Annotated in this window: 115 protein-coding genes and 1 pseudogene (2 of these 116 running past the window's edge); 63 read left to right on the forward strand and 53 right to left on the reverse strand. The window is 72.4% G+C overall.

The features are described 5' to 3' along the window. The 4 genes and pseudogenes from ABZ444_RS03970 to glyA all read left to right on the forward strand — a co-directional run. A protein-coding gene (locus ABZ444_RS03970) for a TIGR03084 family metal-binding protein (RefSeq protein ID WP_357992800.1) crosses the window boundary here: on the forward strand, positions 1-422 show its 3' portion. The gene continues 343 nt to the left of window position 1, outside the view; only the last 422 of its 765 coding nucleotides appear in the window; its start codon lies off the left edge, out of view; its stop codon occupies positions 420-422. 54 nt (positions 423-476) lie between these two features. Next, positions 477-851: pseudogene (locus ABZ444_RS03975) on the forward strand (YccF domain-containing protein). 58 nt (positions 852-909) lie between these two features. Then, positions 910-1,842: a YihY/virulence factor BrkB family protein gene (locus ABZ444_RS03980; RefSeq protein ID WP_357964876.1), complete on the forward strand. Its 933-nt coding sequence runs from the start codon at positions 910-912 to the stop codon at positions 1,840-1,842. A 148-nt stretch (positions 1,843-1,990) separates the two neighbouring features. Then, positions 1,991-3,244 (forward strand): serine hydroxymethyltransferase, encoded by a 1,254-nt coding sequence (gene glyA, locus ABZ444_RS03985; RefSeq protein WP_357992280.1) that lies wholly within the window; start codon positions 1,991-1,993, stop codon positions 3,242-3,244. Positions 3,245-3,299: 55 nt separating this feature from the next. Here glyA and ABZ444_RS03990 read toward each other — a convergent pair whose 3' ends face one another. Continuing rightward, positions 3,300-4,298: a zinc-dependent alcohol dehydrogenase family protein gene (locus tag ABZ444_RS03990; protein ID WP_357992283.1), complete on the reverse strand. Its 999-nt coding sequence runs from the start codon at positions 4,296-4,298 to the stop codon at positions 3,300-3,302. 87 nt (positions 4,299-4,385) lie between these two features. On the opposite strand from ABZ444_RS03990, the gene ABZ444_RS03995 reads away from it, so the two are divergent. Continuing rightward, entirely contained in the window at positions 4,386-4,709 is a 324-nt protein-coding gene (locus ABZ444_RS03995; protein ID WP_357992286.1) for a helix-turn-helix transcriptional regulator, read from the forward strand. Between the two features lie 55 nt (positions 4,710-4,764). Here the strand turns inward: ABZ444_RS03995 and ABZ444_RS04000 are convergent, their stop codons facing one another. Together ABZ444_RS04000 and ABZ444_RS04005 are read right to left on the reverse strand one after the other, a co-directional pair. Beyond that, complete coding sequence (locus ABZ444_RS04000; protein ID WP_357992289.1) at positions 4,765-5,487, reverse strand: zf-HC2 domain-containing protein; 723 nt, start codon at positions 5,485-5,487, stop codon at positions 4,765-4,767. Beyond that, positions 5,484-5,972 (reverse strand): sigma-70 family RNA polymerase sigma factor, encoded by a 489-nt coding sequence (locus ABZ444_RS04005; RefSeq protein ID WP_357965856.1) that lies wholly within the window; start codon positions 5,970-5,972, stop codon positions 5,484-5,486. Before ABZ444_RS04005 ends, ABZ444_RS04000 begins: the two co-directional genes overlap by 4 nt. A gap of 343 nt (positions 5,973-6,315) precedes the next feature. Between ABZ444_RS04005 and rsgA the strand changes: the two genes are divergently transcribed. After that, a complete protein-coding gene (rsgA, locus tag ABZ444_RS04010; protein ID WP_357992292.1) occupies positions 6,316-7,413 on the forward strand; it encodes a ribosome small subunit-dependent GTPase A in 1,098 nt (365 codons plus the stop codon). Positions 7,414-7,578: 165 nt separating this feature from the next. Continuing rightward, complete coding sequence (locus ABZ444_RS04015) at positions 7,579-8,205, forward strand: phosphoribosyltransferase family protein (protein WP_357992295.1); 627 nt, start codon at positions 7,579-7,581, stop codon at positions 8,203-8,205. A gap of 32 nt (positions 8,206-8,237) precedes the next feature. On the opposite strand, the gene ABZ444_RS04020 is transcribed toward ABZ444_RS04015, so the two are convergent. Next, on the reverse strand, positions 8,238-8,609 hold the full coding sequence (locus ABZ444_RS04020) for an ATP-binding protein (RefSeq protein ID WP_357992298.1): 372 nt from the start codon (positions 8,607-8,609) through the stop codon (positions 8,238-8,240). Between the two features lie 231 nt (positions 8,610-8,840). Between ABZ444_RS04020 and ABZ444_RS04025 the strand changes: the two genes are divergently transcribed. Both ABZ444_RS04025 and ABZ444_RS04030 read left to right on the forward strand, forming a co-directional pair. After that, complete coding sequence (locus ABZ444_RS04025; RefSeq protein ID WP_357992301.1) at positions 8,841-9,722, forward strand: helix-turn-helix transcriptional regulator; 882 nt, start codon at positions 8,841-8,843, stop codon at positions 9,720-9,722. Positions 9,723-9,855: 133 nt separating this feature from the next. Continuing rightward, positions 9,856-10,089, forward strand: a complete 234-nt coding sequence (locus ABZ444_RS04030; protein WP_352327185.1) for a DUF397 domain-containing protein — start codon at positions 9,856-9,858, stop codon at positions 10,087-10,089. Positions 10,090-10,102: 13 nt separating this feature from the next. On the opposite strand, the gene ABZ444_RS04035 is transcribed toward ABZ444_RS04030, so the two are convergent. Continuing rightward, positions 10,103-10,735: a maleylpyruvate isomerase N-terminal domain-containing protein gene (locus ABZ444_RS04035; RefSeq protein ID WP_357992304.1), complete on the reverse strand. Its 633-nt coding sequence runs from the start codon at positions 10,733-10,735 to the stop codon at positions 10,103-10,105. 83 nt (positions 10,736-10,818) lie between these two features. Between ABZ444_RS04035 and ABZ444_RS04040 the strand changes: the two genes are divergently transcribed. Then, the gene (locus ABZ444_RS04040; RefSeq protein ID WP_357992306.1) at positions 10,819-11,448 is read left to right on the forward strand and encodes a TetR/AcrR family transcriptional regulator; all 630 of its coding nucleotides are present in this window, start codon (positions 10,819-10,821) and stop codon (positions 11,446-11,448) included. Between the two features lie 64 nt (positions 11,449-11,512). On the opposite strand, the gene ABZ444_RS04045 is transcribed toward ABZ444_RS04040, so the two are convergent. The 6 genes from ABZ444_RS04045 to ABZ444_RS04070 form a co-directional block, all read right to left on the reverse strand. Then, positions 11,513-12,310, reverse strand: coding sequence for an alpha/beta hydrolase (locus ABZ444_RS04045; RefSeq protein ID WP_357992308.1), 798 nt, complete (start codon positions 12,308-12,310; stop codon positions 11,513-11,515). A gap of 67 nt (positions 12,311-12,377) precedes the next feature. Next, complete coding sequence (locus ABZ444_RS04050) at positions 12,378-13,598, reverse strand: esterase-like activity of phytase family protein (RefSeq protein WP_357992311.1); 1,221 nt, start codon at positions 13,596-13,598, stop codon at positions 12,378-12,380. 328 nt (positions 13,599-13,926) lie between these two features. Continuing rightward, positions 13,927-14,238: a WhiB family transcriptional regulator gene (locus ABZ444_RS04055; protein ID WP_125634885.1), complete on the reverse strand. Its 312-nt coding sequence runs from the start codon at positions 14,236-14,238 to the stop codon at positions 13,927-13,929. Between the two features lie 100 nt (positions 14,239-14,338). Beyond that, positions 14,339-15,208 (reverse strand): sucrase ferredoxin, encoded by an 870-nt coding sequence (locus ABZ444_RS04060; RefSeq protein WP_357992314.1) that lies wholly within the window; start codon positions 15,206-15,208, stop codon positions 14,339-14,341. A 110-nt stretch (positions 15,209-15,318) separates the two neighbouring features. After that, positions 15,319-16,806, reverse strand: coding sequence for a glycerol-3-phosphate dehydrogenase/oxidase (locus tag ABZ444_RS04065; protein ID WP_357992317.1), 1,488 nt, complete (start codon positions 16,804-16,806; stop codon positions 15,319-15,321). Further along, positions 16,799-17,308 carry a helix-turn-helix domain-containing protein gene (locus tag ABZ444_RS04070; protein WP_357964840.1) on the reverse strand — a complete coding sequence of 170 codons (510 nt, stop codon included), beginning with the start codon at positions 17,306-17,308 and terminating at the stop codon, positions 16,799-16,801. Before ABZ444_RS04070 ends, ABZ444_RS04065 begins: the two co-directional genes overlap by 8 nt. Positions 17,309-17,339: 31 nt before the next feature. Here ABZ444_RS04070 and ABZ444_RS04075 point away from each other — a divergent pair, with 31 nt between their 5' ends. Continuing rightward, on the forward strand, positions 17,340-18,914 hold the full coding sequence (locus ABZ444_RS04075; protein ID WP_357992803.1) for an FAD-binding oxidoreductase: 1,575 nt from the start codon (positions 17,340-17,342) through the stop codon (positions 18,912-18,914). Here ABZ444_RS04075 and ABZ444_RS04080 read toward each other — a convergent pair. Further along, positions 18,893-19,303, reverse strand: a complete 411-nt coding sequence (locus ABZ444_RS04080; protein WP_357992320.1) for a hypothetical protein — start codon at positions 19,301-19,303, stop codon at positions 18,893-18,895. The two genes, ABZ444_RS04075 and ABZ444_RS04080, sit on opposite strands and share 22 nt — an antisense overlap. Positions 19,304-19,432: 129 nt before the next feature. Here ABZ444_RS04080 and ABZ444_RS04085 point away from each other — a divergent pair, with 129 nt between their 5' ends. Together ABZ444_RS04085 and ABZ444_RS04090 are read left to right on the forward strand one after the other, a co-directional pair. Further along, on the forward strand, positions 19,433-20,920 hold the full coding sequence (locus ABZ444_RS04085; RefSeq protein WP_357992323.1) for a metallophosphoesterase: 1,488 nt from the start codon (positions 19,433-19,435) through the stop codon (positions 20,918-20,920). A 15-nt stretch (positions 20,921-20,935) separates the two neighbouring features. Then, entirely contained in the window at positions 20,936-22,510 is a 1,575-nt protein-coding gene (locus ABZ444_RS04090; protein ID WP_357992326.1) for a bifunctional 3'-5' exonuclease/DNA polymerase, read from the forward strand. 4 nt (positions 22,511-22,514) lie between these two features. Here ABZ444_RS04090 and ABZ444_RS04095 read toward each other — a convergent pair whose 3' ends face one another. The 8 genes from ABZ444_RS04095 to ABZ444_RS04130 all read right to left on the reverse strand — a co-directional run bounded on the left by ABZ444_RS04095 (position 22,515) and on the right by ABZ444_RS04130 (position 32,500). Continuing rightward, on the reverse strand, positions 22,515-23,789 hold the full coding sequence (locus ABZ444_RS04095; protein ID WP_357992329.1) for an MFS transporter: 1,275 nt from the start codon (positions 23,787-23,789) through the stop codon (positions 22,515-22,517). 76 nt (positions 23,790-23,865) lie between these two features. Next, positions 23,866-24,681, reverse strand: a complete 816-nt coding sequence (locus ABZ444_RS04100) for an MOSC N-terminal beta barrel domain-containing protein (protein WP_357992332.1) — start codon at positions 24,679-24,681, stop codon at positions 23,866-23,868. 15 nt (positions 24,682-24,696) lie between these two features. After that, a complete protein-coding gene (locus ABZ444_RS04105; protein ID WP_357992334.1) occupies positions 24,697-25,887 on the reverse strand; it encodes a Cmx/CmrA family chloramphenicol efflux MFS transporter in 1,191 nt (396 codons plus the stop codon). A 66-nt stretch (positions 25,888-25,953) separates the two neighbouring features. After that, positions 25,954-26,526: a TetR/AcrR family transcriptional regulator gene (locus tag ABZ444_RS04110; RefSeq protein ID WP_357992337.1), complete on the reverse strand. Its 573-nt coding sequence runs from the start codon at positions 26,524-26,526 to the stop codon at positions 25,954-25,956. Positions 26,527-26,570: 44 nt separating this feature from the next. Next, the gene (locus ABZ444_RS04115; protein WP_357992340.1) at positions 26,571-28,724 is read right to left on the reverse strand and encodes a protein kinase; all 2,154 of its coding nucleotides are present in this window, start codon (positions 28,722-28,724) and stop codon (positions 26,571-26,573) included. Between the two features lie 202 nt (positions 28,725-28,926). Then, complete coding sequence (locus ABZ444_RS04120) at positions 28,927-30,312, reverse strand: DUF1116 domain-containing protein (protein ID WP_357992343.1); 1,386 nt, start codon at positions 30,310-30,312, stop codon at positions 28,927-28,929. Further along, on the reverse strand, positions 30,309-31,655 hold the full coding sequence (locus ABZ444_RS04125) for an FdrA family protein (protein ID WP_357992346.1): 1,347 nt from the start codon (positions 31,653-31,655) through the stop codon (positions 30,309-30,311). Before ABZ444_RS04125 ends, ABZ444_RS04120 begins: the two co-directional genes overlap by 4 nt. Beyond that, positions 31,652-32,500, reverse strand: coding sequence for a DUF2877 domain-containing protein (locus tag ABZ444_RS04130; RefSeq protein ID WP_357992349.1), 849 nt, complete (start codon positions 32,498-32,500; stop codon positions 31,652-31,654). Before ABZ444_RS04130 ends, ABZ444_RS04125 begins: the two co-directional genes overlap by 4 nt. A 130-nt stretch (positions 32,501-32,630) precedes the next feature. Between ABZ444_RS04130 and ABZ444_RS04135 the strand changes: the two genes are divergently transcribed. From ABZ444_RS04135 to ABZ444_RS04175, 9 genes are all read left to right on the forward strand, one after another. Then, on the forward strand, positions 32,631-34,241 hold the full coding sequence (locus ABZ444_RS04135) for a PucR family transcriptional regulator ligand-binding domain-containing protein (protein WP_357992352.1): 1,611 nt from the start codon (positions 32,631-32,633) through the stop codon (positions 34,239-34,241). Positions 34,242-34,252: 11 nt separating this feature from the next. Beyond that, positions 34,253-34,462 (forward strand): RNA-binding S4 domain-containing protein, encoded by a 210-nt coding sequence (locus ABZ444_RS04140; protein ID WP_352363868.1) that lies wholly within the window; start codon positions 34,253-34,255, stop codon positions 34,460-34,462. A gap of 103 nt (positions 34,463-34,565) precedes the next feature. After that, entirely contained in the window at positions 34,566-35,894 is a 1,329-nt protein-coding gene (locus tag ABZ444_RS04145; protein WP_357992354.1) for a solute carrier family 23 protein, read from the forward strand. Between the two features lie 150 nt (positions 35,895-36,044). Next, positions 36,045-37,475, forward strand: coding sequence for a solute carrier family 23 protein (locus ABZ444_RS04150; RefSeq protein ID WP_357992357.1), 1,431 nt, complete (start codon positions 36,045-36,047; stop codon positions 37,473-37,475). After that, positions 37,472-38,344 (forward strand): FAD binding domain-containing protein, encoded by an 873-nt coding sequence (locus ABZ444_RS04155; protein WP_357992360.1) that lies wholly within the window; start codon positions 37,472-37,474, stop codon positions 38,342-38,344. Before ABZ444_RS04150 ends, ABZ444_RS04155 begins: the two co-directional genes overlap by 4 nt. Next, a complete protein-coding gene (locus tag ABZ444_RS04160) occupies positions 38,334-38,810 on the forward strand; it encodes a (2Fe-2S)-binding protein (RefSeq protein WP_357964812.1) in 477 nt (158 codons plus the stop codon). Before ABZ444_RS04155 ends, ABZ444_RS04160 begins: the two co-directional genes overlap by 11 nt. Positions 38,811-38,847: 37 nt before the next feature. Beyond that, a complete protein-coding gene (cutA, locus tag ABZ444_RS04165; protein ID WP_357992363.1) occupies positions 38,848-41,199 on the forward strand; it encodes an aerobic carbon-monoxide dehydrogenase large subunit in 2,352 nt (783 codons plus the stop codon). Between the two features lie 8 nt (positions 41,200-41,207). Next, positions 41,208-42,221, forward strand: a complete 1,014-nt coding sequence (locus ABZ444_RS04170; protein ID WP_357992366.1) for a leucine-rich repeat domain-containing protein — start codon at positions 41,208-41,210, stop codon at positions 42,219-42,221. Between the two features lie 98 nt (positions 42,222-42,319). Further along, entirely contained in the window at positions 42,320-42,745 is a 426-nt protein-coding gene (locus ABZ444_RS04175) for a hypothetical protein (protein WP_357992369.1), read from the forward strand. A 6-nt stretch (positions 42,746-42,751) separates the two neighbouring features. On the opposite strand, the gene cydB is transcribed toward ABZ444_RS04175, so the two are convergent. From cydB to ABZ444_RS04190, 3 genes are all read right to left on the reverse strand, one after another. Continuing rightward, positions 42,752-43,630 carry a cytochrome d ubiquinol oxidase subunit II gene (cydB, locus tag ABZ444_RS04180; protein ID WP_357992372.1) on the reverse strand — a complete coding sequence of 293 codons (879 nt, stop codon included), beginning with the start codon at positions 43,628-43,630 and terminating at the stop codon, positions 42,752-42,754. Between the two features lie 12 nt (positions 43,631-43,642). Then, complete coding sequence (locus ABZ444_RS04185; protein WP_357992375.1) at positions 43,643-44,986, reverse strand: cytochrome ubiquinol oxidase subunit I; 1,344 nt, start codon at positions 44,984-44,986, stop codon at positions 43,643-43,645. Positions 44,987-45,156: 170 nt separating this feature from the next. Beyond that, positions 45,157-46,068 (reverse strand): polysaccharide deacetylase family protein, encoded by a 912-nt coding sequence (locus ABZ444_RS04190; RefSeq protein ID WP_357992379.1) that lies wholly within the window; start codon positions 46,066-46,068, stop codon positions 45,157-45,159. A gap of 96 nt (positions 46,069-46,164) precedes the next feature. On the opposite strand from ABZ444_RS04190, the gene ABZ444_RS04195 reads away from it, so the two are divergent. Genes ABZ444_RS04195 through ABZ444_RS04210 form a run of 4 tightly spaced genes read left to right on the forward strand, consistent with a single transcriptional unit; the run spans position 46,165 to position 48,902 of the window. Then, a complete protein-coding gene (locus ABZ444_RS04195; protein WP_357992382.1) occupies positions 46,165-46,791 on the forward strand; it encodes a carbon monoxide dehydrogenase subunit G in 627 nt (208 codons plus the stop codon). Between the two features lie 55 nt (positions 46,792-46,846). Continuing rightward, complete coding sequence (locus ABZ444_RS04200; protein ID WP_357992385.1) at positions 46,847-47,743, forward strand: hypothetical protein; 897 nt, start codon at positions 46,847-46,849, stop codon at positions 47,741-47,743. A gap of 48 nt (positions 47,744-47,791) precedes the next feature. Beyond that, positions 47,792-48,463: a DsbA family oxidoreductase gene (locus ABZ444_RS04205; RefSeq protein ID WP_357992388.1), complete on the forward strand. Its 672-nt coding sequence runs from the start codon at positions 47,792-47,794 to the stop codon at positions 48,461-48,463. Between the two features lie 34 nt (positions 48,464-48,497). Next, the gene (locus ABZ444_RS04210) at positions 48,498-48,902 is read left to right on the forward strand and encodes a MarR family transcriptional regulator (RefSeq protein ID WP_357992391.1); all 405 of its coding nucleotides are present in this window, start codon (positions 48,498-48,500) and stop codon (positions 48,900-48,902) included. 90 nt (positions 48,903-48,992) lie between these two features. On the opposite strand, the gene ABZ444_RS04215 is transcribed toward ABZ444_RS04210, so the two are convergent. After that, the gene (locus ABZ444_RS04215) at positions 48,993-49,607 is read right to left on the reverse strand and encodes a thymidine kinase (protein WP_352322400.1); all 615 of its coding nucleotides are present in this window, start codon (positions 49,605-49,607) and stop codon (positions 48,993-48,995) included. 102 nt (positions 49,608-49,709) lie between these two features. Between ABZ444_RS04215 and ABZ444_RS04220 the strand changes: the two genes are divergently transcribed. From ABZ444_RS04220 to ABZ444_RS04230, 3 genes are read left to right on the forward strand one after another with little or no spacing between them, the layout of a single operon-like run. Then, a complete protein-coding gene (locus ABZ444_RS04220; protein WP_357992394.1) occupies positions 49,710-50,081 on the forward strand; it encodes a hypothetical protein in 372 nt (123 codons plus the stop codon). Positions 50,082-50,087: 6 nt separating this feature from the next. Then, positions 50,088-52,088 (forward strand): hydantoinase/oxoprolinase family protein, encoded by a 2,001-nt coding sequence (locus ABZ444_RS04225; protein WP_357992397.1) that lies wholly within the window; start codon positions 50,088-50,090, stop codon positions 52,086-52,088. Continuing rightward, a complete protein-coding gene (locus tag ABZ444_RS04230; RefSeq protein ID WP_357992400.1) occupies positions 52,081-53,889 on the forward strand; it encodes a hydantoinase B/oxoprolinase family protein in 1,809 nt (602 codons plus the stop codon). Before ABZ444_RS04225 ends, ABZ444_RS04230 begins: the two co-directional genes overlap by 8 nt. A 14-nt stretch (positions 53,890-53,903) precedes the next feature. Here the strand turns inward: ABZ444_RS04230 and ABZ444_RS04235 are convergent, their stop codons facing one another. Continuing rightward, the gene (locus ABZ444_RS04235; RefSeq protein WP_357992402.1) at positions 53,904-54,773 is read right to left on the reverse strand and encodes an NAD(P)-dependent oxidoreductase; all 870 of its coding nucleotides are present in this window, start codon (positions 54,771-54,773) and stop codon (positions 53,904-53,906) included. A 72-nt stretch (positions 54,774-54,845) separates the two neighbouring features. Between ABZ444_RS04235 and ABZ444_RS04240 the strand changes: the two genes are divergently transcribed. Then, positions 54,846-55,526, forward strand: a complete 681-nt coding sequence (locus tag ABZ444_RS04240; RefSeq protein ID WP_357992405.1) for a histidine phosphatase family protein — start codon at positions 54,846-54,848, stop codon at positions 55,524-55,526. On the opposite strand, the gene ABZ444_RS04245 is transcribed toward ABZ444_RS04240, so the two are convergent. From ABZ444_RS04245 to ABZ444_RS04255, 3 genes are read right to left on the reverse strand one after another with little or no spacing between them, the layout of a single operon-like run. Continuing rightward, the gene (locus ABZ444_RS04245) at positions 55,504-55,953 is read right to left on the reverse strand and encodes a hypothetical protein (protein WP_357992408.1); all 450 of its coding nucleotides are present in this window, start codon (positions 55,951-55,953) and stop codon (positions 55,504-55,506) included. The genes ABZ444_RS04240 and ABZ444_RS04245 overlap by 23 nt on opposite strands. Further along, positions 55,943-56,476, reverse strand: a complete 534-nt coding sequence (locus ABZ444_RS04250; RefSeq protein ID WP_357992410.1) for a sigma-70 family RNA polymerase sigma factor — start codon at positions 56,474-56,476, stop codon at positions 55,943-55,945. Before ABZ444_RS04250 ends, ABZ444_RS04245 begins: the two co-directional genes overlap by 11 nt. Before the next feature lie 47 nt (positions 56,477-56,523). Further along, positions 56,524-57,054 carry an AAA family ATPase gene (locus ABZ444_RS04255; RefSeq protein ID WP_357992413.1) on the reverse strand — a complete coding sequence of 177 codons (531 nt, stop codon included), beginning with the start codon at positions 57,052-57,054 and terminating at the stop codon, positions 56,524-56,526. Between the two features lie 75 nt (positions 57,055-57,129). On the opposite strand from ABZ444_RS04255, the gene ABZ444_RS04260 reads away from it, so the two are divergent. Then, complete coding sequence (locus ABZ444_RS04260; protein WP_357992416.1) at positions 57,130-58,287, forward strand: CoA transferase; 1,158 nt, start codon at positions 57,130-57,132, stop codon at positions 58,285-58,287. A gap of 73 nt (positions 58,288-58,360) precedes the next feature. Then, entirely contained in the window at positions 58,361-59,845 is a 1,485-nt protein-coding gene (locus tag ABZ444_RS04265; RefSeq protein WP_357992419.1) for a carboxyl transferase domain-containing protein, read from the forward strand. 4 nt (positions 59,846-59,849) lie between these two features. Here ABZ444_RS04265 and ABZ444_RS04270 read toward each other — a convergent pair whose 3' ends face one another. From ABZ444_RS04270 to ABZ444_RS04290, 5 genes are read right to left on the reverse strand one after another with little or no spacing between them, the layout of a single operon-like run. Then, positions 59,850-60,245 carry a hypothetical protein gene (locus ABZ444_RS04270; protein WP_352363918.1) on the reverse strand — a complete coding sequence of 132 codons (396 nt, stop codon included), beginning with the start codon at positions 60,243-60,245 and terminating at the stop codon, positions 59,850-59,852. After that, a complete protein-coding gene (locus ABZ444_RS04275) occupies positions 60,242-60,688 on the reverse strand; it encodes a hypothetical protein (protein WP_357992422.1) in 447 nt (148 codons plus the stop codon). The genes ABZ444_RS04270 and ABZ444_RS04275 overlap by 4 nt, the downstream gene beginning before the upstream one ends. Positions 60,689-60,692: 4 nt before the next feature. Next, positions 60,693-61,502 (reverse strand): carbon-nitrogen hydrolase family protein, encoded by an 810-nt coding sequence (locus ABZ444_RS04280; protein ID WP_357964771.1) that lies wholly within the window; start codon positions 61,500-61,502, stop codon positions 60,693-60,695. Then, positions 61,462-62,403, reverse strand: coding sequence for a DUF418 domain-containing protein (locus ABZ444_RS04285; RefSeq protein ID WP_357992425.1), 942 nt, complete (start codon positions 62,401-62,403; stop codon positions 61,462-61,464). Before ABZ444_RS04285 ends, ABZ444_RS04280 begins: the two co-directional genes overlap by 41 nt. Beyond that, entirely contained in the window at positions 62,400-64,121 is a 1,722-nt protein-coding gene (locus tag ABZ444_RS04290; protein ID WP_357992428.1) for an alpha/beta fold hydrolase, read from the reverse strand. The genes ABZ444_RS04285 and ABZ444_RS04290 overlap by 4 nt, the downstream gene beginning before the upstream one ends. A 25-nt stretch (positions 64,122-64,146) precedes the next feature. Between ABZ444_RS04290 and ABZ444_RS04295 the strand changes: the two genes are divergently transcribed. Then, positions 64,147-65,316 carry a pyridoxal phosphate-dependent aminotransferase gene (locus ABZ444_RS04295; protein ID WP_357992431.1) on the forward strand — a complete coding sequence of 390 codons (1,170 nt, stop codon included), beginning with the start codon at positions 64,147-64,149 and terminating at the stop codon, positions 65,314-65,316. On the opposite strand, the gene ABZ444_RS04300 is transcribed toward ABZ444_RS04295, so the two are convergent. Further along, positions 65,294-65,848 carry a helix-turn-helix domain-containing protein gene (locus ABZ444_RS04300; protein WP_357992434.1) on the reverse strand — a complete coding sequence of 185 codons (555 nt, stop codon included), beginning with the start codon at positions 65,846-65,848 and terminating at the stop codon, positions 65,294-65,296. The genes ABZ444_RS04295 and ABZ444_RS04300 overlap by 23 nt on opposite strands. An 89-nt stretch (positions 65,849-65,937) precedes the next feature. On the opposite strand from ABZ444_RS04300, the gene ABZ444_RS04305 reads away from it, so the two are divergent. The 3 genes from ABZ444_RS04305 (at position 65,938) to ABZ444_RS04315 (ending at position 67,617) form a co-directional block, all read left to right on the forward strand. After that, positions 65,938-66,954 (forward strand): aldo/keto reductase, encoded by a 1,017-nt coding sequence (locus ABZ444_RS04305; protein ID WP_357992437.1) that lies wholly within the window; start codon positions 65,938-65,940, stop codon positions 66,952-66,954. Positions 66,955-67,042: 88 nt separating this feature from the next. Further along, a complete protein-coding gene (locus ABZ444_RS04310) occupies positions 67,043-67,246 on the forward strand; it encodes a ribbon-helix-helix protein, CopG family (protein WP_357992440.1) in 204 nt (67 codons plus the stop codon). Then, positions 67,243-67,617 carry a Fic family protein gene (locus tag ABZ444_RS04315; RefSeq protein ID WP_357992443.1) on the forward strand — a complete coding sequence of 125 codons (375 nt, stop codon included), beginning with the start codon at positions 67,243-67,245 and terminating at the stop codon, positions 67,615-67,617. The genes ABZ444_RS04310 and ABZ444_RS04315 overlap by 4 nt, the downstream gene beginning before the upstream one ends. Here the strand turns inward: ABZ444_RS04315 and ABZ444_RS04320 are convergent. Beyond that, a complete protein-coding gene (locus ABZ444_RS04320) occupies positions 67,607-68,530 on the reverse strand; it encodes a LysR substrate-binding domain-containing protein (protein ID WP_357992446.1) in 924 nt (307 codons plus the stop codon). The genes ABZ444_RS04315 and ABZ444_RS04320 overlap by 11 nt on opposite strands. 116 nt (positions 68,531-68,646) lie before the next feature. On the opposite strand from ABZ444_RS04320, the gene ABZ444_RS04325 reads away from it, so the two are divergent. Beyond that, complete coding sequence (locus tag ABZ444_RS04325) at positions 68,647-69,198, forward strand: peroxiredoxin (protein WP_357992449.1); 552 nt, start codon at positions 68,647-68,649, stop codon at positions 69,196-69,198. Further along, the gene (locus ABZ444_RS04330; protein ID WP_357992452.1) at positions 69,195-69,731 is read left to right on the forward strand and encodes a carboxymuconolactone decarboxylase family protein; all 537 of its coding nucleotides are present in this window, start codon (positions 69,195-69,197) and stop codon (positions 69,729-69,731) included. Before ABZ444_RS04325 ends, ABZ444_RS04330 begins: the two co-directional genes overlap by 4 nt. Positions 69,732-69,799: 68 nt before the next feature. Here the strand turns inward: ABZ444_RS04330 and ABZ444_RS04335 are convergent, their stop codons facing one another. From ABZ444_RS04335 to ABZ444_RS04345, 3 genes are read right to left on the reverse strand one after another with little or no spacing between them, the layout of a single operon-like run. Further along, the gene (locus tag ABZ444_RS04335) at positions 69,800-70,885 is read right to left on the reverse strand and encodes an FUSC family protein (RefSeq protein ID WP_357992455.1); all 1,086 of its coding nucleotides are present in this window, start codon (positions 70,883-70,885) and stop codon (positions 69,800-69,802) included. Positions 70,886-70,919: 34 nt separating this feature from the next. Continuing rightward, complete coding sequence (locus tag ABZ444_RS04340; RefSeq protein ID WP_357992458.1) at positions 70,920-71,600, reverse strand: TMEM175 family protein; 681 nt, start codon at positions 71,598-71,600, stop codon at positions 70,920-70,922. Positions 71,601-71,658: 58 nt separating this feature from the next. Continuing rightward, positions 71,659-72,327 carry an alpha/beta fold hydrolase gene (locus ABZ444_RS04345; RefSeq protein WP_357992461.1) on the reverse strand — a complete coding sequence of 223 codons (669 nt, stop codon included), beginning with the start codon at positions 72,325-72,327 and terminating at the stop codon, positions 71,659-71,661. A 180-nt stretch (positions 72,328-72,507) separates the two neighbouring features. On the opposite strand from ABZ444_RS04345, the gene ABZ444_RS04350 reads away from it, so the two are divergent. Beyond that, positions 72,508-73,599, forward strand: coding sequence for a ring-opening amidohydrolase (locus ABZ444_RS04350; RefSeq protein ID WP_357992464.1), 1,092 nt, complete (start codon positions 72,508-72,510; stop codon positions 73,597-73,599). On the opposite strand, the gene ABZ444_RS04355 is transcribed toward ABZ444_RS04350, so the two are convergent. Further along, positions 73,583-74,218 (reverse strand): nucleotidyltransferase family protein, encoded by a 636-nt coding sequence (locus tag ABZ444_RS04355; protein WP_357992466.1) that lies wholly within the window; start codon positions 74,216-74,218, stop codon positions 73,583-73,585. The two genes, ABZ444_RS04350 and ABZ444_RS04355, sit on opposite strands and share 17 nt — an antisense overlap. Positions 74,219-74,446: 228 nt before the next feature. Between ABZ444_RS04355 and ABZ444_RS04360 the strand changes: the two genes are divergently transcribed. Beyond that, positions 74,447-74,983: an SseB family protein gene (locus ABZ444_RS04360; RefSeq protein WP_357992469.1), complete on the forward strand. Its 537-nt coding sequence runs from the start codon at positions 74,447-74,449 to the stop codon at positions 74,981-74,983. Positions 74,984-75,116: 133 nt separating this feature from the next. On the opposite strand, the gene ABZ444_RS04365 is transcribed toward ABZ444_RS04360, so the two are convergent. Beyond that, positions 75,117-75,497, reverse strand: a complete 381-nt coding sequence (locus ABZ444_RS04365; RefSeq protein ID WP_357992472.1) for a hypothetical protein — start codon at positions 75,495-75,497, stop codon at positions 75,117-75,119. Between the two features lie 23 nt (positions 75,498-75,520). Further along, positions 75,521-75,904 (reverse strand): hypothetical protein, encoded by a 384-nt coding sequence (locus ABZ444_RS04370; RefSeq protein WP_357992478.1) that lies wholly within the window; start codon positions 75,902-75,904, stop codon positions 75,521-75,523. A gap of 266 nt (positions 75,905-76,170) precedes the next feature. On the opposite strand from ABZ444_RS04370, the gene ABZ444_RS04375 reads away from it, so the two are divergent. From ABZ444_RS04375 to ABZ444_RS04400, 6 genes are read left to right on the forward strand one after another with little or no spacing between them, the layout of a single operon-like run. Further along, a complete protein-coding gene (locus ABZ444_RS04375) occupies positions 76,171-76,752 on the forward strand; it encodes an A24 family peptidase (RefSeq protein WP_357992481.1) in 582 nt (193 codons plus the stop codon). A 43-nt stretch (positions 76,753-76,795) separates the two neighbouring features. Continuing rightward, a complete protein-coding gene (aroC, locus tag ABZ444_RS04380; protein WP_357992484.1) occupies positions 76,796-77,977 on the forward strand; it encodes a chorismate synthase in 1,182 nt (393 codons plus the stop codon). A gap of 37 nt (positions 77,978-78,014) precedes the next feature. After that, positions 78,015-78,515, forward strand: a complete 501-nt coding sequence (locus ABZ444_RS04385; protein ID WP_357992487.1) for a shikimate kinase — start codon at positions 78,015-78,017, stop codon at positions 78,513-78,515. Then, positions 78,512-79,582, forward strand: a complete 1,071-nt coding sequence (aroB, locus tag ABZ444_RS04390) for a 3-dehydroquinate synthase (protein ID WP_357992490.1) — start codon at positions 78,512-78,514, stop codon at positions 79,580-79,582. The genes ABZ444_RS04385 and aroB overlap by 4 nt, the downstream gene beginning before the upstream one ends. Next, entirely contained in the window at positions 79,579-80,013 is a 435-nt protein-coding gene (gene aroQ, locus ABZ444_RS04395; protein ID WP_352363963.1) for a type II 3-dehydroquinate dehydratase, read from the forward strand. The genes aroB and aroQ overlap by 4 nt, the downstream gene beginning before the upstream one ends. Further along, a complete protein-coding gene (locus ABZ444_RS04400; RefSeq protein ID WP_357992493.1) occupies positions 80,010-80,762 on the forward strand; it encodes an SGNH/GDSL hydrolase family protein in 753 nt (250 codons plus the stop codon). The genes aroQ and ABZ444_RS04400 overlap by 4 nt, the downstream gene beginning before the upstream one ends. 289 nt (positions 80,763-81,051) lie before the next feature. Here ABZ444_RS04400 and ABZ444_RS04405 read toward each other — a convergent pair whose 3' ends face one another. After that, positions 81,052-83,025, reverse strand: a complete 1,974-nt coding sequence (locus tag ABZ444_RS04405) for an ATP-dependent DNA helicase (protein WP_357992496.1) — start codon at positions 83,023-83,025, stop codon at positions 81,052-81,054. Positions 83,026-83,417: 392 nt separating this feature from the next. Between ABZ444_RS04405 and ABZ444_RS04410 the strand changes: the two genes are divergently transcribed. Both ABZ444_RS04410 and ABZ444_RS04415 read left to right on the forward strand, forming a co-directional pair. Beyond that, entirely contained in the window at positions 83,418-84,464 is a 1,047-nt protein-coding gene (locus ABZ444_RS04410) for a hypothetical protein (RefSeq protein ID WP_357992498.1), read from the forward strand. A gap of 63 nt (positions 84,465-84,527) precedes the next feature. Further along, a complete protein-coding gene (locus tag ABZ444_RS04415; RefSeq protein ID WP_357992501.1) occupies positions 84,528-86,132 on the forward strand; it encodes a Na+/H+ antiporter in 1,605 nt (534 codons plus the stop codon). Between the two features lie 41 nt (positions 86,133-86,173). Here ABZ444_RS04415 and ABZ444_RS04420 read toward each other — a convergent pair whose 3' ends face one another. After that, positions 86,174-86,431, reverse strand: coding sequence for a UBP-type zinc finger domain-containing protein (locus ABZ444_RS04420; RefSeq protein WP_357992504.1), 258 nt, complete (start codon positions 86,429-86,431; stop codon positions 86,174-86,176). 172 nt (positions 86,432-86,603) lie between these two features. Between ABZ444_RS04420 and ABZ444_RS04425 the strand changes: the two genes are divergently transcribed. The 6 genes from ABZ444_RS04425 to ABZ444_RS04450 all read left to right on the forward strand — a co-directional run bounded on the left by ABZ444_RS04425 (position 86,604) and on the right by ABZ444_RS04450 (position 89,895). Beyond that, positions 86,604-87,788, forward strand: coding sequence for an aminotransferase class I/II-fold pyridoxal phosphate-dependent enzyme (locus tag ABZ444_RS04425; protein ID WP_357992507.1), 1,185 nt, complete (start codon positions 86,604-86,606; stop codon positions 87,786-87,788). 45 nt (positions 87,789-87,833) lie between these two features. Beyond that, positions 87,834-88,220, forward strand: coding sequence for a hypothetical protein (locus tag ABZ444_RS04430; protein WP_357992510.1), 387 nt, complete (start codon positions 87,834-87,836; stop codon positions 88,218-88,220). 47 nt (positions 88,221-88,267) lie between these two features. Then, positions 88,268-88,594: a DUF202 domain-containing protein gene (locus ABZ444_RS04435; protein ID WP_352363977.1), complete on the forward strand. Its 327-nt coding sequence runs from the start codon at positions 88,268-88,270 to the stop codon at positions 88,592-88,594. Beyond that, entirely contained in the window at positions 88,595-88,924 is a 330-nt protein-coding gene (locus tag ABZ444_RS04440) for a DUF202 domain-containing protein (protein ID WP_357992513.1), read from the forward strand. Positions 88,925-88,974: 50 nt separating this feature from the next. Further along, the gene (locus ABZ444_RS04445; RefSeq protein WP_357992516.1) at positions 88,975-89,289 is read left to right on the forward strand and encodes a hypothetical protein; all 315 of its coding nucleotides are present in this window, start codon (positions 88,975-88,977) and stop codon (positions 89,287-89,289) included. Between the two features lie 165 nt (positions 89,290-89,454). Continuing rightward, the gene (locus ABZ444_RS04450; RefSeq protein WP_357992519.1) at positions 89,455-89,895 is read left to right on the forward strand and encodes a hypothetical protein; all 441 of its coding nucleotides are present in this window, start codon (positions 89,455-89,457) and stop codon (positions 89,893-89,895) included. Between the two features lie 54 nt (positions 89,896-89,949). Here the strand turns inward: ABZ444_RS04450 and ABZ444_RS04455 are convergent, their stop codons facing one another. Both ABZ444_RS04455 and ABZ444_RS04460 read right to left on the reverse strand, forming a co-directional pair. Beyond that, entirely contained in the window at positions 89,950-91,782 is a 1,833-nt protein-coding gene (locus tag ABZ444_RS04455; RefSeq protein WP_357992522.1) for an ABC transporter ATP-binding protein, read from the reverse strand. After that, positions 91,779-93,560: an ABC transporter ATP-binding protein gene (locus ABZ444_RS04460; protein WP_357992525.1), complete on the reverse strand. Its 1,782-nt coding sequence runs from the start codon at positions 93,558-93,560 to the stop codon at positions 91,779-91,781. Before ABZ444_RS04460 ends, ABZ444_RS04455 begins: the two co-directional genes overlap by 4 nt. A 221-nt stretch (positions 93,561-93,781) precedes the next feature. On the opposite strand from ABZ444_RS04460, the gene ABZ444_RS04465 reads away from it, so the two are divergent. Next, positions 93,782-94,261, forward strand: coding sequence for a nucleoside deaminase (locus tag ABZ444_RS04465; RefSeq protein WP_357992528.1), 480 nt, complete (start codon positions 93,782-93,784; stop codon positions 94,259-94,261). Between the two features lie 24 nt (positions 94,262-94,285). Here the strand turns inward: ABZ444_RS04465 and ABZ444_RS04470 are convergent, their stop codons facing one another. Then, a complete protein-coding gene (locus tag ABZ444_RS04470; RefSeq protein WP_357992531.1) occupies positions 94,286-95,407 on the reverse strand; it encodes a ferritin-like domain-containing protein in 1,122 nt (373 codons plus the stop codon). Positions 95,408-95,496: 89 nt separating this feature from the next. Here ABZ444_RS04470 and ABZ444_RS04475 point away from each other — a divergent pair, with 89 nt between their 5' ends. Beyond that, entirely contained in the window at positions 95,497-96,129 is a 633-nt protein-coding gene (locus ABZ444_RS04475; protein WP_357992534.1) for a TetR/AcrR family transcriptional regulator C-terminal domain-containing protein, read from the forward strand. 41 nt (positions 96,130-96,170) lie between these two features. Here ABZ444_RS04475 and ABZ444_RS04480 read toward each other — a convergent pair whose 3' ends face one another. Together ABZ444_RS04480 and ABZ444_RS04485 are read right to left on the reverse strand one after the other, a co-directional pair. Continuing rightward, positions 96,171-96,626, reverse strand: coding sequence for a transglycosylase SLT domain-containing protein (locus ABZ444_RS04480; RefSeq protein ID WP_357964708.1), 456 nt, complete (start codon positions 96,624-96,626; stop codon positions 96,171-96,173). 333 nt (positions 96,627-96,959) lie between these two features. Continuing rightward, a complete protein-coding gene (locus ABZ444_RS04485) occupies positions 96,960-97,355 on the reverse strand; it encodes a transglycosylase SLT domain-containing protein (protein ID WP_357992537.1) in 396 nt (131 codons plus the stop codon). Positions 97,356-97,542: 187 nt separating this feature from the next. Here ABZ444_RS04485 and ABZ444_RS04490 point away from each other — a divergent pair, with 187 nt between their 5' ends. Further along, on the forward strand, positions 97,543-98,028 hold the full coding sequence (locus ABZ444_RS04490; protein ID WP_357992540.1) for a glutathione peroxidase: 486 nt from the start codon (positions 97,543-97,545) through the stop codon (positions 98,026-98,028). Here the strand turns inward: ABZ444_RS04490 and ABZ444_RS04495 are convergent. Further along, positions 98,025-99,161: an acyltransferase gene (locus tag ABZ444_RS04495; RefSeq protein WP_357992543.1), complete on the reverse strand. Its 1,137-nt coding sequence runs from the start codon at positions 99,159-99,161 to the stop codon at positions 98,025-98,027. The genes ABZ444_RS04490 and ABZ444_RS04495 overlap by 4 nt on opposite strands. After that, entirely contained in the window at positions 99,154-100,104 is a 951-nt protein-coding gene (locus tag ABZ444_RS04500) for an alpha/beta hydrolase (protein ID WP_357992546.1), read from the reverse strand. Before ABZ444_RS04500 ends, ABZ444_RS04495 begins: the two co-directional genes overlap by 8 nt. A gap of 155 nt (positions 100,105-100,259) precedes the next feature. Here ABZ444_RS04500 and ABZ444_RS04505 point away from each other — a divergent pair, with 155 nt between their 5' ends. Next, positions 100,260-101,057 (forward strand): alpha/beta hydrolase, encoded by a 798-nt coding sequence (locus ABZ444_RS04505; RefSeq protein WP_357992549.1) that lies wholly within the window; start codon positions 100,260-100,262, stop codon positions 101,055-101,057. 28 nt (positions 101,058-101,085) lie between these two features. Here the strand turns inward: ABZ444_RS04505 and ABZ444_RS04510 are convergent, their stop codons facing one another. Then, positions 101,086-102,168 (reverse strand): LacI family DNA-binding transcriptional regulator, encoded by a 1,083-nt coding sequence (locus ABZ444_RS04510; RefSeq protein WP_357992552.1) that lies wholly within the window; start codon positions 102,166-102,168, stop codon positions 101,086-101,088. Positions 102,169-102,342: 174 nt separating this feature from the next. Here ABZ444_RS04510 and ugpC point away from each other — a divergent pair, with 174 nt between their 5' ends. After that, the gene (ugpC, locus tag ABZ444_RS04515) at positions 102,343-103,554 is read left to right on the forward strand and encodes a sn-glycerol-3-phosphate ABC transporter ATP-binding protein UgpC (protein WP_357992555.1); all 1,212 of its coding nucleotides are present in this window, start codon (positions 102,343-102,345) and stop codon (positions 103,552-103,554) included. Positions 103,555-103,663: 109 nt separating this feature from the next. Here the strand turns inward: ugpC and ABZ444_RS04520 are convergent, their stop codons facing one another. Beyond that, entirely contained in the window at positions 103,664-104,416 is a 753-nt protein-coding gene (locus ABZ444_RS04520) for an SDR family oxidoreductase (RefSeq protein WP_357964698.1), read from the reverse strand. A gap of 154 nt (positions 104,417-104,570) precedes the next feature. Between ABZ444_RS04520 and ABZ444_RS04525 the strand changes: the two genes are divergently transcribed. After that, the gene (locus tag ABZ444_RS04525; RefSeq protein ID WP_357992558.1) at positions 104,571-105,632 is read left to right on the forward strand and encodes a PQQ-dependent sugar dehydrogenase; all 1,062 of its coding nucleotides are present in this window, start codon (positions 104,571-104,573) and stop codon (positions 105,630-105,632) included. On the opposite strand, the gene ABZ444_RS04530 is transcribed toward ABZ444_RS04525, so the two are convergent. Next, complete coding sequence (locus ABZ444_RS04530) at positions 105,592-105,927, reverse strand: carboxymuconolactone decarboxylase family protein (RefSeq protein ID WP_352324894.1); 336 nt, start codon at positions 105,925-105,927, stop codon at positions 105,592-105,594. The genes ABZ444_RS04525 and ABZ444_RS04530 overlap by 41 nt on opposite strands. 292 nt (positions 105,928-106,219) lie before the next feature. Between ABZ444_RS04530 and ABZ444_RS04535 the strand changes: the two genes are divergently transcribed. The 3 genes in view from ABZ444_RS04535 to ABZ444_RS04545 are tightly spaced (at most 27 nt apart) and all read left to right on the forward strand, a layout consistent with a single transcriptional unit that may run on beyond the window. Continuing rightward, positions 106,220-106,867, forward strand: coding sequence for a hypothetical protein (locus tag ABZ444_RS04535; protein WP_357992561.1), 648 nt, complete (start codon positions 106,220-106,222; stop codon positions 106,865-106,867). A 10-nt stretch (positions 106,868-106,877) separates the two neighbouring features. Then, entirely contained in the window at positions 106,878-109,928 is a 3,051-nt protein-coding gene (locus ABZ444_RS04540; RefSeq protein WP_357992564.1) for an AAA family ATPase, read from the forward strand. A 27-nt stretch (positions 109,929-109,955) separates the two neighbouring features. Then, positions 109,956-110,760: the 5' portion of an MFS transporter gene (locus ABZ444_RS04545; protein WP_357992567.1), read on the forward strand. 656 nt of this gene lie beyond the right edge of the window; only the first 805 of its 1,461 coding nucleotides appear in the window; it begins with the start codon at positions 109,956-109,958; the stop codon falls past the right edge of the window.

A 110,760-nucleotide genomic window follows, 5' to 3' on the forward strand; every position in this document is an offset into this window, starting at 1 on the left:
GGCCGGCGATGTCGGGCGCGTCCTTCGTCACCGCGCGCCTGATGGAGACCTGGGCCCACGGCCAGGACGTGGCCGACGCGCTCGGCGTCGCCAGGGAGCCCACCGAACGCCTGCGGCACGTGGCCCTGCTCGGCGTCCGCGCCCGGCCCTACAGCTTCGCCGTCCGCGGCCTGCCCGAGCCCGCCGGGCCGGTGCGCGTCGAGCTCAGGACCCCCGGCGGTGACCTGTGGACCGCCGGGCCCGCGGACGCGCCCGCCGCCGTGCGCGGGCCGATGCTCGACTTCTGCCTGCTCGTCACCCAGCGCGTGCACCTGTCGGACACGGCCCTGGAGCCGGCCGGCGAGCCCGCCCGCGCCTGGATGGAGATCGCCCAGGCCTTCGCGGGGCCGCCGGGGCCGGGGCGGCCGCCCCGGTCAGGGTAAGTTCAGGGTCGTACCGGATGACGTCGGCGGCACGGCCGGTGACATGCTGTGAGCATGCGGACCATTCTGAACGTCATCTGGCTCGTGTTCGCCGGGATCTGGCTGGCGATCGGCTACGCCGTGGCCGGGATCATCTGCTGCGTCCTCATCGTCACCATCCCGTTCGGCATCGCCTCGTTCAGGATCGCCGCCTACGCTCTGTGGCCGTTCGGCCGTACGGTCGTGCGCGATCCCGACGCCGGCGTCTTCTCCCTCATCGGCAACATCATCTAGTGCGTGGTCGCGGGCATCTGGCTGGCGATCGGGCACGTCGTCACCTCGATCCCGCTGTTCATCTCCATCATCGGCATCCCCCTGGGCATCGCGAACCTCAAGCTGATCCCCGTCTCCCTCCTCCCGCTGGGCGCGCGCATCGTGGACAACGACTAGGGCAGGAGCCGGGACGTAAGCTGTCCCGGAGAGTCACTGCGAAATACCGTTGGGTGCCATGACGTCCACCAATGCGCCTTCCCGGTCCAGGAGGCGGCTCGCCTCGAACGCCCGGGCCAGGCTGAACTGGGTGCTCGACACCAATGCGTGGGCGATCGTGCGCGCGGCCACGAACGCCGGTGTCAACTACCGGGTCACCGGCCTGGCCGGCGAGGCCGCTTTCTTCGCGCTGCTGTCGCTGCCGCCGTTCGTGCTGGGCCTGATCGGCGTGCTGGGCAAGCTCGGCACCTGGCTCGGCGGCGGCGTCGTCAACGAGGTCAAGAGCTGGGTGATCGAGCAGGCCGGGCTGCTGTTCACCGACGACGCCGTCAAGAAGGTGATCAACCCGCTCATCACCGACGTGCTCAGGGACGACGCCAACAAGGTGTCCATCATCTCGCTGGGCTTCCTGCTGTCGCTGTGGTCGGGCTCGCGGGCGCTCTACGTCTACGTCGACCTCATCTCGGTCGCGTACGGGCTGGGGGAGGAGCGCGGCATCATCCGCACCCGGCTGATGTCGTTCGGCCTCTACGTCGTCGGCCTGATCATCGGCATCATCGTCATGCCGATCCTGGTCATCGGCCCCACCCTGCTCAAGGACGCGCTCCCCGGCGAGTACGGCATCCTCATCGACATCCTCTACTGGCCCGTCGTGATCAGCGGCTCGGTGCTGTTCCTCACCGTGCTCTACCACGTCAGCGTGCCGGTGCGGACGAAGTGGTACCGGGAGCTGCCCGGCGCGATCCTGGCCCTGTTCCTGTGGATCGTGTGCGCCGCCGTGCTGCGGGCGGTGCTGGCGGCCTGGTTCTCGCCCGTGTCCGTCTACGGCTCCCTGGCCGCCCCGATCGCGCTGCTGCTGTGGTTGTACATCACCGCCCTGGCCGTCCTCATCGGAGCCATCCTCAACGCCGAGGTCGACCGGCTCTGGCCGGGTGTGAGCCGGACCAAGTAGCGGGACGAGCGGCCGGTTGCGCATCCGCTATCGTCTAGGGCGACGCGACTGGCGCATTCGGTGGGATCGACCACCAGGGAGCGAATCAACCGGGAGCGGAGGCCGAGCGCCTGGGTCTTCGCCAATTGTCAATGACGACAGGGGAGTCATGAGTTCTCTTGCTAGCGCCGACCCGCAGCTCGCCGAGCTCATCAAGGCGGAGGAGCGCCGCCAGGCCGACACCGTCAAGCTGATCGCGTCCGAGAACTACGTGTCCAAGGCCGTGCTCGAGGCGACCGGCACGGTGCTGACCAACAAGTACTCCGAGGGCTACGCGGGCAAGCGCTACTACGAGGGCCAGCAGGTCATCGACCAGATCGAGACGCTGGCGATCGAGCGGGCCAAGGCCGTGTTCGGCGTCAACCACGCCAACGTCCAGCCGTACTCGGGCTCGCCCGCCAACCTGGCCGTCTACCTGGCCTTCCTGCAGCCCGGCGACACCGTGCTCGGCATGGGCCTGCCGTTCGGCGGCCACCTGACCCACGGCTGGTCGGTCTCGGCCACCGGCAAGTGGTTCAACCCGGTCCGTTACGGCGTGCGCCGCGACACCGGCCGCGTCGACCTCGACGAGGTCCGCGAGCTGGCCCTGGAGCACCGGCCGAAGCTGATCTTCTGCGGCGGCACCGCGATCCCGCGCACGATCGACTTCGAGGGCTTCGCCTCCATCGCCCGCGAGGTCGGCGCCGTGCTCGCGGCCGACATCGCGCACATCGCCGGCCTGGTCGCGGGCGGCGCCCACCCGTCCCCGGTGGGGCACGCCGACGTGATCTCCACGACCACCCACAAGACGCTGCGCGGCCCGCGCGGCGCCATGCTCATGGCCACCAGCGACGAGCACGCCACCGCGCTCAACAAGGCCGTCTTCCCCGGCCTCCAGGGCGGCCCCCACAACCACACCACCGCCGCCATCGCCGTCGCGCTGCACGAGGCCGCCCAGCCGTCCTTCCGCGACTACGCCCACCAGGTCGTCGCCAACGCCAAGGTCTTGGCCGACGAGCTGTCCAGCCGGGGCTTCGACCTGGTCTCCGGCGGCACCGACAACCACCTGATCCTGCTCGACCTGACGCCCAAGGGCATCGGCGGCAAGCCCGCAGCCCAGGCGCTCGACCGGGCCGGCCTGGAGACCAACTACAACGCGGTGCCGTTCGACACCCGCAAGCCGTTCGACCCGTCGGGCATCCGCATCGGCACCCCGTCGGTCACCTCGCGCGGCATGGGCGAGGCCGAGATGCGGCAGATCGGCGCCTGGATGGACGAGGTCGTCACGGCCCTGGCCAAGGGCGACGCCGAGGACGTCATCACCCGCGTCCACCACGAGGTCAGCGAGCTGACCGCCCAGTTCCCCGCCCCCGGCCTGTCCTGATCCCGCGGCCCGCCCGTCCGGCCCGTCCCGCCCCTCGCGGCGGGCGGCCGGACGGTCAGTGCCGCACCGTCACCACGATCTTGCCGAACTGCGCGTTCGACTCCAGGTGCCGGTGGGCCTGCACGATCTCCTCCAGGTCGAACGTGCGGTCCACCACCGCCCGGAACGCCCCCGAGCGCAGCCCCGACGCCACGAACGCCGCCGCCCGCCGCAGCCGTTCGGGCACCCGTGTCGTCTCGTGCATCGTGTACGTCCGCATGTTCAGCGCCGGCATGCCGAGGTCGATCCCCGGATACGGCGTCGGCTCGCCGCTCAGCGCGCCGTACACCAGCAGCAGCCCCTCGGGGGCGACCACCCTGGCCAGGTCCGTCACGCCCGGCCCGGCCACGGCGTCGAAGACGAACTCCGCGCCGCGCCCGCCCGTGGCCGCCAGCACCCGCTCGGTCACGTCCTCCTCCTCGGTGACGATCACCTCGGCGGCGCCCTCCTTGAGCAGGGCCTCCCTCTTGGCCGCGGTGCGGGTGAGCGCGATCGGCGTGGCGCCCATCCGGTCGGCGACCCGGATGGCGGCCAGGCCCACGCTGCTGGAGGCGGCGTTCAGCACCACCGTGTCCCCCGGACGCATCCCGCCCACCTCCACCAGCGCGCCGTAGGCCGTCACGTACGGCATCCACACGGCCGCGCCCGCCACCGGGTCCACGCCCTCGGGGCGGGGCAGCACCGCCGCCGCCGGGACGACCGCCCGCCCGGCGTACACGCCGTAGTCGTTCTGCGAGAACGCCGGCACCGTGCTCACCGGCTGGCCGGACCGCAACCCGGTGACGCCCTCGCCCACCGCCTCGACCATCCCGGCGGCCTCGGTGCCCAGCCGGGCGGGGAAACGCCGGACGGGCTCGATGTAGTGGCCGCTGCGGAACAGCGCCTCGGCCCGGTTGAGGCCGATCGCGTCCACGCGGATGCGCACCTCGCCCGGCCCCGGCTCGCCGGCCGCCACGTCCGCCAGCTCCAGCACCTCGGGCCCGCCGAGCTCGTGGAACAGCACCGTCCTGGTCATCACATCGTCCTTCCGCGTCAGAGGCCGCCATTCAACCGCCAAAGTACGATCGCCGTCAAACTTCGATGGATGTCGTACTATGGACCCATGGACGCCGACCGCATCCCGGACCACCCCGACCTGCGCGAAGTCACCCTGCAGCAGGTTCTCGAAGCCCTCGTCGACCCGGTCCGGCGCAGCATCGTCACCCAGCTCGACGCCGCCGCCGGCGACATCAGCTGCGGCGGGTTCGACATCTCGGTGAGCAAGTCCACCGCCACCCACCACTTCCGGGTGCTGCGCGAGGCCGGCCTCATCCGGCAGCACTACGCCGGCACCTCCCGCCTGAACACCCTGCGCAGGGCCGAGCTCGACCAGGCGTTCCCCGGCCTGCTCGACGCCGTCGTCACCGCCGACCGCGCGTCCCGCTGAACGCGGCGAGGCCCTCCCGCCGACGGCGGAAGGGCCTCAGGCAGGGGCCGCGACCTCAGGTCCTGACGGTGAGCAGGGTCGTGCCCGTCCTGGTGACCACCTCGAAGCGGTCGATCTCCGCCAGCGGCGTCGCGCTGCCGCCGTGCATGTAGAGCGGGGCCGGCGAGCCCGGCACGCCGTAACCCGGCGCCGGCACCGACCACCCGGTCATCACCCGCCGCTCGCCCGACTTGCCCACCGACACCAGCTCGCACTCCAGCGGCCCCTTCACCCCCGACAGCTTGAGGGCCGCGTGCGTGCCCCAGCCCTTCGACTCCACCACCAGCCCGCCCGACACCCCGCCGACGCCCTTGCCCGCGATCGGCGTGCCGTCGGCGTAGAACTGCTCGGCCGGGCCCATGTGGTCGGCGCGTCCCGCCATCGCCTGCGGCGGGTCGCCGCCGCCGGTGAGCTGCGTGCCGACGGTCAGCCCGCCGGCCGCCAGCGCGACCGCCGCCGCCATCCCGAGCAGGAACGTCGCCCTGCGGGCCCGCCGGTCGGCCGCCTTCTTGCGGCGGAGCAGGTCGACCACGCCGGCCTGCCCCTCACGGGGAGGAGGGCCGGCGTCCTCCAGCGGGCCGAGGCCGTGCAGCACGTCGGCGACCCCCGCCAGGTCCGACAGCTCGAAGCGGCAGGAGGGGCAAATGCGCAGGTGGGACTCGAAGGCCAGCCGGTCGTCCTCCTCCAGCAGGCCGAGCGCGTAGGCGCCCACGTCGGTGTGCTCGACTCCCGCGGTCACGCCGTCACCCCCCGCTCCTCCAGCGCGACCCGCAGCGCGCGGACCGCGTAGTAGATCCGTGACTTCACGGTGCCCACCGGGATGCCGAGGGCCGCGGCGGCGTCGTTGACCGACCGGTCCCGCAGGATCGTCTCGTTCAGGATCTCGCGATGCGCCGGTGACAACGCCTTCAGCGCCTCTGACACGACCACCTGGCGCAGCAACCCCTCCAGCTCGTCCGGCACCGGCACGGTGTCCAGCGCCCCGTCGCCCGATTCCGGCGGGCGGGCCTCCCTGCGCCGCCGGTCGTCGATCACGATGCGCCTGGCCACCGTGGCGAGCCAGGGCATGAGCGAGACCGAGTCGGGGTCCAGCCGCTCGGCGCTGCGCCAGGCCCGGATCATCGTCTCCTGCACCACGTCTTCCGCCCACTGCCGGTCGCCCGCCGTCAGCCGTACCACGAAGGCCAGCAACGGCCGGTGGTACTCCCGGTAGAGCGCGGACACGACCACCTCGTCGTCCGGTCGCACCCGCCGGATCAGGTGGCGTAGGCGCGGCTTGCTCACCGGGGCCGTTCCCTCGGCCGAGGGCGGGGGACACGTGCTGATCCGCATCATTCCCCTTTCTCGCGTCCGTCGGGAGGGAGTACGCTCGGCCGCCCTGGCGGGGTTCAACGAATCGCCGAAGATAATCCGATTGCATCTGCCGGGACAGGGTGGTTAAAGTCGCATTCGCAACCGATCGAGGAGGTGAGGGCTATGCGGGTCGTTCTGTTCCGCCTGTCGTCCGTCTACCTCCGGGCCCTCGCCTGAGCTGCCCGTTTCCTTCTCGATCAAAGGTTTCACCGTCTTGTCTTACGATCTTTCCCTGCTCGGCTGGACCGATCTGCGCGCCACCGAGCTTCCTGCTGACACCGTCCCGGCGCGGGTGGCCCGCGTCGACCGCGGCGCCGCCGAGGTGATCGCCGCCGACGGTCAGCACCACGTCCGCTACGGCGCCCGCGTGCGCCGTTCCTCGGCCGACGACCCGGTGGCCCTGCCGTGCGTCGGCGACTGGGTCGCGCTCAAATGGCTGCCCGAAGGCCGGTACGAGCTCGACCAGGTGCTCTCCAGGACCACCGCGTTCATCCGGGGCGGCGTGAGCCGCCACTCGACCGGCGGCCTGTCCGGCGACGGCCAGGGCCAGGTGCTCGCGGCCAACGTCGACGTCGTCTTCGTGGCCGAGCCGTCCATGCACTCGACCGACTTCGCCGACCTCGGCCGCATCGAGCGGCTGGTGGCCCTCGCCTGGGAGTCCGGCGGCACGCCCGTCGTGCTGGTGACCAAGTCCGACCTGTTCGAGGCGGGCCTCGACGAGCTGATGGCCGACGTGCGCGCCGCCGCGCCGGGCGTCGACGTGCACGCCGTCTCCTCGCTGCTGGGGGAGGGGGTCTCGCTGGCCGCGAGCTACCTGCACGGCTCCCGTACGGCGGTCGTGCTCGGGCCTTCCGGCGCGGGCAAGTCCACCCTGGTCAACGCGCTGGCCGAGGCGGGCGTGATGGACACCCAGCAGGTACGCGCGGCCGACGGGCGCGGGCGGCACACGACCGTCCACCGGGAGCTGATCCCGCTGCCCGGCGGCGGCCTGATCATCGACACCCCCGGCATCCGCCGGATCGGCCTCTACGACATCGGCGAGGGCGTCGACCTCGTCTTCGCCGACATCGAGCAGCTGGCCGAGCGGTGCCGCTTCGCCGACTGCGGGCACGTGAGCGAGCCGGGATGCGCCGTCCTGGACGCCATGGAGAACGGCGAGCTGCCCGAACGCCGGCTGCAGAGCTGGCGCAAGCTGCAACGCGAGGCCGCCTGGATGGCGTCCCGCACGGATGCGCGGCTGCGCAAGGAGCAGCAGAACAAGTGGAAGATCATCCACAAGGAGATGCGCCGCTCCAGCCGCAACCGCCCCTGACCGTCGCTGACCGTCCTGCCGGTCCCTGCCCGGCCGTCCTCGCCGGGCGCCGGCCGGGTCCGGCGGGCCCGGACCCCGTTCGGCGGGGACCGGCCTGCTCTTCCTTCCTCCTGCCTGGTGCAGGAGGGAGGCGAGTAGAGGGGGTTGTGCGGGTATGCACAGGTCATGCAGGTGTTCGCGGATCGGGCCGAGGCCGGGGCGTTGCTGGCCGAGCGGCTGCCGGAGGTGCGCGACCCCGTCGTGCTGGCGTTGCCGCGTGGCGGGGTCGCCGTTGCCGTGCCGGTCTTCCGCCGGCTCGGCGGCGAGCTGGACGTGCTCGTCACCCGGAAGATCGGCTACCCGCCCGCTCCCGAGCTGGGCGTGGGGGCGATCGCCGAGGGCGGCGAGCCGGTGTTCGACCTGACGATGCTCGACCGGCTGGGCCTGACGCCCGAGGACGTGGCCGACGTGGTCGAGCGGGAGCGGCACGAGCTGGCCAGGCGGGTGCGGGCCTACCGGGGTGACCGGCCGCTGCCGCCGCTGGCCGGACGTGAGGTGATCGTCGTGGACGACGGCCTGGCCACGGGCGTGACGGCGCGGGCGGCCCTGCGCGCGGTGGCCGCGGCCGGCCCCGCGAGGGTGACGCTGGCCGTACCGGTCGGCGCCGAGGAGACCGTCGAGATGATGCGTGCGGAGGCCGACGAGGTGGTGGTGCTGCTGACCCCGATCGACTTCAGAGCGGTCGGCCAGTGGTACGAACACTTCGACCAGCTCACCGACGAGGACGTGCTGGACCTCCTGGAGCGGAGGTGACCTGCACCGGACGGCGCCGCTCGTACCGGTGTCTATGCGGGCAGGACCGCCCAGACCAGCTTCCGGGAGCCGCCGGGGGCGAACCAGCCCCACGCGCTGCAGAGCGCGTCGACCAGCCGCAGCCCGCGCCCGAACTCGGCGAACACGTCGGCCGGCGCCGCCACCGGGACGGTCTCGCTGTGGTCGGTCACCACGCAGGCCAGCTCGGGCCGGCGGAAGAGCAGCCGGAGCTGTACGGCTCCGCCGCCGTGCCGCATCGCGTTCGTGACCAGCTCCGAGACCACCAGTTGCACGTCGTAGGCCAGGTCGGCGGCGGCCCAGGAGGTGAGCGTCTGGTCAACGAACCGCCGGGCCGTCGCCACGCACGCCGGCTCGAACGCGGTGCGTTCGTGGAACGGGAACACCGCGTCGCACTCTCCGGCGCGCCCATCCACCAGAATGGTGGCGAGCCACCCTGGTGGCCGGGAACCGATGACGGCTTGCGGCCGAGCGTCGAAAGTCGTCATTCTGGCCCCCGAAGCGCGGTCTGGTGATCCAGTGCCCATCTTTACGGGGTGTGGGTAGTGATGCAAGACTTTTCGTGTTTTACCGATGCGAATACCATCTGCACGTGCAGATGATCTAGGAGCGGTCGAGTGAGCGCACAGAGCGCGGAGGGAAAGCTTCTCAGCTACACGCCGGGAAGCCCGACGGTGCTGCGGATCCTGCTGGGTACGCAACTGCGCAGGCTCCGTACCGAGAAGGGTATCTCCCGGGAGGATGCCGGGTACTCGATTCGCGCATCTCATGCGAAGATCAGCCGACTTGAGCTCGGTCAGGTCAGCTTCAAGCAGCGGGACGTCGCCGACCTGCTCACCCTCTACGGCGTCACCGCCCCGGAGGACCGCGAGCCGCTGCTCGCCCTGGCCCGGCAGGCCAACGCGCCGGGCTGGTGGCACAAGTACGGCGACCTGCTGCCCGGCTGGTTCGAGGTCTACATCGGGCTGGAGGGGGCCGCCTCGGCCATCCGCACGTTCGAGAACCAGTTCGTCCCCGGCCTGCTGCAGACGCCCGCGTACGCCAAGGCCGTGATCCGGCTCGGCAACGAGAAGGCGCTCGACCCCGAGCTCGACCGCCGCGTCACCCTGCGCACCACCCGGCAGAGGCGCCTGGAGAGCGGGCTCAAGCTGTGGGCCGTGATCGACGAGGCCGTCCTGCGGCGGGGGCTCGGCGGGGCCGACGTCATGCGCGAGCAGATCCGCCACCTGCTCGACGCCACGGAGGAGCGCAACGTCACCGTCCAGGTGATGCCGTTCGAGAGCGGCGGGCACGCGGCGGCCGGCGGCTCGTTCAGCATCCTGCGCTTCCCCGAGCGCGAGCTGCCCGACGTGGTCTACATGGAGCAGCTCACCAGCGCCCTCTATCTGGACAAGCCGGTCGACTCCGACCACTACATGGAGGTCATGGACCGGCTGAGCATCCAGGCCCTGGAGCCGAAACAGACGCGGCGCTTTCTGGAACACCTCATTTCCGGATGAGCTGCTGAAACTCCTGTGATCCACTCCATAGTCGGATTTTTGGTCATCCGGTATATGGAGTCTGTCGTGCTGCCGTATGGTCAGCGCAAACGCGGATGCACGTGCATCCGTAAGATCGCTAGGAGCTTCCCCCATGCACGAGTTCCGGAACGGAACCCCCGCCGGTCACCTTCCCGTCGTGTGGCGCAAGAGCAGGCGAAGCAATCCCAACGGCAACTGCGTCGAGGTCGCGGGCCTGCCCACGGGTGAGATCGCCATGCGCAACTCCCGGTTCCCCGACGGCCCCGCGCTGGTCTACACGCAGGCCGAGATCAGCGCGTTCGTCCTGGGGGCCAAGGATGGGGAGTTCGACGACCTGATCGTCTGATCACCCCGTCTGATCAGCGGGGTTCGTTGTACCAGCGCCACCGGGTCTGACGTGGCCGTCCGGGCAGCTCGCCGCGGCCGGTCGCCCACAGCAGCGTGGCCCACGGGGCGGTGTCCACGGGGGCGTCGGGGAACAGGCGGGCCAGCACCCGCGAGCACAGGTCCGCGGGCGGCTCCCAGGCCAGGCCCAGCCCCTCGCACACGTCGTGCAGATGCACGAGCGTTTCCACCAGGCCCATCGCGGCGGTCGCCGACGCGTCCGCCATGCCGAAGATGTGATGTGCGCGCGCCTGCGGCGGCGCGGTGCGGACCATGGCCGACAGCAGCGCGCCGGAGGCCTGGAGCACCTGCAGCAGCCCGGTGGGCCCGGCCGCGCGGTCGGCGTGGATGGTGTTGTTCGGGCCGCCGGGCCTGCGCCGCTCCAGCGCGAAGGGCACGTACGTGTCCAGCGGCGGCACGTTGAGCCCGAGCTGGGCGGCGTAGGCAAACAGGTCGTCGGCGAGGTGCTCGACGGTCTCCCAGCAGGTCCACTCCAGTGAGCCCGCCTTCGCCTCCCACGCCTGCGGCGGCGCGTCCCGCAGCGTGTCGACGGCGAGGGCGACGGCCTCGTCGAGGTCGTCCGCGGTCACGTGCGCTGAGTCCGGCATGAAGGGCACCTTATCGCCGTCCGCTTCGTGCACCCGCGTGTAGGGTCGTCACGATCCGCACGTCCGGACGGGAGCCGTACCGTATGACCAAGCCCGAAGACCTCACCGCGCGCGCCCGCATCAGGGAGGCGGCGCTGCTGCACTTCGGCGAGCACGGCTTCGAGGGTGCCACGACCCGCGCCATCGCCGGGACCGCCGGGGTGTCCCCGGGGCTGCTGCGCCACCACTACGGCTCCAAGCAGGCGTTGCGCGAGGCGTGCGACGAACACCTGATCAGGGTCGTCCGGCGGATCGACGACGACGTCCGCGCCGGCGCCATGCCCGCCGGGCGCAACCCCGTGGCCGCGGCGCTGGACGCGCTGGCGCCCTACCGGCTGTACGTGGCGCGGGCGCTGGCCGAGGGCTGGGCGGCGCCGCTGTTCGACGGCATCGCCGAGCTGAGCGAGCGGTGGCTGGAGGAGCTCGACGAGACCCGCACCGACGAGCCGTTCGCCGGGCGCAGGGCGCGCGCGACCGTGTCCACGGCCATGTCGCTGTCGGTCGGGGTGCTGCACAAGCACGTCTCCCGCGGCCTCGGCGTGGACGTGTTCAGCCCCGAAGGCGCCCACCTGCTCGCGCTCACCCTGCTCGACCTCTACTCCCACCCCCTGCTGACCCCGGAGGCGGCGGCGGAGCTCCGGGACGCCCTCGGCAAGCACCCCGGAAGCGGATGACCCCGCTCACGCAGGCTCTTTCGTGACGAACCCGCTCAGGCAGGCTCTTTCGTGACGGACCCGCTCAGGACAGGAAGTCCGTCAGCGTCGGCAGCAGCGCCTCCGGCCGGCCGAGCACGCCGTGGTCCTCGCCCGGCAGGACCACGTGCCGGGCGCCCGGCACGGCGTCGGCGACGGCCCGCACGGCGTCCAGCATCCACTTCGGGGACTGGTCGCCGCCGATCGCCAGGGTGGGCACGGTGACGCGGGACAGCCGCCCGACCGGCAGTGACTGCCCCGGACCGCACACGGCGGCGTCGTAGGCGAGCGTGTGCGCCAGGCTGGTGAACCAGCCCCACACCGGCTCCGACCGCATGCCCGCCACGGCCTCCGCGGGCACGTCGGCGCCCTCGGTCAGGAACAGCGCCACGGCCTCGTCGCGCCGGTCCCCCTCGACGAGGGCGCTCAGGCGCTCGGTGAAGTCGCCGCCGGGCGCGGTGCGCCCGCCGTCCACGACGTACGGCGGCTCGTAGACGGCCAGGCGGGCGATCGGCAGCCCGTACGCGGCGGCCTCCAGCGCGAGGATGGCGCCGGAGGAGTGGCCGAAGACGCTCGCCGCGCCGCCCGCGTGCTCGATCAGCGCGGCGAGGTCCTCGATCTCCCGCTCCACGGCGTAGGCGGGCGCGTCGCCGCTGCCGCCCCGGCCGCGGCGGTCGTAGGCGATCGCGCGAAAGCCTGGGGCGAGCGCGGCGGCGAGGGCGGCGACGGTGGTGCGGTCGTTGAAGGCGCCACCCACCAGGATCACCGGGTGGCTCTCGCCGCTGCTCTCGAACGCGATGCGGGTGCCGTCGGCCGAGGTGACGGTCTGAACCGTGGACTGCATGTCGAACTCCTTCTGCGGGCTCCTGTCGCCAGGAGGTCGGAGCCGTCCCACGCTTCTCTACATGCTTCTACCGGAAAACTCGCGGATCGGCCTGAAGGCCGCGCGAGAGCCGGACGGTGATGAACTCGTTGTCGTCGGGACGGCCCGGCGTACGGCCACTGGAGAAGGGGAAGTTGTTGTCGTCCAGGAGGCCCAGGGTGCGGTCGTCGAGGACGACGACGTCCTCGATGGTCTGGAACGGGAACCTGAACGTGCCGGGCGTGCCGCCGAGGCCGCGCGGGTCGGCCAGGTCGAGCAGGTCGGCCACCTGCGTCTTGTCCAGGGCGCCGTCGTGGTCCCGGTCGCGGGTGTCGGCCAGGTAGACGCGCTTGACCTTGGCCGCGTCGCCCTGGAGGTTGTCCCGCTCGATGATCAGGAAGCGGTTCGCGTCCACGGCGACGGCGTCGCCGATGGAGTGCGAGGGGTCCTCCAGCCGGTACGTCCACGTGCGCCCGGTGTATGCGCGCTTGCGCAGGTCGAACTCGTTCATCCGCAGAGTGCCCGCGGGGTCGCCGTTCACCGTGCCTTCGAGCAGCGGGTAGAGCCGGCGGCCGTCCACCGACCTGGCCATGCCCTCGAAGCCCTTGGAGCTGGCCAGGTCGGGCTGGGCGCCGTTCAGCCAGGGGTTCTCGGGGGCCTTGACGCCGGGCAGCTCGATCGGGGCGTCGAGCAGCCGGCCCTTGCGGTCGAAGTGCAGCAGGAACGGACCGAACTCGTCGCCGATCCAGTACGTGCCGTCCGTCGCGCGCACGATCGACTCGACGTCGAAGTCGGAGCCCGTCAGCGTGCGGTCCTGGCGGGTCAGGGCGAACGGGACGAGCCCCCGCGGATCGGTCAGGTTGAAGCCGCCGAGCACCCCGACCGTCCTGGCGGCGAAGTCGGGCTTGACGCGGTGCACGCGCAGGAGGAAGTCGGCGCTGTTGGCCTTGTTGCCGAAGCCGTTGTCGGACAGCACGTCGAAGGTGCCGTCGTGGCGGCGGGCGATGCCGCTGAAGCCCTGCACGGGCTGGCCGGGGAAGGGCGGGGTGACGCCGTTGACCGGCGCGGTGCCGAGGAGGGAGCCCGACGGCTCGCTGCCGGGCACGTAGGTCTGCGCGGGCAGCGCGGCGAAGCCGGTCAGCGTGGCGCGGCCGAACGTGGCGGGTCCGCGGTCCTCGGGCCGGGCGGGGTCGGCCATGGCGGCGGTGGCCGGGGCGGCGAGGGCGAGCGCGATGGCCGCCGCGCACGTCAGGGTGGTGATGCGTCTCATGGCGGGCACGCTAGAGGCGGCACATGACGGCATTCCGAACACGAGACGACCCCTTAGGGACGCTCGCGGAGGAATCGGACACCCCCGAGCCCGGTTATCTGCGTACATGCCCGGACGAAAGGCGCACACGATGGGAAACGCGACGGCCACCCCTGCCCTGGATCGGGCGGGGGTGGCCGGGCGATGCTTTGTCCGGGATGACGATCTCGGGCCTGATCAGGCAGTTGCCCCGACCGGGTTCGCCAGAGCCTGGGCATGGAAGGCCAGGCTCCGGTTCATCGGGACAACTGAGTGATCACGCGATGATCGTTGATGCTGCCGAGGTGTGTCAGGCGGCGGAGATGCCGGCGCTGGCGGCGCGGCGCATGCGACGGCGACGCTCGCTGGCGCGCTCGTCCTCGTTGAGACCGCCCCACGTGCCGTACTTCTCCGGCCGGGACAGCGCGTAGTCTAGGCACTCGTTGCGGACAGGGCATCCGGCGCAGATCGCCTTGGCCTTCCGCTCACGTACGTCACGCTCGGGCTGCCGCTCCCCGTCGGGGCCGAAGAAGAGCACGAGATCCTCACCCCGGCACGCGGCATCATCCTGCCAACCCCAGCTGGGGCGCGGGCGGGCGAGCTGCCGACGTACCTGAGACATGAGAAAACCACCTTCGTGAGAGGTATTTCGGTAATTGAGCCGCATTGGACGCTTTTGGCGTCACTGTTCCAACGCAAGGACGGGCCGTGATGTTCCCTAGTCAGGCGAGGGCGGGCGTGGCGTACCGTACAGGCGTGAGCCTGTCCAGCGAAACCAGCCGGTAGGTGGTGATCGTCTCGGCGCAAGCCGTACCACACGGCGCTGTGAACGCCGATGGCTCAACCACAACCTGGAACCGGACGTCTCCGCAGCGCACGACTGCTTCGGTGACGTCGCCGTCCGACCTGGAGGATTCCACGGCCACTGCGCCGACGGAGCACTCTCCCGTATGGGCTCGGGCAAAATGCTCGACGGCTTGCAATGGCTCAGGGATGCCTGCGCGCCCCCGGAGACGGTCGAGGATGACCTCGCCCGACCGGTACGCGTTAGCCGCTGCCAGTGCAGCAGCCTGAGACATGCTGCCGTAGAAAATTCCGTGTGGCAAGCACACGAGGTTGGCGGCGTAGCGATCGCCGCCAACGTGTGACGTTTCCCACACTCTGTCGGGCAAAGATTCGGCCAGCGACCGAGCGAGGGGTAGTCCAATGCGGGCGCAGCACACATTGCGCTTGGCGTGCGTGCAGACCAGAAATACCGGCTCGTCTTCAAGTATGCAGGACTCCGGGAGCACTCCGGCCACGAAGGCGTCCAGGTCAAGATCGTCCGGACCTGCGACGACACCGCTGGCCAGCCAGGGGTGGTCGCCCGCCGCGTAGGCCAATAGCACACGGATCCCCTGGTCCCGCAGGCGGGTTCGCCTGCCCGGACGCCTGATGAGCTGGGGCCTGATACCGCGTTCGAGCGCTCTGCGCACGAGTTCGGAGATTTCTTCAGGAAGTTGCAAGCTTTCCAGGTGGGACGGCCACGGGCCGGCGTACTCGACGAGCAGCCAGAGCCTGGCTCCCGCGGTGGCGCTGGCCAGGGTGGGCATGGCTCCCGTGTGGCAGCCCGCCGGATGCTCGCATCCCCTCGCCAACGCCTCCCCCTTCCCGACGAATTAGGTAAGGATAACCTAACGCATCGGCGAGTTTGGGGCCGGGGTCACGTCATCCCGAGCACGTCGCGTGTCGCGGGCAGCGCCCGGTCGCGGTCGGCGGCGACCAGGCCGATCCTGGTCCTGCGGTCCAGCAGGTCGGCCTCGTCGAGCGCGCCCTCGTGCCGGACGGACCAGAGCAGGTCGCCCTTGGTCAGGCCGAGCCCGACCTCCTCGGGGTGGGCCTTGACCAGCTCGTACGCCGCCGCCGCCGCGCTGCCGTACCGCTCGGCCAGCCGGGCCGGCACCCCGTCCGGCTGCGGGCCCGCGCCGACCAGTGGGATCTGCTTCGTCCGGCTCGGTCCTGCGCTGAGCCCTTTGAGGGAGACCGCCCGGTCGACGGCGTCCTCGGCCATTCGCCGGTATGTGGTGAGTTTGCCCCCGACGACCGTGACCACACCGCCGTCCGTCAGGACCGCGTGCCGGCGCGAGAGGTCCGCCGTGCGGCCGTCCGCGGCCAGGAGCGGCCTCAGGCCCGCGTACGCGCCCGCGACCGCCTCAGGGGCCACCCGAGTCTCCAGAATGCCGTTCAGCACCTCCAGGAGCGCTGTGACGTCCTCGGCGGGCACCTCGGGGACGTCGGGCACCGGCCCGTCCACCGGCTCGTCGGTCAGTCCGACGTAGACGCGGCCGTCGCCCTGGGGGAGTACGAGCGCGAATCGGTTGCTCTCTCCGGGAATGGGCACATGCATGCCGGCGATCAGCCCCGGCAGCGTCCCGGCGTCGAGCACGAGGTGGCTGCCCCGGGACGGCCGCAGCCGCACCGCCGGGTCGAGCTGCCCGGCCCACACGCCCGTCGCGTTGACCACCGCCCTGGCCCTGATGGTGAACCGCTCGCCGGTCAGCTCGTCGCGCACCTCGGCGCCCTCGTCCGTGAGCCGCAGGGCGCGGCAGCGGGTCAGGACGCGGGCGCCGTGCCCGGCGGCGGTCCTGGCCAGCGCCACGACCAGGCGGGCGTCGTCGAGCAGCCGGCCGTCCCACGACAGCAGGCCGCCGCGCAGGCCGTCGCGCACCAGCACCGGCGCGAGCGTGTGGGCGCGCGCCGCGCCGAGCCTCGTGGGGCCGGGCAGCAGGCGGCGCGGCGTGCGCGCGGCGGTCCGCAGCCCGTCGCCGAGCCGGTAGCCGGTCATCACCAGGGCGGCCTGCCGCGGGGAGACCGACGGCGTCAGCGGCAGCAGGTACGGATGGGCCTTGACCAGGTGCGGAGCCGTCGTCCTGAGCAGGATGCCGCGCTCGACCGCGCTCTCGTAGGCCACGTCCACCTGGCCCTTGGCCAGGTAGCGCAGCCCGCCGTGGACCATCTTGGAGCTCCACCTCGACGTGCCGAAAGCCAGGTCGTGCGCGTCGACCGCCGCTACGCTCAGCCCGCGGGAGGCGGCGTCGAGGGCCGCGCCGGCTCCCGTCGCGCCGAGCCCCACCACCAGCACGTCCAGCCGCTCGGCGGCGACCACGCCCAGTTCGTACGACCTTCTGCGGGCGTTCAGCGAGCTATCCAAGGTAGGCCTCCAGCAGTGCGGTGAGTTCGGCGTCCAGGTCGTCGAGCGTCACGGGGTCGAGCATCGTGGGGGCCGACAGCAGGAACGACTGGGCGACCAGCAGCACGGCCCGCGCCCTGGCCGGCCCGCCGACGGCCGGCTCCAGCAGGGCCAGCACCGCCTCGTGGCTCGCCCCCCGCCGGTCCAGCAGGTACGGCAGCAGCAGCTCCGGGTCCGCCTCCACGATCTTCCGCCACAGCGGGTGCCCGCGCAGCCCGCGTACGCCCGCCACGATCGCGGGCACCGGATCGGACAGGTCGAGCCCCGACACGACCGCGACCCACTCCCGCGTCATCAGGTCGGCGACCAGCGAGCGCACGTCCGGCCAGCGGCGGTAGATCGTCATCCGCGACACGCCCGCCCGCCTGGCCACGTCCGTGAGCGTGGTCCTGCGCACGCCGTAGGCCAGCACGCACGCGCGGGCCGCGTCCAGCACACCCTCATTGTGACGGTTCGACGTCATGTGTCACAGTGTATGCGTGACCGGTGAACCCATGCTGTGGTGTGGCTGGGGCGACCCCGCCAAGGCCCGCGAGCTGCCCGAACAGATCCGCAAACTGCTGCACGACCTGCTCGGCGTGCGCGCGCCCGAGACCCCGGCCGCCGCCATCGAGGAGGTCCGGCTGCCCCCGGTCGCGCTGCCCGAGCCGGTGCTGGCCGCGCTCGCGGCCGTCACCGGGCCCGCGCACGTGCTGACCTCCCACGAGGCCAGGCTGCGGCACACGCGCGGCAAGTCCACGCCCGACCTGCTGCGGATGCGCGCGGGAGACGGCTCCGACGCCCCCGACGCGGTCGTGCTGCCCGGCTCGCACGAGGAGGTGGAAGAGCTGCTGCGGCTGTGCGCGACCGAGCGGGTCGCGGTCGTGCCGTTCGGCGGCGGCACCTCCGTCGTCGGCGGGCTCGTGGCCGCGCGGGCCGGCTTCACCGGCGTGATCACGCTCGACCTGGGCAGGCTCGACCGGCTGCGCTCGGTCGACGCCGAGTCGATGGTGGCCGACTTCGAGCCGGGCGTGCGCGCCCCCGAGGCCGAGCGGCTGCTCGCCGAGCACGGCCTCACGCTGGGGCACTTCCCCCAGTCCTTCGAGTACGCCACGCTCGGCGGCTTCGCCGCGGCCCGCTCCAGCGGCCAGGCCTCGGCCGGGTACGGGCGCTTCGACGACATGGTCGTCGGCCTCACCCTGGCGACGCCGTCCGGGACGCTGGAGCTCGGCCGCGCGCCCAAGTCCGCGGCCGGGCCCGACCTGCGCCAGCTCGTCCTGGGCTCGGAGGGGGCGTTCGGCGTCATCACGTCGCTGCGCCTGCGGGTGCGCAGGCGGCCGGCCGAGCGCCGCTACGAGGGCTGGCGGTTCGAGTCGTTCCGAGCGGGGACGGCCGCCGTGCGGGCACTCGCCCAGGAAGGCCCTGTTCCCACCGTGCTGCGGCTCTCCGACGAGACCGAGACCATGATCGGCCTGGCCCGGCCGGACGCGATCGGCGGCGGCGGCTCCGGCTGCCTGGTGATCCTCGGCGTCGAGGGCGACTGGATCGGCCACCGGCACGCCGCGGCCGCCGCGGTCCTGGCCCGGCACGGCGGCGAGCCGCTGGGGCCCGAGCCCGGCCAGGCGTGGGAGCACGGCCGCTTCTCCGCGCCGTACCTGCGTGACTCGCTGCTCGGCGCGGGCGCCACCGTGGAGACCCTGGAGACGGCCGGCTTCTGGTCGAACCTGCCGCGCCTGTACGACGCGGTCCGGCTGGCCCTGCTCGGCGCGCTCGGCTCGCCGCTGGTCATGTGCCACGTCTCCCACGTGTACGAGACCGGCGCCTCGCTGTACTTCACCGTCGTGACCCCGCAGCAGGGCGACCCGGTCGAGCAGTGGGAGCGGGCCAAGGAGGCGGTGAACGCGGCCATCGTCGAGGCCGGCGGGACGATCTCGCACCACCACGGCGTGGGCCGCGACCACCGGGACGCCTACGGCGCGGAGCTGGGCCCGCTGGGCGTGGGCGTGCTCCAGGCCGTCAAGGACCGGCTGGACCCGGCCGGGATCCTCAACCCGGGGGTGCTCGTCCCTCAGTCGCCGCCCGGGATCTGATCGGCCTCCGCCAGCGTCTCGGCGGCGTCGCTGTAGCGGTGGAGTGCCTCGTACGCCTCGGCCAGCCGGTAGAGGGAGACCGCGAGGTGGCCGCCGTCCAGCCCGCGGCTGAGCGCCACCGCCTCCTGCGCCATGGGCAGCGCCTCGGTGGCGCGGGAACGGTCGAGCAGCAGCCTGGCCGTCGTGCGCAGGCAGTGGGCCAGCAGGCCGGTGTACTCGGCGGGGGAGCGGGCGGCCAGCGCCCGGCTCTGGGCGACGGCCTCGCGCGCCCGGTCGACGCCCCGGCCGCTCCGCCGGGGGAGGGTGAGCGCGTAGGCGAGTAACGCCTGCACGGCCGCCGCGTCGGGGCTGCCCATCCGGGTCGCGTCGTCCGGGCCGTTCCGGTTCATGGGAGCCCACCTCCGCGTCCCAAGGGCTTGCTTGGGGACGTGAGGTTACACCATGCCGCACCATCTGTGTTTCCGGGAGTACGGAGAGTGGAGTGTGCGCGAATGGTGGATGCCGGTAAAGATGTGGTCATGGTGGAAGTCGCGGCCGAGCGCGGGAAGCAGCATTCCTCACGGGTGTCGAAGGCGGGGGCCGGCTGGGCCTGTGCGGAACCGGGGACGTTCGCCCAGCTCAGACCGGACAAGGGCGGATTCACCTGGCTGAATTCACGCACGCTCTGGCTGTCCAGGAACGAGATCCTGGCGAGCTTGTTCGGTGACCCTTCGGGGGAGGTGCGGAAACGATGGATCGCGGCACAGGAAGCCCGCGGGATAGATCCGGAATTTCGCATCAAGCCCGGCGTCGGGGGAAATTTCAATTTCCTGATTCTGGGCGACACCGGCGAGGGCGACGCCTCCCAGTACGCCGTCGTCCCCGGGATGCTGAGGCTGGGGCGGGACACCTCGTTCGCGGTCATCGCCAGCGACGTCATCTACCCGACGGGGTCGGGCAACGAGTACGGGGACAAGTTCTTCCGCCCGTACAAGGACTACGAGGCGCCGATCTACGCGATCCCCGGCAACCACGACTGGTACGACGGGCTCGGCGGCTTCATGCGGGTCTTCTGCGACGCCCCGCCGCTCAAGCCGAGGCCGGACCGCGGGCTGCGCGGGCTGCTGTGGCGCAAGCCGGAGACGATCGACGAGGGCAGGCTGGCCGAGGCGCGCAAGCTCCGGGGGCGGCCGGCCCAGCAGGCCGCGCAGCCGGCGCCGTACTGGGTGATCGAGAGCGACAGCCTGCTGGTCGTGGGCGTGGACACCGGCATCAAGAACGTGCTCGACAAGACGCAGACGGCCTGGCTGCGCCGCGTCTCGCTCGACCCGCGGCCGAAGATCCTGGTGACCGGGAAGCCCATCTACACCGGCAACGTCCACAAGCCGTCACTGCTGGAGGAAGGCGGCACGATCGATGACATCGTGCGCGACCCGGCCCACCGGTACGTCGCGGCCATCGGCGGAGACGTGCACAACTACCAGCGCTATCCGGTCAAGGTGGGCGACCGGGTGATCCAGTACATCGTGACCGGCGGCGGCGGCGCCTTCATGCACGCCACCCACATCATCGGCAGGGTGGACGTCGCCGGCGTGGCCGAGGACGAGTTCAAGTGCTACCCGCTGCGCGGCGACTCGCTGTCCTTCTACAGCCAGCTCTACGCCCGCCGGCTGCGGATGAAGTGGCTCTGCCTCACCCCCGACGAGGCGGTGTGCATCATGTCCAGCCAGATCGGCAACCGGCCGGCCCGGCCGGTCGAGGGCCCGGTCACGGTCACCCGGCGGATGCGCTGGGCGGCGCGGCTGCTCGGGGCCTGGCCGTGGCCGTTCAGGCTGCCGGTGGACAAGGTGTTCCACCGCTTCCTGTCGGAGCTGTCCGACTGGGACCAGCCGCCGTTCTTCAAGCAGTTCCTGCACGTGTCGGTCACGCCCGACCGGCTGACCCTGCGCTGTTTCGCCGCCACCGGCTGCCTGGAGCAGGAGCTCCGGCCGCCGTTGGAGGACGAGGTGCACATCGATTTGTCGTAGCTGTTTGGCACCCTTATGTGCGTGTATGTCGTGGTAGCGGGGGAGACGGTGCTTCCCGTCGGAGGAACGGCCCGGCGCGCGGCTGGCCCGGCGTCCGCGGTGCGGGAGCTGGAGTCCGGGGGCGGGCCGCGGTGGGTCTGGGCCGACACGCGGGAGACGTACCCGCCGCTGCTGGAGCAGGGCGTGCGGGTGGCGCGCTGCCACGACCTCGCGCTCACCGAGGGGCTGCTGCTCGCCCACGAGGGCCGCTACGGCGAGCCGCGCTCGGCGCGGGCCGCCCACGCCCGGCTGCACGGCCTGCCGGTGCCCGACGACCAGCCGAGCGTGCCCGGCACGCTGTTCGCGCCCGAGCCGCTGTCCGCCGAGGCGGTGGCCGAGGTGCTGGCCGACCAGCTCCGCCGGATCGAGGAGCTGCCCGAGCCCGGCCGCTTCCGGCTGCTGGTCGCCGCCGAGTCCGCGGGCGCGCTGGTCGCCGCCGAGATGTCGCACGAGGGCATGCCCTGGCGCCGGGACGTGCACGACGCGCTGCTCACGGACATGCTCGGCCCGCGGCCCGTGCACGGCATGCGCCCGGCCAAGCTCCAGGCGCTGGCCGACGAGGTGGCGGCGGCCTTCGGGCGGCCGGTCAACCCCGACTCGGTGCAGCAGCTGGTCAAGGCGTTCAAGGGGGCCGGGGTGGCGCTGAAGACGACCCGGTCGTGGGAGCTGAAGAAGATCGATCATCCCGCCGTCGCGCCGCTGCTGGCCTACAAGGAGCTGGCCCGGCTCCACAGCTTCCACGGCTGGGTGTGGGCCGACCAGTGGGTGCGCGGCGGGCGCTTCCGCCCCGAGTACGTCGTCGGCGGCGTGGTGTCCGGCCGGTGGGCGACCAGCGGCGGCGGGGCGCTGCAGATCCCCAAGGTGATGCGCCGGGTCGTGGTGGCCGACGAGGGATGGACGCTGGTCGTCGCCGACGCGGCCCAGCTGGAGCCGAGGGTGCTGGCCGCGATGGCCGGCGACGGCGGGCTGGCCAGGGCGGCGGGGGAGATCGACCTGTACTCGGCGCTGGCCCAGTCGTTCGGCGGCGAGCGCGGGAACGCCAAGATCGCGATGCTGTCCGCCATGTACGGCGGCACCAGCGGCGACGCCTCCAAGCTGCTGGCCGTCATGCGGCAGCGCTTCCCCAAGGCGTACCAGTTCGTGGAGGACGCGGCCAAGGCCGGGGAGGAGGGGCGGCTGGTGCGGTCGTGGCTCGGGCGTACCAGCCCGCCGCCGTCCGGGCGGTGGAAGGAATTGGTGTCCGGCCCGGAGGGCGGCCGGGCGGCCCGCGACCGGGGCAGGTTCACCAGGAACTTCGTGGTGCAGGGCACGGCGGCCGAATGGGCCCTGGCGTTGCTGGCGGTGCTGCGCGGGCTGCTGCCCGAGCCCGCCAGGCTGGTGTTCTTCCAGCACGACGAGGTCATGGTGCACTGCCCGCTGGAGCAGGCGCAGGAGGTCGCCGCGGCGGTGACGACGGCGGCGGCCGAGGCGAGCAGGCTGCTGTTCGGCTCGACCCCGGTGCGCTTCCCGATGGAGACGGTCGCCGTGGGGTGCTACGGCGACGCCAAGTGACCGTTCAGGCCGGTCGGGCGCGGTCGCGGTACCGGGCCGAGCCCAGCCAGAGCCCGGCCAGGGTGACCATGACGCCGACGACCAGGCCGAGCACGCCGTAGGACAGGATGCCCACGATGGCGCCCGCGATGATCGTCCCGGTGGCGCCGCAGACGTTCATCAGCAGGTCGGACAGGCCCTGCACGGCGGGCCGGCGGTCGATCGGCACCGACTCGGTGACCAGCGCCGACCCGGCGACCAGCCCGCACGACCAGCCGAGCCCGAGCACGACCAGGGCCGTGGTCACCTGCCACACCCGGTGCCCCGCCGTGCCCGCCAGGACGGCCGCGGCCAGCAGCAGCGCCGAGCCGAGCACCAGCACCGGCACCTTGCCCGCCCGGTCGGCCAGCCAGCCGACGACCGGCGAGAACATGTACATGCCGGCGATGTGCAGGCTGATCACCAGGCCGATGACGTTCAGGTTCGAGCCGTCGTGGTGGAGCTTGACGGGGGTCATCGACATGATCGAGACCATCGCGGTGTGGGCCACCGCGATCATGACGAGCGCGCGGCGGGCCATGGGGGTCTCGCGCAGCGTGCGCAGGCCCGTCCTGATCGTGCGGTGGCGGCCGGGGCCGGGCTCGGGGGCGCCGTCCAGCTCGCGGGCCAGCTTGAGCGGGTCCGGGCGCAGGCCGCCGATGATGATCACCAGCGCCACGGCGAACGCCAGCGCCGCGAACGCGAACGGCCCGGCCTTGGCCGCCAGCCCCGCCTCGATCCCCATCCGGTCGGCGGGCTCGGCCAGGTTGGGCCCGGCGACCGAGCCGACGGTCGAGGCCCACACCACCAGCGACAGGTGCCGGGCCGCGTGGCCCTGCGGTGACAGGTCGGTGGCCGAGTAGCGGGCCGCCAGGCTGCCCGCGCTGCCGCCGCCGACCAGCACCAGGCCGGCCAGCAGCAGCGGCCAGTTGCCCAGGCTGATCGCGGCCACCGAGATCGCGCAGCCCGCCAGCGCGGCCAGGTAGGTCAGCGACAGGCCGACCCGGCGGCCTCCCAGGCTCGACAGCCGCGCGGTCGGCAGCGCGAGCAGCGCCGCCCCGAGCACGGTCGCCGTTCCGGCGAACCCGCTGATCACGGTCGAGCCGGACAGCTCGTCCACGACCACCGAGCTGAGCGCCAGCCCGACGGCCACCCCCACGCCGCCCACGATCTGCGCGGCGGACAGGACGACCAGGGTTCGACGCTGGACGCCGGCGAGGTCAGGCGGGGAGACGGGGGGTTTCGTGGGGGTGCTGGTCACCTGTGAAGTCTCGCATAGCCCCCGACATCCACCCAAAGAGGACAGGCATCCATTTCTATTGGGAAAGGTGCCTTTTTCAGAGGATGGTGACGGAATCCCCCACGGTGATCGTGCCGGGGGCGTCCGGGATCAGGTTGATGCCGAACCAGACCTTGCCGTCCCACTTGCGGTGGCGGGACAGCGTCCTGATGGGCTCCTTGCCCTTGGTGTACGTCGCGGTGTCGATCGTGGTCAGCACGCAGCGGTCGCAGCCCTTGGTCACCCGGAAGGTGACCGCGCCGATGCGCAGCCGCTTCCAGTCGTCCTCGGCGAACGGCCGCTCCACCCCGTCGATCACCACGCTGGGCCGGAAGCGGTGCATGGGCAGCGGCGGGGGGATCTCCTCGCCGCGCTCGGCCGCCGTCTCGGCGATCCAGTCGTTGAGCCGGCCGAGGGAGGCGGTCGTGGTCAGCAGCAGGGGGTAGCCGTCGGCCAGGCTCACCCGGTCGCCGGGCAGGCCGTACTCGGGGTTGACGGGACGGCGGGTCGGGTCGTCGAGCCAGGCCAGCCGCGCCGGGCGGCCGATCAGGTCCGACAACCAGCGCGCCGCGTCGTCGCCGCAGTCGGTGAGCTCGACCGGCGTGCGCCAGACGTCCACGGTGGTCATGCCGGCGGTGGGGGTGACCCGCAGCGGGGGCGCGTGCGGGCCGGTCAGTGTGAGGGTGTCGCCGTCGAGCTGCGCCACGCAGGCCAGCAGCATGGGGTGTTCGCGGGCGGTCAGCAGGCCGCCCTGGCCGTCGGTCACCAGGTAACGCCGGTCGCCGGCCAGCCCCCACGGCTGCACCTCGGCCTCTTGGACGTCGTGCCCGGCGGTGGACTTGACGGGATAGAAGTGGATGCTCGCCAGTTCCATGGCCAGGACCGTACCTCACGGCCTCGGGACGGCCTCGGCCCGGTGGGCCACGGCGACCGGCTCCCGGCCCGGACGGGCGGACAGGACCACCACGCCCAGGGCCGCCACGCCGAGCACGGCGCCGATCCAGCCGACGGACGGGTATCCGGCGCCCGCCCCGATGGCCAGCCCGCCGAGCCACGGCCCGACGGTGATGCCGACGTTGAAGGCGCAGACGTTCATCGCGGCGGCCATCGTGGGGGCGTCCTTGGCCAGGGCGAAGACGCGGGTGTTCAGCGTCGGGTTGGTGGCGAAGCCGAACCCGCCGAGCAGCAGGACCAGCGGCACGGCCAGCACCGCGACCGGCGCGGCCAGGGCCAGCAGGACCGAGGTCACGACCAGCCCGGCGATGCCCGCGTACAGGGTCGGGAACGGGCGCGTGTCGGCGGTGCGCCCGCCGATCGTGATGCCGATCACCGCGCCGACCCCGTACAGCGCCAGGACGGCGGGCACCCAGGCGGCCCGCATGCCGGTCGTGTCCACGAGCATCGCGCTCAGGTAGCTGAAGGAGACCAGCAGCCCGCCGGTCGCCAGGGCGGTGGTGGCGAAGGCCAGCCACAGGCGCGGGCTCAGCATCGAGCGGAGCTGCTCGGCGACGCCCGGCGCGGCCTCCCGCTCGGGCCGGCCGCCGGGGATCGTGGCCAGCACGCCCAGGGCCGCCAGCGCCGACAGCGCGGCCACGGCCCAGAACGCGGCGCGCCAGCCGAGGTGCTGGCCGATGACCGTGCCCAGGGACAGCCCGACGACGGTGGCCACGGTCAGCCCGCCCGCCACGATGCTCATCGCCCTGCCCCGGGCGTTCGGCGGCACCAGGCCGACCGCCGTGGAGGCCGCGACCGCCCAGAACCCCGCGTAGACGAAGGCGCCCGCCACGCGGGTGGCGAACAGCAGGCCGTAGCTGGTGGTCAGGGCCCCGGCCACGTGGGTCAGCGCGAAGACCGCCATGAACGTCAGCAGCGCCGTACGGCGGGGCCAGCGCATCGTCACGACGGCCAGCACCGGCGCCCCCACCAGCATCCCGATCGCGAACGCCGAGATCAGCAGCCCCGCGTCGGGGACGGACACGCCGAGGTCGGCGGCCATCTCCGGCAGCAGTCCGGCCAGCATGAGCTCCGAGGTGCCCTGGGCGAAGATCGCCAGCCCCAGGATGAACACCGCCAGCGGCATGAGAACTCCTCAGTTTTAGAACGATCAGTGCAGAATTTGGGCACGAAAAAATAGTCGGGTGCGGGGTCAGAAAGCGGTCAGCGCCGTCGTCGCGATGGATTCGAGCACCGCCCGGCCCGCCCCGCCCCGCGCCGCGACGCGCAGGCCGCTGACCGTGGCCACGACGAAGTGCGCGAGCGCCAGGGCGTCCTTGTCCGCGCCGATCTCGCCGAGGGCCTGGCCGCGCTCGATCGCGCCCCGCATCGCCTCCACCCGCCGCTCGCCGTCGCGGCGCAGCAGGACGGCGATCTCCGGGTCGTGCGGAGCCAGCTCCACCAGGGCGTTGACCACCAGGCAGCCGGCCGGGTCGCCGGCCCCGGGGTCGACCGCCTGCCACAGCACGGTCCTGATCTTCTCCACGGCGGGCGCGTCGGAGGCCATGAGCTCGATCAGCGCGGACGTGCGCTCCTCCTGGTAGCGGCGCAGGGCCCGCTCGTAGAGGTCGCGCTTGTTCGCGAAGGTGTTGTAGATGCTGCTGCGGCCGAGGCCGGTGGCCTCGCACAGGTCCTGGGTCGAGGTGCCCTCGTAGCCCGCGTCCCAGAACGCGCGCATGGCCGCCTCGACGGCGCGGTCCTCCTCGAACGTCCGTGGTCGTGCCATGACGAGCACGTTAGCACGTTTTGGAATGATCAGTGCAATATGGGTCAGGTGGTCTGGCGGAACGTGTCCAGGAACACCTTGCGGGCCCCGGCCTGGTCGTCCCACTTCAGCTCGGGCATGTCGAACGAGATCGTGAAGGCGGTCTTGTCGTCGAGCGTGACGTACCGGGTCAGGGCGTGCATCGGGACGCCGTCCTTGGAGGTGTAGGTGTACTCCCAGTCGGCGGCCTTCCAGCCGCGGTAGTCGGTGGCCTGGAGCTGCACCTGGATGTAGCCCTCCACGCCGCCGTCGGCCTCGCGGCGGCTCAGCTCGGCGAGCCCGTCGGCCTCCGGGGCGGCCTGCTCGACGACGATCCGGGTGCCGGAGTCCTTGGGGCCGGTGAAGGTGGCCGCGTCCCCCGAGGTGGCCAGCTTCCAGCCGTCCGGGACCGCCGCCGCGAAGCCGGGCGGGGTGTGCTCCTTGTAGCCGTCGGGCACCGGCGACGGCCCGGACTTCCGCGGCGCCTGGCTGGTGGTGGCGGCCGACTGCGTGCCGGGCGAGACCTGCGGCGAGCCGCCGGACAGGATGACCACGATCGCCCCGATCACCACGGCCACGCCCGCGACCGCGCCGGCGATCAGCAACGGCGTGGGCCTGCCGCCACGCATCCAGGGGCCGTCGCCCTCCTGGACCCTGCGGCGGCTCGTGCCCGCCCGCGAAGGACCGCTGCGCGCGGGGCCGTTGCGCGCGGGGCCGGTCCGGGTGGCGCCGGTCCGGGTGGCGCCGGTGCGCGAGGAGCCCGTCCGGGTGGAGCCGGTGTCCGACGAGCCGGCGCGCGATCCGGCGCCGGAGCCGGGCAGGGTCGCCAGGCGGCTGTGGCTGATGTCGTGCGACAGGTCACGTGAGTGCTCGCGCAGTTCGTCGGCCGAGGCCAGCGGCCACGGGGCCGGGACGGCGGCCGCCCTGCTGTCCGTGGTCAGCGGCAGGATCGGCTGCGGCGCGGGCGGGACGGGCGCGTCGAGGTCGTCGAGGTCCTCGGCGGGCGCTTCCATCCGGTGCGGGCCGGACGGGCCGCCGAAGGCGTCGAAGCCGCCGGCCGGGGACGGGAGCCGGTCGGTGCGATGGCTGCCCGACGGGCTCGACAGGCCGTCGTAGGGCGGCATCGCGTACCCACCCGCCGGGCCGGCCAGCGGGTCGTACGGCACCCGCACCGGCCCCGAAGGGGTCTCCACGATGCGCGAGGGCATCGGCCCGGACGGGTGCTCCAGCGGCGGCAGCATCCCCAGCGGCGTCGGGTCCGACTCGGCCGGCAGCGTCTCGGGCGGGCGCGGACGGGCCGAGCCGTGGGCGCGCAGCACCGCTTCCAGCAGGTCGGCGACCTGCTCCGCGGTGAGCCGCTCGGCCGGGTTCTTGCGCAGCAGGCCCTCGATCACCGGCAGCAGCGTCCCGGCCCGCTGCGGCCTGATCGGCTCCTGGGTGAGCACCGCGCCCAGGACCGCGATCGCGTCCGGCCCCTCGTACGGCGGCCGCCCCTCCACGGCCGCGTACAGCGTCGCGCCGAAGGACCACAGGTCGGCCGCCTGCCCGACCGGCTGCCCGGACAGCCGCTCCGGCGGCACGTACGCGGGCGAGCCCATGAGCAGCCCGGTCTGCGTGATCGTCACGTCGCCCTCGATGGCGGCGATGCCGAAGTCGGTCAGCACCACGCGGTCGGAGGTCAGCAGCACGTTGCCCGGCTTGACGTCGCGGTGCAGGATGCCGGCCGCGTGCGCGTGCCGGAGCGCGTCGAGCACGCGGATGCCGATCTCGGCGGCCTGGATCACCGGCAGCGGGCCGCTCTGCCGCACGGCCTGCTCCAGCGACCAGGCGCGGACCAGCTCCATCACGATCCACGGCCGCCCGTCCTCCTCGACGACGTCGTGGACGGTGACGATGCCCGGATGCGTCAGCCGGGCCGCCGACCTGGCCTCGCGCAGCATGCGCCGGTGCGCCATCTGCTTGCCGGCCTGATCCAGCCCGTACGGCAGGATCAGCTCCTTGACCGCGACGTCCCGGTCGAGCAGCACGTCGTGGGCGTGCCACACCATGCCCATGCCGCCCCTGCCGACCGGCGACATCAAGCGGTAACGCCTGCCGACCAGACGTCCCTGGCCCTGCGGGTCACCTCCCGGCGCACCCTGGTCCGGGCCGGGCCCGCCGAGCAAGCGGTCGGCTGCCATCTTGCCGCCCCCATTCAGCCTCATCCGTCACATCAGAGCGTGACCACTTCGTGCGGTGGATCGCCGTACGCGCCACCGTGCGCCATGCGCTACTTGCAGATTATGAGGTTCGCCACGATATCGGCGGAAAATCGGTAATGGAAGGCGAAGACCCTTTACAGCTGCTCTGACGTGCAGATATGCGGCTTTTCAAACTGATCACTTACTCAGCGGCGAGTGCGATCAAGGCGCTGGTGAACGCCTGCGCGGGCGGCTCCACCAGCCCCGCGCCGACCTGGCCGGTGCCCGCGACGCGCCCCGCGATGCCGGTGTTGACGACCGGCAGAATGCCCGTCCTGGCGACGAGCGTCACGTCGATGCCGACGGGCGTGCCGCGGAATCCGAGCCCGGGAATCTGGTACGCGGGATGCTCGGCGAGCGTGATCTCGTACATCGAGCGGGTGGCCCGTACCGCGTCGGCCACCTCGCCGCCGACGAAGCGCACGATCGCGGGCGCGGCGGCCATCGCGAAGCCGCCCAGCCCGGAGGTCTCGGTGATCGTGGAGTCGCCGATGTCGGGGTTGGCGTCCTGCGGGCCGTACGCGCCGAGGTAGAGGCCGTCGGGCACCCCGGCCGGGCCGGTGAACCAGCGTCCGCCGAGCCCGGAGACCTGCACGCCGAAGTCGGTGCCGTTCCTGGCCATGGCCACGACCAGCGAGGAGCCGGGGATGTCGCGGGCGGCGTCCGTGCTGACCTTGCCCGCGGCCATGCCCGCGTTGAGGAAGAAGTGGTCGTTGCCGTTGATGAAGCGCAGCACCTGCGCCGCCTGCGCGGGCGCGGCCTCCACGAGGGCCGGGGCCAGCTCGCGCAGCAGCAGCGAGGTGGCCGCGCGGTTGCGGTTGTGCAGCTCGTCGCCCATCTGCAGGGCCTGCGCGATCAGCGAGCGCAGGTCGATCGGGCCGGTACGGGCCAGCGTCGCGACGAGGACCGGGCCGAGCACCTCGTCCATCCAGCGCAGCCGGTCGAGCACCTCGGGGCCGTACGCGCCGTACCTGAGCACCTTGCCCAGGCCCTCGTTGAGCGAGCAGTAGGCGGTGCCGCCGTGCTCCTCGTCGCGTACCTCCAGCAACCACATCGACGGGCTCACCACGCCCGCCATCGGCCCCACCGTGGCGTGCTCGTGGCAGGGCCGCAGCGCGACCGCGCCCGCCGCCAGCCCGGCCTCGGCCGCCCGCTCGTCGCCCGCCAGGCCCTCCAGCAACATCGCGCCGATCAGCGCGCCGCGCATCGGGCCCGAGGCGCGGTCCCACTCGATCGGCGGCCCGGCGTGCAGGAACGTCCCCGCGGGCAGTACCTCGGCGGCCCGTCGCAGGCCCACCAGGTACGGCCGCGCGCCGGTCAGCCTGCGCACGGCCAGCTCGTTGGCGGCCGTCCTGCGCGGATCGGCCAGCACCCTGGCCAGGGCGTCGGCGGTGCCGGGCAGCGGCGGCCGCCAGGCCACCGGCGTCGTCGGCACGGCCTGGGCCGCCAGCGCCTCGTCGAGCAGCCCCGCGCCGACGGTGATCACCCGCGGCGGCCCGGACAACAGGCTCACGACGGGCGGGGTCACAGGAGGCTCCGGGCGTGGCGGGCGGCCTCGGCGTTGGAGACGAACACGGCCGCCCCGGCCTCGCGCAGCGCCGCGGCCTGCCGGTGCAGGTCCTGGGGGTCGCCCGCGCTGCCGACCAGCGCCACCACGACGGTGGCCGGCGTACGGGCGACGGCCGCCGCCAGCGAGGCCGCCGGGTCGGGGTCGGCGGCGTGGCCGAGCACGACGTCCATGAGCACCACCTCGTCCGCCCGGACGCGCGACAGAGCCTCCAGGCGCAGCGTCGGGTCGATCATCGGATGCGCCCTGCCCCTGGTGTAGGCGTCGTCCCCGAAGTCGGTGAACTCGCCGGGCCCGGCCAGGACGGCGGCCTCCGCGCAGAGCGTGCCGCCCGAGTACAGGCCCCTGACGCTGCGCGGCTCCCCGCGCAGCGCACCCGGCCACGACGGCCATCCGGGCACGCTCCGGCCCAGCGCCCGCAGCGCCCGCCCGGCCGCCTCGGTGAGGTCGGTCTCCGGCAGCACCGCCTCCACCACCGGCGTGCGCAGCCCGGCGGCCACCTCCCGGACGGCCCCCGCCACGCCGGGGTCGGGCGGCTTGCCGACCAGCACGATCAGCTCGGTGGCCGGATCGTCGTCGAGCAGCCGCAGGGCGCGCATCGTGGCCAGCCCGCCGACCTCGGCCGACAGGTCCCTGCCGCCCACGCCGAGGATGTGGCTGACCCCCGCTTCGGCCCAGTCGAGCAGGCAGGACACCTGCTGGGCGCCCGTGCCGGAGGCGGCGACCAGGCCGACCGGCCCCGGCCGCAGCACGTTGGCGAAGCCGAGCCCGACGCCCGCGATCGAGGCGGTGCCGCAGTCGGGCCCCATGACCAGGACGTCGCGCTGCTCGGCCAGTTCCTTGAGCCACCGCTCCTGGGCGAGGGGCATGCCGTCGCTGAAGATCATCACTGGCAGCCCGGCCTCGACGGCGTCGTAGGCCTCGCAGAAGGCGTGCTCGCCGGGCACGGACACCAGGACCAGGTCGGCCGGCGTCCTGGCGGCCGAGCGGGTGGTGAGCGGCGGCTGCTCCCCGGCGGCCGTGGCCGTGGCCGCGGTGCTGGCGGCCCGCGCGGTCAGGCGGGCGTCCAGCTCCTCGACGGCCCGCGCGGGGTCGGCGCCGCGGAGGGCGATGAGCAGGTCGCCGGGGCCCGCGGGCGGGGGCTCGAAGCCGAGGTCGCGGACGATGGCGAGGTTGAGCTCGGTGGCCATGGCCACCATCGCCACCTCCACGCCCGGCATTTCGGTCAGCGCCCGACTTATTCGCATCAAGGTGACGGAGTCGTGGTACGTCCCTTTTCTTAGCTGGATCAGGTCGTCGCTCACGGGCGCCCGCTCAACGCCCGGACCGAGGCCAGCCCGATCGAGATGCCCTGGGCCAGGTCGGCGCCCGAGGTGTGGCCGAGCCGGTGCAAGCGCCGCAGCGCCGGTTCGAGCGCCTGCCTGCCCGCGATGCCGCGCAGCACGCCGGTCACCTCCGGGCTGGCCTCGCCCCTGGCCGCGCAGTGCAGCAACGTCGCCGAGATCGGCGTCGTACGGGTGCGCGCGTCGTAGGTGACGGTCGCCGCCAGCCAGTCGGCCAGCCAGACCGCCCGCCGCGTGCCGGTCGCCGTGCCGAGGTGCCTCAGCGTCACCAGCAGCCCGGCCAGCACGTCGTCGCCGCTCGGCGTGAGCCCGGGACCGAGCCCCACGAGCTGTTCCGCCGCCGTCACCGCGCCCAGCAGCCGCCCCCGCGCGCAACTGCGCGCCAGCAGCTCGACCGCGTCGTTCCCGGCCAGGCCGGGGCGTCCGGGGCCGTCCAGGACGACGTCCGCCAGGCTCAGCGGGTCGACCGGACCCAGCGCCGGAGCCGGGTCCCACCAGCGGCGCACGCCGAGGCTCAGCGAGCCCAGCTCGATGCCGCGGTCGCCCACGGAAGCGTCCTCACCCACGGTGACCCGAGGCAGCGGCGTGGCCAGCAACACCGAGTTGGGCAGCCGGGCCGCCTCGCCGGTGATGAGGGCGATCACCGAAGGCTCGCAGTCGGTCCTGACCTCCAGGTATATCCCCGCGGAGAACGCCGCGAGCACCCGGGCCGGGCTGCGCGGGGCCTCCAGCACGGGACGGACGGCGGTGCTCGCCGCGCCCGTCACGCGGACCCGGGCACGCCGCGCATGAGTACTGACGGTCACCGAACCTCCCATTGGACCCTGGTCCTGACCGTAGAACGGCCGCGGAACCCTCCGTACGGAGAAATTTGCCAACAGTCAGCGGGAAGGTTGGCTCTTCCTGACAGACCATCTGTGGAGTCACAATCACCACATGGAGCCCCCCGTGCGTCTGGCCAGCACCGGAACGATCATCCATGGCGTCTCGGTCGGAGAGGTGCTCGGCGTCTCGACGCTGGCCGAGGCCAGGCTGATCGCGGGGGAGAGCGGGCTCGGGCGCATCGTGCAGCGGCTCAATGTCATGGAGGTGCCCGACATCCTGGCCTGGGTCAAGCCGCACGAGCTGCTGCTGACCACCGGCTACCCGCTGCGCAACACGCCGCAGTCGCTCGGCCGCCTGGTCGCCGACCTGGACGAGCGCGGCCTGGCCGCCCTGGCGATCAAACTCGGCCGGTACGTGGACGAACTGCCCGCCGAGATGACCGAGCAGGCCGATCGGCTCGGGTTCCCGCTCATCCTGCTGCCCAACGACGTCGGCTTCGACGACATCCTCAACCAGGTGCTCACCGACATTCTCAACCGCCAGGCCGCCGTGCTCGCCCGCGCCGAGGAGGCGCACCGGGCGCTGGTCCACGTGGTGCTGGCCGGCGGCGGGCTGAACGAGGTCGCCGCCGAGGTGGCCCAGCTCCTCGACGTGGCCGTGGCCGCCGTCGACGGCTCCGGCCGGGTCCTGGCCACCGCCGGGGCGGCCGAGCACGTCGCCGCCCTGCGCGAGTCGATCTCCCGCGAGGGGCCGCCGCCCGCACGGATCGCCGACACGCCCGGCCGCGGCAGGGCGTTCGCCTCGGCCCCCGTGCTGGCCGGCGGCCACCACCACGGCCGGATCGTCGCCTACAGCGCCACCGGCGCGATCAGGGACAGCGACATCGGCATCCTCGAGCGCGCCGCCACCGTCGCCGCGCTGGTCGTGACCCGGCAGGAGGCGGTCAACGCGGTCGAGAGCAAGTACCGGGCCGACTTCCTGCGCGACGTGCTCACCGGCCGGGCCGGCACGCCCGAGCGGGTCGACGCCAGGGCCAGGGCGTTCGGCTGGGACCTGGCGCGGCCGGTGATCGTGCTGGTGGCCGAGCTCGACCCCGACGGCGACGAACGCAGCGCCCAGGACCGGCTGGTGTCCTGCTGGACGGCGGCCGTGCGGCGGCACGACCCGCGCGGCGCGGTGGCCGGCTTCTCGCACGAGGTCGTCGCCGTCGTGGACGCCTCCCTCGACGCCGCCAGGGTGGCCAAGGACGCCGCCTCGGCGTTCGCCGACGTGCCGCCCGCGACGTTCTCGACCGGCACCTCGCGGCCGAGCCCGGGGGCCGGGACGCTGCCGGAGGCGTACGCCCAGGCGCTGAAGGCGGCCCGGGTGGGCCGGCAGCTCCACGGGCCGGGCGCGGTCGCGCACTTCGACCAGCTCGGCGTCTACCGGCTGCTGTCGCTGGTGAACGACACCGGCGAGTTGCACGCGTTCGTCCGCGAGACGCTGGGCCCGCTGGCCTGGGACGAGGACGCCGAGAACGCCGACCTGCGGCGCACGCTGCAGGTGCTCCTGGAGACCAACCTCAACGTCGCCGAGACCGCCCGCCGGCTGCACTTCCACTACAACACGCTGCGCTACCGGATCGGGAAGCTGGAACGCCTGCTCGGCAACTTCACCGACGACCCCCACCTGCGGCTCAACCTGACCCTGGCCCTGCACGTGCTGCGCATGCGCGGCATCTAGGCTTGGGGCTCGTGGATCTGGATTTCGAACTGCGTTCCGAGTACATCCCGCTGTGCGACCTGCTGAAGTACTGCGGGGTCACCGAGACCGGCGGCATGGCCAAACACCTCATCGCCGAGGGCCTGGTCCAGGTCGACGGCGAGGTCGAGCTGCGGAAGACGGCGAAGATCCGTACCGGCCAGGTGGTGAGCGGCGACGGGTTCACGATCCACGTGCAATAACGGCCCACCGTATCCGGATGGCCGCGACACCCCTTATTGTGCTCTCCGACATACTTCGGAAGACGTCGCCGCTGGTCAGGCGGAAGATTGAGGTGGGTTCGCGGTGTTCGGGTGGAAGCTGCACGGCGACGGGAAGCGTCTGACGCCGGGAGAGGTCGTCAAGCCTGACGAGCGGCTCTCCTGGCCCAGGATGGTCGGCATCGGCGCCCAGCACGTCATCGCCATGTTCGGCGCCACGTTCGTGTTCCCGCTGGTCATGGGGCTCGACGCGAACCTGGCCGTGATGATGTCCGGCGTCGCGACGATCCTGTTCCTGCTCATCGTGAAGGGCAAGATCCCCAGCTACGTCGGGTCGAGCGCATCCTTCGTGGGGGCCGTGGTGGCGATCAGGGCGGCCGGGGGCGGCGACGCGACCGTCACCGGTGCGCTGCTGGCCGTCGGCGTCGTGCTGGCCGCCTGCGGGCTGGCCATCCACCTGCTGGGCGTGCGGATCATCCACCGCGTCTTCCCGCCGATCGTCACCGGCGGCGTGGTGATGCTGATCGGCTTCGGCATGGCCTACGTCGCGGCCGACGTCTACTGGCCCAAGGACCCGTGGGTGGCGCTGCTCACGATGGCGGCCACGTTCGTGTTCATCGGGGTCTTCAAGGGCTTCCTCGGCCGGATCGGCGTGCTGCTCGGCCTGGTCTTCGGGTTCGTGCTGTCGTGGGTCTGGGACATGGTGGGCGGCAAGATCCTGTCCCCCGACGCCACCGGCAAGGTGACCGAGCACTTCCGCGTCGACCTCCAGGGCGTCGCCAAGGCCGACTGGATCGGCCTGCCGTCGCTGCACGGGCCGGTGTTCGAGGTGTCGGCGATCGTGCTGGTGCTGCCGGTCGTGATCGCGCTCATCGCCGAGAACGTCGGCCACGTCAAGGCCGTCGGCGAGATGACCGGCGCGGACGTCGACGGCTACATGGGCCGCGCCATCATGGCCGACGGCGTCGGCACCGTGGTCGCCACCTCGGTCGGCGGCCCGGCCACCACCACGTACGCCGAGAACATCGGCGTCATGGCGGCCACCAAGGTCTACTCCACGGCCGCCTACTACATCGCCGCGGTCATCGCGATCCTGTTCGGCCTGTGCCCCAAGTTCGGCGCGCTCGTGGCCGCGACCCCCGACGGCGTGCTCGGCGGCGTCACGACCATCCTGTACGGCATGATCGGCCTGCTCGGCGCGCGCATCTGGATCGAGAACAAGGTGAACCTGTCCGACCCGGTCAACCTGGTCCCGGTGGGCGCCGGCATCATCATCGCCATCGGGCCGGTCGCGTTCCCGATCACCAGCACGTTCTCCCTCAGCGGCATCGCGCTCGGCACGATCGTGCTGCTCGTCGGCTACCACCTGCTGCGCGCCACGCGCCGCGAACCGGTGCCCGAAACCGGCCGATAACCCCCTCTCTGACCGGCCGGCGACTTCCCCGTACGGAGGTTCGCTCTGGTGACCGCGGGATATTTGGCAGATCATGCCCGTGTAGCCGCATCCCAGCGGTCCTAATGTGCCCGCAAAGGCACGGTCGCCGGCCCGGAAGAGAGGGCGCAGATGGTTTTCGGATGGACCAGACACGGTGACGGCAGGCATCTGGCGCCCGGCGAGGTGGTCAGGCCCGACGAGCGGCTGAGCTGGCCGCGCATGGTCGGCTTCGGCGCCCAGCACGTGATCGCGATGTTCGGCGCCACGTTCGTGTTCCCGCTGGTGATGGGGCTCGACCCGAACGTCGCCGTGATGATGTCCGGCGTCGCGACGATCATGTTCCTGCTGATCGTGAAGGGCAAGGTGCCCAGCTACCTGGGCACCAGCGCGTCGTTCGTCGGCGGCGTGTTCGCCATCAGGGCCGCCGTCGGCACCGACCAGACCATCGCCGACGCCCTCGTGACCGGCTCGATCCTGGTGGCCGGGCTCGTGCTGGCGCTGGCGGGGCTGGCCGTGCACGTGCTCGGGGTGCAGATCATCCACCGGATCTTCCCGCCCGTCGTCACCGGCGCGGTGGTGATGCTCATCGGGTTCGGGCTGGCGTACGTGGTCGCGGACGTCTACTGGGGGCAGGACCAGTGGGTGGCGCTGGTCACGATGCTGGTGACGTTCGTGGTGATCGTGGCGTTCAAGGGCTTCGCCGGGCGCGTCGGGGTGCTCATCGGGCTGGTCACCGGGTTCGCGCTGTCCTGGGTGCTGGACCGGGTGGCGGGGCCGGTCACCTCCGTGCTGCCCGGCCAGAACCTGCGCGACGCGGCCGGCGCCGCCTGCCCGGCCGAGGGCACGTACTGCGTGGCCACGGCCTTCCCGCACGACCGGGTCAGCTTCGACGCCGTCGCCAAGGCCGACTGGTTCGGGCTGCCGGACTTCCACGCGCCCGACTTCCGGTTCTCCGCCGTGCTGCTCGTGCTGCCCGCGGTGATCGCGCTCATCGCCGAGAACGTCGGCCACGTCAAGGCCGTCGGCGAGATGACCGGCACCGACGTCGACCCCTACATCGGCCGGGCGATCATCGCCGACGGCGCCGCCACCGTCGTCACCAGCGCCGTCGGCGGCTCGCCCACCACCACCTACGCCGAGAACATCGGCGTCATGGCGGCCACCAAGGTCTACTCCACGGCCGCCTACTACATCGCCGGCCTGATCGCGATCCTGTTCGGCCTGTGCCCGAAGTTCGGGGCGCTGGTCGCCGCCACGCCGGGCGGCGTCCTCGGCGGCGTCACCGTGATCCTGTACGGCATGATCGGACTACTCGGCGCCAAGATCTGGATCGAGAACCGGGTGGATTTCGCCGACCCGGTGAACATGGTCCCGATCGGCGCGGGCATCATCCTGGCGATCGGACCGGTGACGCACATGATCGGCGGAGACTTCTCCCTGGAGGGCATCGCGCTCGGCACCGTCGTAGTGGTGGGCGGCTACCACCTGCTGCGCGTCATGGCCGGGCGCTCCCCCGGATCGGCCCCGGCCTCGAAACCGGCCCCGGGCGAGGCCGGGTGAAACCGCCGCCGTTCACCCACCATGCCCCCGGCGACCTCGGCGCGGCGCTGCGGACGCTCGCCGAGGTGCGGGGCAAGGTGCTGGCCGGCGGCCAGAGCCTGATCCCCATGCTGAACATGCGGCTGGCCGCGCCCGAGCACATCGTCGACATCAACCGCCTGACCGCCCTGGACACGGTGGAGGCGGGCGGCGACGGGGTGCGGGTGGGCGCGCTGGCCCGGCACTCGCGGGTGGCCCGGTCCGGCGCGCACCCGCTGCTGACGAAGGCGCTGCGGCTGGTCGCCCACCCCGTGATCCGCAACCGGGGCACGGTCGTCGGGAGCCTGGTGCACGCCGATCCCGCCGCCGAACTGCCCGCGGTGCTGGCCGTCCTGGGCGGCTCGGTGCGGCTGGCCCGCTGGACCCCCGCCGGCGTCACCCAACGGGACGTGCCGGCGGGCGAGTTCTTCGTCGGGCCCATGGAGTCCGCCGTCCGGCCGGACGAGCTGGCCGTGTCGGCCTACTTCCCGGCGCTCGGCGGGCGCGCCGGAACGGCGTTCGAGGAGGTGTCCCGGCGGCACGGCGACTACGCCCTGGCCGGCGTCTGCGCCGTGGTCACGCTCGACGAGGACCTGCGCGTCGCCGCGGCCAGGGTCGCCTGCGTCGGCGTGGGCCCGGTCCCCGTCCTGATGGACGTGACGCGCGCCTGCGGCCACCGGCCGGCCACGAGCGTCGACTGGCCCGCCGTCGCGCGGACCGTGCGGGAGGGGACCGACCCCGAAGGGGACATCCACGCCACCGCCGCCTACCGGCGGCACCTGGTGGGCGTGCTGGCCGAACGGGCACTGCGCGCGGCGGCACGGGAGGGGACGGCGACCGGTGGAACATGAGATCACGCTGACCGTGAACGGCACCGCCAGGCGGGTCAGCGTCCCCGGACGCCGCCTGCTGTCCGACTGCCTGCGCCACGACCTCGGCCTGACCGGCACGCACGTCGGCTGCGAGCACGGCGTCTGCGGCTGCTGCACGGTGCTGCTCGACGGCGAGCCGGTCCGCTCGTGCCTGACCTTCGCGGTCACCGTGGACGGGCACGAGATCACCACCGTCGAGGGCCTGGCCGGCCCGGACGGGCTCTCACCGGTGCAGCGGGCCTTCGCCGAGTGCCACGGCCTGCAGTGCGGCTTCTGCACCCCGGGCTTCCTGTGCACGGTGACCGCCCTGCTGGCCGACAATCCGGCGCCCACCCACGAGGAGGTGCTCGAAGGCGTGTCCGGCAACCTGTGCCGGTGCACCGGCTACCAGAACATCGTCAAGGCCGTCCACCGCGCCGCCGAGCTGCTGGCGGAGGAGTCGTGAGCTTCGGGCGGGCCGGCGGGCCGCGGACGGAGGGATCGTGACGACCAGGATGTTCGGCGAGCCGGTGCAACGACGGGAGGACCCGAGGCTGCTCACCGGCCAGGGCCGCTTCCTCGACGACCTGGGCCGCGACGCGCTCGCCGCCGCGTTCGTCCGGTCACCCCACGCCCACGCCCGCGTCGGCGACATCGACGTGTCCGCCGCGCTCGACGTGCCGGGCCTGGTCGCGATCTACACCTGGGAGGACCTGCCCGAGCGGGTGGGCCGGCCGCTGCCGCTGCTGATCCCGCACCCGGCGCTCACCCACGGGCGCACGGCGTACCCGCTGGCCAGGGAGGTCGTCCGGCACGTCGGCGAGCCCGTGGTCATGGTCGTGGCCGCCGACAGGTACGCCGCCGAGGACGCCTGCGCGCTCATCGAGGTCGCCTACGAGCCGCTCAAGCCGGTCGTCGGCCTGGCCGAGGCGGTGCAGGGCGCCCAGCTCGTGCACGAGGACGTGCCGGGGAACGTGGGGGCGCACCTCGTCCAGGAGGTGCCGGGGGCCGACGGCAGGGGCGCGCGCGAGGCCGTCGAGAGCGCGCCGCACACGCTGGCCTTCCGGCTCGACATCGAGCGCAGCGCCAGCATGCCGCTGGAGGGACGCGGCGTGCACGCCCGCTGGGACGGCCGCGACCTGCGCGTCCACTCCAGCACCCAGACCTCCACCAGCGTGCGCATGGCCGTGGCCGCCACGCTCGGGCTGCCGCTGCCGCAGGTCGAGGTGATCGCCCCGGACGTCGGCGGCGGCTTCGGCGTCAAGATCGTGCACCCGTGGCCGGAGGAGATCCTGGTGCCGTGGGCCGCGATGACGCTCGGCCGCGAGATCAAGTGGACCGAGGACCGCAGGGAACACTTCATCTCCTCCGCGCACGAACGCGCCCAGATCCACCACGTACGCGTCGGCTTCGACGACGACGGCCGCGTCCTGGGCCTGGACGTGACGATCCTGCACGACCACGGCGCCTACACGCCGTACGGGATCATCGTGCCCATCGTCACCTCCACGCAGTTGCTGGGGCCGTACAAGCCGGGGGCCTACCGGGTCGAGTTCACCGCGGTCTACACCAACACCGTGCAGGTCACGCCGTACCGCGGGGCCGGTCGCCCGCAGGGCGTGTTCTGCATGGAGCGGACCATGGACAAGATCGCCCGCTACCTGGGCAAGGACCGCACCGAGGTGCGCGCGGCCAACTTCATCCGGCCCGAGGAGTTCCCCTACGACCAGGGGATGACGTTCCAGGACGGCCGCCCGCTCATCTACGACAGCGGCGACTACCCGGAGATGCTCCGCATGATCAAGGAGCTGATCGGCTGGGACTCCTTCGAGCGGCGTCCGGGCCGGGGGATCGGCATCGGCTGCTACGTCGAGGGCACGGGCGTCGGCCCGTACGAGGGCGGGCACGTGCAGATCACCTCCGACGGCCGGGTGCACGTCTCGACCGGCCTGACCTCCCAGGGGCAGGGCCACGAGACCGCCTTCGCCCAGATCGCCGCCGCCGAGCTGGGCGTGCCCATCGAACGCGTCAGCGTGGTCACCGGCGACACCCGCAGGTTCGGGTACGCGGTGGGCACCTTCGCCTCCCGCGCCGCCGTCGTCAGCGGCAACGCCATCGCGCTGGCCTGCCGGAAGGTCAAGGACAAGGCGCTGCGCATCGCGGCCGACGCCCTGGAGGCCGACCCGGCCGACCTGGAGATCGACGACGGCATGGTGCACGTCGTGGGCGCGCCGACCGCCGCGATCCCGCTCTCGACGGTGGCGGTGCTGGCCAACCCGCTGCGCTACGCCTTCGACGAGGAGACGGCCAGGGCGACCCAGTTCTCCGGCGCGGCCGACCCGTCCCGCCCGCCGGTGGCCGAGGGCGACGAGCCGGGCCTGGAGGGGCGCGAGTTCTACTCGCCGATCCGGTCCACCTTCGCCTCCGGCATGCACGCGGCCGTAGTGGAGACCGACCCGGACACCGCCGAGATCAGGGTCGTCAGGTACGCCGTCGTGCACGACTGCGGCCGGCTGATCAACCCGATGATCGTGGAGGGCCAGATCCACGGGGGAGTGGCCCAGGGCATCGGCGGCGCCCTGTACGAGCGCATGGAGTACGACGTCCACGGCCAGCTCGTCAACGCCTCGTTCATGGACTTCCTCATGCCGTACGCCACCGAGATCCCCCCGATCGAGACCGCCCACCTGGAGACGCCCTCGCCGCTCAACCCGCTCGGCATCAAGGGCGCGGGCGAGGCCGGCGTGATCCCGGTGTCGGCGGTCATCGCCTCGGCGATCGAGGACGCCGAGGGCATCGAGATCGACCGCATGCCCATCTCGCCGTCGGACCTGTTCGAGCTGCGTATGCGATGATCGGCGCCATGCTCGCTCCCGGTGCCGGCCTGACCCGCTTCCCCGACGTGCCCGACGACGTGCGGACGATCGACCTGGCCTGGAACGAGATCACGCACGTGCCCGCCCGGGTGGCCCGGCTGGCCGCGCTGGAGGAGCTGCGGCTCGACGGCAACCGGCTGCGCGAGCTGCCCCGCCTGTCCGGCCTGACCGCGCTGCGCGCCCTGCACCTCGACGGCAACGAGCTGAGCGAGGTCCCCGGCTGCCCGCCCGGCCTGGAGACCCTCTTCCTCTACGGCAACCGCATCGAGCGCCTGCCCGGCGACCTCGGCCCGCGCCTGCGCCACCTCGCGGCCGGGGGCAACCGGCTGGCCTCCGTGCCCGCCGCGCTGTGGAAGCTGACCGCGCTCGAATCCCTCAACCTCGCCGAGAACGCCCTCACCGAGATCCCCGCGGCCATCGGCGGCCTGACCCGGCTGCGCATGCTCGACCTCGGCCACAACCGGCTCGCCTCGATCCCGCCCGAGGTGGGCGACCTGCCGCTCACCGACTACCTCTACCTGAGCGACAACGGCTTCACCGACGTCCCGGCCGCGCTCGGCCGCCTCGACCGGCTGGCCTACCTCAACCTCACCGACAACCGGCTGACCGGGCTCCCGGACGCGCTCGGGTCGATGGCGTCGCTGGTGGAGCTGCGCCTGTACAACAACCGGCTGGAGACGCTGCCCGAGACCGTCGGCGGGCTCGGCCGCCTGCGCGAGCTGCACCTGCAGGGCAACCGGCTGACCCGGCTGCCCGCCGCCCTCGCGGCGCTGACCGAGCTGCGCGTGCTCGACCTGCGCAACAACCAGCTGAGCGAGCTGCCCGCGCTGCCGTCCGGCCTGACCCATCTCGACCTGCGCAACAACCGGCTGCGCGAGCTGCCCGCCGCGGTCGCGGCGCTGACCGGCCTGCGCAAGCTCGACCTGCGCTGGAACAAGCTCTACGACGACCCGCCGGTGCTCGATCTGCTGCGCGCCCGTGGCTGCGTCGTCCTGCGCTGAGCCGGCACTGAACCGGCGCTGAACCGGCGCTGAGCCGGCACCGAATCGGCACCGAATCGGCACTGAACCGGCGCGGGCGGCCGTGCGTACCTCCGCACATGACGACACTTCCACGTCTGGCCGTCCTCGCGCTGCTGGCCGGGCTGGTCGCCGCCTGCTCGGCCGGCGGCGGCTCCGGCGGCCCGGCGGCGGCCGGCCAGAACGCCCCGCGGGCGGCGGCGCCCCAGACGGTCGAGCAGCTCGCCGCCAAGGTGGGCTGCAAGCCGCGCATGCAGGTCGACGCCGCCGAGATCCGTACGGGCTACTGCCGGACCGCCGACGGCCAGTTCTTCGTCACGACGTTCGCCAGCCAGTCCGGCAAGGACGCCTGGATGGACGCCGCCCCCGAGTACAACCCGCACCTGGTCGGCAACCTGTGGACCGTGCTGTCCAGCCGCAAGGTGCTGGAGCTGCTGAAGGAGCGGCTCGGCGGCGACCTGCACCTGAAGGACCACCGCACGAACCGGATGCGCACGGTCGGCTGACGGGCCCTACGCCGCCAGCATGACCCGCCTGCGGAACACCCAGTACGTCCAGCCCTGGTAGACCAGCACGAACGGCAGCGTGATCAGCCCGATCCAGCTCAGCATCGTCAGCGTGTACGGCCCCGAGGCGGCCGCCGCCAGGGTCAGCCCGGGCAGCGGCGCGACGCGCAGTTCCATGAAGACCGCCAGCGTGGCCAGCACGATGCCCGCGGCGGTCGCGCCGAACGCCCAGCCCTCCCTGCGCCGCCAGATCAGCGCCGCCGCGGCGGCCAGCGCGGCCATGGAGGCCAGGGCGGGCAGCGAGCCCAGGTTCGACAGGGCCAGCACGGCCACCGGGATGGCCACCGCCGCCGCGGCCATGGCGGCGGTCCTGGCCCGGCGGCGCACCGGGCCGGTGGTGCGCAGCGCGAGGAAGACCGCGCCGTGCAGCACGCAGAGCGTCAGCGTGAACGCGCCGCCGAGCAGGGCCGCCGGGCCGCTGTCGAACAGCACGTCGGCGAAGATCGCGCCCCACAGGAACGCCGGGAGGCCGCTGCCGACCAGGATGCCGAGGTCGCACCAGATCGGGTTGGCGACCTTGCCGCGCCATTCGAGCCCGACGCCGCGCACGATCAGGCCGACCAGGATGAGCGTGACGGGCAGGTAGAACGCGCTGAACAGGCCGGAGTACCAGGCGGGGAAGGCGGCGAACATGGCGCCGACCGCCGTGATCAGCCACACCTCGTTGCCGTCCCAGACCGGGCCGATGGTCTGCAGGCTCTGGCGCTGCTCGGCGGCGTTCCTGCTCAGGAGCGGCGCCAGCAGGCCGACGCCGAAGTCGAAGCCTTCGAGGACGAAGTACCCGGTCCAGAGGAAGGCGATGATGACGAACCACAGGTTGATCATGGTCTGGTCCCTCTAGTACATCAGCGACGGTTCGAGCGGCTGCGCCTCGGGAGCGGGCTGCCGCTCCTCGACGCCCTTGCGCACGTGCTTGGCCAGCAGGACGACCTCGGCCACGGCCAGGCCGCCGTACAGGAGTGTGAAGACGGTCAGCGAGATGGCGACCTCGGCCAGGGTCACGCCGGGCGAGACGCTTGAGGCGGTCAGCAGCTCGCCGGCGACCGTCCAGGGCTGCCGGCCGATCTCGCTCAGCAGCCAGCCCGCGATCACCGCCGCGAACGGCAGCGGCAGCGCCAGCACCAGCGCCCGCGCCAGCCAGGACGGCACCTCGCGCCTGCGCCGGGTCAGCCAGAGTCCGAGCAGCGCGAGCCCCGCGGTGGCCATGCCGAACACGATCATCACGCGGAACGACCAGAACACGATCGTCGGGTCGGGCCGGTAGTCGCCGGGGCCGAACTGCTGCTCGAAGCGCTTCTGCAGGTCCTCGGTGCCCTGGACGGTGGCGTTGAGGTCGTTGGTGGCCAGGAAGCTGAGCACCTTGGGGATCTCGATACCGGGCGCGAGGGAGAAGGCCGCGCCCGCGGTGTCACGCTCCAGGCCCTCGGCCGCGGCCAGCTTCATGGGCTGCTGCTCGTACATCAGCTTGGCCGACATGTCGCCGGTGCCCGCGACGACCGCCCCCGCGATCGCCGTCATGACCAGCGCGCCGCGGGCGGCGCTGCGCCACATCGGCGCGCGCGTCCGCAGCAGCCAGTAGCCGCTCACCGCCAGCACGAACCCGCCCGCCACGATGAACGCGGCCCCGATGACGTGTGGCACCTGCGCGACCGCCGTGGAGTTGGTCAGCACGGCCCACAGGTCGGTCATCCTGGCCTTGCCGTCCACGACCTCGTAGCCGACCGGGTGCTTCATCCAGGCATTGGCCGCGAGGATGAAGTAGGCCGACAGGTTGGAGCCGATCGCGGCGGCCCAGATGCTCGCCAGGTGCGCCTTCTTCGGCAGCCGGTCCCAGCCGAAGATCCACAGGCCGAGGAACGTGGACTCCATGAAGAACGCCAGCAGCGCCTCCATGGCCAGCGGGGCGCCGAACACGTCACCGACGAACGTCGAGTACTCACTCCAGTTCATGCCGAACTGGAATTCCTGCACGATGCCGGTCACCACGCCCATGGCGAAGTTGATCAGGAACAGCTTCCCGAAGAACTTCGTGAGCTTGAGGTAGTGCTCCTTGCCCGTGCGGTGCCAGGCCGTCTGCAGGCCCGCGACGAAGATGCCCAGACCGATGGTCAGGGGCACGAACAAGAAGTGGTACACGGTGGTGACCCCGAACTGCCACCGTGCCAGGTCAAGCGCGTCCATCAATCCCCACCCGCTCATGGCTCTACAAGCTGTAGTACTTCTACCTGTAGTAGTACTACAGGCCGTAGAGCATCGCGATGCGACGTTGGTCACATCCCCCGGTTCTGCCTACTTTTCGAGGATCCCGTACGGGTACGTCCCGGCGCGTCATCCGCCGGGCGGACTGCTCACTACCCCGCCCGGCGGACCCCGCCCGTGGCGTCGAGGTAGGCCTGCAGATTGCCCAGCTCGAAGCCGCGCCGCCTGATCTTGTCGATCAGCACCCGGAAGTCCGCCGCCAGGTTGGGCCGGAAGTGCAGCAGCAGGATGTCGCCCGGACGCAGGCGCTTGTCGGGCACCTGGTAGGCGATCTTGCCGCCCGGCTGGACGGTGGCGGTCCACAGCAGCACGGCCTGCACCCCGCACCGCCGGGCGGCCCGCAGCGTGTCGGTGTTGTAGCTGCCGAACGGCGGCCGGAACAACGCCGGCCGGGCCCCGATCTCCTTCCCGACCACCTGGGCCGCGCCGCAGATCTCGCGGCGCTGGCCGTCGAGAGGCAGGCGGCGCAGGTCGGGATGGGTGAGGGTGTGGTTCTCGACGGGCACGTGGACGTCGCGGAGCTGCCGGAAATATCCCCACTTGCCGGCGCCCACGTAGCGGCCGGGGCCGCCGGCCGGGTCGGGGCTGCCCTTGGCCTCGACCGCGTCGCGCATGGCGAAGGCGGTGATGGGGACGCGCCGGTCGCGTACCAGCTTGACGAAGCCGGGGTCCTGCTCCCAGCCGTCGTCGATGGTCAGGAAGACGACCTTGCGCTTGGTGGGGATCGAGCTGATCACCGGGGGCAGGCCGTTCTCGCCCCTGATCGGGCCCACCTCTCCGGCGCGCGGCAGCGCCCCGGGCGGGCCCTGCGGGGTGGGCCGGGACGTGGGGCCCCCGGTCGCGGACGGCTTCGCCGACGGCCCGGTCACGACCCCGCCGGTGTCGCCGGTGCTGCCGCCGGTGGCACACCCCGCGGCCAGCGCCACCAGCACCCCGGCGAGCACGGCCGGCCCCAGCCCGCCACGCCCGGCCCCGCCCCTGACCGTTCCACGCCCCCAGCACATGGAGCACCATCTTGCCAGCCCTGATCCACACGACGCGTCGCCCGACTGGCAGGTCTTGCCCTTAACCAGCCGGTCACCGGTGCCTAGAGTGGCCGCATGAAGGTGGCGGGCAGCGCCGTGATCGGCGTACAGCGAGATCGAGTGTGGGCCGCGCTCCAGGACCCGGCGGTGCTCGTGCGCACCATCCCGGGCTGCGAGCGCCTGGAGGAGACCGGGCCGGACACCTACAGGATGACGGTCAACGCGGGCGTGGCGTCCATCAAGGGCGTCTACCAGGGAGAGGTCGCGCTGGCCGAGCCGCACGCGCCCGAGAGCTTCACGCTGCGGGCGCGCGGCCAGGGCGCGCCGGGCACGGTCGAGGCCACCGTCCTGGTCCGGTTGAGCGAGATCGACGGCGGCACCCGGGTGGACTACGACGCCGACGCGGTGATCGGCGGGATGATCGGCGGCGTCGGGCAGCGCATGCTCGGCTCGGTCGCGAAACGTACGGCGGGCGAGTTCTTCTCCGCCGTCGAGGGCCACCTCAGCGCCCCGCCCCCGGTCCCGGCGGCCCCGGCCGCCGCACCGGCCGCCCCGGCGCTCTACGAACGGCCTCCCGCCCGGCACGCCGAGCCCCGCCCGTGGGCGCTGCTGGCCGCCTTCGGCATGGGCGCGGCCGCCGCGCTGGCCGGCGTCGCCGTGGGCCGGCTGCTCGGCCGCGACGCACGCGGCCGGCGCGGCTGAGGGACGCGCCACGACGGCTCTCGCGGAAAAGGATCTCCGGGCGTAGCGTGGCGGTATGCGGCAGGCACACGCTGAAGACGCACGGAACGAAGCCAGGCGCATCGTACGCAACCTGCTGGGGGAGGAGCGCCCCACCGCCGAGTCCCTGGTCGCCGACGCGCGGCCGGTGTTCGGCGACCAGCGGACCGACCGCGCGCTCGGGCTCGCGCTCGGCGCCTCCCTCACCCGCCGATCGGCCGAACTGGCCGCCATCGCCGCGCTCCTCGTCGGCACCCGCGAGCTGGGCGCCGGCTGGTGGACGCGCCCCAGGGGCGGCAAGCTGCCGCCGCCCGACGAGGTGCTGCGCACGGCCGTCGCGATCGAGCCGTGGACCGACCTGACCGCGCTGGAGATGCTGGCCGCCTGGATCGCCGACGACGCCGCCGACCAGCTCTGGGGCCGGCCCGTCGCCGAGGTCGACCTCAACTCCTGGCAGGCCGAGGACCGCTTCGAGCTGCCGCCGGAGGTCAGGCCGGGCCAGCGGCTCGTGGTGCACTTCGACGCGGGCGGCCGGCTCGACGCGGTCGTCGCCCGCCGTCCCGACGACGCGCTGGGGTCCAATCTCGACTTCCAGTCGCTGCGTTACTCCAGGCCCGCCGAGGCCCAGTGGAGCTGGGGGGTGGCCGCCGGGCTCGGGCCCCACCGGCTGCCCGGCGAGAAGCCCGACCCGTACGCCCGCGAGATCCCGGCCGCCGCCGCGGGGGTGCTGCGGGCCTGGGCCGTCCGCCACGGCGTCACCCGCGAGGAGCTGGGCGAGCGCTGGGGGACCGTCGGCGACGTGGTGGCCGCCATCGAGCGGGTCGACTGGATGTGGCGCAGCGGCGAGTGGTTCGGCTGGTGGCGCGGCGCGTCCGCCCTGGTGGACGACTCGGCCTACCTGCCGTACCGGCTGGAGGAGCTGGCCGCCGGCTGACCCGCGGCCGGCCGGAATCGCCGTGCGGGCCGCGTGGTTGTCGATGGGGTGAAAGTCGAGATCTTCTCCGATGTCGTGTGCCCCTGGTGTTACATCGGGCACGTCAGGTTCGCCCGCGCCGCCGAGCGTTTCCGTGCCAAGGGCGGCACGATCGAGGTGACCATGCGCCCGTTCCAGCTCAACCCCGACGCCCCCGTCGAGGGCGAGCCGCTGATCCCGGCCCTTGAGCGCAAGTTCGGGCCGGGCGCGCGGCAGATGGCCGAACGCGTCCGGGCCGCCGCCGCCGAAGAGGGGCTGGAGATGGACTACGAGCGGGCCGTCAGCTCCCACACCTTCGAGGCCCACCGGCTCATCGAGGTCGCCACCGCCCAGGGGCTCGGCAAGGAGATGGCCGACCGGCTGTTCCGCGCGTACTTCAGCGAGGGCGCGAACGTCGGCGACCCCGGCGTGCTGAGCCGCCTGGCCGGCGAGGTCGGCGTCCAGGACACCGGCGAGGGCGCCGAGCAGGTGCGCGACCAGCTCGCCAGGGCCGGCGCGCTGGGTGTCAGCGGGGTGCCGCTGTTCCTGTTCGAGGGCAAGTTCGCGGTGTCGGGCGCGCAGCCCGAGGACACCTTCGCGGCGGCGATCGACGAGGTCGCCGAGCGTACCGGCCAGACGCCGATCACCCAGCTCGCCCCGCCGGCCGACGGGTGCGACGACGACGGCTACTGCGCGGTCTGAACGGCCCCGCCCGCGGCGGTGCGACAATCGGAAGGTGTCGAGCCGCCGCCTTGGTTACCTGCTCAAGCATGCCGCGCTGCGCCTGGCCGAGTTCACCGGCCCGGCGCTCGCGCCCTACGGGATCGACGGGCGGGAGCTCGCGGTGCTGTCGGTGATCGACGCCCCCGAGCCGCTGTCGCAGCAGGAGGCGGCCCAGCGGCTCGGCATCGACCGCACGACGATGGTCGCCATGGTCGACGCGCTGGAGGGCAAGAAGCTGGTGGCGCGGCGGCCGCATCCGGGCGACCGCCGCAAGAACGCGGTGGAGCTGACCGAGCGCGGCCGCGAGACCGTGCGCCTCGCGGTGCCGGCCGTGGAGGAGGCCGAGCGCGCCTTCCTGGCCGCCCTGCCGGAGGACGAGCGACGCCTGTTCCGCGGCGCCCTCGACCGGCTGGTGTGAGGCACGCCGGTCAGGCTGGTGTGAAGCCCCCGGCCCAAGGCACCCGGCTCAAGGCATCCGGCTCAAGGCATCCGGCTCAAGGCATCCGGCTCAGGCCGGCGCGCCGCCCTCGCCGAGCTGGCCGGAGCGGTGGTGGCGGCGGCAGAGCACCTGGTAGCGCACCGGCGAGGCGTCGGTGTCGCCGATCACGACCTGCTCGCCCGTCCGCGCCAGCACCCCGCCCACCACGCGCGCGTTGAGCTGCCCGGGGCGTCCGCACCAGCACAACACCTCGACCTGCAGCCGGCACACCTCGTCGGCCAGCTCGAACAGCCGCTGCGCGCCGGGGAACATGACCGATCTGAAGTCGGAGGCCAGCCCGAAGGCGTAGACGTCGATGCCGTGCTCGTCCACCAGGTCGGCGAGCTGCTCGATCTGCTCGACCGTGTAGAAGCAGGCCTCGTCGCAGATCAGGTAGTCGATGCGCTCGTGCGAGGTGACCAGGCCGACGAGGTCGAGGGAGTCCTCCACCTCGATCGCCTCAAGGCCCAGCCCGATCCGGCTGGTGACCTTCGGGCCGCCGGAGCGGTCGTGCTTGGTCAGGACCAGTCCGCGCCGCCCCTGGCGGCCGTGGTTGTAGTTCATCTGGAGCGCCAGAGTGGACTTCCCGCAGTCCATGGGGCCGAAGTAGAACTTCAGTACGGCGTCCCGGGCTCCAGATGGCACGGCTGACAAGGCAGACAGTTCGGTCACAGGAGGCCAGCTTAGCGGCTTGGCTTGTTCCATGACCTCGTGGGACATTTCTCCCCTGGACTATCAGGAGGAACTGTGGTCACCGACAATCCACCGACGCTCGACGCGATGCTGACACAGGACGACGTGACGGCCGCCCAGGCCGACGCCACCCGATGGCGGTACGGTTTCCTGGTCGTCGTGGCGGGCATCGTCGCGATCCTGATCGCCTTCGGCGCCGCGGTGTTCGCCACCAAGGAGTTCGCCGCGCTGTTCGCGGGCGTGGCCGGAGTGGTGGGCACGATCATGGGCGCCTATTTCGGCGTGCAGGCCGGCCAGTCGGGGAAGGCCAGAGTCGAGGCCGAACTGGCAAAATCCCAAGAGCTGGTGGTGCGCCTGGCGGCCTACGTCGGCACCCAGAACGCGCCCCGGGTCATCGACGAAGTTCTCGGCCGTCGCCGAAGCTGAGGAGCCATGCGTAGCGTCCGAATCGGAGTGGACACCGGGGGCACGTTCACCGACGTCGTGGCGGTGGACGAGCAGACCGGTGAGATCGTCACCACCAAGACCCCCTCGACGCCCGCGAACCCGGCCGACGGGTTCGTCGCGGGCATCGGGAAGCTGGGCGAGCTCGACGTCGCCTCCATCGTCCACGGCACTACCGTCGCAACGAACCAGCTGCTCGAAGACCGCATCGCGAACCTCGGGTTCATCACCACCGAGGGCTTCGAGTTCATCCTGGAGATTGCCAGGCAGAGTGTGCCGGACGGCTACGGCAACTCCTACTTCTGGGTCAAACCGCCGCGGATCGTCCCCGTGCACCTCGTCAGGACGGTCGGCGGCCGGCTCGACCATCTCGGCAACGAGGTGCGGCCGTTCTCCGAGGAGCAGGCCGTCGAGGCGGCGCGCTGGCTCAGGTCGAAGGGGATCAACGCGGTCGGCGTGTGCTTCCTGCACTCCTACGCCAACCCCGAGCACGAGCGCCGCATGCGCGAGATCCTCTGGCGCGAGCACCCGGAGGCGGTGATCTCGCTCTCCAGCGACGTGCTGCGCGAGTACCGCGAGTACGAGCGCTCGATCACCACCCTGGTGGACGCCGCGGTCAAGCCCGCCATGCGCGGCTACATCGCCGGCCTGTCCAACCGGCTCGGCATGCCGTTCTCGGTGATGAAGTCCAACGGCGGCGTGCTGTCGGCGCGCGAGGTCGTCAACCAGCCGATCACCACCGTGTTGTCGGGCCCGGCGGCGGGCGCGCTCGGCGCGGCGCTCATCGCCTCCACCGCCGGGCATCCGTCGGTGATCACCCTCGACGGCGGCGGCACCTCGACCGACGTGGCCGTGGTGATCGACGGCGAGCCGTCCCTGACCACCGAGGGCACGATCGGCCGGTACCCGTGCAAGATCCCGATGATCGACATCGTCACGGTCGGCGCGGGCGGCGGCTCGGTGGCCTGGATCTCGCCCGAGGGCACGCTGAAGGTCGGCCCCCGCTCCGCCGGCGCCGATCCGGGGCCCCTGTGCTACGGCAAGGGCGGCTCGGAGGTCACGGTCACCGACGCGCACGTGTTCCTCGGCCGCATCCCTCCCCACCTGCTGGGCGGCGAGATCCCGCTCGACGCCGACGCCGCCCGCCAGGGCGTCGAGGCGCTGGCCGACAAGCTCGGGCTCACCCCCGAGCGCACCGCGACCGGCATCCTGGAGATCAGCGCGTTCAACCAGAGCAACGCGATCCGGCAGCTCACCGTCAAGCGCGGCCTGGACGTACGGGACTACCCGCTGGTGACGTTCGGCGGGTCGGGGCCGCTGCTGGCCTGCCGCCTGATCGACATCCTGGGCCTGCCCGCCGTCGTCGTCCCGCGCGACCCGGGCAACGTCTCGGCGTTCGGCCTGCTCACGGTCGACGTCAAGAACGACTACGTGCGCACGTACGTCACCCGTGACCTCGCGCTCAAGACCGCCGCGCAGATCTTCCAGGAGCTGGAGGGCCAGGCCGCCGAGGCGCTCGACCGCGAGGGCTTCGACGACCCGGTCCACGTGCGCAGCGCCGACCTGCGCTACTACGGGCAGGCGTTCGAGGTGCGCGTCACCGCCCCGGCGGGCCCGCTCGACGACGACTGGACGCGCACGGTGATCGACGCTTTCCACGACGCCCACGAGAAGCTGTACGGGTACGCCTACCGCGACGACCCCCGCCACGGCGTCGAATGGGTCAACCTGCGCGTCTCGGGCATCGGTCCCATCACCCGTCCGGCGATCCGGCGGCTCGACAAGCCGGGGGAGGGGGCCACCTCGGTCCGTCCGGTGCACTTCGAGGAGACCCGCGACACCCCGATCCACCAGCGGGCCGCGCTCGGGCCGGGAGCCACCGTCCAGGGGCCGGCGGTCATCGAGGAGTACGGATCGACGATCCCCGTGCACCCCGGCTTCACCGCGAAGGTGGACGAATACGGAAATGTGGAGATCCGACGTGATTGATCCGATCCTGGTGGAGATCGTCGAGGGCACGCTGGCCTCCGTCGAGCAGGAGGTCGAGACGGCCATCGCCCGTACGGCCCGCTCCCCGATGATCCGCGACGCGCACGACTTCCGCGCCGGCATCCACGACGCCCGGCTGCGCAAGCTCACCGGCCGCTCCTACAGCGCGCTCGTCCAGCCGATCGTGCGCGACTTCCCGATCGAGACGATGAAGCCCGGCGACGTCTACTTCCACAACGACGTCTACCTGTCCGAGGGCGGCATCGGCCACCTGCCCGACCTGTGCGTCACCGTGCCGGTCTTCCACGACGGGGCCGTGGTGGCGTTCGTGCAGGCGTTCGGCCACCACGACGACATCGGCGGCGCGGTGCCCGGCTCGATGCCCTCGCACGCCCGCTCGGTGTACGAGGAGGGCCTGATGATCCCGCCGATCAAGCTGTGGGACCAGGGCGTGCCGAACGAGACCGCGCTGCGCATCATGACCCGCAACTCCCGCATGCCCGACTCCCTGGCCGGCGACCTCGACGCCGAGTGCTCGGCCTGCCTCATGGGCGCCCGCCGCCTGGGCGAGCTGTTCGACCGGTACGGCAGGCAGGCCGTCGAGGAGTGCTTCGACGCGATCGTCTCCAAGACCACCGAGACCTTCCGCAGGGAACTGCTCGCCAAGATCCCCGAAGGCACGTACGTCTGGGAGGACTACGCCGAGCACGACGGCGTCGACGAGCCCCGCCTGCACGCCCAGCGCATCACGCTCACCGTCGACCACGCCGCCGACGCGCCGCTCACGATCGACTTCACCGGCACCTCGCCCCAGGCCAAGGGCCCGATCAACCACGCGGGCGACTACGCCGACGGCGTCTTCCTGAAGAAGTGGCTGGCGCCGGTGCTGCGCAACCTCGCCGACACGCCCGAGCGCATGGCCGAGCTCGACGTCAACGAGGGCGTCGTGCCGCTGATCAAGATGGTCTTCCCGGAGAAGGGCACGCTGCTCACGCCGGTCTTCCCGGCGCCCACCAACGCCCGCACGTTCGTCATCCTGCGCCTGCTCGGCGTGCTGGCCGGCGTGCTGGCCAAGGCCACCGGCGGACGCATGCCCGCCGACCAGGAGACCATCCGCTACACCGGCGTGTACGGCAACGACGCGGGCGGCACGCCGTACCTGATGCGCGAGGTCCTGGGCGGCGGCTCGGGCGGCCGCTGGTACGCCGACGGCGAGGACACCATCCACGTGGTCCCCGACTCGCGCAACATCCCGGTCGAGTTCGCCGAGGCGCGCTGGCCGTTCCGGGTGGAGCGGCTGGGGCTGGCCTGCGACTCGGGCGGCCCCGGCATGTTCCGCGGCGGCCTGGGCTACGACAAGCACATCAGGATGCTCAGGGACGCGTCGTACATGTCGATCGCCGACCGGTCGATCCTGTCGTGCTGGGGCGTCAACGGCGGCCTGGCCGGGCGCCCGTTCCGGGTGGAGATCGCCGGCAAGGAGATGGACGGCCTGGTGGACGACCACCCCGTCCAGGCCGGCGACCTGATCCGCATCCGCACGACGGGCGGCGGCGGCTGGGGCTCCCCCTACGACCGCGACCCGAGGGCGGTGGCGGCCGACGTCCGCGACGGCAAGGTCTCGATCGCCGGCGCCCTGGGCGACTACGGCGTGGTCCTGGACGGCGATCGCATCGACGAACGCGGCACCGCCGAGCTCCGCGCCCGCCTCCGCCCGCCTGCGGACCGCTTCTTCGACCGCGGCCCCGGCTACCCGAGGCTGTCCGGCGGCAGGACGTTCGCGGAGGTGGACGAACTGTAAGGAACCGGCGAGGGCTACTCCTTGTCGAAGCTGGCGAAGTAGGTGGCCACCATGTCCTGGTCGCCGTGCCCCTGCGCCTCGGCGCGGCGCAGGCGCTCGCCGGCCGCCGCCACCATGTCCAGCCGCACCCCGGCCGACTCGCCCGCCTGGGTGATCAGCCGGGTGTCCTTCTCGGCGTTGTGCACGGTGAAGGACGGCTCGAAGTCGCCCTCCTGGATGGCCTTCGACTTGGCCTGGAAGTAGACGTTGTCCAGCGGGCCGCCGGTCACCACCTCGCGGATCAGGCCGGGGTCGAGGCCGAGCCCCTTGGCCAGGGCCAGGGCCTCGGCCACGATGCCGGTCATCGAGATGGCGTAGCTGACCGCGGCCATCTTGAGCTTGGTGCCGGTGCCCTGGGCGCCGTCCTCGCCGAGCCAGAGGGTGCGCGAGCCGACGGCGTCGAACACCGGGGCGAGCGCCTGCCTGGCCGGCTCGGGGGCGGCCGCCAGGATGACCAGCTTGCCCTGTTCGGCCGGCTGCCTGGTGCCCTGGACGGGCGCGTCGGCGAAGGTCAGCCCGTGCTCGGCGGCCAGGGCGGCCAGGCGGTCGACCGCCGCCACGCCGACCGTGCTCATCTGCGCCCAGACCTGGCCGGGGCGGAGCGCGGGCGCGGCGGCGGTCATCGCCGCGTGCACGGCGTCGCCGTCGCTGAGCATCGTGACGATCACGTCGGCGCCCTCGACCGCCTCGGCGGGGGAGCCGGCGACGACGGCGCCGTCGGCCGCCAGCGGCTCGGCCTTGTCCCGCGTGCGGTTCCACACCCTGACCGGCAGGCCGGCCCTGAGCAGGTTGCGGGCCATGGGAGCGCCCATGAGCCCGGTCCCGAGTACTGCGACTTCAGTCATGAGGATCACCCTACGACGGCCCGGTCCGGCGGCTTCGGCGAGGTACGGCGTCCGGATGCGAGGATGGCGGCCATGGGACCTTCGCGGATCGTCGCCGTACGCCACGGGGAGAGCCAGGCGAACCTGGCACACGCGCAGGCCGGCGACCGGCCACTGGTCTACGAGCGGGGCGACCACGAGGTGACGCTGACCGAGCTCGGCCTGCTCCAGGCGCGGGCGCTCGGCCGGATGCTGGCCGGGCTGCCCGCCGGCGAGGCGCCCGAGGAGGTGTGGTGCTCCCCCTACCTGCGGGCGCTCGACACCTGGAAGACCGCCCAGGAGACCTGGGGCGCCGGCGCGCTGCCGGTGACCGTGGACGAGCGGCTCAGAGACCAGGAGTCGGGCGCGTTCGCGCCGTTCAACCTGGCCGCCATCGGCGAGCGTTTCCCCGGCGAGGTGCGGCGGATGCGGGCCGAGGGCGCTTACGCCTACCGCCCGCCCGGCGGCGAGTCGCTGGCCGACGTGGTGGTCCGGCTGAAGGACTTCCTGCACGGGCTGAGCGCGGCGGCGGACGGGCGGCGGGTGCTGATCGTCGCCCACGACTCGGTGGTGCTGGCCCTGCGGCACGTCGTGGCCGGGCGGGACGACGCCGACCTGGCCGACGTCCTGCGGTTCGCGCCGGTGCTGAACGCCTCGGTGTCGGTCTGGCGGGCCGCGGGCGGAGGGTTCGAGGTGGTGGCGTTCAACGACGTCACCCACCTAGATCCCGCTTGAGCCGCAGCAGCCGCGCCCGCCGCGCGTGGGCCTGCCCGGTCAGCACGGCGCTCACCGCCACGAACGCCAGCCCGAGCGCCAGCGCGCCGGGGGCCACGGCGGCCACGAGCGCGGCGGTGAGCAGGGCGGCGGCCAGGGCGATCCAGCCGGCGATCACCCGGTCGCGGGCGAACAGCGGCGTCCTGCGCGTGCCGAGCCAGCCGCCGTAGCAGGCCCAGGCCAGGCAGAACGCGGTGAGGGCGGCGAAGGCCAGGTGTGTGCGGCCGGGCAGCGGGCCGGGCTCGGTCCACCACAGGGCGCAGACGAAGACCGTCCCGGCGGCGCCGGCGAGCAGGGCGGTCAGGGCGCGCACGCGCCGCCACGGCGACAGCGACGGTTCGAGGCGCTCGATGATCTGGTCGGCGGTCAGGCGCGGCTCATCGGTCATGGTCGATCTCCTTCAGGTGGTCGCGCAGGAGGCGGCGGGCGCGGCTGAGCCGGGACTTGACGGTCCCCGCCGGAATGCCGCAGATCTGGGCGCACTCCTCGACCGGCAGGTCCTCCAGGTAGTGCAGGACGAGGATCTCCCGCTCGGGAAGGGGCAGGGCGGACAGGGCGGCGACCAGGCCGGCGCGGTCCACGACGGCGTCGGCCGGGTCGTCGGTCACCGGCTCCGGCCCGGCCGCGCTCTCCGCCGCGCTCTCGGACCGGGCGTACTCCGCGCGCAGGCGGTCGGTGACCGCCCGGCGGGCGATGGTGAACAACCAGGGCGTGAACCGTCCGGGGGCGCGCAGCCGGGGCAGGCCGCGCACGACGGCCGCCCAGATCTCCTGGGTGACGTCGTCGGCCCGCCCGGCGTCCAGCATGCGCCGGACGTAGGTCCAGACCGGGGCGTGCCAGCGGTGCACGAGTTCGTCGATCGCCGCGCGCTCGCCCAGCTGGGCGCGTACGACGAGCAGCTCATCGGTCATGTCGTCCTTCCGTCACCCTGCTCAGTCGGGCGGGAGGGCGACCCGGTTCACGTCTCGACGACGAGATCGGCGCGCTCGCGGGTGCGGTCGGCGGCGAACCAGGCCCGTTCGGCCGCGAACCACTCCCGCCAGCGGGGTTCGAGCTCGGGGCCGTCGCGGTCGAGGACGCGCCGCAGCCGCACGGCCTCGGGGGCCTCCACCCAGACGGTGAAGGCCAGCAGGCGGGCGGCCGACCGGCGGGCGGTGCCGACGCCCTCGACGACCAGCACGGGCGCGGCCGGCACGGCGACCTGGTCGGCGTAGCGCTCGCGCACCCAGTCGTACCTGCGGAAACCGGCCGGGCGGCCGTGCCGCAGCGGTTGCAGGACCTGCTCGTCCAGCAGGCGGAACCAGGCGCCGGGGCCGTCGTCCCAGTGGACGGGGAAGTCGTCGCTGTGGATCACCTGGCAGCCGAGCGCCGCGCCGAGCCGGCCGGCGAAGGTGGTCTTGCCCGAGCCCGCCGGGCCGTCGACGGCCACCAGGCGGACGGGCCCGCACGAGGGCGGCAGGGCCTGGATGCGGCGGGCCAGGGAATTCACCGGACCAGGGTAGGCGATGGTGGACGGCCGCCTGAGAGAATATTCTTCCGGCCCAACGCAAGCTGGAGGTTGACCTTGCTCGGACCCCTCGGCGACGTCGTCGTCCTCGATCTGTCCAGGGCCCTCGCGGGGCCGCACGCCGCGCAGATGCTCGGCGACCTGGGCGCCCGGGTGATCAAGGTGGAGCATCCGGACGGCGGTGACGACTCGCGCGGATGGGGGCCGCCCTTCGTCGGGCCCGACCACGACATCTCGACCTACTTCCTGGCGGCCAACCGCAACAAGCAGTCCATCGCGGTCGATCTCAAGTCCGCCGGGGGCAGGAAGCTCATCGAGCGGCTCGTCCGGCAGAGCGACGTGCTGATCGAGAACTTCCGCACCGGCGTGCTCGACCGGCTCGGCTTCCCCGTCGAGCGCCTGCACGAGCTCAACCCGCGCCTGGTCGTCCTGTCGATCACCGGGTTCGGCCACGACGGGCCCGAGGGCGGCCGGCCGGGCTACGACGTGATCGCCCAGGGCGAGGCGGGGCTGATGTCGCTGACCGGGCCCTCGCGCGAGGAACCGTACCGGGTGGGCGCCTCGATCGCCGACCTGCTGGCCGGCATCCACGGCGCGTACGGCGTGGCGGCGGCCCTGTACGAGCGCGAGCGCACCGGCCGGGGCCGGGTGGTGCGCACGTCCCTGCTGGCCGCGGTCACCGGCGTCCACTCCTACCACGGCACGGCCTGGACGGTCGGCGGCCAGGTCCCCGGCGCCAACGGCAACCACCACGCCTCCATCGCCCCCTACGGCGCCTTCCGCTGCGCCGACGGCATGCTGCAGATCGCCGTGGCGAACGACGGCCAGTGGAAGAAGGTCGCCAAGCTACTCGACATCGACCCTGATGTGGCGAAATATGCGACCAACAGGCAGAGATTCGCACACCGGGACGAGCTGATCGCCGACATGGAGAAGGCCCTGGCCGACCACGACCGCGCCCACTGGCTGGCCAGGCTGGGCGAGGCCGGCGTGCCCGCGGGCGCGATCAGGTCGATCGACGAGGTCTACGCCTGGGAGCAGACCCGCTCCCAGGGGCTGCTGATCGAGGTGGACCACCCCATGCTCGGCCCGATCGAGCTTCCCGGGCCGCCGCTGCGCTTCGACGGCCTGCCCGCGGCCGAGCACACCGCGCCCCCCGCACTCGGCCAGGACGGCGAGGCCGTGCTCGCCTGGCTCGAAGAGCGGGAGGGATGATCGGCAATTCCCGGCTCCGGCATGTACCCTCGTGCGTCACCATGGCATCATCGGTTGATCGTTAGGAGCGATAGTGAGCCGTCCGGACGCGCGCACACTGATCGAAGCGGTCCTCGACAGGGGGTCGTGGAAGTCGTGGGACGCGCCGCCCGCCGATCCGGCGGAGCCCGGCTCCTCCTATGCCGAGGAGCTGGCCGCGGCCCGCGTGAAGTCCGGCTACGACGAGTCGGTGATCACCGGCGAGGGGCTGCTCGACGGCCGCAGGGTCGCCGTCGTGATCTGCGAGTTCTCCTTCATGGCGGGGTCGGTCGGGGTCGCCGCGGCCACCCGCATCGCGGCCGCGGTCGAGCGCGCCACGCGTGAGCGGCTGCCGCTGCTGGCCGCCCCGGCCTCGGGCGGCACCCGGATGCAGGAGGGCGCGCTGGCGTTCGTCCAGATGGTCCGGATCACCGTCGCGGTGCAGGAGCACCGCGCGGCCGGGCTGCCCTACGTCGTCTACCTGCGCCACCCGACGACGGGCGGGGTGCTGGCCTCCTGGGGCTCGCTCGGGCACGTCACGGCGGCCGAGCCGGGGGCGCTGATCGGGTTCCTCGGGCCGCGGGTGTTCGAGGCGCTGCACGGCTACCCCTTTCCCGAGGGCGTCCAGGTGGCCGAGAACTTCTACGAGCACGGCCTGGTCGACGCCGTCGTGTCGGCCGACGACGCCCGCAGGGTCGCGATCAGGGCCCTTTCCGTGCTGTGCGCCGGCCGTACCGGTGTCGAGGCGGGCGAGCCGCCCGCGGAGGACCTGCGGCCGGTGGAGGCGTGGGAGGCGATCACCCGCTCGCGCCGCGACGACCGTCCGGGCGTGCGCACGCTGCTCAAGCTCGCCGCCACCGACGTGACGCCGCTCAGCGGCAGCGGCGCCGGCGAGAACGAGCCGGGGCTCGTGCTGGCGCTGGCCAGGTTCGGGTCGGCGCCCGCCGTGGTGCTCGGCCAGGACCGGCGCAGACAGCGCCGCCGCTCGCCGCTCGGCCCGGCCGGGCTCAGGGTGGCCAGGCGCGGCATGCGCCTGGCGGCCGAGCTGGGGTTGCCGCTGGTCACCGTGGTCGACACCGCGGGGGCCGACCTGTCGAAGTCGGCCGAGGAGGGCGGGCTGGCCGCCGAGATCGCCCGCTGCCTGGCCGAGCTGGTCACCCTCGACGCGCCGACCGTGTGCCTGCTGCTCGGCGAGGGCGCGGGCGGGGCGGCGCTGGCGCTGCTGCCGGCCGACCGGGTGTTGTGCGCGCAGCACGCCTGGTTGTCGCCGCTGCCGCCGGAGGGCGCCTCGGCCATCCTCTACCGGTCGGTCGACTTCGCCCCCGAGATCGCTCAGGCCCAGCACATCCGGGCCACCGACCTGCGGCGCGACGGCATCGTCGACCGGGTGATCCCCGAGCTGCCCGATGCCGCCTACGAGCCCAGGCAGTTCTGTGAGCGGGTGGGGCGGGCGCTGGAGCACGAGATCGCCAAGCTGCTGGAGGTGGCCCCGGCCGACCGCCTGGCGGCCCGCCTGGCCCGCTACCGCGCCCTGGGCTGACCGCCTACGGCACGGGGATACGTTCGACGCGGATGGAGAAGACCTCTTCGCGCGGCACGACCACCTCGTACGCGCCGTGGTCGACCATCCAGTAGCCGAGCGCCTCGGCCTTCATGCCGCTGTGGCCGGTGTAGGCGATGTGCAGGCCGTCGTCGTCCTCGTCGAGCACGATGCACGGCTCGCCGCCGAAGGCGCCGACGGTGCGGACCAGCACCAGCCACTCCAGCCGCGACCTGGCCACCACCCGCCGCCAGTAGCCGGAGGCGGGCTCGAAGCCGTCGAGCTCCACCTCGCTGAACAGCACGACCTGGTCGTTGTCCGGGCCGAGCGCGGCCGGCAGCGTACGCTCGCCGAAGCGGGCCACGAAGCCGGAGGCGACCGGCGTGATCTCCTCGCTCATGCGGCGGGCCGCCAGGTCAGGCCGTCGTAGCCGGCGAAGGGCCGCTCGCCCTCGCCGGCGACGTGGACGATCTCCGCCCCCGCCGGGATCGGCATCGGGACGGTGTGGAACTGCGGCACCACGTGGTCGGGCGAGGTGGTGAACCCGTTGCCGGCGAACGGCGGCACGTCGCTCCAGTCGCCTCCCATGTGCGGGCCGTAGGGCACCGCGTAGGTGTCGACGTCGCGGGCGTGCCAGCGCATCAGGTAGAGCTCGGGCACCTCGGGGAACAGCTCCGAGCCGTCGAAGGACAGGTCGAGGCCGTAGTAGAGGGCCGCCGGCGTGGTCAGCCTGACGCAGTCCTGGACACGGTAGACGTAGCCGGAGATCACGGTGCGCTTGCCCGACAGGTACGGCACGAGCAGACGCGGCGGCACGACCTTCTGCATCTGCGTTCCGCTCATGGCTCTACTTTACGGTCGGTTGACCCTTGAGCACCCGGTGATCCAGACACGGGAGCATGGCCCTGGCGGTGGCCGTCCATTCGGTGTCGAGGCGGACGAGCTGGACCCCCGGACCGGTGCCGAGGTCGGCCCGGACCACTCCGAGCGGATCGACCAGCATGCTGCGCCCCACGCCGAACCCGTCCTTCGACTCCTCCGGGTTGGGCGCCTGGCCGACGGCGGCCGTCCACATCGTGTTCTCCAGGGCCCGTGCGCGGACCAGCGTGACCCAATGGTCCTCCTTCAGCGGGCCCGACCCCCAGGCGGCGATCACCGCGAACAGGTCGGCGCCCTTGTCGACCAGCGCCCTGGTCAGCTCGGGGAAGCGGATGTCGTAGCAGGTGACCAGCCCGACGCGCAGCCCGGCCAGCTCGACCACGGTCGGCTCGGCGCCCGGCGCCACCATGTCGGACTCCTTGGAGCCGAAGGAGTCGAACAGGTGGATCTTCCGGTAGGCGGCCTTGATCTCGCCGTCGGGGCCGATCGCCACGGCCGTGTTGTGCACCTTGGCGCCGGCCGGGCCCTCACCCGGCTCGAACACGCCGGCGATCACCGCCAGGCCGTGGGTGCGGGCCGCCTCCGACAGCCCCGCCACGAACGGCCCGTCGAGCGGCTCGGCCAGCTCGGTGACGCGCCTGCCGTAACGGGTGAGCGTGGCCTCGGGGAAGATCGCCAGGTCGGCGCCCTCGGCGCGGGCGAGCGCCTCCCTGGCCCTCTTGAGGTTGGTGGCCGGGTCAGGAGAGACCGGAATCTGGCAGAGGGCGATTGTGGTCACGGCCCGACTCTAACCGGTTGGGCACCAGTCGAAACCAGGTCAGGCACCGCCAGATCCACTCAAGTGGGCCGTACCGAAATCTGGTGAGCCACCATCCGCTGAACAACGTCTGCGCCACCACGGTCGTCAGCGCCACCGCGAGCACCGGCCAGCGGGTGGCGCCGGTCTTCAGCGGGACCGTGCACAGCGCGATCACCGCCGTGCCCGTGACGTAGTTCGTCAGCGCCATCCGGCCCAGCGGCTCCAGCAGGGCCGACGACCACGGCCGCAGCGCCAGCAGCAACCCGCTGGTGTACGCCGCCGCCCCCGACAGCGCGGCCACGCTGTAGACGGTCCAGTCGCCCGCCCCCGGCACCTCCGCGACGCCCGCCCAGGTGACCGTCAGCACCAGGGAGGTCAGCGCCGCGGCCGCGAACACGGGGGCCAGCAGGCTCCTCGGCGGCCGCAGCCGCATCAGCCCCATGCCGACCAGGAACAGGCCCGGGATGAGCGACGGGCCCGCGCCGTGCCAGGTGGCCCAGACGGTCGCCACGACGCCGAGCGCCAGCACCGGCAGGCCGCCCGGCAGGAACGAGGCGGGCAGCAGCACCACCAGGCCGTAGAGGGCGTAGTCGGTCAGCACCTCGCCCTCGTAGAAGGTGTGCTGGAGCAGGCCGAAGCAGGCCAGCCAGGCCAGCCGGCGGGCCAGCGCCCAGCGGCTTCCCGAACGGTCGAGGAACAGCACGAAGCTGATGCCGAACAGCAGCGAGAAGATCGGGTAGAAGCGGCTCTGGAACAGGGCCTCGATCGTGCGGTCGATGCCGGTGTAGGGCTCGTGGCTCGCGTGCTGCCAGGTGTTGACCAGCATGATGCCGCCCACCGCGAAGCCGCGGAGGGCGTCCAGCTCACGGATGCGTGTCACAGGAACCAGGTGAACCACCATACGAGGAATCCGGCGCCGGCGACCGCCGCCACGATGTGCGGCCACCGCCGGGCCTGGAACAGGGCCGCGACGCTCAGCACGGCCGAGGCCACCGCGATCCACGTGTACAGGCCGCCGACCGGAGCGGGGACGCCGACGGCCAGGGCCGTCTCGTTCCTGCTCGCCATACCGTAGACGGCCTGCCCGGTCAGCCCGGCGAACGCCACGCCGGCCAGCCCCGCGAAGGCGGTCACCGTCCTGCCGCGCAGCGCGCCGGCGGCGAGCTGGACGAGCGAGACGAGCACGAACAGCGCGAAGGGCGCGGCCAGCCAGGGCGCCTGCGAGATCCGGTACGGCGCGCCGGTGACGTGCGTGTCGGCGAGCCGGAGCGTCGGCGGCTGGGCCGGGTCGGGCTCGCACGGCTTCGGCGGCACGCGGCCCGGGGCCTCGACGAACTCGGCGATGTGCCTCCTGGCGCACGCGCTGGTGAGGAAGACGGCGTGGCTGCCGCGGAACGTCTCGAACCGGGCTCCGGGGACGGCCCTGGCGGCGGGCCCGGCCGTCCTCGCGGGGGTGGTGGGGTCCTGCTCGCCGCCGACGACGTAGACGGGGGCCTCGGGGACGGCGTTCACGGGGGCGGATTTGGGAAGTTGCCACGCATCACACACCGCTTTGTCCGCGTTTACCGTGAAAAGTCGGGATCTGGTGGTGAAGGTGTTGAACGGCACCTCGTCCTGGCACTGCACCGCGTGGTACAGCCCGAACTCGTGCGACACCAGCCCCTCGCCCACCGCGTCGGCCAGCGGCCGCAGCAGCTCGTCGTGCCCCCCGGCCAGCCCGTCGACCAGCGCGGGCGCCACGGCCGACACGTCGGCCTCGTGCAGCGCCTCGGCGAGGACGGTGGCCACGTCGTCGCCGGACATCGTCGCCGTGAACGGCCGGCCGAGCAGCGGATCGGTGGTCGGCACCCGGGCGGGGGAGCGGTTGAGCCTGGCCACCGCCCGGTCGAAGGCGTGGCCCGCGCCGAGCGCGGCCATGGTGTCGCGCAGGTTGCGGTCGGCGTCGTCGTACCAGGCCACGGACTCGGGCAGGAACGAGTCCAGCACGACCGACCGCACGCCCTGCGGGTCCGCCGCGGCGACGTCGGCCATGACGCGGGTGGAGTAGCTGACGCCGAACAGGTTCCAGGAGGGATGGCCGAGCGCCTGGCGCAGGGCGACCACGTCGGCGGCGATCTCCTTGGTGTTGTAGCCACGCAGGTCGATGCCCTGCTCCTGGAGACGGGCGCGGCAGCGCCGGGCCGCCGCGCCCACGTCGGCGGGCGGCCTGCGCAGCCGTCCGAGCAGCGCCTCGGCCGTCTCGGGGCAGCCCAGCACCGGGCGGGAGTACTTCCCGCCGCGCTGCTCGATCGTCACCACGTCGCGGTCGGGGAACATCTGGCTCAGGAAGCCGGTGAGTTGCAGCGACGAGGACGCCGGCCCGCCGCCCATGTAGACGATCGGGTCCGGCCTGCGGCCGGGGGACGTCGAGGTGTGGACGGCGTACCCGACCTTGATGGTCCGGCCCGGCGTGTCGCGGCGCTCGGGGACCAGCAGGAATCCGCAGACGGTGTGCTCCGGCACGGCGACCGGGCAGGGCGCGGCCTCCACGGGAGGGGGCGTGTCACGCGTGACGAGGGGAACGCTCAGGGCGAGGGCTAGCACGACCCGGATGATCACGAGACGAGACTAATAGTGTGGGGGCGTGACCGAACCACTTGTTTCCAGGATGCGCGCTTTCGGCACGACGATTTTCGCCGAGATGAGCGCGCTCGCCGTGCAGACCGGTTCCATCAACCTCGGACAGGGCTTCCCTGACACCGACGGCCCGGCCGCCATGCTCGACCGCGCCGTGCAGGCGATCACCTCGGGCGCCAACCAGTACCCGCCGGGGCCTGGGGTGCTGGAGCTCCGGCAGGCGGTCTCGGAGCACCGGATGGCCCACTACCGGCTCGACTACGACCCGGCGGGCGAGGTGCTGGTCACCGTGGGCGCCACCGAGGCCATCGCGGCCGGCGTGCTGGCGCTGTGCGAGCCGGGCGACGAGGTGATCGCGTTCGAGCCGTACTACGACTCCTACGCGGCCTCCATCGCGCTGGCCCAGGCCAGGCTCGCGGCCGTGACGCTGCGTCCGGTGGACGGCCGGTTCACCTTCGACCCCGACGAGCTGCGCGCCGCCGTCACGCCGCGTACCCGGGCGATCCTGGTCAACTCACCGCACAACCCGACAGGGACCGTCTTCACCAGGGACGAGCTGACCGTCATCGCCGAGCTGTGCCAGGAGCACGGCCTGATCGCGATCACCGACGAGGTCTACGAGCACCTCACCTTCGACGGCGTCGAGCACGTCCCGCTGGCCACGCTGCCCGGTATGCGCGAGCGCACGGTCGTGATCTCTTCGGCGGGCAAGACGTTCTCGGTCACGGGCTGGAAGACCGGCTGGGTGTGCGCGCCGCCCGAGCTGGTGCGGGCGGTCTCGACGGTCAAGCAGTTCCTCACCTTCACCGCGAGCGCGCCCTGGCAGCTCGCGGTGGCGTACGGGCTGCGCACGGAGCTGGAGTGGGTGGCCGCGCTGCGCGCCGGGCTGCAGGACAAGCGCGACCGGCTGATGGACGGGCTGACGGCGGCGGGCTTCGAGGTGTTCGGGCCGGCGGGCACGTACTTCGTGCAGACCGACATCCGGCCGCTGGGCTTCACCGACGGCCTGGAGCTCACCCGCCGCCTGCCCGAGCTGGCCGGGGTGGTGGCCATCCCCACGCAGGTCTTCTACGAGCACCCCGAACGCGGCCGGCACTTCGTCCGGTTCGCGTTCTGCAAGAAGGACGAGGTCATCGACGAGGCGGTGACCCGGCTCAAGCGCCTGTCGCAGGGGTAGCCCGGCGCAGGCCGTCGAACAGCACGGCCAGGGCCCTGGCCCGCAGGTCGTCGCTCCAGTTGTGGTGCTGCGCCGCCAGGCAGGCGGCGCTGAGCAGGGCGAGCAGCTCCGCCATGCCCACGTCCGGGCGCACCGCCCCCGCCCGCTGCGCCCGCTCCAGCAGCGCGCTGATCGCGCCCTTGATGTCGGGCGCGCCCGCCTTGGCGTCGATGCCGGCGCTGGCCAGGGCGTCCACCAGGATCTTCTTGACCGTCGAGTAGGCCACGATGCGGTCGAAGAACTCGAAGAAGGCCGCTCCGGCGTCGGCGGCGCCGGCCAGCTCCTCGGCCATCTCGGCCAGGCGCTCCTGCCGGTCGGTCACGATCGCCGCGTACAGGGCCTCCTTGGTGGGGAACTGGCGGTAGATCGTCCCCACGCCCACGCCGGCCAGCGCGGCGATCTCGCGCATCGAGGCGTCGAGCCCGTCGCGGGCCAGCACGACCTCGGCCGCCTCCAGCACGCGGGCGCGGTTGCGCCGGGCGTCGGCACGCATGGGCCCTCCTCGCGTTGACATCCGGAACCGTTGTTCCGTATCGTTCCCGGCATCCAAGCGGAACAGTCATTCCGATTCTAGGGGCATTCGTGGACTTCCAGACCATGGGACGTTCCGGGCTGCGCGTCTCCCGCGCCTGCCTCGGCACCATGAACTTCGGCACCGAGCACGGCCTGGCCGCGGGCGACGCGACCGAGGCGGGCCGCGTCATCGACGCCTACCTCGACGTGGGCGGCAACTTCATCGACACCGCCGACCTCTACCACCGGGGCGAGACCGAGGAGATCATCGGCCGGGCGCTGCGCGGCAGGCGCGAGTGGGTCGTGCTGGCCACCAAGGGCGCCATGCCGGTCGGCCCGGAGGGGCGGGGCCTGTCCAGGCGGCACCTGGCCCGCGCCCTGGAGGCCAGCCTGCGCCGCCTCGGCACCGACTACATCGACCTCTACCAGTGCCACCAGTGGGACCCGGGCACGCCGATCGAGGAGACGATGGCCACCCTCGACGGCTTCGTCCGCTCGGGCAAGGTGCGCTACCTCGGCTGCTCCAACTTCACCGCCGCCCAGATCGTCGAGGCGCAGTGGGCCGCCGAGCGGGTGGGCGGCACGCCGTTCGTGAGCCTGCAACCGCAGTACTCGCTGCTCCAGCGGGTCGTCGAGGCCGAGATCCTGCCCGCCTGCGCTCGGTTCGGCCTCGGCGCGGTCGTGTACGGCGCGCTCGGCGGCGGCGTCCTGACCGGCCGCTACCGGCGCGGCGAGATCCCCGACCCGGACAGCCGCATGGGCCGCCTGCTCGGCGCCGCGGTGCCCGGCGCGGCCCGCTGGGCGCAGTCGCTGCTCAACGACCGCAACCTGGCCGTCGCCGAGGGGCTGGCCGAGGTCGCGGCCGGCCTGGGGGCCGACCCCGCCTCGGTCGCCCTGGCCTGGGTCGCGGGCCGTCCGGGCGTCACGTCGGTGCTGCTCGGGCCGCGCTCGGTGGGGCAACTGCGGGAGAACCTGGCCGCCTTCGACCTCACCCTCCCGCCGGAGGCGGCCACCCGCCTGGACGACCTCTCCGCCCCCGCCCACACCCCCGCCGACGGCTCCTTCTTCCACCTCGTCCCCCGCTGACCCGGAAACGACGTAACCGGAAGGTCGCGGAGAGTAAAGTGTCTCCGGTGGTATCGCCGTGATACCGTCTCCGACCTACGATGAGGGCATGGCCATGACCCTTCGCCTGAACGACGAACAGACCGAGGCTCTTCGCAAGCGTGCCGAGTCGGAGGGGCGCAGCATGCAGCAGATCGTGCTGCGTGCGATCGAGGAATACCTGGAGCGCGTCTCTGACGACGAGATCACCGACGCTTTGGCGGAGAAGGGCGCCAGGCGATTCGCGGACCTGTTGCGCAGGCTGGGCGAGTGATCCGCTACGTCAGCCTCGAACAAGGGCTTCGCATCGCGCGGGTCGCGGTGGGCGCCCCCCTTCAGGTGCGCGATCTCGGGCTCCTGGAGGCTGCGTTGCTGCGGCCGCGGACCTCGCTGTTCGGGCATGACGCCTATCCCGACCTGATGACCAAGGCCGCGGCCCTCCTCCACTCGATCGTCACCAACCGTCCGCTCGTCGACGGGAACAAGCGCGCGGGCTGGCTCACGACCTACGTCTTCCTCGCGAAGAACGGAATCGAGCTCGACCCGGCCGACGACGACGCCTACGACCTGGTCGTCGCCGTCGCCTCCGGCAAGCTCGACGACGTGACGGAGATCGCCGGGGCGCTGCGCACGTTCACGAGGTGAGCTTGACCGGGAGGCGGCGTTGGCGGATGGCGGTGCGGACGGCCTTGGCGAGCTGGTCGTACTCGGCCGCGCGGGCCGAGGAGGCGCGGTAGGCCAGGCCGATCGTGCGCCCGGGGGCGGGGGCGGCGAAGCGGCGCAGCGCCAGGCGCACCCGCTTGCCGGTCTCCACCGGCACGGCCGACTCCGGCAGCAGCGTCACGCCGAGGCCGCCCGCCACGAGCTGCACCAGCGTCGGCAGGCTGGTCGCGTACGTGGTCGCGGTGGCCCGCGCGCCCACCTCGCGGCACACGTCGATGGCCTGTTCACGCAGGCAGTGGCCCTGGTTGAGGAGGACGATGTCCAGGCCCTTGAGCGCGTCGCGGTCGAGCGGCGCGGGGTCGGCGGCCAGGGGGTGGTCGTGCGGGAGGGCCAGCAGGAAGTCCTCGTCGTAGAGCGGCGCCTCCACCAGGCCGCCCACGTCCGTCGGCAGGGCGAGCAGGACCAGGTCGAGCCGCCCCTCGCGGACCTCCTCCAGGATCGTGTCCGTCTTGGCCTCGTGGACGGTCAGCTTGAGCTGCGGGAAACGCTGGGCGAACATGGGCAGCAGTGCGGGCAGCACGTACGGCGCCACGGTGGGGATCACGCCGAGGTGAGCTGGGCCGCTGAAGGGCTCGCGGTTCTGGGCGGCCTCGCCCATCAGGTCCTCCACGGCGGCCAGCACCCGCCAGGCGTGCTCGGCCACCCGCTCGCCGGCGGAGGTGAGCAGCACCTTCCGGGTGGTCCGCTCCAGCAGCTGAGTGTCCAATATCTCCTCCAGTGAGGCGATATTTCCGGACAGGGTGGGTTGGCTCATCTTCAGTGCCGTCGCCGCCTCCCTGAAGTGGAGATGCTCGGCCACGGCGAGGAAGGAACGCAGCTGAGCGAGGGTGGGCATGGGCTCACTGATAGGAATCACCTCTCAGATTGGTCCAACTACTCGATTTCTCGAATCAATGGTAGGTGCGGCAACGTAGGTGCCCTGACCCGCACTTCCTCCGAAGGAGTAGGAACTTGCTCACCGTCGGTGACCGCTTCCCCGAGTACGAACTCACGGCCTGTGTCGACCTCGACCCCGACAAGGCGTTCGCTGAGATCAACCACAAGACCTACGAGGGCAAGTGGCGCGTGGTGTTCTTCTGGCCGAAGGACTTCACGTTCGTCTGCCCGACCGAGATCGCCGAGTTCGGCCGTCTCAACGGCGAGTTCGCCGACCGTGACGTCCAGGTTCTCGGCGTCTCGGTCGACTCCGAGTTCGTGCACCACGCCTGGCGCAAGAACCACGAGGACCTGCGCGACCTGCCCTTCCCGATGCTGAGCGACATCAAGCGCGAGCTGTCGCAGGCCTGCGGCGTGCTCGGCCAGGACGGCGTCGCCCAGCGCGCCACGTTCATCGTCGACCAGAACAACGAGATCCAGTTCTCGATGGTGACCGCCGGTTCCGTGGGCCGCAACGTCAAGGAGGTCCTGCGGGTCCTCGACGCCCTGCAGTCCGACGAGCTGTGCCCGTGCAACTGGAACAAGGGCGAGGCCGGCCTGGACGCCCAGAAGCTGCTGGCCCAGTGAGCGTCGACACCCTGAAGTCGCTCCTGCCCGACTACGCCAAGGACACCAGGCTCAACCTGGGCTCGGTCACGACCACCTCGTCGCTGACCGACCAGCAGCTCTGGGGCGCCGTCCTGGCGTGCGCCCTGGCCACCAGGTCGGCGCGGGTCATCGCCGAGCTCTCGCAGGACGCCGCCGACAACCTGTCGGCCGAGGCGTTCACCGCCGCCAAGGCGGCCGCGTCGATCATGGCGATGAACAACGTCTACTACCGCGCCACCCACCTGATCGGCGACGAGACGTACGCGACGCTGCCGGCCAGGCTCCGGATGACCGTGATCGGCAACCCGGGCGTGGACAAGACGGACTTCGAGCTGTGGTGCCTGGCGGTCTCCGCGATCAACGGCTGCGGCCGCTGCCTGGAGTCGCACGAGCAGGTGCTGCGGGGCGCGGGGATGCCGCGTGAGCAGGTCCAGGAGGCGCTGCGGGTGGCCGCCGTGATCAACGCCACCGCCGCGACGCTGGAGGCCGAGGCCGCGCTCCAGACGGTCTGACCGTCCCACGGAACCGTGGAAGCGTGAAGGCGGGCGCCCGTAAGGGTGCCCGCCTTCGGCGTGCGCGGCTAGCTGCTCCGGGGCTCGTCGAGCGGGGTGAGCGCCTGGCTGGCCTGCTCGTGCTCCAGGCCCGTGGCCTGCAACAGGTCCACCGCGATCGACCGCAGCTGCGCGATGATGACGTGCGCCGAGAAGCCCAGCCGCTCGGGCCGTTCCCGGCCGGCCACCGCGAGCAGCGCCTGCCGCGCCAGCAGGGGATCGCGTCCGGCGGCCAGCTCCAGTTGCAGCAGCAGCGCCGCCTCCGAGACCTCCCGCATCGCCTCGGCCAGCGCCGTGGGCGGCGGGCTCGCCTCGCCCAGCGCCGCCAGCGTGCGGCGGACCATCACCCGGGCGTTGCGCAGGGCCAGGTCGACGGGCGTGGCGGCGGTCTCGTACCGGGCCAGGGCGGCCCGGCGATGCCAGTGCAGCGGCGAGATCATGGTGATCTCCTTGCTGGTCTCCAGCGCCATCGCGAACTCCTCGACGGCGGCCTGCGTCGTCCGCGCCTCCTCCAGCGCCTCGGCGGCCAGGTCGACGTCCCGCTTCTCGATCGCCTCCGCCGCCTGCTCCAGGACGGTGGACAGCGCGTCCAGCACGCCCGACAGGTGTTTGGCCGCGATCGTGAACGGGCTGGCGGGCATCAGCGCGACCGCCGCGACGCCGATGACGCCCCCGGTGAGGGCGTCGGCCATGCGGTCGAGGCCGCCGGCGTTCTCGCCGGGCAGCAGCGTGGCGACCAGCACCGCCGAGGAGCCCGCCTGCGCGACGAACAGCGCCCCGCCGTTGAGCAGCAGCGCGACGGCCATGGCCAGCCCGACGACCAGCGCGAGCTGCCAGGGCCCCGAGCCGATCCAGGACACCAGCAGGTCGCCGACGCCGACGCCGAGACTCACGCCGACCACCAGCTCGGCGACGCGCCGCAACCGCTGGCCGAGCCCGACGCCGACGCAGATCAGCACGGAGATCGGCGCGAAGAACGGCCGGGCGTGCCCGAGCAGGTCGACGGCGACGATCCAGGCCAGCGCCGCGCCCACCGCGCACTGCACGATCGAGGGCGCCATGAGACCGAACGTGCCCAGTCGTTCCCTTACGTGGTCGCTGAGCCTCGTTCGCACCTTTTCACCTTGGCGGATCTTTGTGACATTGAGGTCACGTTTGCCCCGTCACATCCGGCTGAACCGCGCCGGGGGCGAGCCGCCTGCGGACGAGCACGATGACCGCGACCACGACCGGCGTGGCCATCCACACGTACGTGGAGGCCTCGCCGACGCCGAAGGCCAGGACCGCGCTGACCGCCCAGAGCACGCCGCAGCCCCAGTACACCCAGGCCGAGGTGGCCATGCGCCGCCTGCTCGCGTGGGCGTTGAGCAGCCCCTGCGCCAGGGCCAGCGTGAACAGCGCGCCCTGGCAGCACATCAGGATCGCCTCCGTCCCCGCGAACAGCGCCAGCGCCAGCCCCTTGGACGCCTGGACGTCGACGTCGGCCGCCGACATCTCGCTCCACAGGTTCATCGTGTACGGCAGGAACGCCGAGAACAGCAGCAGCGGCACGTGCAGCAGCAGGACCGGCTGGGAGACCCGGTGGAGCTGGTCGAAGAGCGTGTGGTGGGCCCGCCAGCTGAACCACAACATGAGGAAGGCCAGCACGAACGCCGCGAACGAGCCCTGGTGATGGCTCAGGAAGCCCGCGAGGTCACGGAAGTCGTCCTCCGCGGGGCGGGGGATCTCCAGGACGAGCAGCGTGATCGCGATCGCGAAGACCGCGTCGCTGAACATCCCGACCCGCTCCGGGGTCATGCCGGGACGGGGGGCCGATGGGGGGCTGGACACAGCGGGTCTCCGTGGATCGTGGGGGGTGACCAGCATAGAGGTCCGGACGTCCCTGGGCTCACCTGTCCAGGAAGGCGTCCACCGCGGCCAGGAAGGCGGCCCGTTCGGTGGCGTGGACGAGGTGCCCGGCCTCGATCGTGACCAGCTCGGCGCCGGGGATCAGGCGGGCCAGCCCCGGGGCGTCGAACGGGCTCAGCCGTCCGCCCGACAGCACCAGCGTGGGCGCCGTGATCTTCCCCAGCTCGGCGGCCAGCGCCGGGTCGGGATCGACGATGTACGGCTCGGTCTGGTGCATCATCCGCCAGTCGAACCCGGTGGAGTCGTCCTCCACGAGAGGCTGCCGCCCCTCGATCGGGTACGGTGCCGTGACGTCCTCCAGCACCAGCCGCTCGACCCGCTCCGGGTGGCGCATGGCCACGTGGTAGGAGACCATGCCGCCGAGCGAGTGCCCGACCAGCCGGACGCGGTCGAGGCCCAGGTGGTCGAGGAGCGCCACGACGTCCTCGGCCATCGTGCCCACCGCGTACTCGCCCGGACGGTCGCTGGCCCCGTGGCCGCGCAGGTCGGGGGCGAGGACGTGGTGACGGGCGGCGAAGTGCTGGGTGATGCCGTTCCAGTCGTTGTGGTTCGCGGTCCTGCCGTGGACCAGGACCAGCGGCGGAGCGGCGGGGTCGCCCTCCTCGCGGTAGACGAGCTTGATGCCGTTGACATGGGCTTCGCGAATCACATCCGGGAACACTACCTTCGGTCCTTTTGTGCGCTTCAAGGTTCCGCCGAGAGCTTCACCGGCCAGCGGACCTTGACATCGCCGCGGCTGTTCATGGGCAGACATTGCCCATGAACCCCGCCGGGCCGCTCGGCTAGCGTCGCGACGGTGGGGAAGCCGGTACTGGAGAAGGGGCAACGCATGCCGGACCCGATTGAAGTGCGAAAGGTGCCGATCGAGAGCGTGACCGACGCCTCCGGGCTGTCACGGCTCCTCGCGGACGGGGTGATCGAGGCGCACCGGGTGCTCGCGGTGATCGGCAAGACCGAGGGCAACGGCGGCGTCAACGACTACACGCGCATCCTGGCCGACCGGGCCTTCCGCGAGGTCCTGGCCGAGCACGGCCACCCGGCCCCCGAGAGCGTGCCGCTGGTGTGGTCGGGCGGCACCGACGGCGTCCTCAGCCCGCACGCCACCGTCTTCGCCACCACGGCGGACGCGCCGATGAGCGACGAGCCGCGCCTGTCGGTGGGTGTAGCGATGAGCGAGGTGATCCTGCCCGAGGACATCGGCCGTCCGGCGATGGTGGAGAAGGTGGCCGCCGGGGTGCGGGAGGCCATGAAGATCGCCGGCATCGACGACCCGCGCGACGTGCACTACGTGCAGACCAAGACGCCGCTGCTCACCCTGGCCACGATCACCGAGGCCAAAAGCCGCGGCCAGGACACCGCCATCGAGGAGACCGGCCCGTCGATGGACCTGTCCAACTCCACCACCGCGCTAGGCATCGCCGTCGCGCTCGGCGAGATCGACATGCCGCGGGCCGACCAGATCCACAAGGACCTGTCGCTGTACTCGTCGGTGGCGTCCTGCTCGTCGGGGGTGGAGCTGGACCGGGCGCAGATCGTGCTGGTGGGGAACGTGCGCGGCATCGGCGGGCGCTACCGCATCGGGCACAGCGTCATGAAGGACGCGCTCGACGCCGACGGCATCTGGGCGGCCATCAGGGACTCCGGGCTGCCGCTGCCGGACCGCCCCCGCCCCTCAGACCTCGGCGGACGGCTGGTCAACGTGTTCATGAAGTGCGAGGCCGACCCGTCGGGACGGGTGCGCGGCCGGCGCAACATCATGCTGGACGACTCCGACGTGCACTGGCACCGGCAGATCAAGGCGGCCGTCGGCGGGGTGGCGGCCTCGGTCACCGGCGACCCCGCGGTGTTCGTCTCGGTGGCCGCCGTGCACCAGGGGCCGTCGGGCGGCGGGCCGGTCGCGGCCATCACCGACCTCGGCTGACCGGCCTCGGCTGACCGGCCGGCCTCGGCGGGCACCAGGGGAGCACGGTCACCTCGGGCCACGCCTCGGCGCAGCGCGCCGCCTTGGCCTCGTAGACCTCGCGCGGCGCCTGCCGGGGGTTGGGACGCAGCACGAGGTTGAAGGCGTCGGCCACGCCGTAGGGGGCGTAGATCCGCCACGCCCCCGACGAGGTGAGCCGGACGCCGATCGCGCTCGTGGTGCTGGGGAAGGAGTCGATCGCGGCCTCGGAGCTGTCGTAGGGCGGGCACGGCACGCCGAAACGGCTCTCGTACCACAGGTGGACGCGGGCCTCGTTGCGGATCTCCACCGGCACGTCGCCGAACAGCTCGCGCCCGGCCCTGATCGCGCGGTCCTCCGCCTCCCACGACAGGTCGGACGGATCGTGATAGATCAGGTCGTAGTCTTTGACGCCGTAGCCCGGCGGACGGCCGGTCACGTGGTTCCAGATCGCCTGGACGACCGCGCCCGCCGCCAGCCACCAGCCGGGCAGGCCGAGCGTGAGAGCTCCGCCGAGCACCCGCACCAGGAGCGGGTCGGTCTCCAGCACGGCCCGCACGGCCGCCGTCTGCTCGTCGAGGGGGAGCCGAGAGATCCGCACCGCACCTGTCTAGCACCCCGCCCCGACAGACCACCGCCGGACCACCGACCGACCGCCGCCGATCACCGCCGGACCACCGACCGACCGCCGCCGATCACCGCCGGACCACCGACCGACCGCCGCCGGACCGCTGCCCGACCGCCGCCGGACCGCCGCCGGACCGCCGCCCGGACGCCTTCAGGGCGCCGGGAGCAGGGGCGGTGGAGCCCGCGGGTAGTCTCGTTCGTTGTGCCGACCATCCCACAGCCACTCGACCCCGACGACGACGGCAGCGCCGCCCCCGCCGTGGCCGCCGCCCTGGCCGCCTACGAGGCGGGCGCGTGCGGCCCCGCCGACGTGCTGGCCGCACTGAGCGGCGCGCGGCTGCTGGTGCCGGTGGTCGCCCTGCTGACCGAGTCCGAGGTCGGTGAGCACGGGCTGCGCCAGGAGAAGGAGAGCGAGATGGCGCTGCCCAAGCTCGTCGGCCAGGACGGCAGGCACGCGGTGCTCGCCTTCACCGGCACCGACGCGCTGACCAGGTGGCGCAAGGACGCCCGCCCGATCCAGACCGGCACGCTCCAGGTCTGCCGGGCGGCCGTGCACGAGGAGGCCGCGGCGGTCGTGGTCGACGTGGCCGGGCCGGTGCAGTTCGTGATCGAGGGCGAGGTGCTGAGGGCGCTGGCCGCGGTCGAGTCCGGCACCGTCGACCAGCTCGGCGGCGTCACCGTCGCCAGGATGGAGCCCGCCCCGCCCCGCCGCCGCTGGTTCTCCCGCCGAACCGGCTGAACGCGGCTTCCTCCCGCACGCTGAACCCGGGCCATCCGCGGGAGCGGCTGAACGCCGCTTGCTCCCGTGAGCCGGACGCGGCGACGCCCCCGGCCGGTGTCGGGCACCGGCCGGGGGCGTTCGCCGGACGTCGTCAGGAGACGGTCAGGTAGAACCCTGTGTCGGCCGCCACGCCGTCGGCGAGCTGGCTGTAGACCGCGACCGCCCGGTAGTGCCCGCCGCAGACCGCAGCCTCACGCTGCACCGACAGCGAGCGCGGGTAGGTGGACCGGCCGATCGGCGTCACGTGGATCGCCAGGTCGCCGTCGTAGTCGACGTCGTCGCTGAGGATCACGCAGTACGTCCCGCGGAACATGCGCCTGACCTCCTCGACGTTTTTGCTGGCCGTCTCCACGCCGTCCGCCCTGACGGTGGCCGAGGCCTGGGCGTACGGCGTGTCCGCGTACGCCGCCGCAGGTGTAAGGACGGCGGCCGCGACGAGCGCGACGCCGGCGGCGCGCCGGATGATGTTCATATGGGTGCTCCCTCGGTTCTCGGTCAGGAGATGGTCAGGTCGAAGCCGCCGTCGGCGAGCCGGCCGGTGCTGGTGTCGTAGACGCCGACGGTGATGGTGTTGGACTCGTGGCAGGTCGCCGACGAGTTCCGGTAGGCGATGAACGGCAGGCGGCGGGGCGCCCGCGGGGTGATCTGGATCACCGCGGTGGACGTGGTGACGTGCCTGTCGACCATCACGCAGTAGCGGCCGGTCGAGGCCCGCCACGTCTTGAGGATGTTCTTGCCGTTGTTCAGCTCGCCGTCCGCGTCGACGATCGCCGCGGCCCGCGCGTACGGGGCCTGCAGGTCGGCGTACGCGGCTGGGCCGGTCATGATGAGGCTTGCGGCGCTCAGCGCGAGGCCGCCGGCCAGGATGCCACGGAACATGGGTCTTCCTCTCGGTCACTCTTCCGGGGGGCCACGACAGAAAGTAGGTTCCTGACCACCCCTGGAGCCGCGTGCCACCCCGGCCCGGACGATCAAAGTTCCTTGGGGGATCGCCCCCGAACCCATGACCGCCGGCGCGCGTCGCGGCCCTCCGTCCGGGGCGCGAGGGCCCGCCGGGACGCGGGTTCGCTCTTGGCGCACGCCATACCCGGGCCGCCCGCCGCGATCCCGGGACGGCCGCCGGGCCGCCGCATTAGGGTCTGCTCGTGGTCGCACTGATGGCGCTGCTCGGTCTGGTCGCCGGACACCAGGTCAGGGCGCTGGCCGACGCCTACGACGACCTCGCGTCCCCGCCGTCCTGGCCGCCCGGTGTCGAACTGCTGACCGCCGCGGTGACGGCGTTGACCGCCTGGCTCGCCGGGCCGCCGTACGCGGGGCTCGCGCTGGCCGGCACGGCGCTGGCGGTCATCGACTGGCGTACCAGCCTGCTGCCCGACGCGATCACGCTGCCCGCGTACCCGATCATCGCACTGACCCTGCTGCCCACCGGGGAGCTGCCGCGCGCGCTGCTCGGCGCGGCGGCTCTGGCGGCCGTCTACGGCCTGCTGTGGTTCGCCAGGCCGGCCGCGATGGGCCTCGGCGACGTCAAGCTGGCCGGGCTCATCGGCATGGCGGCGGCGGCGATGAGCTGGCAGGCATGGGTGGCCGCGGCGTTCGCCGGGCAGGTGCTCGGCGCGCTCTACGCGGTCGCCCTGCTGCTCACCGGGCGGGGCGACCGGCACACCCAGTTCCCCTTCGGGCCGTTCATGCTGCTCGGTGCTTTCGTGGCGCTCTGTCTCGGCTGGTGAACGACGGACATCCCACCCGGCCGCACGTGGAAGACTTGGAGTCATGTTGCGCTGGTTGACGGCCGGAGAGTCCCACGGCCCCGAACTCGTTGCCATCCTCGAAGGACTGCCCGCCGGGGTCGAGGTGACCACGGCCGCGATCGACGAGGCCCTGCGCCGCCGCAGGCTCGGCTACGGCCGCGGCGCGCGGATGAAGTTCGAGCAGGACCAGGTGACGATCGTCGGCGGCGTGCGCCACGGCCGCACCATGGGCAGCCCGGTCGCCGTCCGCGTCGGCAACACCGAGTGGCCCAAGTGGGAGAAGGTCATGTCGGCCGACCCGGTCGACCCGGCCGAGCTGGAGGGCCTGGCCCGCAACGCGCCGAGGTCCCGTCCCCGCCCCGGCCACGCCGACCTGGCCGGCATGCAGAAGTACGGCTTCGACGACGCCCGCCAGGTGCTCGACCGGGCCAGCGCCCGCGAGACCGCGGCCCGCGTCGCGCTCGGCGAGGTCGCCAGGCGCTTCCTGAAGCAGGCGCTCGGCGTCGACATCGTCAGCCACGTCACCTCCATCGGCGGCGCGCAGACCCCTGCCGAGGTGCTGCCCGGCCCCGGCGACCTGGCCAGGGTCGACGAAGACCCGGTCCGCTGCTCCGACCCCGAGGGCAGCGCCGCCATGGTCGCCGTCATCGACCAGGCCCACAAGGACGGCGACACGCTCGGCGGCGTCGTCGAGGTGCTCGCCTACGGCCTGCCGCCCGGCCTGGGCAGCTACACCCACTGGGACCGCAGGCTCGACTCCCGGCTCGCCGCGGCCCTCATGGGCATCCAGGCGATCAAGGGCGTCGCGGTCGGCGACGGCTTCGAGACCGCCCGCCGGCCCGGCTCGCGCGCCCACGACGAGATCGAGTACACCGCCGAGAACGGCGTCAAGCGCATCACCAACCGCGCGGGCGGCGTCGAGGGCGGCATGACCAACGGCGAGGTCCTGCGGGTCAGCGCCGCCATGAAGCCCATCTCCACCGTGCCGAGGGCCCTGGCCACGATCGACGTCAAGACCGGCGAGGCGGCCAAGGCCCACCACGAGCGCTCCGACGTGTGCGCCGTCCCGGCCGCGGGCATCGTGGCCGAGGCCATGGTCGCGCTGGTGCTGGCCGACGCGGCCCTGGAGAAGTTCGGCGGCGACTCGGTGGAGGAGGTCGCCCGCAACCTGTCCGGCTACCTCTCCTCGATGGTGATCAAGTGACGGCCTCGCGGAGCGAACGAGAAGGGGTGAGCGACCAGTGACCAGAGCCGTGCTCATCGGCCCGCCCGGATCCGGCAAGACCACGATCGGGCGGCTGCTGGCCGAGCGGCTCGGCGTCGCCTTCCGCGACACCGACGCCGACGTCGAGGCCGTGGCCGGCAAGCCGGTCTCCGACATCTTCGTCGAGGACGGCGAGGCCCGCTTCCGCGAGCTGGAGCACGAGGCCGTGCGCCGCGCGCTGGCCGAGCACGACGGCGTCCTGTCGCTCGGCGGCGGCGCCGTGCTCAACGAGGAGACCCAGGCCCTGCTCGCCGGTCACCACGTGGTCTACCTGCAGGTGGGCCTGGCCGACGCGGTCCAGCGGGTCGGGCTCGGCTCGGCCAGGCCGCTGCTCGTGCTCAACCCGCGCAGCCAGCTCAAGAAGCTGATGGAGGAGCGGCGGCCGGTCTACGAGCGCCTGGCCGTGGTCACGCTCGCCACCGACAAGCGCGACCCCGGCGAGCTCGCCGACGAGATCCTGGAGGGCCTGCCGGCATGACCGCGACGCGGATCCCCGTCCCCGGCGACAGCCCCTACGACGTCGTGGTGGGCAGCGGCGTGCAGGCCGAGCTGCCGGGCCTGCTCCGGCCGGGCGTGCGCACGGTCGCCGTCGTCCGCCCGCAGGGCCTGCCCGAGCTGTCCCGGCCGGTCCTCGCGGCGCTGGCCGAGGCCGGCTACGAGGTGGCCGACCTGCCCGTCCCCGACGGCGAGGCGTGCAAGACGCCCGAGGTGGCCGCCGGCCTGTGGTCCGCGCTCGGCCGCCACGGCCTGACCCGCTCCGACGCCGTCGTGGGTGTGGGCGGCGGCGCGACGACCGACCTGGCCGGGTTCGTGGCCGGCACCTGGCTGCGCGGCGTGCAGGTCGTGCTCGTGCCGACGACGCTGCTGGCCATGGTCGACGCCGCCGTCGGCGGCAAGAACGGCATCGACACCCCCGAGGGCAAGAACCTGGTGGGCACGTTCCTGCCGCCCGCCGGGGTGCTCTGCGACCTGGCCGTGCTGCCCGGCATGCCGAAGGCCGACTACGTGGCGGGGCTCGCCGAGATCATCAAGGGCGGCTTCATCGCCGACCCGCAGATCCTCGCGCTGGTCGAGTCCGACCCCGAGGGGGCCACCAGGCCCGACGGCCCCCACACCCGCGAGCTGATCGAGCGCAAGATCCGCGTCAAGGCCGACGTCGTGGGCGCCGACCTGCGCGAGCAGGGCCTGCGCGAGATCCTCAACTACGGCCACACGCTCGCCCACGCCATCGAGCGCGACGAGCACTACACGATCCGCCACGGTGAGGCGGTCGCCATCGGCATGGTCTACGCCGCCGAGCTGTCCCGGCTGTCCGGCCGCGCCGACCTGGCCGCCCGCACCCGCGCGATCCTCACCTCCGTGGGCCTGCCGGTCTCCTACCACGCCGGCGCCTGGCCGCGGCTGCGTGACCACATGCGGCTGGACAAGAAGAACCGGGGCGCCAAGCAGCGTTTCGTCGTCCTCGACGACCTGGCCAGGCCCGGGCGTCTCGAAGACCCCGCCGAAGAGCTGCTCGAAGCCGCCTACAAGGAGATCGCGCGATGATCCTCGTGCTCAACGGCCCCAACCTGAGCAGGCTCGGCACCCGCGAGCCCGACGTCTACGGGGCCGAGACGCTGGAGGACCTCGCCGAGCTGTGCCGCGAGACCGGCCGCAAGCTCGGCGAGCAGGTCGAGGTGCGCCAGACCGACGACGAGGCCGAGCTGATCGGCTGGCTGCACGAGGCCGCCGACGGCCGCATCCCCGTCGTGCTCAACCCGGCCGCCTTCACCCACTACTCCTACGCCGTGCGCGACGCCATCGCCCAGCGCACCGCCCCGCTCGTCGAGGTGCACATCAGCAACCCCGCGGCGAGGGAAGAGTTTCGCCACACCTCGGTCGTCGCCGGGGTGGCGACGGGCACGATCGCCGGATTCGGACTACAGTCCTACGTCCTGGCGCTACACGCTATCGCGGAGATGAACAGCAGCTCATGAGGCAATACAAGTCCTTCGTCGCCCTCGGGGACAGTTTCACCGAAGGACTGAACGATCCAGGCCCCGACGGGCACTACCGCGGCTGGGCCGACCGGGTGGCCGAACGGCTCGCCGCCGACGATCCGGCGTTCCGCTACGCGAACCTGGCCGTCCGCGGCAAGCTGCTCGACCAGATCATCACCGAGCAGGTGCCGCGGGCCATCGAGATGGGCCCCGACCTGGTCAGCTTCTGCGCGGGCGGCAACGACCTGCTGCGGCCGGGCAGCGACCCCGACGTGATGGCCAAGCGCCTGGCCCGCGCGGTGCGCGACCTGCGGGCCGGAGGCGCGGACGTGCTGCTGTTCACCGGGGTCGATCCGCGCGACACACCGCTGATGCGGCGGCTGCGCGGCCGTTTCGCCATCTTCTACCTGCACATCCGCTCCATCGCCGACCTCTACGGCTGCCGGCTGGTCGACCAGTGGTCGATGCAGGGGCTGCGCGACTGGCGCGCCTGGAGCACCGACCGCCTGCACATGAACGAGGACGGCCACCGGCTGGTGGCGGCCCGCGTGCTCGACGTGCTGGGGGTGCCGTTCGACGACTGGCGCAAGGACTGGCCGGAGCGGCTGGTCGACCCGCGGGCGCGGCGCCGCGAGGACGCCCAGTGGATCCGTGAGCACCTGGTGCCGTGGATGTCCCGGCGCCTGCGCGGCACCTCCTCCGGCGACGGCCTCACCCCGAAGCGCCCCGACCTCACCCCGTTCTGACTTCCCCTTGCAGGGGCCGTTCCCGGATCAGGCGGGCTTCGTGAGGCCGTTCCCTGTGGCCTCATCAGGCCGGCTCTGAGGGGCGTTCCCTGCGGCTCTGCCTGAGGCGATCTTCAGGGCCTGTCCTCGCCTTTTCGCATCAAGCTCTTTCCTTACGGCTTCGCCTGGTCAGGCCACCCGCCGTACGGGGCCGGTGGCCTTCCAGGAAACGCCCGCTGACCTGCACCGGCGGGCCGCCGTCACGCGAGCCCGCCTTGCCCCACTCCGCGGCCCTGCGGACCCGCGACGGTCAGGACTCGGTGGACAGGCGCTTGAGCGCGGCGCGGGGGACGGCCGGGTCGGTGGTACGCCAGAACGGCGGCAACGATCCCAGCAGGAAACCGCTGTAACGGGCCGTGGCCAGGCGCGGGTCGAGGACCGCGATGACGCCCTTGTCGTCCTGGGCGCGCAGCAACCGGCCGGTGCCCTGGGCCAGCAGCAGGGCGGCGTGGTTGGCCGCCACCGCCATGAAGCCGTTGCCGCCGCGCGCCGCGACGTGCCGCTGCCGGGCCGAGGTGAGCGGGTCGTCGGGACGCGGGAACGGCACCCGGTCGATGATGACCAGCCGCAGCGACGGCCCGGGGACGTCGACCCCCTGCCACAGCGACAACGTGCCGAACAGGCAGGTCGGCTCGTCCTCGGCGAACTGCTTGACCAGCAGCATGGTCGAGTCGTCGCCCTGGCACAGCAGCGGCACGTCGAGCCGTTCGCGCAGCGCCTCCGTGGCGGCCTTGGCGGCGCGCATCGAGGAGAACAGCCCGAGCGTACGCCCGCCGGCCGCCTCGATGAGCTCGGTGATCTCGTCGAGATACTGCTGCGGCAGCCCGTCGCGGCCCGGCTGGGGGAGGTGTTTGGCGACGTAGAGGATGCCGGCGCGCGGGTGGTCGAACGGCGAGCCGACGTCGATGCCCTGCCAGCGCTTGCTGTCGCCCAGCCCCCACTGCGCGGCCAGCCCCTCGAACGTGCCGCCGAGGGCGAGCGTGGCGGAGGTGAGCACCACCGTGCGCTCGCCGAACAGCCGGTCGCGCAGCATGCCGCTCACGCTCAGCGGCGCGACCCGCAACATGGGCGGACGGCGGTCGGTGGCGCCGTCGAGCCAGACCACCTCGGCGCGGTCGGCCTCGGACGCGTGGCCGTAGGCGTCGAGCATGCGCACGGCGGTGTCGTGCACCTCGTCGAGCGCGGTGAAGGCGGCCTTGCGCTGGCCCGCCTTGTCGGGGTCGTCCTTGTCGGCGTTGCGCGGGCCCATGGCGGTGATGCAGCGCCAGGCCGTGTCGCGGATGAGCTGCAACGTGAGCCCGAGCACCTGCGGCAGCTCGTCGATGCGGCCGGGCGGGGCGGCGGCCAGCAGCGCCTTGAGGTCTTCGCCCGCCTCCATGAGCTGGTCGGCGAGCGGCTGCTCGATCAGCCGGCCGACGCGGCGCACGGCCAGCAGCACCGACGCCTCCGACAGCTCGCTGGTCACCACCGAGGTCACCCGGTCGACCAGCTCGTGGGCCTCGTCGACGACCACGACCTCGTGCTCGGGCAGCACCGGCAGGTCGCCCATGGCGTCGATGGCCAGCAGCGCGTGGTTGGTCACCACGACGTCGACCTCGCCCGCGCGCGCCCTGGCCAGCTCGGCGAAGCACTCGGGGCCGCTCGGGCAGCGGGTGGCGCCCAGGCACTCCTGCGCGCTCACCGAGAACTGCCGCCAGGCCTGCTCGCTCACGCCGGGCACCAGCTCGTCGCGGTCGCCCGTCTCGGTCTCGTCGGCCCACTCCTGGATGCGCTGGACCATGCGGCCGGTCGCGCTCACCTCGCGCGGGTCGAAGAGCTGGTCCTGCTCGTCCTCCTCGGGCCAGCCCGCCGTCGCCTTGTAGCGGCACAGGTAGTTGCGCCGGCCCTTGAGTATGGCGAACGTCGGCTCGTGCGGCAGTTCCTTGCCCAGCGCCTCGGCCAGCCGGGGCAGGTCGCGGTCGACGAGCTGGCGCTGCAGCGCGATGGTGGCCGTGGAGATCACGACGGGGGAGTCGCTGTCCATGGCGTGCCGGATCGAGGGCACCAGGTACGCCAGCGACTTGCCGGTGCCCGTGCCCGCCTGGACGGCCAGGTGCTCCTCGTCGTCGATGGCCTTCTGGACGGCCTTGACCATGGTGACCTGGCCCTGCCGTTCGCTCCCTCCGAGAGCGCCGACCGCGATGCTGAGCAGTTCGTCCACTGACGGGAGATGGGAGTCCGGCACGGTCGTCAACGGTACCCGCAATCCCGGGCCGGCGCGCCGGGACGCGGCGTGTCCGGCCATGCGCATCCCGGCGTTCGCGGGCTCCCCGCGGGAGTCGCGTGGCACACTGTCGAGCGGAACTCCAACTGGTCAGGAAGATCTTGCTGGTGTGATCGAAGGGGTTCACGGTCTCGATGGTGAGAGCGGTTAGGTAGGGTTTTCCGGGGTTGAGTGGACGAATAAAGGCTGGTTAAAGCAGTATGTCTGCCATGTCGGAAGTTGTCCCGTTGCCGTCGTTCGGCGAAGTCTTCTTCGATGCACGAGGTCAGGAGCGGTGCCTCCGGGTCACGTGGCATGAGGGCACACTGGTCCTCAGCCTGTGGCGAGGGGAGATGTGCACAGCGAGCTTCCGCATGCCGATGGAGGACGTCGGCAGGCTGCTCGACACGCTCGACGACGGCTACGCCGAGGCCACGGGCGAGCAGCCCGCGGTGCCCGCGGCCGATCCGGGCACCGAGGTCATGCCGGGCACCGGGACGTACCATCGGCCGCCCCAGCACGCCCAGCAGCAGCCTCCGCCGCCCGCGCTCGACGAGCGGCCCACCGCGTCGCTGTCGCCCAACGACGTGCTGGTCGCGCGCGGCCCTGCGCCGCAGGACAAACTGGTGGCCTCCTACAGCGAGACCACCGGCCCCCGGGAGACGCCGTCGTACGGCGAGCGCACCCCCTTCACCGGCCCCCAGTACGTCGAGCAGCCCGCCGCCCAGTACCCCGGCGACCCGCACAGCGGCCCCCACTACACCGGCGACCCGTTCAGCGGCCCGCAGTACACGGGCGATCCGCTGAGCGGCCCGCAGTACACGGGTGACGCCTTCAGCGGCCCGCAGTACACGGGCGATCCGCTGAGCGGCCCGCAGTACACCGGCGACCCCTTCACCGGCCCCCAGTACGTCGAGAGCAGCGAGCCCGTCTACCAGCTGCCCGCCGACCAGCGCCGTCCGGCGCCGCTGAGCACCGACCCGCTCGGCTTCCCCTCCCAGGCCGCCGACCCCTTCCCGCCGGCCCAGCAGTACTCCGCGGACTCGTACGGCTCCTACCAGCCGCCGCCCCAGCCCCAGTCCCAGCCGCAGCCGCCGCCGCAGCATCAGGCCCAGCCGCAGAGCACGGCCGGGCTCGGCACTCCCATGCACGGCATCCCCGGCGCCGGCCGCCGGCACAGCCCCGCGCCCGCCCAGGACTCCTACCGCGCGGCCGACAACTACCAGGGCTACCAGCAGTCCCCGCCGCCCAACCCGGTGGACCCGCTGCTGGCGCTCGGCCGCCAGGAGTACCCGCCGCAGTCGTCCGACCCGAACATGGGCCGTCCCTACGTGACCGACCCCCTGTTCTCGACCGGCGAACGCCTGCGCCCCGACCAGCAGCAGGACTACGGCGACGGGCACGACCGCCGGGAGTGGTGACAACCTCCTCCCGCCCGCCGGGTACGCTCTCGGCATCCACCCGGGCGAGCTGGAGGAGCGTCGTTGAACCCGACCATGGGCCTGCAACTGCTGCTGATGGCCGGTGGCGCGGTGGCGGTCGCGGCCGTGGCGCGGCGGCGGGGCTGGCCGGCCCCGCTGTTGCTGGTCGCGGCCGGCCTGCTGGTCTCGCCGCTGGTGCCGGCCGTGCCGCTGCAGCCGGAGCTGGTGCTGTTCGTGTTCCTGCCGCCGCTGCTCTACTCGGCCGCGCTCGACAGCTCCTACCTGCGCCTGCGTGACGTCAAACGGGCCGTGGCGCTGCTGTCGATCGGCCTGGTGCTGTTCACCACGGCCGTGGTGGGGCTGGTCGTCCACCTGCTGCTGCCGCAGCTCCCGCTGGCCGCCGCCTTCGCGCTCGGCGCGATCATCGCGCCGCCCGACGCCGTGGCGGCCGTCGCCGTGGGCCGGCGGCTCGGGCTGCCGCGCAAGTCGCTGACGATCCTCATCGGCGAGAGCCTGTTCAACGACGCCACGGCGCTGACGGCCTACCGGGTGGCCATCGGGGCGGCCGTCGGCGGCAGCATCGACCTGTTCCAGGGCGTGGCGCAGTTCCTGTTCGCGGCGCTCGGCGGGGTGGCGATCGGGCTGGCGCTGGCGTTCGTGTTCGCCTGGGTGTTCCAGCACACCCGCGACTCGCTGGTCGAGAACACGCTGATGCTGCTGATCCCGTTCGCGGCCTATCTCGCGGCCGAGTCCGTGCACGTCTCCGGGCTCGGGCCCGAGCCGGTGCACGCCTCGGGCGTGATCTCCGTCGTGGTTGTCGGCCTCTACCTGGGCAACCGCATGCACCAGCGGGGGTTCGGCACCCGGCTGGTGTCCGACGCGGTGTGGAAGGTCACCGACTTCTTCCTGGAGTCGATCGTCTTCGCGCTCATCGGGCTGCAGCTCGTGACCGTGGTCCAGGGCATCACCGGCTACAGCCCCTGGCAGGTCGCCGGCTACGCGCTGGCGGTGCTCGCGGTGACGATCGTGTCCAGGTTCGTGTGGGTGTTCGCCTTCACCCCGCTGGTCAAGCTCGTCCGGCGGGGCCCGGCGCCCAGCCCGCAGCAGACGGTGATCCTGGGCTGGGCCGGCATGCGGGGCGTGGTGTCGCTCGCGGCGGCGTTCTCCATCCCGCCGGAGATCCCGGCCCGCGACCGGGCCATGCTGCTGTTCCTGACGTTCACCACGGTGATCGGCACCCTGCTGATCCAGGGCATGACGTTCCCCGCGCTGATCAGGAAGCTGCGCGTGTCGAGCGAGCAGGAGCGCTACGAGGACACGCTGGCCGAGGCGGCCGCCCAGCAGGCCGCGCTGGAGGCGGGCCTGGCCGAGCTCGCACGGCTGGTCGAGCAGGAGGGCGAGCCCGACGAGATCAAGAAGCAGGTCATCGACCAGCTCAGGGAGAAGTCGTGGCGGCGGTCGCTGACCGCGTGGGAACGTCTGGGCGGCGGCACCGCGCAGGGCGGCGCCGAGACACCCAGCAGCATCTACCGGCGGCTGCGCCGTGACATGCTCACGGCCGAGCGCGAGGTGTTCGTCCGCCTGCGCGACGAGCGCCGCCTCGACGACGAGGTGCTGCGCGAGGTGATGGCCCAGCTCGACTTCGAGGAGGCCATCCTCGAACGCTGACCCGCCGGGCGCCGCCGAGGGCGTCGGCCGGCGTGGCCGGGTCAGCCCATCTGGTTGTCCACGAAGCACCAGCGCCAGCTCTCGCCCGGTTCGAACGACTGGATCACCGGGTGCGTGGTCTCGTGGAAATGCTTGGTCGCGTGCTTGTTGGGCGAGGAGTCGCAGCAGCCGACGTGGCCGCACTCCAGGCAGCGCCGCAGATGCACCCATCGGCTGCCGCTGGCCAGGCACTCCTCGCAGCCCTCTGGGGTCTTCGCCGCCGGGTCGTCGGCCTTGGAAAGATGCTCGCACATTGCCATGGATCAGATCCTAGGACCCGGCCGCCGTCGCCTTCCGCCCAGACCTCCTCTACGGGCCCTGACCTGCTAAAACACTGCGTGTGCCGGGCCTTCGGCGAACGGGTCGTGCGCGGTTCGCGGGGTGGTCGACCAGACTTTTCCCAGGGGGCCGCGCTCAGGGGAGTGAGAAGGCATGGCCGATGTGTTCGCGAAGTGTCGTCTGCCCGGGTACCAGCCGGTCAAGGAACTGGGCGTCTATCCCTACTACCACCCGATCCAGGAGCGGCCGGGCGACGGGGAGGTGGTGGTCGGCGGGCGGGTGCTGGTGCAGGCCGGGTCCAACGACTATCTCGGGCTCTCGGGGGATCCGCGCGTCAAGGAGGCCGCCGTCGCGGCGATCCGGCGGCTCGGGGCGGGCAGCGGCGGTTCGCGGCTGACGAACGGCTCCCTCGCGCTGCACGAGGAGCTGGAGGCGCGGCTCGCGGAGTTCCTCGGACGTCCGGCGGTCATGGTGACCAGCGCCGGCTACCTGGCCAACCTCGCGCTGGGCGCGCTGCTGGGGCCGGGCGACGTGGTGATCGGCGACCGGCTGGTGCACGCGTGCCTCATCGACGCCGTACGCCTGGGCGGAGCCCGCTTACGCCGCTACCGGCACAACGACATGGACCACCTGGAACGGCTGCTGGCCGCGGTCGACCCGGCCGCCGGCCGGCTGATCGTGACCGAGGGCATGTTCTCCACCTCGGGGAACGTGTGCGACCTGCCGGGCATCGCCAAGCTCGCCCGCGCGTACGGAGCCCGCGTCGTGATGGACAGCGCCCACGACGCCGGCCTGCTCGGTGACGCCGGTCGCGGCGCCGCCGAGGCGCACGGCCTGGAGGACGCGGTGGACGTGCAGACCGTCACCTTCTCCAAGTCGTTCGGCACGATCGGCGGCGCGGTCGCCGGGCCCGCGGAGATCATCCTCTACCTGCGCCACCACGCGCGGTCCATGGTGTTCACCGCCGCGCTGCCACCGGCCTGCGCCGCCGCCGCGCTGGCCGCCCTGGAGATCGTGGCGGCAGAGCCCGAACGGCGGCGCCGGTTGCGGGCGGCGGCCGGGCGGCTGAGCGGCGAGCTGGCCGGGCTGGGGTACGCCGTCGTGCCGTCGGACCGTCCGGTCATCGCCGTGCCGGTGGGGGAGGACCTGCTGTGTCTCCGGCTGTGGCGGGAGCTGTTCGACGAAGGGGTGTTCACCACGGCGATGATCTCGCCGGGGGTGCCGCCGGGGCAGGCGCTCATCCGGGTCAGCATCACCGCCACCCACACCGACGCCCAGCTCGACCGGATCACGGCCGCCTTCGCCGTCGCCGGCCGTCGATCGGGGCTCCTTCGCTGAACGCGCGCGCCGCCGCGGGCGCGGGGCGCTGGGTAAGGTCGAGGTATGCGACTCATCAAGAGCCGGTTCGTGCCCCTGGCGCTCTTCGCCGTTTGCGTCCTGGCCGCCGGGTGCGGCGAGGTCAACAACACGATCGACAAGGCCCAGGCGTGTCTGGAGGCGCCGAAGATCGTCACGGAGCTGGCCGCCAAGGTCAAGGACCTCACCGACGACCCCAAGGCCATGGAGAAGGCGCTCGACGACGCCGCGGGCCAGCTCAACGACGTGGCCGACAAGGCCGCCAACACCACGCTCAAGCAGGCCAGCGAAGACCTTGCCAAGACTTTGGGCGGGATAAACGTGCAGAACGTCAACGACGCCGTCGACGCGGCCCAGAAGGTGGGCAGCGAGGCGGTCGACTACGCCCAGCAGGTCGCCAAGGCGTGCAGCTGAAATCCCGGTCTCTCTAGGGGAAAAGGGGACGAATTACCATATAAGGCATGGAACCCGACCCGCGTTTCACCTTGGCCAACGAACGCACCTTCCTGACGTGGCTGAGCACGGCGCTGGCGCTCAGCGCGGGCGGGGTGGCCATGGCGGCGGTGCCCTCCGACGTGTTCGTGCCGTGGGTCCGCACGGTGCTGGCGGTCATGCTGGTGTCGTTGTCCGCGCTGGCGGCGGGCATGGCCTATCCGCGCTGGCGCAACATCCAGCGCGCCCTGCGCAACCAGGCGCCGCTCCCGCCGCCCGCCCTCGCGGCCGTCTTCGGGTACGGCGTCGCCACCGTGGCCGTCGTCGCCCTCGTGCTCATCATCCTGTCGGTGTAGATGTCACAGGAGATCTGGGACGAGGGCCTGCAGAGCGAGCGCACCCGCCTGGCCTGGGTCCGTACCGCCGTGGCGCTGGCCACGGGCGGGCTCGGCGCCGCCGGGCTCGCGGTGCGCCACGGCCTGCCCGCCGTGGCCGTCGCGGGGTTCGCGCTGGCCGCGCTCTGCGGCGCCGTCCTGCTGATCAGGACGGGCGTGCGCTTCCGCCGGGTCCAGGAGGCCCTGCACGGCGGGCGGCCCATCGAGGCGGGTCTGGACGCGTTGTTCGCCTGGCTCGGCACCCTCAGCGTGGTGCTCGGCGCGGTCACCTTCGTGCTCACGGTCCGGTGACCCCCGGCTTGCGATGTGCCGGAGGGGAGGCGGACACTCGTAGTGAGGGGGTGACCTCAGTGGAGGAAGAACGCAGGACCCTGCCCTTCGAGTGCCGCGGCTGCTGGCACGTCTGGGAAGAGGACTACCTCGTCAGGCACGTCGACGACGAGCACGGGAACGCCGCCGAGATCTGGCTCAGGGACGGGCTCGTGGTGCCGCCGCCGTCGTCCGGGGTGATCTGCCCGCACTGCGGCTGTCAGCAGACCACCACGTTCCCGGCCGGTTATCTCGCCCGCCATCCGGAGCTGTTCCGGCCGGACGAGCCCGTCGTGCCGGACGCGACGCCGCTGCTCAGCCCGGTTCCGCCGCGGCGTCCGTACTGACGCGGGACGCGACGGCGGGCGGGCAAGTGCCGAAAAACGGCGCTAAACCATGACACTTGGTAAGCGTTTCGTAGCTTGAAGTGTCATAAGGTGCGCCTTGCGCAGGCGCGAGGTCAGGCGCAGACTCAGGTCTAGACCACCGAATCCCAGCCGGGGGTGATCCTCGTGCGCGACGGGTTCGAGACCCGCGAGACCTGGCCCTTCGAGTGCCTGCGCTGTCTGCGTGTCTGGGAGGAGGAATTCGTCGTCCGGCATTTCGCCGACGACCACGGCAATCAGGTCGAGATCTGGCTCAGTTCCGGCGTTGCCGTGCAACCCCCCTGGTCGGGCACGTGCTGCCCGGGATGCGGCGCCTATCACGTGACGTCGTTCCCCAGCGGTTACCTGGCCAGGCACCCCGAGCTGCGGCCGGCGCCCGAAGTGCTGCCGGAACTCGTGCCCGAGCTCGGCGCCGCGTCGGGTCCGGTGCTGGAGGAGTCGAAGGCGCCCCTGTCCGGGGCGCCTTTGACCGGTCGGCTGCTCGTCGCGGTCGGCGTGCCCGTCGCCCTGTTCGTCGGGTACGAGCTGTACCGCAACCTCGTGGCCGTCGCGCCCGCCCACCACTAGCGCGCCCGCCCGCCATCGGCCCGCCGCCCGCGCGGTGGGCCGATGGCGTCGCGGTCATTGGCTCAGGCTCTCCAGCCAGGCCCGGTGCAGCCCGGCGAAGCGGCCCGAGGCGGCGATGAGCCGGTCGGGCGGACCGTCCTCGACGACCTGGCCGGCCTCCATCACCAGCACCCGGTCGGCGATCTCCACGGTCGAGAGCCGGTGGGCGATGATCAGCGCGGTGCGGTCGGCGAGGATCGTGCGCAGCGCCCGCTGCACCAGCCGCTCGCTCGGCACGTCGAGGCTGGAGGTGGCCTCGTCGAGGATGAGCACCGCGGGATCGGCGAGGAACGCCCTGGCGAACGCGATGAGCTGCCGCTGGCCCGCCGACATGCGCCCGCCGCGCTTGCCGACCTCGGTGTCGTAGCCGTCGGGCAGCCCGGCGACGAACTCGTGCGCGCCGATCGCCTTGGCCGCCTCGCGGATCTGCCGGTCGGTGGCGTCCGGCCGGCCGAACCTGATGTTGTCCGAGACCGTGCCGCTGAACAGGAAGTTCTCCTGCGTCACCATGACCACGGCCTGGCGCAGGGTCGTCTCGTCCAGGTCGCGCAGATCGACGCCGTCGAGCAGCACGCGGCCCGCGGTCGGGTCGTAGAAGCGGGAGATCAGCTTGGCCAGCGTCGTCTTGCCCGCGCCGGTCGCGCCGACCAGCGCCACGCTCTGCCCGCCGGGGATCGTCAGGTCGAGGCCGGGCAGGATCGGCATCTCCTCGACGTAGGCGAAGCGCACGTCCTCGAAGCGCACCATGCCGCGGGCCTGCTGGGGCAGCGGCTCGGGCCGGCGCGGCTCCGGCACCCCCGGCTCCTCCTCCAGCACGCCCGACAGCTTCTCCAGGGCCGCGCCCGCCGACTGCAGCGTGTTGTAGAACTGGCTGAGCTCCTGCATCGGCTCGTAGAACTGCCGCAGGTACAGCAGGAACGCGGCCAGCACGCCGACCGTGACCTCGCCCTGGATCGCCAGGTAGCCGCCGTAGAGCAGCACCCCGCCGACGGTCAGGTTGCCGATCAGCTTGATGCCGAACATGAACTCGGCGCCCAGGACCATGCTGCGCGCGTTGGCGTCCCGGTAGTCGTCGTTGAGCTGGGCGAAGATCTCCTGGTTGCGCGGCTCCCTGCGGAACGCCTGCACCGCGCGGATGCCGGTCATCGACTCCACGAAGTGCACGATCACCAGTGCGACCGTCTCCCGCGTCCGCCGGTAGACGATCACCGACTGCCGCCGGAACCACCGGGTGAACAGCAGCAGCAGCGGCAGCGGGACCAGCGCCACCAGGCCGAGGTGCACGTCGAGGACGAGCAGCAGCGCGGCCGTGCCGAACATCGTCAGCACCGCCTTGACCAGCCCGTCGAAGCCCGACTGGAGCAGCTCGGAGATGGCCTCGATGTCGGAGGTCAGCCGGGAGATGACCCGGCCCGAGGTGTACTTCTCGTGGAAGCTCAGCGACAGCCGCTGGAAGTGGTCGAACACCCGCCTGCGCAGCTCCAGCAGCACGCTCTGGCCGATCTTCCCCGACAGGCGCAGGAACGCCTGCCGGGTGAGCGCCTGTGTGACGGCCGCGGCCAGGATCACGCCGACCACGACCAGCAGGACCGACGGCCCCGACCCGCGGGCCATCGGCGGGATGCCGTCGTCGATCCCCACCTTGACCAGGTACGGGATCGCCAGCGCCGCGGCGTTCGAGACGACGATGATCGCGGTGAGCAGCGCGATGGCCTTGCGGTAGGGACGCAGCAGGTCGCCGAGCAGCCTGCGGGAGCGCTCCCGCAGCAGCACCGACACCTTCTCCGGCAGTTCGTCCTGCTCCTCGGAGGCGACGCCGCGCCAGGAGGAGACGGGGGCGGCGGTCATCGCAGGGCTCCTTCCGAGGGGTCGAAGTCGGCGTCCTGGGCCAGCAGCTCGCGGTACTCGGGCACGTCGGCCAGCAGCTCGTGGTGGCGGCCGACGTGCGTGATGGTGCCGTCGCGCAGCAGCGCCACCTTGTCGGCCAGCAGCACGGTCGAGGCGCGGTGGGCGACCACGATGCCGGTCGCCTCACGCAGGACGTGCCGCAACGCCTCCTCCACCAGCGCCTCGGTCTCCACGTCGAGCGCGGACAGGGTGTCGTCGAGGACGAGCACCCGCGGCCTGCTCAGCACCGCCCGCGCCAGGGCGAGCCGCTGCCGCTGCCCGCCCGACAGCGACAGGCCCTGCTCGCCGATGCGGGTGTCGAGGCCCCAGGGCAGGTCGTACACGAAGCCGGCCTGGGCGGTGGCGATCGCGTCGGCCATCTCCTCCTCGGTGGCGTCGAGCCGGCCGAGCATGAGGTTCTCGCGCACGCTCATCGAGAACAGCGTCGGCTCCTCGAACGCGGTGGCCACCAGCGAGCGCAGCGTGGTCAGGTCGAGGTCGCGCACGTCCTCGCCGTCGATGGTCACGCGGCCCGTGGTGGCGTCGATCAGCCGGGGCACCAGCGCGGTCAGCGTGGTCTTGCCGGCGCCGGTCGCGCCCACGATCGCGACCGTCTCGCCGGGGTGCACGTCCAGCCAGACGTCGCGCAGCACCGGCTCGTCCGCGCCGGGGAAGGCGAACCCGACGCCCTCGAACCGCAGGTGGCCCCGGGGCAGCTCGATCGTGCGGCTGCCGCTCTCGATGGCCGGGACGGTGTCCATGACCTCCATGACCCGGTCGGCGGAGGTCATCGCCTCCTGGGCCATGGCCAGGATGTAGCCGAGGCTGGCGATCGGCCAGACAAGCTGGAGCATCAGGGTGGTGAAGGCGACCAGCGTGCCCAGCGTCATCGAGCCGGCGCCCACCGCGAGCGCGCCGAGCAGCAGCACCAGGGCCAGGGTGACGTTGGGGATCACTTCGAGGAAGGCGAAGAACCTGGCCGACAGGGTGGCCTTGTCGACCGAGGTGCCGTACACCTTGCGGGCCGCCTCGTCGTACCGGTCGTAGACGTGGTGGCGGCGGCCGAACGCCTTGATCGTACGGATGCCGATGGCCGACTCCTCGACGAGCGTGGCGAGGTCGCCCTGCTCGTCCTGGACCTGGCGGGAGATCTTGATGTACCGCTTCTCGAACCGCAGGGACGTCCACACGATCGGCACGGCCGAGGCCAGCACCAGCAGCCCGAGCGGCCAGTACTTGTTCAGCAGGAGCACGGTCACCGTGATGAGCTGGAGGATGTTCATCACCAGGAAGAGCATGCCGAAGCCGAGGAAGCGGCGGATCGTGGACAGGTCCGTCGTGGCCCGCGACAGCAACTGGCCCGACTGCCAGTCGCCGTGGAAGCCCATCGGCAGGCGCTGCAGGTGCTCGTAGAGGTCGTCGCGGATCGCGGTCTCCAGCCCGAGGACGGGTTTGACCTGGGTCCAGCGCCGCAGGAAGATCAGCCCGGCCTCCACGACGCCCACGCCCAGGGCGATGAGACCGAGCGGGAGCAGCCCGTCGGAGTCGCCCCGCATCACGGGACCGTCGATGACCTTCTCACTGATCAGGGGGAGCGCGATGCTCGCGGCGATGCTGAGGATCGCGGCCAGCCAGATGAGCACCAGTCTGGCGGCGTACGGGCGGAGGTAGGACTTCATCCGCCACAGGGAGTTGGAGGAGAGCAGGGGACGGCGAGGTGTGTCAGTATCGGGAGGCATCCCATCCAGATTAATACGTGGGATCAACCCATTTTTTGCGGTAAATGTGGCGGTTTCTGCAGGTTGCGGGCGGAAAACGAGACCCTCAGGGCTCGTCCGCCGGCCCCGCGCCCGCCGTCGTCCGGGCGGCCGGGCCCACTTCCACCTGCGGCTCGGGCGCGGCCCGCGCTAAGGCGAAGCTGTCCTTTCCGCTCACCTTTCTCACCGGACAGGAAGTCGCGATGATCGACGAAAGTGAACTGCCGTACCTGCGGCGCTGTGTCGAGCTGGCCACCGAGGCGCTGGAGTCGGGCGACGAGCCCTTCGGGTCGGTGCTGGTCGCCGCGGACGGCGCCGTGCTGGCCGAGGACCACAACCGGGTGGCCGGGGGCGACCGCACCCGGCATCCGGAGTTCGAGCTGGCACGGTGGGCGGCGGCCAACCTGACTCCGGGCGAGCGGGCGGCGGCCACCGTCTACACCTCCGGCGAGCACTGCCCGATGTGCGCGGCGGCCCAGGCCTGGGTGGGCCTCGGGCGCATCGTCTACGTGGCGTCGTCGGCGCAGCTCGCCGGCTGGCTGGCGGAGCTGGGCGTGCCGGCGCCGCCGGTGAGCACACTGCCGGTCAACACCGTCGCGCCGGGCGTCGCGGTGGACGGGCCCGTCCCGGAGCTGGCCGGACAGGTGCACGAGCTGCACCGCCGCTTCCACGGCGCGCGGTGAGGGGCGCCGCCCGCCGACCGCCGGTCAGCCGGTCCCGGACGAGCCGAGGGCGATCGTGTCGGCGACCTCGGCGTGCCGCTCGGCCTCCTCGGCGGCGAAACGGGCCTCGTCCAGCTTGTCGGCGATGTCCTCGTCCTGCTTCATGAGGGCGTCGAGCGACTGGCCGGCCATCTCCAGCACGCCCATGTCGGCGTACGCCTGCTGCAGCCGCGGGCTCCACAGCCCGATGTCCTTGACGCACGGCACGATCCTGCTGAACAGCAGCGAGCGGAACAGCCGCAGGTACTCCGACTGGTCGGTGGCCCGCATGACCTCGTCGGTCTCGGCCCTGGACAGGCCCAGGTGCTCCCAGGACTCCGCGCCGCGCAGCCGGTCGCGCATCAGGTAGCAGCCCTCGATGACGAAGTCCTCGCGCTCGCGCAGCTCGGACTCCGACAGGTTCTGGTAGTAGTCGCGCAGCGCCATCCGGCCGAAGGCGACGTGCCGGGCCTCGTCCTGCATCACGTACGCGAGGATCTGCTTGGGCAGCGGCTTGGTGGTGATGTCGCGCATGACGCCGAACGCGGCCAGGGCCAGGCCCTCGATGAGCACCTGCATGCCGAGGTAGGGCATGTCCCAGCGGGAGTCGCTGAGCGTGCTCTCCAGCAGCGCCTTGAGGTGCTCGTTGATCGGGTACGCCAGGCCCACCTTCTCCTGGAGGAAGCGGGCGTAGGTCTCGGCGTGGCGGGCCTCGTCCATGGTCTGGGTGGCGGCGTAGAACTTGGAGTCCAGGTCGGGCACCGACTCCACGATCCGGGCCGAGCAGATCATCGCGCCCTGCTCGCCGTGCAGGAACTGGGAGAACTGCCAGGCCGCGCCGTGCAGCCGCACGTCCTGGCGCTGCTGGGGGCCGAGCCGGTGCCACAGCGGGGTGTCGTGGATGGCGATCGTGGTGTCGGGGATCCCGAGCACGTTGTACGGGTCCACCTCCAGGTCCCAGTCGATGCGCTTGGCCGAGTCCCACTGCTTGTCCTTGCCCTTCTGGTACAAGGCCAGCATGCGGTCGCGGCCCTCGTCGTACTCCCAGGTGAACCGGCTGGCGCCGGCCATGCCGACGTCCCAGGTGGAGAGCTCGGCGGGGAGGGTGTAGAGATCGTGCGTCGACATGGGGGACCTCCGCGAGGGGGATTACGTACGGTGTACGTCCACGGCTCGACCCTTGCACGTACGGTGTACGTGCGTCAATAGAATGAGCTATGACCACCGAGCCCCTGTCCAGGCCCCGCATCGTGGCCGCGGCCATCGACCTCATCGAGCGCGAGGGCGCCGACGCGGTCTCCATGCGCCGCATCGCGGCCGAGCTCGGCGTCGGTGTGATGTCCCTCTACAACCACGTGCCGAACAAGGACGCCCTGCTCAACGGCGTGGCCGAGAGCGTGCTGAGCGGCATCGAGTTCACCGACGACCCCGACGCCCACTGGACCGACCGGGTGCGGGCGCAGGCGCGGGCCTTCCGGCAGATCGCCCATCACCATCCGCGCTCGACCATGGTGGTGGTCAGCCGCCAGCTCCACTCCCACGCCGGGCTGCTGCCGGTCGAGCGGGCGCTGGCCACGCTGCGCGGCGCGGGCTTCGACGGGGCCGACGCCGTCCGGATGTTGCGCATGTTCATCGCCTTCATCGTGGGCTCGCTGCTGCGCGAGGTCGGCGTGACGCCCACGTTCGCGCCCGTCCACAGCCGCACGGTCGAGGCCGCCGTGGTCGATCCGGCGCTGTTCCCCGAGGTGAGCGCGCTGGCGCCGCTGCTGGCCGAGTGCGACCACGAGGCGGAGTTCGAGTTCGGGGTCGAGCTGCTCATCCAGGCCATCGCGGTGCACGCGGGCCAGTAGGAGGGCACCCGGGCGGGCCCGGATGCCCTCCGGAGCGGACATCAGTACCAGTTGTGCGATCTCCAGTGCCCCCAGGCGCCGCAGGGCCTGCCGTACCTTCCCTTGATGTAGGCCAGGCCCCAGCGGATCTGCGTCTCGGGGTTGGACCGCCAGTCCTTGCCCGCGCCGCTCATCTTGCCCGCGGGCAGCGCCTGCGGGATCCCGTAGGCGCCCGAGGACCGGTTGAGCGCGTGGTGGTTCCAATTGCTCTCCCTGGTCCACAGATTGTCCAGGCAGCGGAACTCCCGGTAGTTCCACGCACGCTGGACGACCTGTCCCAAGGCGATCTTCTTGTTTCTTCCGGCGGGCCGTACGGCCGCGATCTTTGGCTGCGCTGACGTTGTCCAGGTCCGCATCTTGATCACCGGAGGCCGGGACTCCGCCCAGGCCGGGCCGGTGCTGACGCCGAACGCGCTGATAGTGAGAAGAGTGCCGCTGAGCACGCGTTTGCTGTCCAAGGCGATCCTTGCTATCGGGTCGCGTGCGGACGGGCGCCCCCTCGGGGCGCCCTGCCGGTCCGGCGTCCGTGGCTCGGACGCGGAGGGTCCGCGCGGCCTCCCGGGATCCTGTACCGCCCGATCGTGCTGGACGGCCCGGAAGGCGCCACGACGTGTCCTCAAGCACGATTCCTATTACGGGCCGTGACCGCGGGCCGCGATCTCGACACGCGAAGGACAGGTGTTTGCACGCTCAATTCGGATAAAGGGCGATCTCGCTGGGCCAGGATTGCCCGGCCCGTCGCCCATATGGCATGTCCTTGACTGAAAACGCGGACGTACCTGGGGTTTGGCTCAGTACCAACTGTGGGATTGGAAGTGCGCCCACGCGCGACACGGCGAGCCGTACCGCTGCTTGATGTAGCCCAGACCCCACCGGATCTGGGTGCGCGGGTTCGTGCGCCAGTCGGCTCCCGAGGAGGCCATCTTGTGGCCCGGAAGTGCCTGCGGGATGCCGTAGGCGCCCGACCGGTTGCCGGCCCTGTGGTTCCAGCCGCTCTCTCTGGCCCAGAGCCTGACCAGGCAGCCGTAGCTCGCGGCGCCCCAGCCACGCTGGGTGACCAGGGACTTGGCGATGGCTTTGTTCCTGCCACTGCTCTGGGAGCTCTGCGCCTGTGCGGCCGTGGTGCCGGTCACCGTCGCGAGCGTGGCGGCGAGGACCAGGACACCGGTACGGCGGAGCATGGGCATGCGGATTCCCTTTCGAAGGGGACGGGGACCGCGTCACCCTGCCTGACAAACTCCCTTCTTTCCTAATTGACCATGAAAAATCAGGCGCAATTCCAAGATCGCGACTTATTGATATTCAGGGGTTTCGCGGGAAAAATGAGGAATAGGTCACAATCTGCGGCGGGCGTCGTTCTGTAAGCTTCAGATCATGAGCCTTCGCGACATCCCGCTCCGCACCCTCGCCGACGACCCCACCACGCTCGGCGACCTCGCCGGCGACAAGGCCGTGCTCCTGGTCAACGTGGCCTCCCGCTGCGGCCTGACCCCGCAGTACGCCGGCCTGGTCCAGCTCCAGCAGGACTTCGGCCCGCGCGGCTTCAGCGTGGTCGGCATGCCCTGCAACCAGTTCGCCGGCCAGGAGCCCGGCACGGCGGAGGAGATCCAGGAGTTCTGCTCGGCGACCTACGGCGTCGACTTCCCGCTGCTGGCCAAGGCCGACGTCAACGGCCCCGGCCGCCACCCGCTCTACGCGGCGCTCACCGAGGCCGCCGACGAGGAGGGCGCGGCGGGCGACGTCCAGTGGAACTTCGAGAAGTTCCTGCTCGACCGCGAGGGCAACGTCGTGGCCCGCTTCCGGCCCCGCACCGCTCCCGACGACCCGGCCGTCGTCGCGGCCATCGAGAAGCTGCTCTAGCGGGGCCGCCGGCGTTCGTAGGTGTGGAAGGCGGCACAGCACACCAGCAGCGCCACCGCGAACACCGGCAGCCAGGCCAGCCGGGCCGCCACCCACCCGAGCTGTTCGGGCGGGGTGTGCAGGCCGGGCAGCGCCCGGCTCGCCGGCAGGCCGAGCTCGGTCACCGCGATCAGCGCGGTCTGGTGCCACAGGAAGATCGTCATCGCGGCCAGGTTCGCCACGGCCACGGGCGCCCAGGCGGCGGGGCGGCGCAGCAGCCGGCGCAGCGGGCCGAGCAGCAGCAGCGCCGCGCCGCACTGGGCGAGCCCGAAGGCGACGGCCGCGAGCGAGGGCGGGTCCAGGTTGGAGACCGGGGCGCCCGGCACCCCGACCATGGTCGCCGGGTAGCCGCCCCACACCACCAGCGCCAGGGCCGCGGCCGCGCCGCCGGCCAGCAGCGTCCAGCCGGTGGCCCGGCTCCGCAGCTCCCCGCGGGCCCAGGCCGCGCCCAGGCAGTACGGCACCAGCCAGCCGGCCGCCATGTTCACCCACCACAACCACTCCGGGCCGCCGGGCCCGAACCGCACCGCGTCGGCGGCCGCCACCGCCGCGAGCGGCCAGGCCGGGTGCAGCCGGGCGGCCAGCGGCGTGGCCGCCGTCAGCGCGGCGAACACCAGCAGGAACCACATCGGCGCCGCCGCCAGCTTGACCAGCAGCCGCACGTCCTCCAGCGGCACCCCGGAGGCGAGCATCGCGACCGCCGCCACGGCCCACACCGCCAGGACGACCGCAACCGGCCGGAACAGCCGCCCCAACCGGCCGCGCAGCCACGGGACGTAGCCGATGCCGGCCGCCCGCGCCGACCGGTGACCCTTCGCCCCGACCAGGCCGCCCACCAGGAAGAAGATCGCCAGCATCTGGAACGCCCACGACATCGGGGCGAGCTGCGGCAGGTACTTGAGCGGGCTGGTGACGCGCAGGCTGCCGCTGTCGCTGACCACGGCGGTCACCAGCCAGTGCCCGGCCACCACCCCGAGGATGGCCAGGGCCCGCAGGGCGTCCAGGGCCCGGTCGCGCTCCGGCGGGGTCCCGGCCTCGATGCGCGCGGCGAGCCCGCGCGGGCCGGAGCGGGTGCGGAGGGAGGAGTCAGACATCGCGGGCGGCCTCTCCCGAGACGATGCGGGCGACGGCCGTCAGCGCGGGGGAGCCGGGCCGCAGGTAGTCGCTGTGGCCGCCGTCGCCCGCCGCGAAGACGCGGGCGCCGAACCCGGGCGAGACCGGGTCGGCCCCCAGACCGACCGTGACGAACGGCAGCTCGACCAGCACGTGGGGCACGCCGGAGATCCAGTCGCCGGTGCCGCGGCCGGCCCACACGACCGCGCGGGTGCGCATCGCGGCGACGTCGGGGACGCCCGCGCCTGGGCTGCCCATCAGGACGATGTCGGCCACGTCCAGGCCGGGCGCGGCCCGTCCGCACACCACCGAGCCGTAGGAGTGGCACACGAGCGACAGCCGGGCGCCGGGCTTGACCGCACGCAGCTCCCGTACGAACGCGCGCAGCCCGGGTACGGCCTCGTCGGCCCGCGCGGGCGTCAGCACGTCCAGGCTGAGCGTGCCGGGCGTGCGGTATCCGGCCCAGGCGATGACCGCCGAGCCGTCCCCGAGCGCCGCGCGCAGCCGCGTCGCGCCGGCGTGCAGGCGGCCGTACCGGTCGAGGTTCGTGTCGGAGCCGGGCACCAGGACGGCGATCCGCCGGGCCGTCGCCAGGTCGCCGAAGACCTCCACGGTCCGGCCGCCGTCGCGCCCGTCGAAGGACAGGAACGTGCGCGACGGGTCCGCCATGGCCCGCAGCGCCGCCGCCCGCAGGCGGTGCCCCCACGCGGCGGCGGCGCGCTCGGCGGCCAGGACGGCGGCGCGCCCGGCGGCGTACCGCTCGGTCAGCGCGGCGGCCAGCACGACGGGGGTAGCGGCGCGCAGCGGCGCCACGGCGGCGGGAACGGGCGCGGGCACCCCCGCGGACCCGCCGGCGCCGGACGCGGGCACCGCCACCGAAGCGGTGACGAGCACGGCGAGCAGGCGGTTCCTGAGCGATGCCATGGCGGATGGTCCCTTCCGTGCTGGTTCTTCCTTCCGGCACCGAAGGTAGGGATCACGCCTTGTAGTCGGCTTCCCGCTGGGGGATGCACCTTCCGCGTAGCTCTGAGGTATTACGGGGCTGAGGAGGCGTACAGTGGCCGCACTGAGGAGGCGCCATGCTCACGGTGACATCCGCCGACGGGACCGACGTCCGGGTGGTCGAGGAGGGACGGGGCCCGGCCGTCCTCGTCCTGCACGCGGGGCTCGACGACGGCACCCAGTGGGGCAAGGTCGCGGGGCTGCTCGCGCCCCGGTTCCGCGTGGTGCGCGTCCGGCGCCGCCAGTACCGGCCGGACCTGGCCGGGCCCGCCACCATGGCGCAGGAGGCGGCCGACGCGGTGGCCGTGGCGGCGGCGCTCGGCGGGCCCGTCCTGCTCGTGGGCCATTCCTCCGGTGCGGTGGCCGCGCTGGAGTCCCTGCTCCTGGCGCCGGACGCCTTCGCCGGCGCGGTCCTGTACGAGCCGCCCGTCGCCCTCGGACCCTCGCTCGGCGGCGCGGCGAGCCAGGCGGCCGTGGCCGCGGTGGCGGCGGGCCGGCCGGGCCGGGCGATGCGGATCTTCTTCAGGGACGTGGTGGGCCTGTCGCCGGCGCTCTCCTGGCTGACCTCCGTGGCGGTGGCCGGCCATCGGCCGACGCGGCGGCGCGCGCCGCGCCAGATCGACGACCTGCTGGCGATCGACGCCCTGGGCGACCGGCGGGCGGCGTACGCGGCGATCCGCACGCCGGTGGTGCTGCTCGGCGGCGACCGCAGCCCCGCCCATCTCGGCGCGCGGCTCGACGCCCTGCGTGAGGTGATCCCCGGCGCCCGGCGTGTCACGCTCCACGGGCAGGGGCACGGCGCGCACCTGCGGGCGCCCCAGGAGGTGGCCCGGGTGATCGAGGCTCATGCGCGGGACGTGCTCGGCGAGAGCTGAGGACGTGCCCCCCCCCGTGACCCCGGCGTCACCTGCGGGGACCGCAGCTCCCTCGGATGATCAGCTCGGTGGGCAGCACCACCGTGCGCGCCCGCCGGGTGCCCTCGCGCAGCACCAGCTCGCACGCGCGGTACCCCATGTCCCGGCCCGGCTGGGCGATCACGGTCAGCGGCGGGGCGCACAGCTCGGCCCAGGGCACGTCGTCGTACATCACCAGCGACACGTCCTTCGGCACCCGCAGGTCGAGCTCGCGGGCGGCCAGCACGGCCGCCTCGCCCAGGACGTTCCCGCCCGCGACGACGGCCGACAGGTCGGGACGGCTCTGGAACAGGCCGGAGGCGGCGGCGTACGCCGAGTCGCGGCTGCCGGTGCCGAACACCACCAGCTCCTCGTCCACCGGCGCGCCCACGGCCTCGCGGAAGGCGGCGGCCCGCCGGTCGTGGCCGGGTCCGCCGAGGAAGGCGATGCGCCGGTGGCCGAGGCCCCGCAGGTAGCGCACGGCCGTACGGATGCCGGCACGGTCGTCGGCCAGGACGGCGGGCACGTCCAGAGGACGCGCGGCGCCCTCGGGCCCGCGCCCGCGGGGGGGCACGCCGTCGAGGAGCATGAGATCGTCGAGGGCGCTCTCGGCGGGGTCGCGGTCGCCGTCGCGCCCGGCCTCGGGCGGCAGGCGGTCGGCGAAGACCACCGTCATGCCCGCCCTGAGCGCGGGGGCCCACGTCTCGGCGTCGCCGGAGGGCACCGCGATGACCCGGTCGACGCTCTGTTCGAGCAGCATGCCGATCAGCTCGGCCTCCTGCTCGGGGTCGCCGCCCGTCGAGCCCAGCACGACCGGCTCGCCCGCCGACCGGGCGCAGGCGAGCACGCCTTCGCAGAGCTGCCCGTAGAAGGTGTCGGTGAGGTCGGGCACCAGCAGGCCCAGGCCGCCGGTGCGGCGCTGGCGCAGGTTGCGGCCGAGCGCGCTGGGCCGGTAGTCGAGCTGGGCGGCGACGGCCAGGACCCGTTCCCTGGTGCTGGGGCTGGCCGAGCCGCCCGACAACACCCGGGACACGGTCGCGACGCCGACGCCCGCCGCCTCGGCCACATCCTTGATCGTCGCCCGCTTCTCCATGGAAACGATTCCATCATGGATTCCGGTCCATCGGAAGAGTGTCGTGCGGACAAAGGCTGGTCACGCGGTACCCCTTGACACCGATGTCCGTTTCGGGTGAGATACGTGAAAACGTATCCACGGGAACCGAGAACCAACGTCCGGGCCGATCGCCCTGGAGCGCGAAGGAATGTCATGGCATCCATCGTTCTGACGAACGTCGACAAGATCTACGCCGGTGGCGTGAAGGCCGTGAACGGGCTGAACCTTGAGATCAAGGACGGCGAGTTCATGGTGCTGGTGGGCCCATCGGGTTGCGGTAAGTCGACCGCGCTCCGGATGATCGCCGGCCTCGAGGACATCAGCGGCGGCGAGATCGCCATCGGCGACAAGGTGGTCAACCACCTTCCGCCCAAGGACCGCGACATCGCGATGGTCTTCCAGAACTACGCGCTCTACCCGCACATGACGGTCGAGGAGAACCTCGCCTTCGGCCTCAAGCTCCGCAAGATGCCCAAGCCGGAGATCCAGAAGCGGGTCAACGAGGCCGCCAAGATGCTCGGCCTGGAGACCTACCTCAAGCGCAAGCCGGCCGCTCTGTCCGGTGGTCAGCGCCAGCGTGTCGCCATGGGCCGCGCCATCGTCCGCGAGCCGCAGGCCTTCCTCATGGACGAGCCGCTGTCGAACCTCGACGCCAAGCTCCGCGTCTCCATGCGCGCCTCGCTCAACACCCTGCACGAGCGCCTCGGCGTCACCACCGTGTACGTCACCCACGACCAGGTCGAGGCCATGACCCTCGGCGACCGCGTCTGCGTCCTGCGCGACGGTCTGCTCCAGCAGGTCGACACCCCGCAGAACCTGTTCGACAAGCCGGTCAACCTGTTCGTCGCCGGCTTCATGGGCTCGCCCTCGATGAACTTCGTCACCGCCGAGCTGGTCCGCGACAACGGCGCGGTCGTGCGCTTCGCCGACATCAGCCTGCCGATCCCCGACTCGGCGTTCGCCGACAAGCCGGGCCTTGAGCAGTACATCGGCAAGAAGGTCATCCTCGGCATCCGCCCGTCGGACTTCGAGGACGCCAACTCGGCCGGCAACCACGCCAACGGCTGGGCCACCCTGCCCGTCAAGGCGGAGGTCACCGAGGAGCTCGGCTCCGAGATCAACGTGCTGTTCCTGATCGACGCCCCGCCGGTCGAGCACAAGGACACCGTCGCCGCCGCCGACACGGGCGACGACGAGGAGGCGGCGCTGCCGCTGGTGGGCGACAAGTCCCTGTGGACCGCCCGCGTCAACGCCCGCAGCCACGTGCGCCCCGGCCAGCGCATCGACCTGGTCCTGGACACGCACAACCTGCACTTCTTCGACCCGACGAGCGGCCTGGCCATCGGCCACGAGGCCAACCGCTAGCAGGTCCAGCCGGATCTGCCGGTCCCGGCCGTGAGTTCCTCACGGCCGTCCCGGGCCCCCACCGCGACCCCCTCCCGCGGCGGGGGCCCACCTTGTCGCCGGACGCCCCTCAGCGGCGGCCGAGCCGGGCCGAGACGCGCCCGGCCAGGTTGTGCGGCACCAGCTTGCCGATCGCCACGATGGCCTTGTAGCGCAGGTCGGGCACCGAGACCCGCTTGCCGAGCGCGAGGTCGCGCATGGCGTCCCTGACCACGTTGTCGGCCTTCAGCCACAGGAACCCCGGGATGCCCGAGGTGTCCATGGACGCCCGCTGGTGGAACTCGGTGCGCACGAAACCGGGGCACAGCGCCATGATCTTGATCCGCGGGTTGCGCACGTCGTTGGCCGCGGACTCGCTGAAGTTGACCACCCACGCCTTCGAGGCGCTGTAGGTGCCGCGGGAGAAGAACGCCGCGACCGACGCCACGTTGATCACCGCGCCCCGGTCGCGCTTGCGCATCGCGGGCAGCGCCGCCAGGGTGAGCCGCAGCACGGCCTCGCAGTGGACCTTGAGCATGCGCAGCTCGTCCTCGACCGGCACCTTCAGGAAGTCGCCGGGGTGGCCGAAGCCGGCGTTGTTCACCAGCAGGTCGACGCCGTCGCGGAGTCTCGACTCGACCCTGGCCAGGCCCTCCTCGGTGGCCAGGTCGGCGGGCAGCACCTCGACGTGCACGCCGTACCTGAGCCTGAGCTGGTCGGCGACCTGGACGAGCCGCTGCTCGTCGCGCGCGACCAGGACGAGCGAGCAGGCGTCGGCGGCCAGGCGGCGGGCGAACGCGGCGCCGATGCCGGCGGTGGCGCCCGTGATCAATGCGGTTGGCATGTCCTGAACCTTAACGTCCCCGGTCGGGCGTGCGAGTATGGACGGCGTGCGCCCCCTCGCGGCCGTGCTCCTCCTGGCCCTTACCGCCTGCTCGGCCGCCTCGCCCCCGCCCGGCCCGGCCCCTGTCTCCCCGACTCCTGTGTCCTCGGCCCCTGTGTCTCCCGCTCCGGCGTCCACGCCCGGGAGCGCCGCGCCGGAGCGCGCCTCCGGGCGCGGGCAGGTGCGCTTCCGCGAGCTCGGCCGGTTCGAACGGCCGGTCGCCCTCGCCGTGCGCAAGGGCGACGCCCGGCTCTACGTCGCCGAGCAGGGCGGCCGGCTGCGCGCCACGGACGGCGACGTCCTCGTGGACCTGTCGGGGGAGGTGAGCGGCGGCAACGAGCAGGGCCTGCTCGGCGTGGCCTTCCATCCCTCCGGCCGCTGGCTCTACCTCGACTGGACCGACACCCGCGGCGCCACCCACGTCACCGAATGGGCCTTCGACGGGCATCGCGCCACCGGCCGGCGCGACGTGCTCACCCAGGAGCAGCCGTACGCCAACCACAACGGCGGCCAGCTCGCCTTCGGCCCCGACGGCCACCTCTACGTCGGGCTCGGCGACGGCGGCAGCGCGGGCGACCCGCAGGGCAACGGCCAGGACCTCGGCACGCTGCTGGGCAAGATCCTGCGCATCGACCCGCGCGGCAGGCCGTACAAGGTGCCGCGGGACAACCCGTTCGCCGGGAAGGACGGCGCGCGGCCCGAGATCTGGGCCTACGGCCTGCGCAACCCCTGGCGGTTCGGCTTCGACCGGCAGACCGGCGACCTGTGGATCGGCGACGTCGGCCAGGACGAGGTGGAGGAGGTCGACCGCCAGCCGGCCGCCTCCAAGGGCGGCGAGAACTACGGCTGGAACCTGCGCGAGGGCGAACGGCCCTTCCGCGGCGGCACGGGCCGCGGCCTGACCGAGCCGGTCATCACCTACCCGCTGCACAAGGACGGCAACTGCTCGGTGATCGCCGGGTACGTCTACCGCGGCGCCGCGCTGCCCTGGCTGCGCGGCAGCTTCCTGTACGGGGACTTCTGTGCCGGCTGGGTCAGGGCCGCGCCCGCGGGGGAGCCGTCGAAGGCGGCCGAGATCGGCAGGGTCGAGCAGCTCTCCTCGTTCGGTGAGGGGCTCGACGGCGAGCTCTACGCGCTCAGCCTGCGGGGTCCGCTCTACCGGATCGAGCCTGCCTGACCCGCTCGATCAGCTCCTCGACCTGGTCGTTGAGCCGCGATCCGCGGGTCCAGCCGGCGTAGTGGGTCAGGAACACCACCACTTCGCGCAGCTCGCTCTCGCTCAGGTCGCCCGCCCGCAGCGCGACGTCGAGCTGCACGGCGGTCAGCTCGTCGAGCCCCTGTCCGACGAGCAGCCCGAGCAGGAGCAGCCGGCGCTCCTTGACCGACAGGGCGGTCCTGGACCACAGGTCGGCGAACTGCCGCTCAGCCGTCATGCCGAAGGAGTCGACGGTCTCCATCGCGGGTTCTTTCATGGTGCGCTCCGGGGCTCGGGATGGGCGTCCTCATATCCTTTGCTACTTCCTGTGGTCTACCAATGGGGGTTGCACGAACGTTGTATCCCGGGCGACCGTAGAGTGTGGCGGCCTGGCCCATACCATCATTTGGTGATCTGTAACAAGTAAAGCCAATCAATGGCCAAGATTTGGTCAAGATTTCTCATCGTGCATCCGGCCTCATTCCGCATGAAAGCGGGCACAACAACTGCGTTGGTCCGTAAAGCGGAGGTAAGCCCTGGTGAAAAGGACACGGGCTTGGATCGCGCTCATGGTCGCGGTTTTCGTGCTGTCGGCGTGCGGGCAGCCGGAGTTCACCTACGTACGGGACAGGGAAGGCACCACCTATTTCAAGGTGCCCGCCTCGTTCACGCAGCTCAACGCCTATCCGATCGAACTGTATCTGACGGGTGACCGACCCGGCTCGCTGGCGGCGGCGACACGCGCGCAGCGGGTCTGGTCCACGGCCTTCGACCAGTCGGCCGCGCCGTCGGTCAACCATCTGCTGAGCTCGTCCGACCCGTTCGTGTACGCCACCGTGCACAAGCTCACCGAGCAGCAGCGGGACGCGATCTCGCTCAACCGGCTGCGCGACTTCGTGCTGCCCGTCACGGACCCGATGCGCGAGCTGTACGAGCAGCAGGCCATGAGCACCGGCCGGCCGCCGATGTTCGCCAAGTTCGAGCTCCTCAGCGACGACGTCCTCGCCCTGGAGAACGGCGCCAGAGGCGTACGGGTGCGCTTCAACTACCAGATCGGCGCCGACGTCCAGACGTTCGACCAGACCGCGATCCTCGACGAGAAGGGCGCGACGGTCTCGGTCATGCTCCTCGGCTGCCGGGCGACCTGCTACCGCGACCGCGGCGCCGAGTTCGACAAGATCGCGGGTTCGTTCAAGCTGCTCCGGCTGCCCGGATGAGGGGGCGTCAGTGACCACCACCTTTCAGCACGAAGGGCTGCGCGCACCCGGCAGCGGGCCCTCCGACCCGGACTCCGTGACCAGGAAGAAGATGCAGTTCTGGGACCGGAGCAAGTTCCTCGTCGCGCTGGTCCTGGCCTACCTGATCCTCACCTGGAAGGTGACGGCCGACTGGACGGGCGTCGTGACCTTCCCCGAGGCGGCCTGGAAAGTCGGTTACGAGTACCAGTGGATCTTCTGGCTGCTCGGCGCGGAGGCCGTGCGGCAACTGCATTTCCTCGTCAGCGAGCACTGGTCGGGCTACCACCGGTTCTGGAGCCAGAAGGTCTTCGGCGGGTTCGAGCGGTGGACGCACCGGCGCTTCGACGACTGGACCAGGTACCGCATCTCCAGGGCCCTGAAGATCGCCTTCTTCGTCACGCTGACCGCGCTGGTGGCGGGGGCGGTGCTGGACGTCAGCCCGTTCGTCGCCCTGTTGCAGGCGCCGACGCTGATCTGGCAGGCGCTGCCGTTCCTGCTGCAGATCGTCTTCCTGTTCTTCGTCGTCATCATCCAGTTCGTCGGCCTGTTCTGGTTCCTGTCCAGGGGCGGCGTGGAGACGTACTTCCCCGACGACATCAAGACCCGCTTCGCCGACGTCTGGGGCCAGGACCACGTGGTCGAGCGGGTCCAGGAGAACATCGTCTTCCTGGAGCGGCCCGACGAGATCGAGCGGCGCGGCGGGTACGTGCCCAGCGGCCTGCTGCTGTGGGGCCCGCCCGGCACCGGCAAGACCCTGATGGCCGAGGCCGTGGCGGGCGAGACCGGCAAGCCGTACGTGTTCGTGGATCCGGGAGCCTTCACGAACATGTTCATGGGCGTCGGCATCCTGAAGGTCAAGGGCCTGTTCAGGAAGCTGCGCAAGCTGGCGCTGCGGTACGGCGGCGTGATCGTCTTCTTCGACGAGGCCGACTCGCTCGGCAAGCGCGGCAAGCTGGCCCAGCAGGGGCCGCCCGGGCAGGGCGGCTTCTCGGCGCACTCCGGCTGCCACGGGATGACGTACCTGTCGGAGGAGAGCCGCTCGGCGCTGGCCGGCAAGGGCCGGCGCGAGGCCGCCGACCCGCCGGGCACCTGGCGCGAGCGCTTCTTCGCCGGCGGCGGCATGATGAACAGCGGTGACCCCGGCACCCTCCAGGCGCTGCTCACCGAGCTGTCCGGGCTCAAGAAGCCGCGCGGCTTCTTCAACCGGCTGGTCAGGCGGCTGCTCGGGATGCGGCCCAAGCCGCCGCCCAAATACCGCATCCTCGTCATGATGGCCACCAACCGGCCCGACGCGCTGGACGAGGCGCTGCTGCGGCCGGGCCGTATCGACCGCATCTACAAGGTCGGCTATCCGTCCAAGGCCGGGCGGGTGCGGACGTACCAGGGCTATTTCGACAAGGTCGACCACGAGCTCACCGGGGAGCAGATCGACAAGCTGGCCACGATCACGCCGTACGCGACCGGGGCCACGATCAAGGACCTGGTCAACGAGTCGCTGATCACCGCCATCCGCGACGGGCGGGAGGTCATCACCTGGTCGGACGTGCTGCGCGCCAAGCGGCTCAAGCAGCTCGGCCCGCCCGAGGACGTCGAGTACATCGAGCGCGAGCGGCACGCCGTGGCGGTGCACGAGGCCTGCCACGCCGTGGTGGCGTACGTGACCCGGTTCCATCTGGAGATCGACATCGCCACCATCGAGAAGGGCGCCGACTACCTGGGCATGGTCGCCTCGATCAAGCCCGAGGACCAGTTCACCCGCTGGAAGTCCGAGTACGAGGCCGACATCATGGTCTCCCTGGCCTCGCTGGCCGGCGAGCGCATGTTCTTCGGCGAGGACAACTCCTCCGGCGTCTCCGGCGACCTGCACGCGGCCACGTTCCTCACCGCGCTCATGGAGTCGTACTGGGGGATGGGCTCCGGCGTCACCTCGCTGCCCGCGCTCCAGGAGCTGGAGATCCACGGCGGCAAGGCCGTGCGCGGCCGGGGCGGCGGGGGAGGCGGCATCGGCATCACCGAGCGCGAGCCGGTGCGCGCCGCGCCCGACCTGACCCCCGACGTGCTGGGCGAGCGCATCGAGTTCAACCTGGTGCGGCTGCTGGAGAAGACCGAGCGGCTGCTGGAGGAGCACCGCAGGCAGGTGCTGTGCCTGGCGCACGCCCTGGAGACGCACAAGACGCTCAACGGCGACGACGTGGTGGCCGTCGTCCGCGGCGAGCGCGGACCGCTCGTGGACGGCACGATCTACGCCTCCGACGAGCTCTACGAGCAGCTGGAGGACTACCACCGCGACGCGGCCAGGGCGCACAAGGAGCACAGCCGCATCGAGCGCGAGCTGCCCGGCCCGGTGGAGGCGGAGGCCGCGCCGCGGGCGGTCGCCTTCGCCGCCCCGGCCGCGGGCACCGGCACGGCCGTGGCGCAGGTGATCACGGCCGAGGTCACCCGGATCGACCAGGGCGTCGGGCCGGGCGTCGGGCCGGGCGTTGAGCAGGGCGGTGACCGGCCCGAGTTCGTGCCGTGGGCGCCCGGCCCGCGGGCCGCCCCGGTCCCGGCAGCGGTCCCGGCAGCGGTCTCGTCAGCGGTTCCGGCGGTCCCGGCCGGGATTCCGGCGGCCGTCCCGCACGCGGGCTTCGGGCCGGTTCCCGGGGCGGTCGCCGAGCCCCGGCGGCGCCGGCGCGCCGGACGGGCCTGGCTGGTCGTGGCCAGCCTGCTCGGGCTGATCGCGCTGGCCCTGATCGCGGCGCTGGCGGTGACCGGCGCGGTGCCCGGCGCGGGCGCCGACGTCGCGGCGGCTCCCGCGCTCGCCTCGCCGGCCCTGCTGCTCCTGCTGTTCGTCGTGGTCGTCGGGGTGGTCGTGGGCGCCGGGCTCGCGTTCGTGGCGGTCAGGGGCGTACGGACGGCGCAGGCCAAGGCGGAACGCGAGCGTGACGAGGCCCACCGGCGGGCCCAGCTGCTGGCCGCGGCCATGGACCCGGACACGGCCATGCGGCTGCTCGGCTACGACGGCACCGGCAACGGCAACGGGACCCGGGCCGATGGGTGATCTTTTGCTCACTTAGAGTAAGGACGCATGAGCAAGGACGGCGTCGTACGCAGCCTGGTCCCCGCCCGCATGGACCGCCTGCCGTGGGCGCCGTTCCACACCCGGCTGGTGATCGCGCTCGGCGTGGCCTGGGTGCTCGACGGGCTGGAGATCACCATCGCCAGCAACGTCGGGGCGTTCCTGCAGCGCCCCGACACGCTCGGCTTCACCTCCGCGGAGGTGGGCCTGTCGGCCACCGTCTACCTGATCGGCCAGGTGGCCGGCGCGCTCTACTTCGGCTGGCTGTCCGACCGGCTCGGCCGCAGGAAGCTGTTCATCCTCACGCTCGGCATCTACCTGGTCGCCAGCGGCCTGACCGCCCTGTCGTGGGACCTGTGGAGCTTCCTGGTGCTGCGTTTCGTGGCCGGGGCGGGCATCGGCGGCGAGTACGCGGCCGTCAACTCCGCCATCGACGAGATGATCCCCTCCCACTACCGGGGCCACGTCGACCTGGCCATCAACGGCACCTACTGGCTGGGCTCGCTGCTGGCCACCTCGGCCACGTTCCTGCTGCTGCACCCGGGCGGGCCGCTGGACCCCGACTGGGCCTGGCGGCTCGGGTTCGCGGTCGGGCCGGTGATCGGCCTGGCCATCTGGGGGCTGCGCCGGCACCTGCCGGAGAGCCCGCGCTGGCTGATGACGCACGGCCGCGAGGAGGAGGCCGAGCAGGTCGTCGCCCGCATCGAGCAGGAGGTCGAGCGGGAGGACCGGGTCAGGCTGGAGCCGGTGCCGCAGGAGCAGGCGCTGGAGATCGTCCCCGAGCACCACGCGCCGCTGTCGCAGGTCGCCAGGA

Origin of the sequence: Nonomuraea sp. NPDC005730 (assembly GCF_040630865.1) — a bacterium.
Taxonomy (GTDB): Bacteria; Actinomycetota; Actinomycetes; order Streptosporangiales; family Streptosporangiaceae; genus Nonomuraea.

Excerpts from the sequence above, each read along its gene's own strand:
- ABZ444_RS03980 (WP_357964876.1), top strand. The coding sequence starts at position 910 with ATGACGTCCACCAATGCGCCTTCCCGGTCCAGGAGGCGGCTCGCCTCG.
- glyA (WP_357992280.1), top strand. The coding sequence starts at position 1,991 with ATGAGTTCTCTTGCTAGCGCCGACCCGCAGCTCGCCGAGCTCATCAAG.
- ABZ444_RS03990 (WP_357992283.1), bottom strand. The coding sequence starts at position 4,298 with ATGACCAGGACGGTGCTGTTCCACGAGCTCGGCGGGCCCGAGGTGCTG.
- ABZ444_RS03995 (WP_357992286.1), top strand. The coding sequence starts at position 4,386 with ATGGACGCCGACCGCATCCCGGACCACCCCGACCTGCGCGAAGTCACC.
- ABZ444_RS04015 (WP_357992295.1), top strand. The coding sequence starts at position 7,579 with ATGCAGGTGTTCGCGGATCGGGCCGAGGCCGGGGCGTTGCTGGCCGAG.
- ABZ444_RS04030 (WP_352327185.1), top strand. The coding sequence starts at position 9,856 with ATGCACGAGTTCCGGAACGGAACCCCCGCCGGTCACCTTCCCGTCGTG.
- ABZ444_RS04035 (WP_357992304.1), bottom strand. The coding sequence starts at position 10,735 with ATGCCGGACTCAGCGCACGTGACCGCGGACGACCTCGACGAGGCCGTC.
- ABZ444_RS04040 (WP_357992306.1), top strand. The coding sequence starts at position 10,819 with ATGACCAAGCCCGAAGACCTCACCGCGCGCGCCCGCATCAGGGAGGCG.
- ABZ444_RS04045 (WP_357992308.1), bottom strand. The coding sequence starts at position 12,310 with ATGCAGTCCACGGTTCAGACCGTCACCTCGGCCGACGGCACCCGCATC.
- ABZ444_RS04050 (WP_357992311.1), bottom strand. The coding sequence starts at position 13,598 with ATGAGACGCATCACCACCCTGACGTGCGCGGCGGCCATCGCGCTCGCC.
- ABZ444_RS04055 (WP_125634885.1), bottom strand. The coding sequence starts at position 14,238 with ATGTCTCAGGTACGTCGGCAGCTCGCCCGCCCGCGCCCCAGCTGGGGT.
- ABZ444_RS04060 (WP_357992314.1), bottom strand. The coding sequence starts at position 15,208 with ATGCCCACCCTGGCCAGCGCCACCGCGGGAGCCAGGCTCTGGCTGCTC.
- ABZ444_RS04070 (WP_357964840.1), bottom strand. The coding sequence starts at position 17,308 with ATGACGTCGAACCGTCACAATGAGGGTGTGCTGGACGCGGCCCGCGCG.
- ABZ444_RS04075 (WP_357992803.1), top strand. The coding sequence starts at position 17,340 with ATGCTGTGGTGTGGCTGGGGCGACCCCGCCAAGGCCCGCGAGCTGCCC.
- ABZ444_RS04080 (WP_357992320.1), bottom strand. The coding sequence starts at position 19,303 with ATGAACCGGAACGGCCCGGACGACGCGACCCGGATGGGCAGCCCCGAC.
- ABZ444_RS04085 (WP_357992323.1), top strand. The coding sequence starts at position 19,433 with ATGGTGGAAGTCGCGGCCGAGCGCGGGAAGCAGCATTCCTCACGGGTG.
- ABZ444_RS04090 (WP_357992326.1), top strand. The coding sequence starts at position 20,936 with ATGTGCGTGTATGTCGTGGTAGCGGGGGAGACGGTGCTTCCCGTCGGA.
- ABZ444_RS04100 (WP_357992332.1), bottom strand. The coding sequence starts at position 24,681 with ATGGAACTGGCGAGCATCCACTTCTATCCCGTCAAGTCCACCGCCGGG.
- ABZ444_RS04105 (WP_357992334.1), bottom strand. The coding sequence starts at position 25,887 with ATGCCGCTGGCGGTGTTCATCCTGGGGCTGGCGATCTTCGCCCAGGGC.
- ABZ444_RS04110 (WP_357992337.1), bottom strand. The coding sequence starts at position 26,526 with ATGGCACGACCACGGACGTTCGAGGAGGACCGCGCCGTCGAGGCGGCC.
- ABZ444_RS04115 (WP_357992340.1), bottom strand. The coding sequence starts at position 28,724 with ATGGCAGCCGACCGCTTGCTCGGCGGGCCCGGCCCGGACCAGGGTGCG.
- ABZ444_RS04135 (WP_357992352.1), top strand. The coding sequence starts at position 32,631 with ATGGAGCCCCCCGTGCGTCTGGCCAGCACCGGAACGATCATCCATGGC.
- ABZ444_RS04150 (WP_357992357.1), top strand. The coding sequence starts at position 36,045 with ATGGTTTTCGGATGGACCAGACACGGTGACGGCAGGCATCTGGCGCCC.
- ABZ444_RS04170 (WP_357992366.1), top strand. The coding sequence starts at position 41,208 with ATGCTCGCTCCCGGTGCCGGCCTGACCCGCTTCCCCGACGTGCCCGAC.
- ABZ444_RS04175 (WP_357992369.1), top strand. The coding sequence starts at position 42,320 with ATGACGACACTTCCACGTCTGGCCGTCCTCGCGCTGCTGGCCGGGCTG.
- cydB (WP_357992372.1), bottom strand. The coding sequence starts at position 43,630 with ATGATCAACCTGTGGTTCGTCATCATCGCCTTCCTCTGGACCGGGTAC.
- ABZ444_RS04185 (WP_357992375.1), bottom strand. The coding sequence starts at position 44,986 with ATGGACGCGCTTGACCTGGCACGGTGGCAGTTCGGGGTCACCACCGTG.
- ABZ444_RS04190 (WP_357992379.1), bottom strand. The coding sequence starts at position 46,068 with ATGTGCTGGGGGCGTGGAACGGTCAGGGGCGGGGCCGGGCGTGGCGGG.
- ABZ444_RS04195 (WP_357992382.1), top strand. The coding sequence starts at position 46,165 with ATGAAGGTGGCGGGCAGCGCCGTGATCGGCGTACAGCGAGATCGAGTG.
- ABZ444_RS04200 (WP_357992385.1), top strand. The coding sequence starts at position 46,847 with ATGCGGCAGGCACACGCTGAAGACGCACGGAACGAAGCCAGGCGCATC.
- ABZ444_RS04225 (WP_357992397.1), top strand. The coding sequence starts at position 50,088 with ATGCGTAGCGTCCGAATCGGAGTGGACACCGGGGGCACGTTCACCGAC.
- ABZ444_RS04235 (WP_357992402.1), bottom strand. The coding sequence starts at position 54,773 with ATGACTGAAGTCGCAGTACTCGGGACCGGGCTCATGGGCGCTCCCATG.
- ABZ444_RS04240 (WP_357992405.1), top strand. The coding sequence starts at position 54,846 with ATGGGACCTTCGCGGATCGTCGCCGTACGCCACGGGGAGAGCCAGGCG.
- ABZ444_RS04245 (WP_357992408.1), bottom strand. The coding sequence starts at position 55,953 with ATGACCGATGAGCCGCGCCTGACCGCCGACCAGATCATCGAGCGCCTC.
- ABZ444_RS04250 (WP_357992410.1), bottom strand. The coding sequence starts at position 56,476 with ATGACCGATGAGCTGCTCGTCGTACGCGCCCAGCTGGGCGAGCGCGCG.
- ABZ444_RS04270 (WP_352363918.1), bottom strand. The coding sequence starts at position 60,245 with ATGAGCGAGGAGATCACGCCGGTCGCCTCCGGCTTCGTGGCCCGCTTC.
- ABZ444_RS04275 (WP_357992422.1), bottom strand. The coding sequence starts at position 60,688 with ATGAGCGGAACGCAGATGCAGAAGGTCGTGCCGCCGCGTCTGCTCGTG.
- ABZ444_RS04300 (WP_357992434.1), bottom strand. The coding sequence starts at position 65,848 with ATGCGTGCCGACGCCCGGCGCAACCGCGCCCGCGTGCTGGAGGCGGCC.
- ABZ444_RS04310 (WP_357992440.1), top strand. The coding sequence starts at position 67,043 with ATGGCCATGACCCTTCGCCTGAACGACGAACAGACCGAGGCTCTTCGC.
- ABZ444_RS04320 (WP_357992446.1), bottom strand. The coding sequence starts at position 68,530 with ATGCCCACCCTCGCTCAGCTGCGTTCCTTCCTCGCCGTGGCCGAGCAT.
- ABZ444_RS04350 (WP_357992464.1), top strand. The coding sequence starts at position 72,508 with ATGCCGGACCCGATTGAAGTGCGAAAGGTGCCGATCGAGAGCGTGACC.
- ABZ444_RS04365 (WP_357992472.1), bottom strand. The coding sequence starts at position 75,497 with ATGAACATCATCCGGCGCGCCGCCGGCGTCGCGCTCGTCGCGGCCGCC.
- ABZ444_RS04370 (WP_357992478.1), bottom strand. The coding sequence starts at position 75,904 with ATGTTCCGTGGCATCCTGGCCGGCGGCCTCGCGCTGAGCGCCGCAAGC.
- aroC (WP_357992484.1), top strand. The coding sequence starts at position 76,796 with ATGTTGCGCTGGTTGACGGCCGGAGAGTCCCACGGCCCCGAACTCGTT.
- aroB (WP_357992490.1), top strand. The coding sequence starts at position 78,512 with ATGACCGCGACGCGGATCCCCGTCCCCGGCGACAGCCCCTACGACGTC.
- aroQ (WP_352363963.1), top strand. The coding sequence starts at position 79,579 with ATGATCCTCGTGCTCAACGGCCCCAACCTGAGCAGGCTCGGCACCCGC.
- ABZ444_RS04400 (WP_357992493.1), top strand. The coding sequence starts at position 80,010 with ATGAGGCAATACAAGTCCTTCGTCGCCCTCGGGGACAGTTTCACCGAA.
- ABZ444_RS04410 (WP_357992498.1), top strand. The coding sequence starts at position 83,418 with ATGCCGATGGAGGACGTCGGCAGGCTGCTCGACACGCTCGACGACGGC.
- ABZ444_RS04420 (WP_357992504.1), bottom strand. The coding sequence starts at position 86,431 with ATGGCAATGTGCGAGCATCTTTCCAAGGCCGACGACCCGGCGGCGAAG.
- ABZ444_RS04425 (WP_357992507.1), top strand. The coding sequence starts at position 86,604 with ATGGCCGATGTGTTCGCGAAGTGTCGTCTGCCCGGGTACCAGCCGGTC.
- ABZ444_RS04430 (WP_357992510.1), top strand. The coding sequence starts at position 87,834 with ATGCGACTCATCAAGAGCCGGTTCGTGCCCCTGGCGCTCTTCGCCGTT.
- ABZ444_RS04435 (WP_352363977.1), top strand. The coding sequence starts at position 88,268 with ATGGAACCCGACCCGCGTTTCACCTTGGCCAACGAACGCACCTTCCTG.
- ABZ444_RS04440 (WP_357992513.1), top strand. The coding sequence starts at position 88,595 with ATGTCACAGGAGATCTGGGACGAGGGCCTGCAGAGCGAGCGCACCCGC.
- ABZ444_RS04455 (WP_357992522.1), bottom strand. The coding sequence starts at position 91,782 with ATGACCGCCGCCCCCGTCTCCTCCTGGCGCGGCGTCGCCTCCGAGGAG.
- ABZ444_RS04460 (WP_357992525.1), bottom strand. The coding sequence starts at position 93,560 with ATGCCTCCCGATACTGACACACCTCGCCGTCCCCTGCTCTCCTCCAAC.
- ABZ444_RS04465 (WP_357992528.1), top strand. The coding sequence starts at position 93,782 with ATGATCGACGAAAGTGAACTGCCGTACCTGCGGCGCTGTGTCGAGCTG.
- ABZ444_RS04470 (WP_357992531.1), bottom strand. The coding sequence starts at position 95,407 with ATGTCGACGCACGATCTCTACACCCTCCCCGCCGAGCTCTCCACCTGG.
- ABZ444_RS04475 (WP_357992534.1), top strand. The coding sequence starts at position 95,497 with ATGACCACCGAGCCCCTGTCCAGGCCCCGCATCGTGGCCGCGGCCATC.
- ABZ444_RS04485 (WP_357992537.1), bottom strand. The coding sequence starts at position 97,355 with ATGCCCATGCTCCGCCGTACCGGTGTCCTGGTCCTCGCCGCCACGCTC.
- ABZ444_RS04490 (WP_357992540.1), top strand. The coding sequence starts at position 97,543 with ATGAGCCTTCGCGACATCCCGCTCCGCACCCTCGCCGACGACCCCACC.
- ABZ444_RS04495 (WP_357992543.1), bottom strand. The coding sequence starts at position 99,161 with ATGTCTGACTCCTCCCTCCGCACCCGCTCCGGCCCGCGCGGGCTCGCC.
- ABZ444_RS04500 (WP_357992546.1), bottom strand. The coding sequence starts at position 100,104 with ATGGCATCGCTCAGGAACCGCCTGCTCGCCGTGCTCGTCACCGCTTCG.
- ABZ444_RS04505 (WP_357992549.1), top strand. The coding sequence starts at position 100,260 with ATGCTCACGGTGACATCCGCCGACGGGACCGACGTCCGGGTGGTCGAG.
- ABZ444_RS04510 (WP_357992552.1), bottom strand. The coding sequence starts at position 102,168 with ATGGAGAAGCGGGCGACGATCAAGGATGTGGCCGAGGCGGCGGGCGTC.
- ugpC (WP_357992555.1), top strand. The coding sequence starts at position 102,343 with ATGGCATCCATCGTTCTGACGAACGTCGACAAGATCTACGCCGGTGGC.
- ABZ444_RS04520 (WP_357964698.1), bottom strand. The coding sequence starts at position 104,416 with ATGCCAACCGCATTGATCACGGGCGCCACCGCCGGCATCGGCGCCGCG.
- ABZ444_RS04530 (WP_352324894.1), bottom strand. The coding sequence starts at position 105,927 with ATGAAAGAACCCGCGATGGAGACCGTCGACTCCTTCGGCATGACGGCT.
- ABZ444_RS04535 (WP_357992561.1), top strand. The coding sequence starts at position 106,220 with ATGGTCGCGGTTTTCGTGCTGTCGGCGTGCGGGCAGCCGGAGTTCACC.